The sequence below is a fragment of the Actinomyces wuliandei genome (assembly GCF_004010955.1).
Taxonomy (GTDB): Bacteria; Actinomycetota; Actinomycetes; order Actinomycetales; family Actinomycetaceae; genus Actinomyces; species Actinomyces wuliandei.
In genome coordinates this window covers 1266958-1382300 of record NZ_CP025227.1, presented here as the reverse complement: position 1 = coordinate 1382300, position 115343 = coordinate 1266958, and the positions used below count along the sequence as shown (strand labels likewise).

Here is a 115343-nt window from a genome sequence, read left to right as displayed (position 1 = left end):
TCGTTCAAGGTGTTTCTTGAGTGTTCCCCGCATACGCGGGGATGAGCCGCATTCAGGATCATCGCCCAGATGTCGGGGTCGGTGTTCCCCGCATACGCGGGGATGAGCCCGCGTCCCAGATCATCCCCTGCGCGTCAAAGCTGTGTTCCCCGCATACGCGGGGATGAGCCGGCATCACCATACTGACAGAGAACGAGGACGCGGTGTTCCCCGCATACGCGGGGATGAGCCAAACCGGCTGGTCCCCGGCCGCCAGGTGGACGGGTGTTCCCCGCATACGCGGGGATGAGCCGAACCCTGTTCCCCTGTTCCCCTGTTCCCCTGTGTGTTCCCCGCATACGCGGGGATGAGCCCCTTGAGAGCGTCACTGGCCCGCGCCATAGTCGGTGTTCCCCGCATACGCGGGGATGAGCCGTGCCCGGTAGATGTCGTCGGGCCGCCAGGGTGGTGTTCCCCGCATACGCGGGGATGAGCCCCAGGAGGCCCTCGACGAGGACTACGCCCTGTAGTGTTCCCCGCATACGCGGGGATGAGCCGGCCGCCGTCGAGCTGGCCAGGATAGAGGCCGAGTGTTCCCCGCATACGCGGGGATGAGCCCTCACAGCCGCAATCACCAACCAGAAGAAAAGGGTGTTCCCCGCATACGCGGGGATGAGCCGAAGGAAAGAGAGGAACCACCATGGACACTACCGTGTTCCCCGCATACGCGGGGATGAGCCCCAGATCCTCGGTGTCGCGACCTTCCTGGCCCTGTGTTCCCCGCATACGCGGGGATGAGCCGTGGGGTTGGGGGGCGAACCAGGAGAACCCCGAGTGTTCCCCGCATACGCGGGGATGAGCCCGAAGCCCTCGGAAGTGTCACGGACGTTGGCCTGTGTTCCCCGCATACGCGGGGATGAGCCGCCCCTGGCATCAGTACTCACCTGCCCCGGCGCGTGTTCCCCGCATACGCGGGGATGAGCCTAATCCCCCAGATCGCAGCAACGATCGCGACCAGGTGTTCCCCGCATACGCGGGGATGAGCCGTCTCTGGATCGCCCGCTCCCGTGAGTATGTCCGTGTTCCCCGCATACGCGGGGATGAGCCCATCGTCATCGCGCGGGGCCAGGAGACCGAGGAGTGTTCCCCGCATACGCGGGGATGAGCCCGGCGTGAGGTCCTCACCGTCACTCATCGGCGTGTGTTCCCCGCATACGCGGGGATGAGCCAGACGGTCATGTACCTGTCGACCGCGTGGGCGATGTGTTCCCCGCATACGCGGGGATGAGCCCCAGGAACGGGAGAAAAAGCCCGACGGGGCGGCGTGTTCCCCGCATACGCGGGGATGAGCCCTACTCGACACACCACCCTCCAGTCTGATCCGCGTGTTCCCCGCATACGCGGGGATGAGCCCAAGCGCCGTGGAGGCGCAGGCCGCCGCCACGGGTGTTCCCCGCATACGCGGGGATGAGCCGGGCGATCCGGGAGATGGCGGAGCAGCCTCCCCGTGTTCCCCGCATACGCGGGGATGAGCCCGTCGTCGGCGATCCCGAGCACGGACCGGTGCTGTGTTCCCCGCATACGCGGGGATGAGCCGATGGCCGTGTTTTAAAAACGGCCACCAAGATGGTGTTCCCCGCATACGCGGGGATGAGCCCAGCTGGCCCACTCTGCCTACAGAGCCAGCCAGGTGTTCCCCGCATACGCGGGGATGAGCCGGCCTGGAGCGACCTGGCGGAGAAGGTCCAGCGGTGTTCCCCGCATACGCGGGGATGAGCCGAAGGGTGCTGTCGCCAGGGGTGCGTGCTTCTGGTGTTCCCCGCATACGCGGGGATGAGCCGTACTGGTCGGCGTCGTGGGGGCGGTCGGCCTCGTGTTCCCCGCATACGCGGGGATGAGCCGGTCCCCAGGCTTCGGGTCACGCACCCCCTCGGGTGTTCCCCGCATACGCGGGGATGAGCCGTGACCCAGGAGCACGGGTACGACCCACCGGGGGTGTTCCCCGCATACGCGGGGATGAGCCGGCGGCCCTGAAGTCTGTCGGAGTTGGCGGCGTGTGTTCCCCGCATACGCGGGGATGAGCCCGCCGACCCGAGCGAGGGCGCAATCTCGGTCACGTGTTCCCCGCATACGCGGGGATGAGCCCCGGCTGTGCCCGCCGCTTGGGCTGATCCTGGAGTGTTCCCCGCATACGCGGGGATGAGCCCACTGCGTGGACCACCATCACCACGTTCCTCAGGTGTTCCCCGCATACGCGGGGATGAGCCGGGCCTGACCTACGACGACGTCGCCGCCCTCCTGTGTTCCCCGCATACGCGGGGATGAGCCCCTAAACGAGGTCCACACCACCACGGGGCGCACGTGTTCCCCGCATACGCGGGGATGAGCCGGCACGACCCTGGGTACCCGCCCCCTCCGGGGCGTGTTCCCCGCATACGCGGGGATGAGCCCTCAACCCGGGGGCTCACGGCCCCCGAGGGGTAGTGTTCCCCGCATACGCGGGGATGAGCCGTCCTCAGACACCTCCTGCCTGGCGGGAAACCAGTGTTCCCCGCATACGCGGGGATGAGCCGGACCCGAGGAACCAGTCAGAAGGAGATCGAAAGTGTTCCCCGCATACGCGGGGATGAGCCCAAGCGCGACGTCGTTGACGCCACCCGCGACGTGTGTTCCCCGCATACGCGGGGATGAGCCCGCCTACCTCACCCTCGGCCCGCCACGAGGCCGGTGTTCCCCGCATACGCGGGGATGAGCCCCCGCTGCCGTAGGTACGTCTCGACCCGGCCCTGTGTTCCCCGCATACGCGGGGATGAGCCCGATGCGGCGCCGCCACCCCCTCCCTACGGGGGGTGTTCCCCCTCATACTCGAGGGAATGAACCAAGCGCCCTTATGGCGCGCAGGAACAACAGCCTCTGAGCGTCTACGCGCACCCGTCAGCCGTGGGCATCCACCCACTATCGGGCTGGCAGCAGCCTGCGTGCTACGTGGGCGATGCGCTGCATGGCTCCCTGCGGCGCTACCCTCGACAGCAGGTCACGACAGAGAACGCTGCAAGAACTGCCTCGCTCAGATCCGGGTCCCAGCGGGAACGGTTCCCGGCGAACCCTCCTCCCTCACTACGGCGTCCCCGGTCGCCACCACACCAGCGCCAAAGGTCCAGTCGCCCTCCACGGTCAACGAGCTCGCCCCGCGCACGGAGGGGACGCCCTCAGGGAAGCGGGCCTCAAAGTCCCGGATGGTCTTGTAGTAGCGGGGGTCCAGCACCACCGTGCAGGCCTCCTGCGGCACCTGCACCAGCAGGCCGTCCTCGTCAACCTCGTAGACGTCGGAGCGCAGTAGGAACAGGTCGTTAGTGGTCTTGACCGGGAGGAACCTGCTGCGAGGCACCTCCACAGCCGTCGCCTTCTCGAAGGCCTCCACAGCCGCACCCATGGCTGTCTCCATCTGGATGACCGGGGTGGAGGCGGGGTCGGAGGGGTCAACCGTCTTGGTGTTCCTGATCAGCGGCAGCCCGAGGATCCCCTGGCGCTGGCGCAGGGTGTCGCGCAGCACCTCCAGGTCGAACCAGAGGTTGTTGGTGTGGAAGAAGGGGTGGCGGAACTGGTCGGTGAAGTAGTGCATCTGGTCGGCAGGCGTCTGGGCGGTGTCGCGCAGGATGATCCGCCCGTCGCTCCTGCGTACCGCCAGGTGCCCGCCCTTGACGTCGGCGGGCGTGCGACGGCACATCTCCGGGGCGTAGGCGGCTCCCGAGGCGGCGAACCACCCGGCGATGCGGGCTGAGGGGGCGGCCCCCAGGTTGTCCGAGTTCGAGGTCATGGCGTAGCGGTAGCCCCGCTCCAGCAGGGCGTCCAGGACCCCGGATGCGGTCAGGGCGGTGTAGATGTCCCCGTGCCCGGGTGGGCACCACTCCAGCTCCGGGTCGGCCTCCCAGGTCACCGGGCTCAGGTCGTCGGCGCGCAGCTTGGGCTCACGGTTCTGCAGGAAGTCCAGGGGGATCCCCTCCACCGCGACCGGAGGGCAGGACTCCAGGGCCTCGAAAGTGTCCTCACGGGTGCGGAAGGAGTTCATGAAGACCAGCGGCAAGGTCACGCCATAGCGTCTGCGGGCGGCCAGGACCTGGTCCACGATGAGCTCCAGGAAGGTCTTTCCGCCCCGGACGGGGAGCAGGGACTTCGCCCGGTCCAGCCCCATGGAGGTCCCCAGGCCTCCGTTGAGCTTGATCATGACGGTACGGCTCAGGGCCTCTCTGCCCTGCTCCGGGCTGACCTCCACGTCGCTGATCGAGCTGATGTCCGTCAGGGGCTCAATGGTCTCCTCCGGGACCAGGCCGGTGGCACCCTCCTCAAGAGTCCTGTAGTAGTGGCTGAAGACGTCGATGGCCTGCTGCGCGACGCCGGCGTCGCGCATCTTGGCCTGGGCCAGGGTGAGTCCGTTCTCGCTCATAGCAGAAGGGTATCTGCCCCGGCGGGGTCACGCGACAGCTACGACGCCGTTATCTTCTGCTCCGCCCGCCATCGCGACGCCGCCTCGATAATGCCGCCTAGACACGCTGCCCGTGGAGGACCTCGTTGAGGAACCGCCCGGTGTGGGAGGAGGCGTTGCCAGCCACCTGCTCCGGGGTTCCAGTGGCCACCACCGTGCCGCCACCCTTGCCGCCCTCAGGTCCCATGTCAATAATCCAGTCGGCGTGAGCGATGACGTCCAGGTTGTGCTCAATGACGACCACAGTGTTGCCCTTGTCCACCAGGCCCTGGAGCACGCCCAGGAGCTTGCGGATGTCCTCCAGGTGCAGGCCGGTGGTGGGCTCGTCCAGGACGTAGACGGTCCGCCCGGTGGAGCGACGCTGGAGCTCGGTGGCCAGCTTGACGCGCTGCGCCTCGCCACCGGAGAGGGTCGTGGCCGCCTGGCCCAGACGCACGTAGCCCAGGCCCACCTCCACCAGGGTGTCCAGGTGGCGGGAGATGACGCCGGAAGCCGAGAAGAAGTCCGCCGCCTGGTGGATGGTCATGTCCAGCACGTCAGCCACCGTCTTGTCCTTGTACCGGATCTCCAGGGTCTCGCGGTTGTAGCGGGCACCGTGGCAGACCTCGCAGGGCACGTAGACGTCCGGCAGGAAATTCATCTCGATCTTCAGGGTGCCGTCACCCTTGCAGGACTCGCAGCGCCCGCCCTTGACGTTGAAGGAGAAGCGGCCCGGGCCGTAACCGCGCACCTTGGACTCCGGCACCGAGGCGAAGATCTTGCGGATGTGGTCCCACACACCGGTGTAGGTCGCGGGGTTGGACCGCGGCGTGCGCCCGATGGGCGACTGGTCGACGTGGACCACCTTGTCCAGGTTGTCCACCCCCCGCACGGTCCGGTGCCGTCCGGGCACGCCCCGGGACCGGTTAAGACGGTTGGCCAGAACCTGGTAGAGAATAGAGTTGACCAGGGAGGACTTGCCCGACCCGGACACCCCGGTCACGGCGGTAAGCAGCCCCAGGGGGAAGGTGACGGTGACGTCCTTGAGGTTGTTCTCCCGGGCACCTACCACAGTGACCTCCCGGCCCTTGCGGCGGGGGCGGCGTGACCGGGGGACCTCAATGCGGCGGCGGCGCGCCAGGTAGTCACCAGTCACCGACCCCTCCGCCTCCACCAGGGCGCTCAGCGGCCCGGAGTGGACGACCTGCCCACCGTTCTCCCCCGCCCCGGGTCCGATGTCCACGATCCAGTCCGCGGCACGGATGGTGTCCTCGTCATGCTCCACGACAATGAGCGTGTTACCCAGGTCCCGCAGCTTCTGGAGGGTGGTGATGAGCCGGGCGTTGTCCCTCTGGTGCAGCCCGATGCTGGGCTCGTCCAGCACGTAGAGGACACCCACCAGGCCCGAGCCGATCTGGGTGGCCAGGCGGATCCTCTGCGCCTCGCCCCCGGACAGGGTGGCTGCACCTCGGGACAGGCTAAGGTACTCCAGGCCGACATCAACCAGGAACCCCAGGCGGGCGGCGATCTCGCTCAGCACACTGCCCGCGATCTGGCGGGCCTGGCCGGACAGGTCCAGGTGGGCCAGGAAGTCCCGGGTCTCGCTGATAGGCAGGTCGCACAACTCGGCGATGGACAGCCCGCCTACACGTACCGCCAGCACCTCCGCCTTGAGCCGGGTGCCGTGGCAGGCCGGGCAGGGGACCTCCCGCATGTAACCCTGGTAGCGCTCCCGGGACCAGTCCGACTCGGTTTCCTGGTGCTTGCGCATGACATAGTCCATAACGCCCTCAAAGCCGGTGGCGTAGACCCGCTCCCGGCCCCAGCGGTTGCGGTAGCGCACCTTGACCTCGTAGTCCTTGCCCCGCAGGATCGCCTCCCTGGCCCGTTGCGGCAGCGCTCGCCACGGGGTGTCAACGTCGAAGCCCAGGTCCTCCCCCAGGGCGGCCAGCTGGCGGGTGAAGTACTTCTGGTGGCTGGACCAGGGGGCGACGGCCCCCTGCGCCAGGGTCAGCTCCTCGTCGGGCACGACGAGCTCGGGGTCCACCTCCAGGTGAGTGCCGATACCCGTGCACTCCGGGCAGGCGCCGTAGGGGGCGTTGAAGGAGAAGGTCCGCGGCTCCATCTCGTCAAGCTGGAGAGGGTGCTCGTTGGGGCAGGCTCGTTTCTCGGAGTAGCGGTGCTCCCGGGTAGGGTCGTCCACGTCGGCGTCTACCCGCTCAATGATCACCAGGCCCTCGGCCAGGGCCAGGGCGGTCTCCACCGAGTCGGTCAGGCGCTGGCGGATGCCCTCGCGCACCACCAGGCGGTCCACGATGACCTCAATGTCATGCTTGAGGCGCTTGTTGAGAGTCGGCGGGGAGTCCAGCCGCTGCGTGGCCCCGTCCACCCGGACCCGGTTGAATCCGCGCCCGCGCAGCTCCTCGAACAGCTCGGTGTACTCCCCCTTGCGCCCACGCACCACGGGGGCCAGCACCTGGAAGCGGGTGCCCTCGGGCAGGGAGCGGACCTGGTCAACGATCTGCTGTGGGGTCTGGGAGGAGATGACGGCGTCGCAGACGGGGCAGTGCTGGGTGCCTGCCCGGGCGTAGAGCAGACGCAGGTAGTCGTAGACCTCGGTGACCGTACCCACTGTGGAGCGCGGGTTGCGGGAGGTGGACTTCTGGTCGATGGACACCGCCGGGCTCAGACCCTCGATGAGCTCGACGTCAGGCTTGTCCATCTGGCCCAGGAACTGGCGGGCGTAGGAGGACAGGGACTCCACGTAGCGGCGCTGCCCCTCAGCGAAGATCGTGTCGAAGGCCAGGGAGGACTTGCCCGACCCGGACAGCCCGGTGAAGACGATCATCTGGTCCCGGGGCAGGTCGAGGTCCACGCCCCTGAGGTTGTGCGCCCGGGCTCCACGGACGATGAGAGAGTCGTTCACGGGACGGCAGTCTAGGAGGACGAGCACGGTCCTCAAACACGTGTTCGAGCACGGCGCGGGAGGTCTTGGCCACGTGCCGGCGGCCGCAGGTCTAGCCTGGTGCCATGAGCAGGATCTTCGCCGTCGAGTACCACTACGTCACCGACCAGGACGAGGCCATGGACAAGCTGCGCCCGTCCCACCGCGCCTTCAACGCCGAGCTGGCGAGCCAGGACCGGCTCCTGGCGGCAGGTCCCTTCGTGGGCACCCACGACGCCCTCATTGTCGTGCGTGCCCAGGACGAGGAGGCCGCTCTCGCGCTCCTGGAGGACGACCCCTTCTACCAGGCGGGCTTCATCGCCGAGCGCGTCGCGCGCCAGTGGAACCCGGTCATCGGGGTGCTCTCCCCCACCGCCTAGGCCCATCGTCTGAGCCCATTGCCTGGGCTGTCCAGGAACGTCGGCCCCGGGCGGCACGACGGGAGACAGGCAGGCACGGGGACAGGCTCAGCGGACCATCCGCTGACGCACCAGGTACACCACCTCAATACCGCCCACAGCAAGCCCCGCCATGGCTGCAATGACCCACCACACGCCCGGCTGGGGCCAGCTCAGGAGGAAGAAAGCCCGTACCGCAGGCAGGACCACCCCCAGGACGGCCGCCACCCCCATGAGGAGCACCAGTCCCAGCCGCCATCCCAGCAACGGGCGGGCCGTCAGCGTCAGCAGCCACAGCCCGGAGACGACCAGTACCAGCGTCGCCCCGGTGGTTACCTGGGCCTCAGGGGCACCAGTGAGCGTCAACCAGGTCCAGGTCAGCAGCGTCATGGTGCCTGCCACCAGTCCCGCCGGGACCGCCAGGGTGAGGACTCGCCCCAGGAAGCCCGCCCGGTAGCGCTGGTTGCTTGGGGCCAGGGCCAGGACGAAGGCAGGGACCCCGATCGTCAGCGAGGAGACGATCGTCAGCTGACGGGGGGCGAAAGGATAGGAGATCGCCAGCGCGGAGACCACCACCGCGATGAGGGAGGCGTAGACAGTCTTGGCCAGGAACAGGGAGGCGATGCGCTCAGTGTTTGCCATGACTCGCCGCCCCTGGGCCACGACCCCTGGAAGCGCGGAGAACTCCCCGGACAGCAGCACCAGACGGGCCACCGCCTTGGTCGCTGGCGCTCCGTTGCCCATGGCGATACCCAGGTCGGCCTCCTTTAGCGCCAGCGCGTCGTTGACGCCGTCACCGGTCATGGCCACGACGTGCCCGCGCGCCCTCAGTGCCCGCACCAGGGAACGCTTCTGCTCCGGAGTCACCCGTCCCAGGACGCTGACCGGCTCCACCAGCTGCGCCAGGTGGTCCAGGTCCTCCGCAGAGTCCTGAGGGTCCTGGCCGTCCCGGGCACCCGGGTCCTGGCCGGCACCCGTCACCTCTGGCAGGTCCCGGGCGTCCACGGCCACCAGCTCCCCCCCACCAGGTGCCTGCACCCCGGCCCTGCGGGCCACTGCGGCCACCGTGGCCGGGCTGTCACCGGAGATGACCTTGACCTCCACGCCCTGGTCGCGGAAGTACTCCAGGGTCTGGGCGGCGTCAGGGCGGACCTCCTCCGACAGGACGACCAGCGCACGAGGGCACAGGCCCGCAGGCAGCACTGGCTCCTGACCGGGCGCGCCGGACTGGTCGCCCCACAGGTGGGGGCTGGAGGCCAGGGCCAGCACGCGGGCACCTGTCGCGGCCGCCTGACGGACCTGCTGGCGCGCGCCTTCCACCAGCGGCCCCGGGGAATCCGCCTCAGCCGCGTCCAGGAGGATCTCCGGAGCACCTAGGACCCAGGTCGCCCCCTCCTCCCGCAGAGCCGACCACTTCCGTCGTGAGGAGAAGGGCACCTGGGCCTCAGGACGGACCGCCCGCGCGGTCTCCAGGCCCTCGGGTCCCAGCAGGTCTGGCCTGCTGAGGCCCTCACTGATGGCAGTGGCGCTGGCGTTGGGGTCCTCTCCCCCACTGAGCCGGGCCAGGACCGCCAGTACCTCAGGAGCGGGATCATGCGCTCCAGACCCGGGGGCGCCAAGGTCGTGGGAGTCGTGGAGGTCGTAGACCTGCTCCAAGCGGATCCGCCCGGTCGTGATGGTGCCAGTCTTGTCCAGGCACAGGGTGTCGACCCGGGCCAGGACCTCCACCGCTGGCAGCTCCTGGACCAGGACGCTGCGGCGGGCCAGGGCCAGGGCTGCGGTGGCAAAGTTCACCGAGGTCAGCAGCACCAGGCCCTGGGGCACCATGCCAACCACTCCCGCAACCGCGGGGACCACTGCTGCGCGCCAGGACCCGGAGGACACGGCGTGGGCGAGACCCCCCTCCTCCCCGCGCAGCTGGGACCACGCCAGCAGCAGGGCCACAGGCACGATCACCCAGGAGATCCACCCCAGTACCCGGTTGGTGCCCGCCTGGAGCTCGCTGACAGCCACGGAGTACCGGCGCGCCTCGCGGGCCAGACGGTGGGCGTAGGCATCAGCTCCCACCGCCGTGGCCCGGAACAGGCCGGTCCCGGCAGTCACCGTGGTCCCCGACATGACCCGGTCCCCGATGGCCGGGTGCACCGGAGCTGACTCACCGGTAAGGATGGAGTCATCGACTTCCAGCCCCTCGCAGGACAGCACGGTGCCGTCTGCGGGGACCTGCTCGCCCACCCGCAGCCGAACGACGTCGTCGAGGACGACCTGCGCGACGGCCACCTCCTGCTGCTCACCGTCGCGCACCACCGTCGTGCGGGGGGTCTCCAGCACGGCGAGCCGGTCCAGCGCGCGCTTGGCCCGGATCTCCGCGACAGTCCCGGTGCTCGTGTTAAGCAGGAGCACGATCCCGAACAGGGCGTCCGCCCAGTGACCGAAGACGAGGACCAGGACCAGCGCCACCCCCAGGATCGCGTTGAAGACGGTGAGAAGGTTGGCACGCAGGATCTGGGCCACGCTGCGGGAGGTCTTCTCCTCGTAGGCGTTGGTCAGGCCACGGCTGACCCTGTCGGCGACCTCAGCAGAGCTCAGCCCCTGTGCTCCCGTCACGGCAGAGGAGCCACCACCCGCACCGGGGTCCGACGACACGTCGTCGTGCACCGTGGTGGCGGAGGCTCCCGACCCGGGAGTCCCGGGAGCCGTAGGAGTCACTGCGCGCTCCTGGCGCTCTCGGTGCGACTGGTCGCCTCCACTGGGCTGGCTGGGACGGCAGCGGGGCGCGAGGCCTGCGGGTGGTCCAGGTTGTCCTGCTGGGTCGGGGAAGTCGTGGCCTGGACCTGCCTGGAGTCAGTACGAGACCGGACGGCGGAGGCGACCACAGTGACCAGGACGGCGACGACGATGACCCCCAGGGACATCTGGATGCTGGGCTCAGGCACGATGTCCACCTCTCGCCCGCCGTTGATGAAAGGCACCTCATTGGTGTGCAGCGCGTGCACGATCAGCTTGAGGCCAATGAAGCCCAGGATGGCAGCCAGGCCGTAGTGGAGGTAGGCCAGGCGGTCCAGGAGGCCGTCGATGAGGAAGTAGAGCTGGCGCAGGCCCAGGAGCGAGAAGGCGTTGGCGGCGAAGACCAGGTAGGGCTCCCTGGTCAGGGAGTAGATAGCAGGGATCGAGTCCACCGCGAACATGACGTCGGCGGTCCCGATAGCGATGATGCACAGCATCATGGGGGTGATCATGGTCCGGCCGGCGTGCCGGTGGAGCACCTTGCCACCCACGAACCCGTCGGTCATGGGCACTACCCGGGCCACGGCTCGCACGAACCCGCTGGGTCGGTACTCCTCGGTGGCCGAGGACTCCTCCGGGTCCTCCACGCCCTCGCGAGCCTGGGAGACGGCCGTCCACAGGAGCCAGGCGCCAAAGAAGTAGAACACCCAGGAGAAGTTCTCGATGAGGGCCGCCCCGGCCAGGATGAACACCAGGCGCAGCACGAGCGCGATGACGATACCTGCCAGGAGCACCTCCTGCTGGTACCTGCGAGGAACCCGGAAGGAGGAGATCATGATGACAAAGACGAAGAGGTTGTCGATGCTGAGCGCCTTCTCGGTGATGTAGCCCGCAAAGTACTCCGTGCCGTAGTCCCCTCCCCACACGGCCCACACCACCAGCCCGAAGACCAGGGCCATAGCGATGTAGGCCACCGACCACCAGGCGGCCTCCCTCATCGTGGGCTCGTGAGGGGTACGCACGTGACCGACGATGTCGATCGTGATCATGACAAGGATGGTGGCTCCCAGAGCCAGCCACCCGAGGGCGTGGACATCCACAGGATGCACCTCCGGTACGAGTCGGGTACCGGAGGTCTCCTCCCGCCTCACGAGGCGACAGCACGCCCCGGAGGCCTGCGACGCCGGGGCCGGGACCTGACCCGGTCGCCCGTGGTGACGACGTCGCCGTTAGCGGGAGTACTCCCCTCCGCACGGTCTTTCTCGCAGTCTAGCGGCTGCCTCCCCCGCCGTACCAGCCACCGTGGGGTCACAAGTGTGGGGTGCGTGACGCCGAGGTGTCCTGCGCCCCACCCACTGAGCCTCTCCTGCACCTCCGACGGCTCAGGACACCTGCCCACCAAGCGCCCTGACAGGGCACCGGCCCCTCCTGGCAACGGGTCAGTAGGCCGGGTCACGGTCAATAGGGCAGGTCATGCAGTGGCTGCCACCGCGTCCACGACCGAGCTCGGAGGAGGGGATCTCCAGGACCTCAATGCCGGCGGCACGCAGGCTGGCGTTGACGGAGTAGTTGCGGTCGTAGGCCACCACCACGCCCGGGGAGAGGGCCACGACGTTGTTGCCATCGTTCCACTGCTCACGCTCCGCGCCGTAACGGCCTGCGGTAGAGGTGACCGGCCACAGGCGGACCCCCAGCGCCTGGGAGACCGTGCCCGCAAAGTCCCCGCCGTCGTGGGTGACCCGGATGCCGCCGCGCTGCGACTCGTCAGGACGCAGGGAGAAGACCTCCATCTCCCTGACCACGGGCTCGTAGATGTTGACCACCTCCTCAGAGCACAGGGTGAACACGGTGTCCAGGTGCATGGCGGCGCGCTCCTTGGGCATGCGGGCAGCGATGACACGCTGCGCCGAGCCAGCCTGGAACAGCGAGCTGGCGATCCGGCTGACCGCTTGGAAGGTGGAGCGCTCTCCCATCCCGACCAGGACGACCCCCTTGCCCACCGGCATGATGTCGCCGCCCTCGATAAAGGTGTACCCCGCGTCCTCGTCCAGCGTGTCCAGCCAGGTTCGGTAGGTGTAGTCGAACAGCGGGTGGAACCTGTAGACCGCAGCCAGCAGGAGCACCTCGCGCTGTCGGGCCTCCCAGAACATGGAGGACAGCTCCACGCCGTCGTAGATCCACGCCGAGTTGTCCCGCGTGAACAGGGTGTTGGGCAGGGGGGCGATGAGCAGCTCGGGGTCGTCGCTGTTGACGTGGTAAGGGGCGATGCACGTGCCAAACACGTCGGTGGGCACCTGGTCGGAGACCAGTCCCCCGATGAGCAGGTCAGCAAGCTGGCTGGAGGGCATCTCCTCCATCCAGGCCCGCAGGTCCTCAGCCACCCCGACCCCCATGGCAGCGTGGTTGACCCTACGGTCCAGTACGAAGGCCCGCCCCTCGGGCAGGCTCAGCACGTCGGAAAGCAGGTCGTGCAGCTCCAGGACCTCCACGCGCCGCTCACGCATGAGGCTGACAAACAGGTCGTGGTCGCGCTGGGCCCTGGGCACGTCCAGGACGTCGTCGAAAAGCAGGTCGTGGCAGTTGGTCGGGGTCAGGTGCTCATGGGCACGGCCCGGTCGACACACCATGACGCGTCTGAGCGTACCGACCTCGGACCAGACGCCGTGGCTGACGGTGGTTGCAGCAGTCGCCATGATTCTCCCTCTCGGTTCTTGTCTGTTGGCTAACTGTGGCGTCTTCCTGCGCCCCCGAGACCGTGACTCGGCAACCGTGGCTCAGAGGCCCGCGCACCTGCGCGTCCTCTCCCGGTACCCCGGCACCAGGGTCGGCTCCCCGAACAACTCACAGGCACCTCACAGGGACAGGGTCCCGTGAGCCAGGCCGTAGACCGCGTAGGCTGACGCCGCCACCAGGACGGCCACCAGGGCCTGTTCCGTCCGGGTCAGGACAGGTGCCCCGCGCTCACGACACGCCACGACGAAGAAGGGCAGGCCGACAAGGTAGAAGATCGCGGTGTACAACAGGTAGACCGGGCCGGCGGCGTAGAGGAGCCACACCCCGTACAGGGTTCCGCCCAGCCCGACGAGCAGGTCCCCCCAGGCTCCGTTCCCGGCCCGCCTCGCCCGCAGCGCCACCATGACCTGGTACAGGGCGGAGAGCAGGTAGGGCAGCAGGATGAGCGAGGAGGCCAGAAGAATAAGGGTGGTGTAGGTGGAGGCGTTGAAGTAGGTCCACACCAGGAAGATCTGGACCAGCCCCATGGTCAGCCACAGGGCGGCAGCAGGCACGCCCTTGCTGCTCTCCCGGCCGAAGATCCTGGGCATGAGGCCCTCCTGGGCCGGGACTCGGACGATCTCGGCGCACATGAGAAACCAGGACAGCAGCGCCCCGACCAGGGAGACGACCAGGCCCAGAGCGATGAGCCGCGCGCCCCAGGGACCGACAGCCGCCTCCAGCACCCCGGCCAGGGAGGGGTCAGCCAGGGCGGCCAGCTCAGTACGTGGCATGATCCCGTAGGACAAGATGTTGATGGCCAGCAGAAGCGCCAGCACGGAGACGAAGCCGAGGATGGTAGCCCGCCCCACGTCGGTGCGGGAGCGGGCGCGCTCAGAAAAGACAGAGGCTCCCTCCACGCCGATGAACACCCACACGGTGACCAGCATCATGCCCCGGACCTGGCTCAGCACTGAGCCCAGAGAGGGGTCGGCGGCACCCCAGAAGTCCTGGGTGAAGACGTCAAGCCGGAAGGCGAGCACACCGATGACGACAAAGACGACCAGGGGCACGACCTTGCCGACCGTTACGACCGCGTTCACGATCGATGCCTCACGTATTCCCCGCAGAATGAGCACGTGGAACAGCCACATAACGACAGAGGCAATAATAATGGCCTGCGCCGTGTTTCCATCCCCGAAACCTGGAAGGAAGACACCGAGGGACGCCATGAGGAGGACCAGATAGCCGACGTTTCCGATCCACGCCGAGACCCAGTACCCCCACGCCGAGGAGAATCCCACCAGGTTGCCGAATCCGGCCCTGGCGTACCCGTAGATCCCGGCGTCAATGTCCGGCCTGCTCAGCGCCAGGCGCTGGAAGACGAAGGCGAGCATGAGCATGCCGACCCCGGTGACGACCCAGCCCATGACAAGGGGTCCCGGGGCGGCCGCACTGGCCATCTGCTGAGGCAGGCCAAAGATCCCACCCCCGATCATCGACCCGACGACCAGCGCCGTCAGCGCCGTCAAGGGGACCTTCTGGGCAGGGGAACGGCTGTCCGTGGCAGAAGACTCCTGCGTACCGTGTGGGCTCATGCGCGTTTTCACTCCTCTGCGAGTCTCGACCTCGCCCCGACAATCGTGTGGCAGAAATCATTGTAGGGAGAGAAACGCGGGGAAGCAACACCAACATGCTTATGAATATTGAATCGCGACAACGAATACCAGGATGAATGGCTCCGAGGTTGCGCATTTATTTCTAGTGCTGCCGGACCGGGCCGCAATCGCCTGCCACCTCTTGGCACGCGCTACTGCGCCGCGCGCATGGACCGCAGCTCCTTCTTGAGGTCCTGCACCTCGTCACGCAGCCGTGCTGCCAGCTCGAAGTGGAGGTCCTGCGCGGCGGCGTGCATCTGCTCGGTCAGCTCGGCGATCAGGCCCTCCAGGTCCTCCTGGGCGCTGCCAGCCAGCCGCTCGCGCACGGTCGCCTCCGCCGCCTTCTTGCGGCGGGAGCGCACCTGGGCCTCCTCGTGGCCCCGGTACCCTCCGGCAAGAAGCTCGGCGGTGTCGACGTCCTCACGCGCCAGCATGTCAGTGACGTCGGCAATCCGCTTGCGCAGGGGCTGGGGGTCGATCCCGTGCTCGGTGTTGTAGGCCAGCTGCTTGACCCGCCGCCTCTCCGTCTCCTCAATGGCCTCAGCCATGGAGGGGGTGATGTGGTCGGCGTACATGTGGACCTCGCCGGAGACGTTGCGGGCGGCCCGCCCGATGGTCTGGATGAGGGAGCGTGTCGAGCGCAGAAACCCCTCCTTGTCCGCGTCCAGGATGGACACCAGGGAGACCTCCGGCAGATCCAGGCCCTCGCGCAGCAGGTTGATGCCTACCAGGACGTCAAAACTGCCTAGCCGCAGCTCGCGCAGCAGCTCGACGCGTCGCAGGGTGTCCACGTCAGAGTGGAGGTACTCCACCCGCACCCCTCGCTCCGCCAGGTAGGTGGTCAGGTCCTCCGCCATCCGCTTGGTCAGGGTGGTGACCAGGACCCGCTGGTCCCGCTCGGTGCGCTGACGCACCTGCTCCAGCAGGTCGTCGATCTGGCCCTGGGTGGGCCTGACCACCACCTTGGGGTCGACCAGGCCGGTCGGTCGGATGATCTGCTCGACCACACCGTCGGACAGGTCCGTCTCATAGTCTCCGGGAGTGGCCGACAGGTAGACGGTCTGCCCGATGCGCTCACTGAACTCGTCAAAGGTGAGAGGCCTGTTGTCCAGCGCGGAGGGCAGGCGGAAGCCGTGGTCGACCAGCGTGCGCTTGCGAGAGGCGTCGCCCTCGAACATGCCGCCGATCTGGGGGACGGTCACGTGGGACTCGTCGATGACAAGCAGGAAGTCCTCAGGGAAGTAGTCCAGCAGCGTGTTAGGCGGGGTACCCACCTCGCGCCCGTCAATGTGCAGGGAGTAGTTCTCCACCCCCGAGCAGGTCCCGATCTGCTGGAGCATCTCCAGGTCGTAGGTGGTGCGCATCCGCAGCCGCTGGGCCTCCAGGAGGCGGCCGTCACGTTCGAGCTCGGCCAGGCGCCCAGCCAGTTCCGCCTCGATACCCTGGATCGCCTGCTCCATGCGCTCCGGCCCGGCGACGTAGTGGGAGGCAGGGAAGACAAACACCTGGTCGGTGGTGTCGATGACGTCACCGCTGACCGGGTGCAGGGTGGCCAGGGCCTCGATCTCGTCCCCGAACAGCTCGATGCGGATGGCCAGCTCCTCGTACATGGGGATGATCTCCACCGTGTCGCCCCGGACCCGGAACGTGCCACGAGTGAAGTCCGTGTCGTTGCGGGTGTACTGCATGGACACGAAGCGGCGCAGCAGGTCGTCACGGTCCACCCGGTCCCCCACCGCAAGGGGCGTCATACGGTCCACGTACTCCTGGGGCGTGCCCAGCCCGTAGATGCACGACACCGAGGAGACGACGACGACGTCACGCCGGGTGAGCAGGGAGTTGGTGGCGGAGTGGCGCAGGCGCTCAACCTCGTCGTTGATGGAGGAGTCCTTCTCGATGAAGGTGTCCGTCTGGGGGACGTAGGCCTCGGGCTGGTAGTAGTCGTAGTAGGAGACGAAGTACTCCACCGCGTTGTTCGGCAGCAGCTCGCGGAACTCGGCGGCCATCTGCGCCGCTAGGGTCTTGTTGGGCTCTAGGACGAGGGTGGGGCGCTGGACCTTCTCCACCAGCCAGGCGGCCGTCGCGGACTTGCCAGTACCGGTGGCTCCCAGCAGCACGATGTCCTTCTCACCGGCCTCCAGACGCCGGGCCAGCTCGGCGATGGCAGTGGGCTGGTCGCCGCTGGGGCTGTAAGGGCTGACGACCTCAAAGGGCTTGACGGCACGGTGCAGGTCAGTGACAGGACGCATGCGCCCAAGGCTACGCGAGTGCCACGACAGCCGGTCAGGGGGCCAGCTGGTCCTCCCACAGGGAGGCGACGTCGCGTGCCAGGGCCTGCGGCGTCCCAGAGTTGACCAGGACCACGTCGGCCACGGCTCGTCGCTCGGCATCGGTCGCCTGGGAGGCGATACGGGCCATGGCCTGCTCAGCACCCAGTCCACGCTCGGCCAGTCGCTCCAGGCGCGTGTCCAGGTCAGCCTCCACCACCACCACGAGGTCGAACATGTCCTGCATCTGTCCCTCGACCAGCAGGGGCACGTCATAGACAGCCACCTCGCCAGCAGGCACCTCCTCCAGACGGGCCCAGGCCTCGGCAGCGATGAGCGGCAGGAGGACCTCCTCCAGACGGGCGCGACTGCCCTCGTCGGCAAAGACGATGCTGCCCAGCGCAGAGCGGTCCAGCGTGCCGTCGGCCTTGAGCACACCCTGGCCAAACTCCTCGACGACCGCTGCCAGGCCAGGGGTCCCCGGCCCGACGACGTCACGGGCGATGTCGTCGGCGGCGACCACGGTGGCACCGTGCTCGGCCAGGAGGTCAGCCACCGTGGACTTGCCAGTGCCGATCCCCCCGGTCAGGCCGACACGCAGCGCTCTGTCCGAGGGGTGAGGAGGACGACGGGTACCACGAGCCATAGCCCCATGATGCCCTCCCCCGGGCTCTCGGTCAGCTACGAACCGATATGAGCAGCAGCCAGGCGGCACACGACGTGGGGGTCCCACCCGGTCGGGTGGGACCCCCACACGCCTGTCGGCAGCAGCCAAGAACGTCGTGGTGTCGCTGTCAGTTACCGGTCAGCTTCTCCCTCAGGGCGGCAAGGGCCTCGTCAGAGGCGAGAGTGCCCGAGGCCTCGGACGGTGCCGAGGAGTAAGAGGTACTGCCAGCCGCCGCAGCCGCGCCCGAGTCCTGCTCCTCCTCCATCGCCCTGGCAACCTGGGCCTTGTGCGCCTCCCAGCGGGCCAGGGCAGCGGCGTACTCCGCCTCCCAGGCCTCGCGCTGGGCCTCGTACCCCTCGAGCCACTCGTTGGTCTCCGGGTCAAAGCCCTCCGGGTACTTGTAGTTGCCGTCCTCATCGTACTCAGCCGCCATGCCGTACAGGGACGGGTCGAAGTCCTCCGAGACGGGGTCCACGCCCTCGTTGGCCTGCTTGAGCGACAAGGAGATGCGACGACGCTCCAGGTCGATGTCGATAACCTTGACGAAGACCTCGTCACCGACCTTGGCGACCTGCTCGGGCACCTCGACGTGGCGTTGTGCCAGCTCGGAGATGTGGACCAGGCCCTCGATCCCGTCCTCGACACGGACGAAGGCACCGAAGGGAACCAGCTTGGTGACCTTCCCGGGCACCACCTGGCCGATAGCGTGGGTACGGGCAAAGGCCTGCCACGGGTCTTCCTGGGTGGCCTTGAGGGACAGGGAGACACGCTCCCGGTCGAAGTCCACGTCCAGGACCTCCACGGTGACCTCGGTTCCCACCTCGACGACCTCGGAGGGGTGGTCGATGTGCTTCCAGGACAGCTCGGAGACGTGGACCAGGCCGTCCACGCCCCCCAGGTCCACGAAGGCACCAAAGTTGACGATGGAGGAGACCACACCGGAGCGGACCTGGCCCTTCTGAAGGGTCTGGAGGAAGTTGGTGCGGACCTCGGACTGGGTCTGCTCCAGCCAGGCGCGGCGGGAGAGGACCACGTTGTTGCGGTTCTTGTCCAGCTCGATGATCTTTGCCTCAAGCGAACGGCCCACATAGGGCTGGAGATCGCGGACGCGCCGCATCTCGACCAGGGAGGCGGGCAGGAACCCACGCAGGCCGATGTCCAGGATCAGGCCGCCCTTGACGACCTCGATCACGGTACCGGTGACGACGCCGTCCTCCTCCTTGATGCGCTCGATCGTGCCCCAGGCACGCTCGTACTGAGCCCGCTTCTTACTCAGGAGCAGGCGCCCCTCCTTGTCCTCCTTCTGCAGGACGAGAGCCTCGATCTGGTCACCAACGGCAACGATCTCGTCGGGATCGACGTCATGCTTGATGGACAGCTCGCGGGCCAGGATGACGCCCTCGGTCTTGTAGCCGATGTCGAGGAGGACCTCGTCGCGGTCGACCTTGACGACAGTGCCCTCGACGATGTCACCGTCGTCGAAGTACTTGATGGTCTCGTCGACGGCAGCGAGGATCTCCTCGGTCGCACCGATGTCGTTGACTGCGACCGGGGCGGGGCTGGGCGGAGTGGTGGTCATTGAGTGGTTGCTCCGAATACGGATAGGTGGTTCGGGTTGACAGGGACCGTGCGTCCCCCGCGCCCTGTGCCGGCCCGGACCGGCTCACGACGCGGCTGGGACCAGAGTAAAGAAGATGCCCAGGAACGCACGCAAGTACCCTATCAGCACGTGACGGAGCCGTGACTGGACTGTTCCCCGTCCCCGCTCCCCGAACACGTGCAATCGCTCACATTCACCTCCTCAGGCCTGGTCGACCGGGAACAGCGCGGGAAGAGTAGTGGGGGAAGGCACCGAGCAGGCCGGCTCAGCGAGGCGGAGAAGACGAGGAAGAGGAAGGCGGCGACAGGAGGCCGTGGCTGGCGGCGCCAGCCGCAGTACGTCGTACGTGTCGGTAGCGCGTCAGTGGCTGGCGGCCCGCCAGCTGAGCCCGCTGCCGGTGGCGACGTCCAGCGGCACCGACAGCTGCGCGGCCTGGCTCATCCGCTCCTGGAGCAGCCCCTTGACGACGTCGGCCTCCCCAGCGGCCACCTCCACCAGCAGCTCGTCGTGGATCTGGAGCAGCAGGCGGCTCGCGAGCCCCTCCTCAGCCAGTGCCCGGTCCACGTCGATCATGGCCTTCTTGACGATGTCAGCCGCGCTGCCCTGGATCGGGGCGTTGAGGGCCGCCCGCTCCGCCATCTCACGGCGCTGGCGGTTGTCGCTGGTGAGGTCGGGCAGGTAGCGGCGGCGGCCGAACATGGTCTGCGTGTAGCCGTCCCTGCGGGCCTGCTCGACCACGGACTCCAGGTAGTCACGCACCTGTCCGAAGCGGGCGAAGTAGGCGTCCCTCAGGGCAGCCGCCTCGGCGTTGCCGATCCCGAGCTGACGGGCCAGGCCGAAGGTGGACAGCCCGTAGGCCAGCCCGTAGCTCATGGCCTTGATGTGGCTGCGCTGCTGGGAGGAGACCTCGGCGACTGTGGTGCCGTGCACCAGGGCGGCTACGTAGCGGTGCAGGTCCTCGCCGCTGCGGAAGGCCTCGATCAGCGCCTCGTCCCCGGACAGGTGCGCCATGATCCGCATCTCGATCTGGGAGTAGTCCGCAGTCACAAGGCACTCGTAGCCATCCCCGACCGTGAAGGCCTCCCGGATACTCAGCCCCTCCTCGGTACGCGCCGGGATGTTCTGCAGGTTCGGGTCCTTCGACGACAGGCGCCCGGTGGCGGCGATCGTCTGCTGGAAGGTGGTGTGGATACGACCGTCGGGCTGGACCGCCTTGCGCAGGCCCTCCACGGTCTGACGGAGCTTGATGGCGTCACGGTGCTCCAGGAGGTGCTCCAGGAAGGGGTGCCCCGTCCGGGCGTACAGGGTGGCCAGGGCCTCGGCGTCCGTGGTGTACCCGGTCTTGGTCCGCCTCGTACGAGGCATGTCGAGCTCGTCGAACAGCACCGTCTGGAGCTGCTTGGGACTGGAGAGGTTAAGCTCGTGGCCAGCTGCGGCAAAGGCGGCCTCGGCGGCGCGGGTCACCCGGGCGTCCAGCTCGGCCTCCCGGCGGGCCAGTACGGTGTCGTCCACGGCGATGCCGGTGTGCTCCATCATCGCGAGGGTGGCAGCCACGGGCATCTCCAGCCCGGTGAAGAGCCCCGTGCTCTCGCGCTGGGCCACCTGGGCGTCCAGGACCTCCTGGAGGCGCGGCAGGAGCCCTGCTCGGCGGGCGCTGGCCAGGACCTCCTCAGGGGCTTCCTTGAGGACGTGGCCGTCGTCGGGGGGGCTGTCCAGGGAGCCCAGGTCCAGGGCGGTCTGGTCCGGCTGCTGCGTGCCTCCCGGGCACACAGGCTGGGGCAGGGGGTCCAGGGAGTCCAGGTCGATGCCGAACCAGCGCTGCGCCAGGTCCTTGACCGCGTAGGAACGCTGCTCAGGACGGCACAGGTAGGCTGCCAGGGACGGGTCGGCTGCTACACCGTCCAGGCGCATCCCACGGGCTTCCAGGGCGTGCCAGGAGCCCTTGGCGTCAGCCACGACCTTGGGCCGTGACGTGTCAGCGAGCAGCCGGGCCAGGGCGGCCTCATCCTCCGGCATGACCAGGGACGGGTCCACCACCACGGCCCTGTGGCCGTCGCTCAGCGACAGCAGGGTGACCTCCCCCAGCACCGGCTGCAGGCTGCCCACGACGTCCAGCCCCACGACCCCCCCGACTCCCGCGACCCCCACGACACCGTCACGGGCTTGCTCGCCGCTACCGCCGTTACCGTCACTGGCATCACTGTCATCACTGTCGTCAGCGCCCGCACCCAGGTGCTGGTGCAGCCACTGCCCCAGTGACCCCGCAGGCAGGTTGCGGCCCAGGACCGAGACGTCCAGCGCCCTGAGAACCTCCAGCGGGTCTTGTCCCCCGGCTCCTGAACCGGTGCGTCCGTCGTGGTCGTCGTCAGCCAGTGGAAGCGTGCGCAGCGCGCGCTGGTGCAGCGTACGGAACTCCAGTGCCTCAAAGGCCCGGGCGAGGTCGCTGCGGCGGCTGCCGGACAGGCGGAGGTCCCTGCTCGGGCTCACGCCCAGGTCGAGGTCGGTCAGCAGCCGGTTGAGACGTCGGTTGCGCAGCACGTCGTCCAGGTGGTCGCGCAGCGACTGCCCCGCCTTGCCCCTGATCTGGTCGGCGCTGGCGATGACACCGTCCAGGCCGTCGTAGGCGGTGAGCCACCTGGCGGCAGTCTTGGGCCCCACGCCGGGAACTCCTGGTAGGTTGTCGCTGGGCTCGCCCACCAGGGCCGCCAGGTGCGGGTAGCGCTGGGGCGGCACGCCGTAGCGGGCCTCGACCTCCTCAGGCGTCATCCGGCGCAGCGTGGAGACCCCCTTGACCGGGTAGAGCACGGTGCAGTGCTGCGTCACCGTCTGGAAGGAGTCCCGGTCGCCCGAGCAGATGAGGACCTCCATCCCCTCTCGCTGGGCGGCAGCCGCCAGGGTGGCCAGGATGTCGTCGGCCTCGTAGCCCGGCGCGCTCAGGGTGGGCACCCTCATGGCGCCCAGCAGGTCCTGGATCAGCTCGACCTGGCCGGTCAGGGCCGCCGGGGTCTCCTCCCGGGTTCCCTTGTAGTCGGCGTACTCGCGGGTGCGGAAGGTCCCGCCAGGCAGGTCGAAGGCGACGGCGACGTGGGAGGGCCTCTCGTTGTCAAGCAGGGACAGGAACATTGAGGTGAAACCGTGGACGGCATTGGTGGCCTGGCCCGTCGAGGTGGTGAACCCGTCAGCCGGAAGGGCGTAGAAAGCCCGGAAGGCCATGGAGTGGCCGTCAACGAGCAGGAGGCGGCCGACGCGGTCAGGAGTGGTGGCGGTGGTGCTCACCGTGCCAGCCTAGGCCCATGACTGAGCATCATGACGACACCCCGGCCTGCGGCACGTCCCCGCAGGGCAGCGCGGCGGCAGCCTCACCTGCCGTCGTCGGGCCCAGCGGACCGGTAGGCCAGGACACCGGGGCCTGCCTGGCCGAGGTGAGCGCGGCACCTGTCGCCTTCCCGACCGCCTCTCCCCGCCCCTACCCGGACCCGCGCCCGGCAGGCTCGGCAGTCTCGGCGCCCAGCGCCCAGCGCCCGGTCCCGGCGGAGTCGCAAGCAGGGACCCTCATGGACACCCTGGCCATGGAGGTCCTGGTCCGCGGTGCAGAGCGCACCGTGGTCCGTATGCCTGTGGACGGAGCGCGCCAGGTAGCCGGGTTCCTCCACGGAGGCGCCAGTGCCGCCCTGGTCGAGACCGCCGCCTCCGTGGCTGCTCGGGCCGGGGCGCCCCAGGACAGCCTCCCGGTAGGAGCCGAACTGACGGTCAGCCACCTACGACCCGTCAAGGAGGGGTGGGTCACAGCACAGGCGCTTCCCGTCCACCGGGGGCGGCACACCGTGGTCTACGAGGTGAGCATCCACGACGACCAGGGACGGCAGGTGGCGCGCGGCAGCCTGCGCAGCCTGTTCACCTGAGCAGGAAGCCTCCCACCTGAGCTCAGCCAGGCGGTCAGGACTCCCTGGCTGAGCCCACCTGCTCCACGACGGCGTCAGCTACCTCGCGCATGGTGAGACGACGGTTCATTGAGGTCTTCTGCAGCCAACGGAACGCCTCCGGCTCACTCAGGCCCATCCGCTCCATGAGGAGGCCCTTGGCGCGGTCCACGCGCTTGCGCGTCTCGAAACGCTCGGTGAGGTCGCTGATCTCGTTCTCCAGCGACACGATCTCCTCGTGACGCGAGAACGCCACCTCGATAGCCGGGACGAGGTCGGCCGGAGTGAAAGGCTTGACCACGTAGGCCATGGCACCTGCGGCACCGGCACGCTCGACCAGGTCGGTCTGGGAGAAAGCGGTCAGCATGACGACGGCGCAGGAGTGCTTGTCAAGAATGCGCTCAGCAGCGGTGATGCCGTCCATGACAGGCATCTTGACGTCCATGACACACAGGTCCGGCCTGTTCTCCTCCGCCAGGCGGACAGCCTCCTCCCCGTCAGAGGCCTCCGCCACGACCTCGTAGCCCGCGTCAGTAAGCGTCTCGACAATGTCAAGGCGGATAATGGTCTCGTCCTCGGCGACGAGGACCCGGCGAGACCTGGAGGATTCTGTGGGTTCTGGCTCGTTGCTCACAGCCGCAATCCTAGTATGATCCTGCTGGTCACGCCGCAGCTGAGCGGACGGCGCGCCTCCGTAGCCCAATTGGCAGAGGCATCCGACTCAAAATCGGAGCAGTGTGGGTTCGAGTCCCACCGGAGGCACCCGGCACAGGCCGTCCCCCAGGGTGGCGGCCTTCTTTCGTCGGAGCCACGCGGCGGCCTCGGACCACCCGTCCCAGACGGTCAGCCTCACCCCAGTCCTCCACGCCGGGACATGAGGTACTCCAGGCGCCTGGCGGTAGCAGCCCGCTGGAACTGGGTGTCCTTCCTGGGGGTCGATGCCGTAGCCCCCGATCAGGAGGCTGAGAAGGAGGCACCCTATGACGTCCGTGCGCCCCCCGGGCCACGCCGTGAGGACCAACGAGTCCTGCCTCAGCAGGTCGTAGCCGACGGGCGCGGACACACTCTACTGGCCTGCGGGCGCACCGCCGTCCTCACAACCACCTCGGCGTCGGACGCGCTCCCGGAGCCGCTGTGGTACCTGAGTCCGGCAGCGCCCGCGCCCACTGCGTCCAGCCACGAAACCTGCTGACAGCCCCTCCCGAGACCGGTCGGACTCCCCGTGAAGCTGCAAGACGGTCTCTCAGGCGTACCCGCGCGCCAGCGCCCACCAAAGGTCGTCAGCCTCAGCCTCACCCCGTACCAGGGCCTCCCGCACGCTGTCGGCACCCACCCGCAGGGCCACCAGCCAGATGTTCCCCCACGTGCCTGGCACCTCCACGTGCCTGGAACCTCCACGGTGGCCTCCCCCGGCCTGCGTCCACTGAGCAACACGTTGACCGTGAAAGCGGCTCGCGAGTCAGGCCAGGCGGTATCAGCGTGGCTGAAAAGTGACTGAAGAAGGTGGAGGAGTGGATCCCGTCAGCGGCAAGACGGTGCGTCGCCCCCAGGGCACCACGCTGAGGGCCAGGAAAGGAAGGCCTAGGGAGACGAGGATGCCACCTCCGGTCAGGTCTCGGTGGGTGAGCAATGTAAAACCACGACCCGCAAGCGCCACCCCCACGAGGAGGAACAGGCTGGAGGCAAGGAGGGAGAACGGGCTGGAGCGACGCACCAGGGAGGCAGGCAGGTCGGTAGACGCGCCACCCCGGGGCAGGCGGGACCACGCCGACGTCGACCGGTACAGTCGGGTAGCCTCCACCGAGGTCTCTCAGGTGGCCGGTAGCCTGGTCGGGCTCGTAAGGGGGCGTGGACACGTCGACTCCTTCGGCACCGCTGGCCCTGCGCGTCACTAGTACTACCAGCACCGTCCCGCTCCCACAGCGTCCGCCGACGCAGCGGGCACCTCGCGGGATCGGCACGCCCGCGCTCGCATTGTCTACCAGGCAGGAAGGCGGTAGCAGTAGAGTCCGTCAGTCCCTGTCAGGCACGTCAATAGATGCGAGAAGCGGCTCCAGCGCACCCAGGAGCGGCGCAAGGTCCTCGTGCTGCGTGCAGGTCTCCAGCTCATCCACCTTGATGCCGACTACCTCGGTCCACGCCAACGCGGCGGTCGCGGCACGCAGGTCGGTGAGGGTGAGGCCTCCAGGAACCTGGTAGAACCCGGTAGTCAGTGGGCACAGTGCCAGGTTCCAGGACGTCGCAGTCAATGTCGCAGTCAATGTGGACGGCGACCGGTCTGTCGCCGACAGCCCGTCCGAGACGCTCGCCGAACCCGGGAGGGACCGGGCGCGACAAGGGTGAGATCGGTTCTCTTGACCAGGTCGGCCTCAGGCGGGTCGATGTCACGCACGCCCACACGAACCGTGCTCCCAGGAGCCAGTCCACCACCCAGGCCTGAGTCCCACTTCCAGCGGCCCCGCCAGGGCGAGCCCGCCGAGGTAGCCGGTGGCTGTGGTGGCAGGAGTGTTGATGTCGGCGTGGGCGTTGAGCCAGCGCACCACCACGTCGGGGCGCTGCTGCGCGACCACCGGGACGGTGGCCAGGGAGAGCACGCACCGGCTTGAGGCCGTGACAGGTCTGCGCCCCTCACCGAGAAGACGCTGGTAGTGCTCACGCATACAGGTCAGGTCCTCAAGGCCGGCACCGACAAGCAACCGCTGCACATCTTCACGCCGACAGCTCGTGCTAGCGGCTGGGAATCTAGTGTCATGACGCGGGTTCTGGGCTGCCTCGGTGCCCGGACGCGGCTGAAGATGTGTAGTGCAGCACGGGCTGCACATCTTCAGCCGCGTCCGGTTCTCTCGTAAGCCTCGTTTCCCCGCAGTCCCAGGAACTGTGCGGCTTCACCGCAGAACCAAGATGTGCAGCCGCGCGGAGCGCGGAGCTCAGTACCGCCAGAGTCGGAGGATGCCCGCGGCGCAGTGCCGAGCAGAACTTGCATCGGGGCAACAGAACTTGTACGCTCGTCTTGGTCAATCGCCCAAGACGGGTGTACGGCCTATCCGCACAGGTCCGCCGCGCGCCACGGCGGAGGAGATGAAAGGAGAGTCGTGCCTGAGACCGAGAAGACCTCGACCCGCCAGGCACTGATAGCCGCCGCCCAGGAGCTCGTCGTTGACGGTGGCTGGGGATCAGTGACCACACGTCGCGTCGCCGACCGTGCTGGGGTCAGCCCGGGTGTCGTGCACTACCACACGGGCAGCATCGAGCAGTTGCGACGTATCGCTGTCTGCGAGGGTGCGCGCGCGCTCCTGGAGGGTCCCTTCCGGGAGGCCGTGGATGCGCGTAGCCTCCGCGAGGGCCTGCTTGCCTTCCTTAGCCGTCTTGACTCCGGCCCTGACGACCCGAGAGTCGCCCTGCTCAACGAGGCGCTGGTCGCAGCCACGCACGACACTGCGCTGCGTACCGACCTTGCCGCGATGTTCTCTGCCTTCCGTTCCCGGCTCGTCGAGCGGCTCACCGCTCAAGAGGGGGCACAGACAGGGGAGGCCGAGGCCAGGGCACTCGTCCTGGTGGCCGCAGTCGACGGCTTCCTGCTGCAGAGCGCACTTGACCCCACTCTCGACGCAGATTGGTTTATCCGGGGGATGGAGCCTTTACTCATCACGGAGCTTGCCCCGGAGTGACACACAACCAGCCCAGGCCGTCAGCGTCTGGGACCACGGCCCGCTGCCACCAGTGACCTAGACAGGGCGCCGGGACAGCAGACCACTGCACAACCAAGCCAGAGGAGCATCATGATCCAGATCCACAACCCCAGCGACATCGCCCCGCTCAAGGAGGTCGTCGTCGGACCGTACAAGCGGTACGGATGGTGGCCGCTGGTGCGCGAGACGCTGCGCAGCCCCAACCTCAGCTACGTGTTCTACCTCTCCAACAACACGGTGAGCATCCCGGACCATGACATCGCCCAGCGCGAGCACGAGCAGTTTGTCTCCACCCTGCGTGAGGCCGGAGTCACCGTGCACACGCTGGACGCTCTTAAGGACGTCTCCGTCCAGCTCTACCCTCGCGACATCGCCTTCGCGGTTGACGACGTCCTGTTCCTGGCCCGCTCAGTAGACCCGGTGCGCCGTCGGGAGCAGAGGGCGCTCTACCCGCTGCTGGCAGAGGTCTCACGCGTCGTACCCCTGGACGACGGCTACATTGAGGGCGGGGACGTCATCGTCACTGACGACGTCGTGCTCGTGGGGCTCAGCGAGGCCACCGACCTCAAGGGGGTGGGCTCGCTGCGGCGCGCCTTCGCCAGGGCGGGGATCGACCGGGAGATTGTCCCCATCGAGTTCTCCCACCGCGGTGTGGTCCACCTGGACACCAAGCTCACCCTCGTGGGACCTGGGCTAGGCTACGTCTACTCTCCCGCCCTGGCACCCCGATCACGGGACAAGGTCGCCGAGCTCCTCAACCTGATCGAGGCCACCGAGGAGGAGATGCTCGCGCTCATGGTCAACACTGTTGCCTTGGCGCCCGACCGCGTCATCATTGATGAGCGCGCCACCCGTCTGGGGCGCAAGCTCGCCTCGCACGGTATCACCCCGGTGCCGCTGAAATTCACCGAGGTCACGCGATTCCCGGGAGGTTTCCGTTGCGCGACGCTCCCGCTAGTCAGGGGCTAGGTACCGGGGTCCTAGCCGTGACAGCGCCCTGCCGCACCCGGCATGACGTTGCCTGACCGCACACGTACCGTTTCCTCGCAGGACGACGACCCCCCACAGGACGACAGGCATGCCGACCCTCTGGGAGGGCCTTCTGCGAGGAAACGGTACGTATCACAGACACTGTGGCACTGCGCACCCGTGCGACGAAGCTCCCCAGTGCTCGGCGGGTTGGTGCCATGCTCACGGATCTCATTCATGAGGACCTGAGGTGCCCAGTCCGTTGGCAGCGTCGTCCAGGAGCACCGGCTCGGGGTTGCCTGGCTGCCGCTTAGTCCCGGCACTCCGTGTCCCAGTAGGCACCGGCTGGGGACAGACCCCGATACCACCCGCTCCCGCCTGTCACTACTTCTGGGTGCATCAGAGAATGCCTGCCTCCTCTCCCAGACCATGAGGTGCACATCTTCAGGCTTGAGCCACGCGTCCTTGTGGTCGACAAAGGGGCACGATCCTTGCAGCTTCGCGATCTCTCTCCTCCCAGATACGTCGGAACGCGAGTGAAGATGTGCAACAAGGAGCGCGCTGCACATCTTCAGGCAGCAGCCGTCAGGCTAACTCCTCTGGGCACAGCGGGATCCTGCAAGGACAAGGCCTTGGTGCGGCACACCAGGGCGATGAAGATGTGCAGCCTTGCTATATTCCCGCCGTTCGCAACGCCCCACCGTGCCAGGCGAGTTATAGTGGCACATGCCCGACCTGCTGATCCGGCACGCGCGCATCGTCGCCTTTCGTTCCCGCCCCACGCTCGCCGCCCTGCGCGCTTGCTCGCCCCGCCCCTCCCACTCCCCCACCGCGGAGCCCCCACCCCGTCCTCCTCAGCCCCGAGGCGCCACCGGTGCGGCCAGCGCTCAGGCACGCCCGGAGGAGGGCACACAAGTCACAGACATCCGCGTCTCCGCAGGACGTGTCACCCAGGTAGGCCCCAGCCTGCCCTACCACGGCGAGCAGATCCTGGACGTGCAGGGCTCCTACGTCATCCCGGGGCTGTGGGACGCCCATGCCCACCTGGACCTGGAAGCCGCCAGGAAGGGGCGCATCGACACCTCTGCCACCACCTGCGCCCAGGACGCGCTCGCCCTGGTGGCCCAGGCGCTGCGGGAGCACCCCCGCGACCGCCCGCCTGCCAGCGTGCAGGGCTTCGGCCACCGGCTCTCCCTGTGGCCGCAAGTACCCACCGTCGCCGAGCTTGACGCCGTGTGCGGTGACGTCCCGGTGGTCCTGGTCTCCGGCGACGCCCACTCCGGGTGGCTGAGCTCAGCGGCCCTGCGCCACCTCGGACTGCCCGGGGCCACCACCAGCGACCCGGGCGCGCCGCTCACCGAGGACGCCTGGTTCTCCGTCATGGACCGCCTGGACCTCATCCCCGGAACACGACAGCTGCGCGAGTCCGGATACCGTCAAGTACTGGACAACCTGCTGCGCCAAGGCGTCACCGGGGTGGTGGACATGAGCTGGGCACCCAGCCCGCAGGACTGGCCGCTGCGCCTGGCTGCCATGGCTGAGGCCGGTGTCACCACGACGCTTGGGGACGGGACGTCTGCGCTTGTACCGCGTATCCGCACCGCCGTGTACCGCGACCGCCTGGACCAGTGGATCGCCGCAGGCCTGCGCACCGGGCAGGGGCTGGAGGGCTCCCCCGTGGGTGAGGACGGAGTGCCGCTGCTCACCCAGGGGCCGCTCAAGGTCATCGCCGACGGCTCGATGGGCACCGCCAGCGCCCACGTGCACGACCCCTACCCCGAGTCCCTGGGGCTGAGCCACACCCACGGCGTGGTCAACATCGACCGCGAGGGGCTGACTGCCCTGATGACCCGTGCCTCACGGGCAGGGTTCGACATGGCGGTGCACGCGATCGGGGACGCCGCCGTGGACGACGTCGCCGCCGCCTTTGCCACCTCCGGTGCACGGGGTCGGCTTGAGCACGCCCAGCTGCTGCCGCACGACGCCGCCCAGGCCGGGACCGGAGCACTGGCCCGCCTGGTCGCGTGCGGGGTCGAGCTCTCCGTCCAGCCTGCTCACCTCCTGGACGACTGGCAGGCCGTGGAACGGGTCTGGCCCGGACGCAGACAGCGAGCCTACGCCTTTGCCGACATGGTGACGGCTGGCGCCCTGCTGCACCTGGGCTCGGACGCCCCGGTGGCCCCGCTGGACCCGTGGCTGGCCATGTCGGTCGCGGTCGGCAGAAGCACCCCAGACCACCAGGTGTGGTCACCCGACCAGCGGCTTACCACCGAGGAGGCCCTGGCGGCCTCCGTGGACGGGCAGGGGCCGGTGCGCCCCGGCTCCCGCGCCGACCTGGTCGTCCTGGAGGAGGACCCGCTGAGTCTTGGCGCCGACGCGCTGGCTGCCGTGCGCCCGCTGACCACCGTGGTCGCGGGCCGGATGCTGGCCCTGTGACCCGGTGCCCACAGAGCCGTCTCCGTAGGCCACACAGCCTGTCGCTCCCCGAGAGGCCACGACAGGTCCTGCCACCCCGACCCGGGATCCACGTTGTCACCGCGTCGAGATCATGTAAGGTTAGGCGACACTAACATCTCGTCCCCGCCGGAGCTCCTCCGCAGCGGCGGGTCCCGCCTACCACCTCAGAAGGGGCGCTGCATGAGCACCTACCTGTTCCGACGTCGCACGGTTGTCCAGGCTGCCACAGGCCTGGCCGCTACCCTCCCCGTCCTCCTCGCTGTCGGCGCCTGCTCGTCGCGGTCCGGCCAGGACACTGCCTCCCAGGAGCAGGCCACGCTGGCGGAACCCATCGTCGTCACCGACCAGCGGGGAAAGGAGCACACCTTCACCAGGCCCGTCGAGAGCATTGTGACCACCGTCATCCCCTCCCCCTCGATGCTCACGGCGATTGACCAGGGCTACGACCGCATCAAAGGGGTCAACGAGTCCACCGTCAACCGGGACAAGGGCTCCGTCTTCGAGACGATGTTCCCTGAGGCTGTGGCCAACAGGACCGTGGCCAACTCCGACTTCATCCCCAACGTCGAGGAGATCACCAGCATCAATCCCGACGTAGTCATCCAGTGGGCTGACCAGGGTGACGCCGCCACCTACATCGAGCCCATCGAGGCCGCAGGCTACCCCGTCATCGGCCTGACTTACGGGACCCAGGAGATGCTGGAGGAGTGGATCCAAATATTCGCCACCCTGCTGAGGCAGGAGGAGCGTGGCGAGCAGATTCTGGAGCGGATGCACCAGACCATCGCGTCCCTGGAGGCCTTTGCCGCCGAGCAGGACACCTCCCCCACGGTGCTCTTCCTGCGCTCGGCGGGAGACGAGGGCTACAACGCGGGCATGAGCTCGACCAAGGGCTACATGAACACCTGGATGACACTGTGCGGCGCAACCAACATCGGGGCCGACGTCGACTACTCAGGCACCAACGCGACCAGTGTCGAGCAGCTCCTCGACTGGGACCCTGACATCATCTACGTCTCCTCCATGACCGCCCTGACCCCCGCAGACATCTACGCGGACTCCTCGCTGTCGCAGCTGAAGGCGGTCAGGAGCAAGAAGATCTACGCGGTCCCCTCCGGCGGCTTCTGGTGGGATCCCCCCAGCGCCGAGTCGCACCTGATGATGATGTGGGCCGCCCAGGTGGCCTACCCGGACACTGCCACCTACGACCTGCGCTCCCAGATCAAGGAGAATTACGAGTTCCTCTACGGGTACCAGGTCTCCGAGGACGAGATCGACTCGATCCTCCGGCTCGAGGACAACGCCGACGCCGCAGGCTATGAGCAGTTCGCCCGCTGAGCCGACCGCACGAGGCAGGCTGCCCTGGCTCACCGTAGCCGTCATCGGAGTGGTCTCGCTGCTGGCCTGCCTGGTCGCGCTGTCGGTGGGACGCTTCCACGTCCCCGTCAACGAGGTCGCCCGGATGCTGACTGACCGGGTGCTGCCCCTGGAACGCACCTGGTACGAGCAGGAGGAGAGCATCGTCTTCGAGGTGAGGCTGCCGCGCGTCATCCTGTCCTTCCTCGTCGGCTCCGCCCTGGCCATCGCCGGTGCCGTGCTGCAGTCGGTGTTCCGCAACCCCTTGGTGAGCCCCCAGGTGCTGGGCGTCTCCGCGGGGGCCTCCTTCGGCGGGGTGCTGAGCATGGTGCTCGGCCTGGGCTCAGCAGGGCTGGTCGGCGGGGCCTTCGTCTTCGGCCTGGGGGCGCTGGTCTGCGTCGTCGCCTTCAGCCGCATCGTCTCCACCGCACCCCTGCTCATGATCGTCCTGGGCGGGGTGGTCATCAGCGCCCTGTTCAGTGCGCTGACCTCGCTGATGACCTACGTTGCCGACCCCTACCGGGACCTTCCCGCCATCACGTTCTGGCTGCTGGGCTCCCTGGCCACCGCAGGATGGGGCAGTGTGACCACAGCCCTACCGCCCATCATCCTGGGAACCGTGGTCGTCCTCCTCCTACGGTGGAGGCTCAACATCCTGGCCCTGGGCGACGACGACGCCCAGGCGCTAGGAGTCCCACCCGCACCGTACCGCAACGCCCTCCTGCTGGCAGTGGCGCTGCTGACCGCCGCGGCGATCGCCGTCTCAGGCGTGATCGGCTGGGTGGGGCTGCTGGTGCCGCACCTGTCCCGCCTCCTGGTGGGAAGTGACAACCGGGTCCTGCTGCCCGCCTCCTTCCTGCTGGGAGGCGGCTACCTCACCGTGGTGGACACGCTGGCGCGCACGCTGAGCCCGGTGGAGGTCCCGCTGGGAATCCTCACCGCGATCATTGGTGCACCGTTCTTCGTCATCCTCCTGGCACGGTTCCGAAAGCGGGTGTGGCTCAGTGACTGAGACAGCCATCAAGGCGGAGACCAGGCCAGAGACCAGATCAGATATCACGACAGGGGCCACCGCAGTGATCACGGCAGACGGTATCGGCTTCCGCTACGGCCGGGGCCAGTGGGTCTTTCGCGGGGTCAGCCTGCAGGTCGAGGCGGGCACGGTGCTGGCCGTGCTCGGCCCCAACGCACGGGGAAAGACCACCCTGGTCACCTGTCTGGCGGGGCTGAGGACGCCCACCGAAGGATCCGTCCACCACAACGCGGTCGTGGGATATGTTCCCCAGACCCACGGGGCAGCGGCCTCCTTCTCCGTCCTGGACATGGTGCTCATGGGACGGGCGCGGTTCGTCAAGGCCTACTCGAGCCCGGGCAGGGCCGACCACAAGGCCGCTCAGGAGGCCATCGAGCGTGTGGGCATCGGCCACCTCCAGGACCGTGACTACCACGCCCTGTCCGGCGGGGAGCGTCAGATGGTGCTCATCGCGCGCGCCCTGGCGACCGGCTGCCAGGTCCTGGTGCTGGACGAGCCGGCCTCCGCCCTCGACCTGCGCAACCAGGCCAGGGTGCTCGGCGTCCTCCAGTCCCTGACGCACGAGGGCCTGGCTGTGGTCATGACAAGCCACCACCCGGACCACGCCCTGCGGATCGCCCACCAGACGCTGCTCATCGTGGGTCCTGAGGACGTCCGGGTCGGCAGCAGCGAGAGGCTCCTGACCGCGCAGACGCTGTCCTCGCTCTACGGGCTGCCCGTGGAGACGCCCGAGGTCAGTATCGGCGGGGCGCCCCAGCGGGTGGTCGTCCCCGACTTCGGCGTCTCACGGCTAGTACCAAGGGCACCGCAGCCGGCATAGCAGACCCCTGCGGCAGCCAGAGACCTGGACGTGGGGCAGAAAGTGCCGACTCCTGAAACAACATGAAAGGACACGGAAGAACACTGTGACATACAAGGAACCACTGTGGCTCATGCCCGCGCCCGGGGCACGCTCGCCGGTCATGGGCTCTCCCGACCTACCGGAGGGATTCCGCGCGCTCGACCCCTACGACCTTGAGGATACCTCGCTGGAGGGCGTCCCCGGGATCCTCGTGTCGGGAATGTGCGACCAGCGTCATCTCGCCCGGCTGCGGGGGCGCTTCGACGCCTACCTCCACGACGGTGGGCGTATGCTCGTCAACGGCCACGTCGTTGACCCGTGGGTCACGGGCATGCCCACCTGGCGGCTCATCGACTACCGGGGCCCGCGCGACCTAGGCATCACGCGGCTCGCCTCCCACCCGGTGTGGGAGGGCCTCGACGTCTCCGAGCTGCTGTATCGGTCCGGCCCGCACGTACCCAGGACACCGCAGTCCCTGGAGCGCTACGGGGTAGCCGGCTTCTACGCCAGGGGGTACCTGCTCGACCTGCCCGAGGGCACCACCATCATCAATGCCCTGGGCCCGCTGAGGGCACCTGTTGACGTCGAGATCCCCGTCGGCAAGGGCAGGCTCGTCGTCCACGCCGGCCTGGACCTCGTCGTCTTCTCCGACACCCCGGGGACGACGCTGACATCTCTGAGCGACAACATCCGAACCTGGCTTGGAGGCGAGGCCGCATGACCACTCCCACTGCACCTACGGCTCCGAGGGTCCCCGACGGCCTCGGCACCACCCTGCCGGTCCCCGTCATCGGGCTGGCACACACCGGGACCGGATCACAGCTGCGGACGCTGGCGGACCCCGCCCTACGTCCCTACCGGCTCAGGGACCTGTACCTTCCTGACGTCACTGAGGACGACTTCGCGGACCTTGACGTCCTTCTCGTCGCCGACCGCTCACACCCCCGGCTGCTCGCCCGGCACGCCGAGGCGATGCTGAAGGTTGCGCGGTGGGGTGGGACGCTGGTCGTCTTCGGGGAGAACTCCGCCCACGAGTGGCTCCCGGGCGTGCGCTGGCAGGCACGGCCCACGAACTTCTGGTGGTGGCGCACCGGTGAGGACCACGGGATGCGCCTACGCTCACCGGAGCACCCTGTCTGGGGCTACCTCTCGCAGCGCGCCGTCATCTGGCACCAGCACGGCATCTTCCAGGCACCTGAGGGCGCTGTCCCGCTGGTGGCCTATGAGGAGGGCGGCGTGGAGGTGGGTGTCACCACCTACCTGGACGAGGTGAGCACGCCCGGGGCGATCCTGGTGACCAGTATGGATCCGTGCTTCCACCACGGTGCCGGGTTCATGCCGGGAGCCACCCAGCTCATCTACTGCGTGCTGCGCTGGGCGGAGGCCCGCTTCCACAACCAGGCCTCCTCCCACAGTCAGACCGTGTAGTCCGCCCTCTCACCCACCGTGTGGACGCGGATGGAGTTGGTGGAGCCAGGCGTGCCCGGAGGCATGCCGGCCACGATGACGACGACGTCGCCCGGGTTGGCCAGGTGCTTCTCCTGAAGGACCTCGTCGACCTGGGCGACCATCTCGTCGGTGTGGCGCACCTCGGGGACACGGTAGGTGGTCACGCCCCACGTGACCGACAGCTGGTTTCGGGTGGAGTCCAGAGGGGTGAAGGCCAGCAGAGGGATCGGGGAGCGCAGCCGGGACAGACGCCGTGCCGTGTCACCGGAGTGGGTGAAGGTCACCATGCAGGAGACGTCGAGCTGCTCGCTCATCTCCGCCGCAGCACGGGTCAGGGCCCCGCCACGCGTCTGCGGGTAGGAGCCGAGCTCGGCGATACGCTCCCCGCCGTTCTCCTCGACGTTCTCGATGATGCTGGCCATCGTGCGCACCGCCTCAATGGGGTAGGCGCCCACGGAGGTCTCTCCGGAGAGCATGACCGCGTCGGCGCCGTCCAGGATCGCGTTGGCGCAGTCAGAGGCCTCGGCCCGGGTGGGACGCGGGTTCTGGATCATGGACTCCAGCACCTGCGTGGCCACGATCACCGGCTTGGCCTGGCGCCTCGCGAGCTCGATGGCACGCTTCTGGACCAGTGGCACAGCCTCCAGGGGCATCTCCACACCCAGGTCACCTCGGGCCACCATGATGCCGTCAAAGGCGGAGACGATCTCGAAGAGGTTCTCCACCGCCTGAGGCTTCTCGATCTTGGCGATGACAGGGATGCGCACACCGACCTCGTCCATGATCTCGTGGACGTCCTTGATGTCGGCCGCGTTACGCACGAAGGACAGGGCGATGAGGTCGGCACCGATCCCCAGTGCCCAGCGCAGGTCGTCGCGGTCCTTCTCGCTCAGCGCCGGCACGGACACCGCCACGCCAGGCAGGTTGATGCCCTTGTTGTTGGACACGTAGCCGGGAACCTCGACCCTGGTGACGACATCGGTGTCCGTCACGGACACGACACGCACGGCGACGTTTCCGTCGTCAATGAGGAGGCGGTCGCCGGGGCGGCAGTCCCCGGGCAGGCCCTTGAAGGTGGTGGAGCACCGCTTGACCGTACCGAGCACCTCCTCGGTGGTGATGGTGAACTCGTCCCCTTTGTTGAGCATGACCTTCTGGTCGTTGACAAACTTGCCCAGACGGATCTTGGGGCCCTGAAGGTCCACCAGGATGGCCACGGCCCGCCCCGAGGCCCGCGCGGCGTCGCGCACGCGGTCAATGACCTCCTCCTGGTCCTCCGCCCTGCCGTGAGAGCGGTTGATACGTGCCACGTTCATGCCGGCGTCCACGAGCGCCTGCACCTGTTCGGGAGAGTCCGTGGCGGGGCCGAGGGTACATACGGTCTTGGCTCTGCGCATGGGCCAATCCTACCGGGAGGCTACCGGGACGGCACCGGGCAGCGCCGGGACGGCACCCGTCTCAGGGCGCGCTGCTGCTGCCCTCCCCTGACGTGGGGCCTTCCTCATCTGCGGGCGGCCCGGGCTCCGCATCCTCCCGGGGTGGGGCGCCCTCCTCCCGAGGTCCGGCGTAGACCGCGTCACTCGGCGTCCTGCGCGAGGTCAGGACGAGTCCCACGGCACCCACGGTGAAGACCACCAGGCAGGTCCACACGTTGAGCCGCAGGCCCAGGACCGCCTGGGCCTCGTCGATACGCAGCATCTCGATCCACACCCGGCCAGAGGTGTAGACCATGAGGTAGGCCCACATGAGCCGACCCCCGGTGGCAGTCCCACGAGCCGCCAGCCGGTGGCCCAGCCAGACCAGAAAGGCCGCCCCGGCAAGGTTCCACAGGGCCTCGTAGAGAAAAGTGGGGTGAAAGAGAGTGCCGGAAGGGTAGCCGGGGGGAAGGTGGGCGTCGTCGATCTCCAGGCCCCACGGCAGGGTGGTGGGGGCTCCGAAGAGCTCCTGGTTGAACCAGTTGCCCAGCCGCCCGACCGCCTGGGCCACCAACAGCGCCGGGGCGAGCGCGTCGGCGAAAGGGGCCAGGCGCAGGCCCCGTCGGCGGACCATCCAGGCAGCCGCCGCCGCACCCGCCGCCACACCGCCCCAGATGCCCAGGCCACCCTGCCAGACCTGCGGGATGAGCCAGGGGTCACCGCCAGGGCCGAAGTATGCCTGCGGGGAGGACACGACGTGGTACAGGCGGGCGCCCAGCACGCCTGCCGGGACGGCCAGGACGGCGACGTCCAGGACCACCTCCCCGGGGCCGCCCCGTGCCCGGTAGCGCCGGTCCCCCCACCACACGGCGACGGCGACGCCAGCCAGGATGCACAGCGCGTAGGCGCGCAGGGGAAACGGCCCCAGGTGCCACACGCTGGAGGATGGGCTGGGGATGGAGGCCGGGGCCAGCGCCACCAGGTCGTAGGGCGCAGAGCCGTGGGTCAGAAGGTGCACTCAGGGAGCCTCTCGGTGGACGGCGTGAAGGAGGGAGGGGTGGGCGCCAGCGGCCACCAGCTCGGCGACCAGCTGCTGGGGGTCGGTGGCCCGCATGACCGCCTCGCCGAGCACGACCACGTCCGCCCCGCTGCGGGCGCAGTCCATGACGTCGTGGGGCGTGCGCACGCCCCCGCAGGCGATCCGGATGACCTCGGGGGGCAGGACCTCGGCGACCTGCTCGAAACGGGCGCGGTCAGTCGCCAGGGTCTGCAGGTCGAGGGCGTCCACCGCGACCACCAGGCTTCCCAGCTCCACGGCGGTCAGTGCCTCGCGCCGGGTGCGGACCTTGATGACGGCGGTCATCCCCAGGGAGTGGGTACGCTCCACCAGGGCCTCCAGGACCAGGGGGCTGAGACGGGCGTCAAGCGCCACCAGGTCCGCTCCGTGGGCACGGGCCTCGTGCACCTGGTAGGGGGTGACGATGATGTCGTTGACCAGGACAGGCAGGTCGACGGCGGCACGGACGTCGTCGAGGTCGCGCAGGGACCCGTAGGAGGCAGTGGGACCGGTGACCACGCAGATGCAGGCGGCGCCGCCAGCGGCGTAGAACCGGGCCAGGACACCCGGGTCACCGGCGCCGGAGAGGTCGGCAAAGGTGGCCGTAGAGCGCCTGACCTCGGCAATGACCGTCACGGCGCGGTCAGCCACCCTCATCGCGGTACGGGCATCGATCGCCCCGGGGACGGTGCGGGACAGGTCCTTGACGGCTTCCAGGGGGACCTGGCGCTCCCGCCCCTCCACGGCCCGGCGCGCCTCGACCGCACGCTGCTCGAAGTGACCGAACACTGCCTCCGTACACCTCCTTACCGCGCTCACGAGCCGGACAGGACCTTGCGGGGCTCCTGGACCGTCTGGATCATCGTCCCCGGCAGCGCACCCGAGGGCAAATCCTCATCCGGTCTTCCCAGGGCCTGGACACCGGTCTCCAGGGGCGGCGCCGACAACCGCGCCCAGGTCACCACCAGCCATGAAGCAGGTACGACACCCCGTGTGACAGGCGGCGCCCACCTGGTCCACCGTGACCAGCAACGCGTCCCCGTCGCAGTCCAGTGCCACCGACCTCACGTACTGGACGTGGCCGGAGGTGTCCCCCTTGCGCCAGTACTCCTGGCGGGAGCGCGACCAGAAGGTGACCCGCCCCTGCCTCAGGGTGCGGTCCAGGGCCTCGTCGTCCATCCAGCCGACCATGAGGACCTCCCCGGTGTCGTGCTGCTGGACCACAGCGCACACGAGTCCGGTGGGATCTCGCTTGAGCCGGGAGGCGATGTCAGGGTGCAGAGTCACCGTCGCATCCTCTCACGTCAGCCCAGTGCCCCTGGCCCGAGGCCCGGCCCCAGGTAGACCCACATCCCGGGCAGGTTGCGCACTACCGCAAACACCACCGCAGCGATGCTGTAGGCCACCACCTCACCCGAGGAGGCCAGGAGGCGGCTCCTGCCCGAGCACCTGGCCACGAGCCAGCGCCCGAGGGCCAGGACGATGAGGACCTCGGTGGCCACGGCAAAGGGGTTGTAGGACAGGGCTCCGGAGAGGTCTGCGGACAGCAGCTCGCGCGTGGCCCGGGTCCCCCCGCACAGGGGGCACCACAGGCCGGTGGTGCGGTGGAGCACGCACAGGTCCGGCCCGTCCATCTCCTCCGCAGGCCTGCCCAGGGAGGTCAGGAGGGCGATGACGGAGGGCAGCGCGGGCACCGCCACCAGCGCGCCCAGGACGGCCAGGCCAGGCCCACGCAGCAGCCCGGCTCCCTCAGCGCCCCTGGGGCCGGTGGTGGCAACGGCCTGCCTGGTCGCCGAGTGCTCCCAGGCGGCTGGAGGGCTGGGGCGGGTGCCACGGCGCGGGAGGCTGCGCAGGGAGCTCACATCAGTACTGGCTGTTGAGCTGGTCCATCATCTCGGCGTATCCGCCTGACAGGACCCAGATAGTGCTGCCGACAAGATAGATCACCGAGATGACGATGCCGGCGATGGACATCCCCCGGTTGGTCGCCCGACCCTGGTTGGCCGCGACGATGCCGAGGACGCCGAAGACGATCGACACCACGGCCGTGATCCCGCAGCAGATCGAGGCGATGCCCAGGCCGAGGGACCACCCGCCCATCCAGTTGCTCTCCGTGGGGTTCGGCCCCGCCCCGTACGCCCCGTAGCCTGCTGGGTAGGCCCCGGGCTGCTGACCGGGGTAGCCGCCGGGCTGGGCGGGGTAGGTCCCCGGCTGCTGACCGGGCTGGCCAGGGTAGCCGCCGGGCTGGTTCGGGTCATAGGTGCTCACGATGACTAACTCCTCAGGTCACTCGTCACTGCTGCCGGGTGGTGCTACCAGGCACTCCCAGCCAGCGCCCGCCACGTGGCGGGGCGGTGCGAGGCTACACGACCTGTGACTGCCTCGCAGCGCTTCCGTAACCCATCGCAGTTTGGGCTGCTTTCCTCGGCCCACCTCACTGGGCTGCTTTCCTCGGGCACGTCACCAGATCTCGCCCGGCCGCGTCAGCCCTCTTCGTCGGACCGCTCTCCTCGGACCGTCCCACCGGCCCGCCCCGCCGCCGACCGTGTGGCTCGCCCCGTCAGCGCACCGGGTGTCCCGCCGCGCGCAGCGCCTCCTTGGCCTGGGCCACAGTCAGGGTCCCGTAGTGGAAGACGGAGGCGGCCAGGACGGCGTCCGCACCGTGGTCGGCCGCCTCGGCGAAGTCCCCGGGCCTGCCCGCACCTCCCGAGGCGATCAGCGGGACCGTGATCTCACGTCGCACAGCGTCGATCATCTCTGTGTCGAATCCGTCAGCGACACCGTCAGCGTCCATTGAGTTCAGGAGGACCTCCCCCACGCCCAGCCCGACCGCGCGCACCGCCCAGGCAACGGCGTCGATACCGGTGGAGCGGGTCCCCCCGTGAGTGGTCACCTCGTACCCGGAGTCGGTGGTCACACCCTGCGGGCAGCGGCGCGCGTCAAGGGAGAGCACCAGGACCTGGCTGCCGAAGCGCTGAGCCACCTCGGCCAGCAGCTCGCTGCGCACCACGGCCGCCGTACTGACGCTGATCTTGTCCGCTCCTGCCCGCAGCAGCCGGTCCACGTCCTCGACGCTGCGCACCCCACCTCCGACGGTGAGCGGGACGAACACCTGCTCAGCCGTGCGGGAGACCACCTCCATCATCGTGGCCCGCCCCTCCGCAGAGGCCGAGACGTCCAGAAAGGTGATCTCGTCAGCGCCCTGGCGGTCGTAGCGCGAGGCCAGCTCCACAGGGTCGCCCGCGTCGCGCAGGCCCTGGAAGTTGACCCCCTTGACCACGCGTCCGTCCTTGACGTCGAGGCAGGGAATGACACGAACGGCAACACACATGGCTTTTCTCTCCTCCGTGGTCCGCCCCGTCCCTAGCCCTGCTGGGCCGAGGCGGAGGACGGGGAACCTGCTGTGGCAGCTGGTGTGGCGACTGACGTCGCTGGCGGTGCGGTACTGGCTCCCGCCCCGTCAGAGCCCTCCTGGTCAGAGGCGGCGGTGTCCTTGGTGTCCTTGATGGCCAGGACGTCAACGACGACGACGACGGCCTCCTCCCCCCGGGCCAGCTCGGGGGGCAGTGCCATGACCACGCGTGAGCCGACCGTGACGTCGGCCAGCAGCTGGGAGATCCCCGCCATGGTGTCCGTCATGTCGATGACACGGGGCACGACGGTGTCCCCGTAGGTTGACTCTGTCACGTCCTTGCCGGTGGACCAGCTCACGATCGAGTACCTGGCCACGACGCGGTCTGTCGGCCCCACCTGCCGTCCCCCGCCCCGGACCAGGGTGGAGGCTGCCGCGCTCGTAGGGGTGGGGACGTCGTCAACTGACACGGACACGGTGCCGTCGTCCTTCACCGTGACAGCAGGCATGCTCTCTGCTGCCGCCTGCTCCTCCCCCGTGGCAGTGGTGGGCAGGATGTCCACGACGGTGATCTCCGTGGTCCTGGTGCCGTCCTCCTCCTGCGCGGGCGCGCGAAGCACGACGCGGGAGCCCTCCGTCCTACCCCGAAGAGCGGCGTCCATGTCCTGGCCCACCTCCTCGGTGAGCCTGCCCGTGTACAGGTAGGTCCCTGAGTCCGTCCCGGTGGTGTTGGAGCCGTCAATCCCGGAGAAGGTGGACACCGAGAGCACGACCGGCTCGTCCTCGGCGACGACGCGTCCCGTCCCCTCCACCAGGACGTCGGTCACCAGGGAGGAGGGGGCAGCCAGGACCCCCTTGACCGACACCACCGGCACGGTCCCCTGCCTGCCCGCGATCTCAGCCACCGTGCTCAGCTCGGCGTCGCCGGGCAGGACCGTCTCCACCGCCCCGGCGGAGCTGGAGGCCCCTTGCCCTCCCAGGCCCAGGTGGGTCACCGCCAGCGGGATCAGGACCATGGCGATCACCACCAGGCCTGTCAGGGCCAGGGCAGCCAGTCCTCGGGGCCGCCGCCCCAGGGCGGCACCCAGCACCCGCTGGGGGCCGGTGACCGGGGCAGGCTCAGGACCTGCGACCACGTCCTCAAGGTCCTCAGGGTCCTCAGCGTGCTCGAGGTCAGCAGCAGCACTTCCGAGGTCGGCGCCGCGATCGGCACCGCGCCCGGAGACGCCCGGCTCGGCAGGCGGGTGAGCAGTGACCAGGGTGGGAGCAGGAGCGGCTGCAGCCGTCGGAGCAGGCAGGCTGGCAGCAGCCGTCGAGGCAGGTGGGGACGGCACGACCTGGGCGTCCCCCCGTCGGGGCGCCCCTGTCCCCCGGCGAGCGCCCGAGGAGCGCCTGGCACCCTGGGAGGGTGAAGCCCCCTGGCTGGGAGGGGCGGGCCGGTCAGGAGAGGCAGAAGCGGGGACAGCGGAGACCGATCCGGTGACGACCTGGTCGAAGGAGGTGGTCTGATGAGAGGCCCACCGGTCCGTGGAGGCCCTGGGCGGCGCCACAGGAGGCGTCGCAGAAGCGGGTCGGTCGGAGGCTGGATCGACTCGGTCGGGGAGGGAGTCGGTCCCGGGCACCTGCCCTGACTGCCGCACACGCTCCGCCTCCTGGGCGCGCTCACGCTCACGGCGCTGACGCCGGGTCAGCGGCGCACTGCCCTCAGGGCGCGGCGTGCTCGGTGTGCTCATAGGTTCTCCTGGTCGTGACGGCTCAGATCCCGGCGGAAAGTTCTGGCGGAACGAGCCTCCATCTCTGCCACGAGGGCGTCCACCCGCTCGTCAGCAGCGGCGAAGGGATCACGTAACGAGATCACCGGCAGGCTCCCGTCGTCAAGTCTGAGACTGACCCAGTCTACGGTGAGATCCTGCCGTGTGTCCTCGGCCAGGGCCACCGCCCTGCCCCTCAGGTGCGCCCGCGTGGTCGCCGGGGGCGTGTCCACCGCCGCCTGACAGGCCTGCCGGTCCACGTAGCACCGCAGCGCCCCGGAGGCCTCCAGCCGGTCACGAAGCCCGTCAGTAGCAGAGACGTCGTGGTAGGCCAGGGCCAGACGAGCCGCACGCGGGTCGCCCAGGTCCGTGCCCAGACGCTCAGTGAGACGCGTGAGCAGTCTGAGCTTGGCAACCCAGTCCAGCTCGTCGGCCACAAGGTCGGGCTCCCCGACGGCGACGGCCCGCAACCCCCGTTCCCACAGGTCCAGGGCGGCTGCCTGCAGCCCGGTGAGGTCACGGTGGCACTGCACGTGGGAGCGCACACGTCCCAGGTGCTCCTCCTGCACCTCACGCGCCGTGATGGTGCCTCCCGCGTCCCGTTCCAGCAGTGCCCCCCCACTCAGGTCGCGGCAGGTGTCGCGCACGGCTCTCACCGGGTCCGCCAGGGCCAGGTCGGACAGGTCCCCCCCGGACTCCAGATAGTCCAGGAGGAGGTCCACGGAGGCGACCTTGAGCAGCGTGGAGCCCTGGGCGATGTTGGAGTCCCCCACGATCACGTGCACGCGGCGGTAGTCCTCGGCACGTGCCAGGGGCTCGTCCCGGGTGTTCACCATGGGACGGGCGCGGGTGGTGGCAGACGACACCGTCTCCCACACCTGGTCGGCCCGCTGGGAGAGGACGTAGCGCGCGGGGGCACCGTCGGCAGCAGGCAGGATGTGCCCGGAGCCCACCAGCAGCTGGCGGGTCACCAGGTGCGGGACCAGGGCTCGCACGTCGTCAAGGAAGCTGGCACGCCGGTGCACCAGGTAGTTCTCGTGGCAGCCGAACCCGTTGCCCTGGGCGTCGAGGTTGGTCTTCAGCAGGTGCACACGCCCCTCGACGCCCGCCCGGCTCAGGCGTGAGGTGGCCTGGTCCGCCAGGTCGGCCATGACCAGCTCGCCGGCACGGTCCTGGGCCAGCAGGTCCTCCAGCCGATCACACTCCGCAGTGGCGTACTCGGGGTGGGAGCCCACGTCAAGATAGAGACGCCCTCCGGAGCGGGTGAACACGTTGGAGGAGCGCCCACGCCGGACCACCGGCTCGAAGAGCTCGCGGGCCGCCTGGTCGGCGTCCAGGGGGGGTGGGCCTCCGCGCGTGGAGGCGCAGGTGATGCCGAACTCGGTCTCGATACCGATGACGCGACGGGCCGGGGGGCGGGCGCCCCTCATCCCTACTGGCCCCCTTTCTGCACAAAACCCTGGACAAAGGCGGCCGCGTTGGTCTCGATGACGGAGTCGATCTCGTCAAGGATCTCGTCAACACCGGCGACCTGGGCCTGGGGTCCGACGCTACTCAGGCCTGCCTGCGCACCCGGGTCCCCCGGGACCTCGGCTGCCTCGGCCTGCTGGTAGACGGTGTGCGACGGCGTCATGTGGCTGTCTCCTCCCGGTGACGAATACGGCCCGGACCCGGAGGAGCACCGTCCTGCGGACAGCGGGCGCCTGTCTGCTCCTAGTCTCCCCCAGGGGACACCGCCTCTCCAACGGCCTGGAGAATGGCAAGAGTCTCATCGTCGTCGGCACGCACGCCGCCGGGAAGGTCCAGTCGAAGAAGGTCCTCACGTCCCGGCAGGTCCAGGACCAGGCACGTCCAGGAGGCAGCCACCACCTGCGGGTAGCGGGCCACAGCCAGCCCGCGAGCCTGTGCCCTGGTCCCCCGGGGCGGGGCCTCTGCCGCCGCCTCCACCTCCTCGACGCTGGTCAGCCTGCGCACTCGGCCAGCAGCGTCGAGCCGGTCCACTACGGAACGCCCCCGGCGCAGGTCAGCCCACTGGATGTCCAGCGCAGCCAGCCGTGGGTCCTCCCAGCCGCAGTCGTGGCGCCGCCGCAGCGCCTCGCACAGCTCCAGCTTGGCGACCCACTCCACCAGGGAGGCTGCGGAGCCGCTGCGGTCGTGGACCCACTGGCGCAAGGACACCAGGACCTCCGCCCACATGTCGAGCGCCTCCGCGGTCTGCTGGCCGACGGCCTCGGCGTCACACCCCCCGTAGTCCTCGGTCAGGGCCTGCCTGACAGCCTCCAGGTAGCCGTCCTGGATGTCCAGCGCGGTCATGGAACCGCCCCGCGTGCGCAGCCTGTGAGCCAGCGAGGTGTCGTGGGAGAAGGCCCAGTGCTCCTCCACAGGGTCACCGACCAGCCGGAGGTCGGCCAGGCGGCCCTGGCCCTGGCCGAGCCGGTTCTGGCGCTCCAGCAGCCACAGCACCAGGCTGGTGGCCGCCACCTTGAGGTAGACGGGCACGTCGAAGCGGTTGGCGTCCCCGTTGATGACGTGCAGGCGGCGGAGGTGTCGCGCGTCGGCGTGGGGCTCGTCGCGGGTGTTGACGATGGGGCGGCTGAAGGTGGTCTGCAGGCCGTGGACGGACTCCACGTAGTCGGCGCGCTGGCTGACCTGGAACCCCGCCACCTCGCTGCGCTGGCCGATTCCCACGCGTCCGGCGCCAGCGTAGACGGGCCGGGTCACGAGGAAGGGGACAAGGGCTGCCGCCAGGTCGGCGAACGGGACCTCACGGGAGACCAGGTAGCTCTCGTGCGAGCCGTAGGAGGCGCCCTTGCCGTCCACGTTGTTCTTGTACAGGACGACCTCCCCGCCTGCCTGCCTCTTCCTCCCCAGATTCTTTCCCGGGCTCCCTGACGCCGACAGCGCCGCCGCCTGCCCAGGTACCCCAGGCTGCCCGCACGACCCGGACGGCTCCTGACCCGTGCGGACCAGTGCCTCCATGGCGCGTCGGGCGACGGCCTCCCCGGCGCGGTCCCACACCACGGCCTGGCGGGGGGTCAGGACCTCCGGCGAGGAGTACTCGGGGTGGGCGTGATCGACGTAGAAGCGGGCACCACTGGCCAGGACCAGGTTCGTGGCCGTCGGCAGCGCGGCCACCTGGGCGCTGGGGCGGGGCCGACTGCTCCACGGCCCACGCGCGGACCGCCCCCGGCCCTTCCCCCCGCCGGTCCGAGCGCCCCCGGGCTCTCCCCCAGGGGCTGAGCCTGAGTCTTCCGACGGCGCGGGACGGGACGGGTCGTCAGTCAGCTGGCTGGGGTGTGCCCGGGCCCGGTCCAGACGCCCTCCCCGCAGGTCGGCCAGAGGGTCCTCCCCCTCGTAGTCCCAGCGCACAGGCGGGGCGGCAGCCCCGTCGGGGCCGACCAGGCCGCGACGGGAGGAGGCGGCGTAGGCCCGGACCACCCTGGTTGCCACCGCGACAGGGTGGGTCCGTGGAGCGCCGGGGCACAGAGCACCGAACTCCGTCTCCAGGCCGACCGGACGCTCCACCGGCTCCGGCGCTCCGTCCTGGTCCTGCCAGTCCTCCGCCTGCTGCGCCGCAGCCGGAGCAGCAGGGTCACTTGCTGACGCTGGTCTCACTGCCGCCCTCCGTCCTGGTGCCCGGGCGCCTGGTCCCGGTGGTCCTGGGATCCCTGTCCGCCCAGGCGGCCCCCGACGTCACGCCCGTTGTCACGCGACCCCCGGGCCAGGCCTGTGCACGGCTCCTGACCGCCCGCCCTGCGGCCACCGGGAGCGGGCGCAAAAGGTACCAGCCTGCGCACGTGACGGACTCCCCGTCCGTCACGGTCCACGAGCCGCTCCCACTCCTGCGGGCTGGTCGCCGCACCGGTCGTCTCCTCGCTGTGACGGGCCTGCATCGAGACGGCCTCCAGCAGGCGCTGCGTGCTCAGTCCCCCCTGGCCGCCAGCGAGCTCGTCCTTGACGGCTGCCGTCTTGGCACCGGTCACGACGGCAGCCAGCATGGCCCCGCTGGCAAGGTCCGCCAGGTGGAGGGTGCGGGTGGTGGCGTCGGCGTAGGTGACCTCCAGGACAGCAGTCGCCGGAGTGCGTGCGTAGAGGGCGGCGACGGTGGCACGGCGCATCGCGGCGGCGGCCGCCTCCCTGTCACCCCCGTGCGCAGCCACTTCCGCCGCAGCCAGGGGCAGGTCGCTGGTCAGGTGCCGGGCCAGGATGTCCTGGGCGCCCGCAGCGTCAGGACGGTCGACACGGACCCGCACGTCAAGACGACCGGGCCGCAGCAGCGCAGGGTCGATCATGTCCTCCCGGTTGGTGGCGCCGATGACCACCACGTTGCCCAGCGGCTCCACGCCGTCGATCTCCGCCAGGACCTGGGGGACGACGGTGGACTCCACGTCGCTGGACACGCCCGTGCCCCGGGTGCGCAGCAGCGCCTCCATCTCGTCAAAGAAGACCACCACAGGCCGGTCCTCGGCGGCCACCCTGCGGGCCTGCTCGAAGATGGCACGGACCTGACGCTCGGTCTCCCCCACGAACTTGGTGAGCAGCTCGGGGCCCTTGACGCTGAGGAACGCGGCCCGGGACTGCCTGCCCGTGCCGGACCGTGAGCCGGCCAGGGAGGTGGCGACCGCCTTGGCGAGGAGGGTCTTGCCGCACCCGGGCGGCCCGTACAGGAGCACCCCCCGGGGAGCGCGCAGCCCGTAGGCGCGGTAGAGCCCGGGACTGGTGAAAGGAAGCTCCACAGCGTCGCGGACCTGCTCGATCTGAGGACCCAGGCCACCGATGTCCTCCCACGAGACGTCCGGGACCTCGGAGACGACGAGCTGCTCGACGCCGGTGCGCTCCACCACGGCGGTGGCCACGTCGGCACGAGGGTCGGCCGCCAGGGTCTCCCCGATGCGCAGGCGCTCGGTGTCCAGGTGGCTGGCCAGGGCAAGGACGCGGGTGGCCCCGCTGCCGGTCGTCACCAGGACCCGGGTGGCGTCAAGCACCTCGTCAAGGGTGACGGCCTCACCGGTGGTGGGTGCCGGGAGGGTACCCACCACGAGCATCTGGTCGTTGACGGCCGCCAGGCGGCCTACCTGGAGCTCCCCGGGGGCGAGCCCTGGATGGACAGCCAGCCCCACGGGCCGACCCCCCAGGTGGACCAGGAGCTGCCGGGAGGACGCCTGTGTGCCCTCACCCGCCGACGCCCCTGCCGGTGCCTGGCTCCATGCCGCAGCGGACCCAGGGTCCGCAGGCGGGAGGAGTGCGACAACGAGCCCCAGCGTCACCGGAGGGTGGGTGACCGCGTCCAGCTGGGCGCCCAGCTCGGTGATGCGCTCACGGGCCGCAGCCAGCGCGGCGACAAGCCTCTCGTTCTTGGCTGCCAGGCTCACGGCCTCGGCCCGCGCCTCGCGCAGCTGGTGGCTGGTGAAGTCGGGGACGCCAGGCTGGGCCTGCGCCTGGGGACTGTCTGAGCCGACCAGGGAGCCGACCACCGAGCCCCCCTCCGTCTCCCGGGGACCCGGGTCCTCAGCAGCAGGGCCGCTCCTGCTCATGCGCCTGCTCCGTCCGGGGGCAACGGCCGCGAGGACTGCGAGGTCCGCGACGGCTGGGAGGGCAGGGGGTGCCGCGAGGGCGACCCGGCACCGTGCACGTCGTCGCCCTCGGCGGCACCGGGCTGGACCGGGGTGGCGTCCAGGGGCTGCCTGGCCCGGGCGTCACGCAGGACGCGGCGGACCTTCTTGTCCGTGCTCGTGCGCTCCCCCACGTCCTGTGCCACCCAGTACCCGCCCTCGTCATAGGCGCCACGCGCTGGCGGCCGCTTGCGGGTGAGGGGGCGGCTGCCCGCAGCCAGGCGCCTGGCTGACACCAGGAAGCCGGTGTGGGCCACCATGCGGTGGTCGGGCCGTACCGCCAGGCCGTCCACGTTCCAGGTACGCACCATCGACTCCCAGGAGGCCGGCTCGGTGAACAGCCCGCTGTGGCGCAGGACCTCCACGGTGCGGGAGAGCTGGGTGACGGTGGCGACGTAGGCCACAAGGACCCCCCCTGGGGCCAGGGCTGTGGCCACCGCCTGCGTGTTCTCCCAGGGGGCGAGCATGTCGAGGACCACCCGGTCGGCGCTGGCCGGGGCCACGTGGGCGGCGACGACGTCGGCGAAGTCGCCGGTGCGCAGCTGCCAGGCAGGATGGTGCCCGCCGAACCAGGAGTCGACGTTGGAGGCGGCGATAGCCGCGAAGTCCTCTCGACGCTCGACGGACAGCACGTGCCCCTGGGGGCCGACGGCACGCAGCAGGCTCATGGTCAGCGCGCCCGAGCCCACACCCGCCTCCAGCACGCGTGCGCCGGGGAAGATGTCGCCCAGGGCGACGACCTGGGCGGCGTCCTTGGCGTAGACCACCTGTGCCCCCCGCGGCATGGACAGGACGTAGTCAGCCAGCAGGGGCCGCAGCAGGAGCAGCTCGTGCCCGGTGGCGGTGACGACGACAGAGCCCTCCTCCAGGCCGACCACCTCCCGGTGGTGAAAGGACCCGCGCACGGACTGGAAGTAGCCGCGGGGCTCCAGGACGAAGGTGTGCTGACGGCCCTTGGAGTCGGTAACCTGCACCCGGTCGCCGTAGCGGAAGGTGCCCCGTCGTCCGGCCTGGTCCAGTACCTCCTGGGTCAGGTGACGTGGCAGGGGCGCGCTGGCGGTCGCCGGGGAGGGAGCTGAGGAGGCCTGGCGGGCCGCTGAGGCCTCCGGCCCGGGACCGCCCGGGCATCCGGGACCGTGAAGGCTGGGACTGCTGCTGTCTGTCATCACCAGGGAGTCTATGGCCTGTGCTCGGAGGCGTCCGGCGATGACAGGTGCAGAGCAGGTGGGTCAGGGCCGGAGCGGGCGCGCACACCGACGCCAGGTGCCCAGACGGAGGGGGCCGGGCGCGTTCGCAGCCCGTGCCGTCACCGGTCAGGCCTCCGGCAGGTGCCTCTTCTGGGTGGTACGCCCTACGACGGTGTAGGCGGCCCAGGCTCCTGTGACACCCACAACCATGACTACCACCATCGGCACAGCAGTGTCGCTGCCGCCTGAGCTGGCAAGCGGGGCGGCGGTCGCGTTGGCCACGGCCTGCGCCAGGTCCAGCAGGGCGTTGGCGGCCCCGCGATATGGCACACCTCGCCCAGCACCAGGGCGAGGAGGAGGCCCGCCGAGGCGGCAGCAGGCCTGGACTGCAGTCCGGACAGGGGCGAGGTCACGCGTTCTCTTTCCACGACGATGCCACCCGTGCTCTCACCAGACTTTCCACCGAGCTGTCACGGGACTGTCAGTGATCCGTCACTGAGCCGTCACCGCATTCGTCATCGCGCCCCGGTGGGGACCGCGCCGCTGATGGTGCCCGACTCCACCAGCACGAGCCACCGTGACACGGCTCGGGCGGCCTGCATCGCCTCGGCGGCCTCCTGACCCGTCATGGTGGTCGTAAGGGAGGCCGGTGGCAGGACCGTGCACACCTGGTCGGCGACAGCCTCCGTCCCGCTCCCTTCCACCTGCAGGCCAGCCTGGGCCAGCGTGGCGGCGTCGATGCCGCCCACCAGCCGGGACCCGTCAGCAACGAGGACCAGGCCCACCCGCCTCAGCAGGGACCTGACCTCCGGTACCGGGGTGTCACGGCCCGTGACAGCCACCGGGCGGGCCAGGGGCCGTAGGTCGAGAGAGGCTGCCGCGCGCGAGCCACGGCCGAGCCCCAGCACCCGCCAGCTGGTGGAGCCGACGGACCAGCCCACCAGCACCACCAGGACCAGGGTGGTGGCACTAGGACGCAGGCCGTAGGCAACCAGGGGCCGCAGGACCCACCACCACACCGCTGCCGCGACGACGAGCAAGCCTCCCCAGGCCGCAGCTCTGCGCCCCAGCCCCTCGTTGCCGGTCAGATGGGTGAGGAAGGCCGCCAGGGCGTGGCCCCCGTCCAGGGGCAGGCCCGGGAGCGCGTTGAAGACCGCCAGGGCGAGGTTGACCCACGTCAGTGCCCAGACGGTCGCGTAGGTCGGCAGCACCCACTGCCCGTGCGTCTCCCAGAGAGCACGCTGGGCCTGGGTTCCTCCTGCCCACAGGAGCAGGTTGGCAGCAGGACCGGACAGGGAGGTCACCGCGTCCTTCCACGGCACCCAGGTACTGTCAGGCGGCCCGAAGCTGGTACGCCCTCCCCACAGGTAGAGCTCGTAGCGCACGGGCCTGCGGCCCAGTAGCGTCCCGGTCAGGCCGTGGGCGAGCTCGTGGAGGAGCACACTGAGTGCCACGCCCACGACAGTGGCGACGACCACGCCAAGCACCACCGGCGTACCCAGGGTCCCCAGGGCGCGGGAGACCAAGGGGTACCAGCTGGCGGCGACGAGGAGCCCCAGCAGCAGGGAGGTGGCTGACACGACCACCGGCGCCCCGCCGACACGTCCCAGGGTCCACCCACCGAACCGTCCGGACCGTGCCGGGGACGTAGTGGAGGAGAAAGGCATGCGCCAGAGCCTACGCCAGCCTGTGCCAGCCCTGCACCGCACCACCCGCAGGGGCGCCGACCGTCCACGTGCAGGAAGTCCATCCGGACTGCAGTCGGAGGTCCGCCTACCTGGCTCCCTGCCCGCGTGCAGGAAAGGGGCAGGGACAGGACAGGGCGCTGTCCACAGGTCCGTGCGCTCAGGCCGCTACCACCACCCGGTGGCGGTAGCGTCACCCCATGACCCAGTCGCCCCAGCCACGCAACCAGCCGGAGGGTGGGTCGCGCCCGCCACACCCCACCACGTCACCGGGAGCGACCGCCCGCACCTCCTCAGGGACGCGACAGGCAGGGCAGGCGCGCGACTGGGACCGCAGACGAGCCGCTCTGTCTCCGTCCCGGGCCAAGGACTTCTTGCAGTGCCCGCTCCTGTTCCGGCTGCGTGCAGTGGACCGTCTGCCTGAGCCCGGGTCGCTGGCGACCCACAAGGGAACCGTGGTGCACAGCGTGCTGGAGCGTCTCTACGACCTGCCTGCCGCCGAGCGCACCGCTCAGGCAGCGGTGGCGGTGCTTCCCGGCCAGTGGGAGGCCCACCGGGAGAGGAACCCGGCCGTCATGGACCTGTTCACAGACCCCGCACAGGTGGAGGAGTGGCTTGAGGAGATCCGTGACCTTGTCCGCGCCTACTTCTCCCTGGAGGACCCCACTCGTCTGGAGCCTGCCGAGCGCGAGCTCCTGGTCCAGGCCGAGACCTCCGACGGCCTGCTCCTGCGGGGCTTCGTGGACCGCCTCGACGTCGCCCCCGACGGTGCCATGCGGGTGGTGGACTACAAGACCGGACGCAGCCCGCACCCCCGCTACATAGAGGACGCCCTGTTCCAGATGCGCTTCTACGGGCTGGTGCTGTGGCGGCTGCGGGGCCGGGTCCCGGCCCGTCTCCAGCTCGTCTACCTCAAGGACGGGCGCACCCTCACTCACGACCCCCGCCCAGGCGAGCTGGAGTCCGCAGAGACCAGGATCGCACGGATCTGGGAGGAGATTGAGGACTGCGCGCGCACCGGGGAGTTCAGGCCACGCCGGTCCCGCCTGTGCGACTGGTGCTCCTTCCAGCCCCAGTGCCCCCTCTTCGGGGGCACCACACCCCCGGTCCCCGACGACGGCCTGGCCCGTCTCCTCACCGCGCGCCGACCTGCCGACTGAGGGCCGGGCCGGCTACGGGCTGGTGCCACACCCTGGGCAGCCCGCACGCCCCTGACCAGGGACCTTGCCTGGACCTCGCAGGACCGCTAGTGTTCCACGCGAGCGGCCTTCCCGGCCGCGCCCCCATCCAGTAGGACTCGTCAGGACCCGGAGCAGCCCATGAGCGCCAACCAGGCACGCACCTGCCGTACCGCACTGCGCGGGAACGGCCTGTGTATGCCCTGCCTGGTCTGGACGCGCTGAGGCAGGCTGCCAGCGGCAACGCTTCCTTCCCCAGCCCCCTCCAGGCCACCTGTGCCGCGACGGCACAGGTGCGCCACGTCCCGGCCAGGCACGCCCAGGGCTTGTCGCCCGTACCTATCCCTTCTGCCTCCACCTGCGCACGTGAGGGCTGTCCCGCCGCCCCCGGCCTCGGGGCGCAGCTGACGCATGTCCCGCCTGCTCCGAGCACCGTCACGGTGACGCGGTCCAGCCTCGCGCCCCTGACCACAGCTGCTGCACGCGCCGTGAGCCCGAGCACGGGTCGGCGCGCGGTCGGCGGCAAGACAAGGACCTCTCATGATCATCACCGGACTTGCCGTAGGCGCTGTCCTCGGCTTCATCCTCCAGCGCGGCCGGTTCTGCATCACCGGCGCCTTCCGGGACCTGTGGGTCTCCCGCTCCTGGCACTGGTTCACTGCCTTCCTCCTGGCCGTGGCCGTCCAGTCCGTCGGCGTGGCCGTCCTGACGGGCCTGGGAGTCGTGACCCCGGAGATCCCCCAGCTCTCCGTCGTGGCTACCGTGGTCGGCTCCTTCATCTTCGGTACCGGGATCGTCCTGGCCGGAGGCTGCGCCACCGGGACCTACTACCGGGCTGGGGAGGGGCTGGTGGGCTCCTGGTTCGCCCTGGTCGCCTACGCAGTCACCGCAGCCGCCTCCAAGACCGGCATCCTGGCCGGAGCCACGGAGCGGGTCAGGAGCCTGTGGGTCACCGACCTGACGACGCTTCCAGCCACCATTGGGGTCCCAGACTGGGCGGGGGTGGTCATCCTGGCTGGCCTCACCACCGTCCTGGTGCACCGCAGGGTGGTCACCTCCCGGGGCCTGGCACCGCGGGCCGGGCTGCCCGCCCAGCGCCGGGGCCTGGCCCACCTCCTCCTGGAGAGAGCCTGGAACCCGCTGGTCACCGGTGCCCTGGTCGGTGCCGTGGCAGTTCTCGCCTGGCCCCTCTCCTGGGCGTCAGGACGGGAGGACGGCCTGGGCATCACCACGCCCTCGTCCAACCTGGTGGGGCTTGTCGTCACCGGGGACACCGAGCGCCTGGACTGGGGCGTCCTGCTGGTCCTAGGCATCCTGCTCGGCTCCTACCTGGCGGCCAGGGCCTCCGGTGAGTTCCGCGTGCGTGTGCCCTCTGCCAGCGTCATCCAGCGCTCCATCGGGGGCGGCGTCCTCATGGGCGTGGGGGCAGCCTGGGCAGGCGGCTGCTCCATCGGCAACGCCCTGGTCCAGACCTCCCTGCTGTCGTGGCAAGGCTGGCTGGCACTGACCTTCCAGGTGCTCGGGGTCGGTGCCGCCGCCTGGGTCACCATCATCCGTCCCCGCCAGCGGCGCCGCGCAGCCAGAGCGGCTGGGTCTACCGCGACCGCGCCGCCCGTCACCACCACGGCCGGGCAGTAGGCCACGCACCCCACAAGCACGCACTCACAACGGCAAGGAGGACCCCTATGCGTACCGTTCTGGAGACCACCGGCCAGGTATGCCCGTTCCCCGTCCTGGAGGCGGAGGAGGCCATGGCCGAGCTCGACCCGGGTGACGAGCTGGTCATCGGCTTCGACTGCACCCAGGGAACGCAGTCGCTGCCCGCCTGGGCCGCTGATAACGGCTACGAGGTCACCGAGTTCGTCAGGACCGGGAACGCTGCCTGGTCCATCACCGTGCGCAAGTAGCCCTTCACCCGGGTAATGGGGACGCCTCACGGCCACTACCTGGGCCTGGCTGCTGCTCAGTACTGCTTGCTCAACACTGTTTGCTCAGCAGCCAGGCCGGGCCCGGCCCACGGCGGTCCAGGTGCCCCTCGCCTGGGCGTCGACAGCCAGGGGGTTCCAGGAACCACTACGGTTGTCCCATGGAGCACAGGAAGCTTGGCCGGACCGGACTGCGGGTCTCGTCAGTGGGTCTGGGCACTCTGACCTGGGGCCGCGACACCGACGAGCTGGAGGCCAGGGAACAGCTGGACGTGTTCCTCGACGCCGGGGGCACGGTGCTCGACACCGCAGCGTCCTACTGCGAGGGAGCCTCTGAGGAGGTGGTCGGGACCCTCCTGCGCGAGCACGTGCTCCGGCAGGAGGTCGTCCTGGTCTCCAAGGCCGGGGTGCGCACGTGGCGGACCGGTGAGCGGCCCAGCGCCGCCGATGCCTCCCGCGGCACCCTCCTGGACACCCTGGATGCCTCCCTGGAGCGCCTGGGGACCGACCACCTGGACCTGTGGCTGGTCCAGGTACCGGACCCCACCACCCCGCTGGAAGAGACCGCCCACGCCCTGCGCACTGCAGTAGCCTCGGGACGCTCGCGCTACGTGGGCCTGTCCAACCACCCCGCCTGGGCCACCGTACGCGTCAGCGACCTTCTCAGCGAAGGGGTCCAGGGGCCGGGGCTGGCGGCCGTGGAGGTGGAGCACTCCCTGTTCGCCCGGGGTGTGGAGCGCGAGCTCATCCCTGCCGCAGGGGCACTGGGCTTTGGCGTGATCGGCTACGCCCCGCTGGGACGGGGAGTCCTCACCGGCAAGTACCGGTCCTCCACCCCCCCGGACTCCCGGGCCGCCTCCCCCCACCTGCGCTCCTACGTCGCGCCTTATCTGGCGGAGCACCACCGCGGGGTCGGTGAGGCGGTCGCCACTGCCGCAGCGGGCCTGGACCGTAAGCCGGTAGAGGTGGCCCTGGCCTGGGCCCGGGACGCCCCGGGAGTTGCCTGCACTGTCCTGGGGGCACGCACCCCATCCCAGCTGCAGGGCGCGCTCGCGGCTGAGGACCTGCACCTGCCCGTGCAGATCCGCCACGCCCTGGACGAGGTGACCGCACCGGTCCTGGGCTATCCCGAGCGGTTCTGAGACCGGCTGAGTCCGCCAAGGAGCTGGCTGACGATACTGGGCCTGACCGTCTCAGCCAGCCGCTCCCTCATCCAGCCAGTCCCGGGACGCACAGGCCCCCGGGACTGGGCGACGCCGGAGAACCCCGGGGCACTGGGCACTAAAGGCTCAGACCTCGCCCCGCGCCTCTAGGTCCTCCTCGTCGTAGTCGTCGTCCTCAGAGTCAAGGTCGTCTGAGCCGAGGTCGTCGTAGTCGTCGTCATCCTCCTCATCGTCATCCTCCTCATCGTCGTAGGCGTCGAAGGGAAGCTCGATCCCGAAGGCGGTGAAAAGGGCGTCGTCGTAGGTGAAGAAAGCGTCCTGGAGCGTGCTCTCAGCAGCAACCACGGCCGGCGAGAGCTCGTCACCGGTGGCAGCAGCATCCAGGTGCGCCTCGAAAGCGGCAATGAGTCGGTTGAGCGCGGACCGCGGGTCGTTCGTCATGTGGTATAGACTACCCGCTCCAGGCGGCCTGGTGCACCGGGAACCGGTTCCCCATACCGCTGCGGCGCTCAGCCACCGGCCCCGAGCTCCTCACGAACAAACCCCAGGAAAAGATCCTCCCCCTTCAGGCGGCTGGTCTCCTCAGGTCCCACCACGACACGTACACCGTCCCTCAGGACCTGGGAGGCGCCTCCGTCAGGACCCAGCGGCAGGACGGTCATCTGGACGCCCGGGGTATAGGTGGCTGAAGGCTGCCTGCCCGCGATGATGTCAGAGATGTTGCGGGCAACCACCTGGGCGTGGTCACGCGCCGCCTGGGCACGCTTGGACTCGCGCACGTCAGTGATGTCTCCAATGGCCCACACCCCGGGGTGGTCGAGCACCCGCAGGTGGCTGTCGACGCGGATAGTTCCGTCGTAGCGGCGGATGTCGTCGTAGTCCTCGCCGAGGAAGCCCGTTGCGGCTGCGGAGCCGTAGGCGCGGAACCACATGTCGGCCTCGATGCGGCGTCCGGCCCTGGTGTCCACCCGGAACGGGGAGAGGACCCCCACGTCAACCGGTGGCAGGTAGCCGAGGGTGTCGCCGGTGACGACCTCGACACCGCGCTGGGCCAGCTGGGCGGCGATGGACCGCCGCAGCTCGGGCCTGCAGTCGTCGGAGGGGAGGATCTGGTCGGCCGCCTCCACCAGGGTGACCTTGATGTCAGGGAAGGCGGAGGTGATCTCTCCCGCCAGCTCGATACCGACCCCTCCGGCTCCCAGGATGAGCACCCGCGCCGCCTGCTCCAGGTTGGTCCGTACCCGCTCGATACGGGCCTTGGCAATGACGGAGGAGGACTCCATGTGCTTGGCGGGGAACGGGTAGGCCGTCCCTGTGGCCAGGACGAGGTGGTCAGCCTCCACCGGCCCCTCGCCGGAGACCTCCACCGTGGTCCCCCGCACCGCCAGGGCCGTACCGTGGACGACCCGCCCGTGCGCCAGGAGGTTGTCGTAGGGGATGAAGATCTTGTCGGCCCACTCCCGGTCCACGGCGGCTCTCAGCGCCGCGGCGTGGTTGACAAAGGTGTCCTTCTGCTCGACGAGGGTGACCTCAGCGACGTCATCAAGCGCCTTGGCGACCGTGATGCCGCCGTACCCCCCTCCGACGACAGTGACACGAACCATGTGTGTTCCTTCCGGTCAGGCAGGTGGTCGTTGACAGCCGTCGGCGGGCACACCCTCGTCACCACGGCTCGCCCGCCGTCGTCATGGACACATCCTGCCACGACCTGGGCACCCGGTGAAGAGGACGCCGGGGATGGGTGCGGCCCGGCACACCGGTGAGGTGCCCGTGCACACCGGACACGCCTGCTCCACCCCCGGCCCCGACCCTACAGGCCCTCGCCCGTCACCATGCGGATGATGAGCCGCATCGTCTCCTCGTCCTGCAGGTCGGCGCTCAGCGCCCCGGCGTCGCTGGCGCACCAGCCGTCGATGGCCAGGAGCCCCACGCGCTGGAGCGGCGTGAGGGTGCTCATGTCCCCTACCCACTCCGCGTAGAGCCTGTCCCAGGCCTCAGTCAGCTCAGCCGCCTCCGGCTCGGGGGAGAGCATGAAGGACAGCTCCCCGCGCCGGGTCTCGCCCTCAAGGATGCTACGGGCCAGCGCCTGGAGCCGCTCACCCTGGCTCGCCTGCTCCGGCGGCTTGCCCAGGGCGTCACGTGCGGCGGTCTGCCAGCTCTCCAGCAGCATCAGCGCGATCCCCGCAGCCAGGTCTCGCTTGGTAGGAAAGTGGTAGACGATCCCTCCACGGGTGACTCCCACGCGCTCGGCCAGCGCCTCGAAGGTCAGCGCCTCAAAGCCCTCCTCATGGGTGATCTCCAGGGCGCGGTCCATGATGAGGTCACGTCTGGACTGCTTCATGGCCCTATCCTGTCATGTCCCCGTCCTGCTCCGTCCCCGTTACGGGAGCGGAGCGCTGTCCTCCGCGCCCCGGGCAGGGACACGGCGGGCGGCCATGACCCCGGCCAGGACCAGGACGACGGCCGCGATCACGGCGGTGGTCTGCATGGCGTGGGTGAAGGCCACCTGGGCCTGGTCCAGCAGGGCAGCCTGGTCAGAGCTGGAGGTGTCCGCGACGCCTGACAGCGTCGGCAGGGACTGGCGGGCCGCCTGGGCCACCTCCGCGGGGACACTGTGCGCCACGGCCCCCAGGTAGAGACGGTAGCCGACGTCCTGGACCGTCCCCAGCACCGCAATCCCCAGGGCGGCGCCAAGCTCCAGCCCCGTCTCCGAGACAGCAGAGGCCGCCCCGGCGCGCTGGGCAGGTACCGTCCCCAGCACCGCCCCGGTGGACACCGTGAAGGCGAGGCCGACCCCTCCGCCGAGGATCAGCAGACCCAGGCAGATGAGGGCGAGCCCGACGCCGCCGCCGTAGGACTCCGCCACAGCGACCAGGAGCAGGCCGACGGAAGCGACCAGAAGACCACCCCCCAGCGCGTGGCCGTAGCCGAGACGGCGCAGCACCCAGGCCACGACAACCACGACAACGACAGCCGCGAGAAAGGCCGGCATCTGAGCCAGGCCGGCGTAGAAGGAGGACAGGCCTCGTACCAGCTGGAGGTACTGGGAGAAGAAGTACAGCAGCCCCACCAGGGCGAAGTTGGTCATGACGATGGCCAGGACAGCCCAGGTGAAGGCCGGCCGCCGGAACAGGCTGACGTCGATGAGAGGAGTGGTCAGGGTTGCCTGACGCCGCAGGAACAGCCAGCCAGCCCCCAGCCCCGCCACCAGGGCCAGCGCCGCGAGGAGGGTCGGACCGTCGTGGGCCAGGGACTTCACGCCGTAGACCACCGGTACGACCGCCATGACGGACAGGGCCGCAGAAGGCAGGTCGACCGGGTCCCCCTGCGCGTTGCGCGACTCTGGAAGCAGCCTCAGCCCGGCGACCACGACCAGCACCATGACGGGCACGTTGATGAGGAAGACGCTGCCCCACCAGAAGCGCTCCAGGAGGAGCCCGCCGACCACGGGTCCCAGAGCCATGCCGCCCGAGGCGCCCGCCGACCATATCGCGATAGCGGTAGCCCGGGCGCGAGGGTCAGAGAATATTGTCCGCACCAGGGACAGGGTGGAGGGCATGATGGTGGCCCCGCTGAGACCCAGCAGCGCCCTGGCGGCGATGAGTGCTCCAGCGCTGGGCGCGAACGCCGCCAGGACGCTGGAGGCTCCGAAGCCCACGGTCCCGACGAGGAGGAGACGGCGCCTTCCTACACGGTCCGCCAGGTTGCCCATGGTGACGAGCAGCCCAGCCAGGACGAAGGAGTAGATGTCACCGATCCACAGCAGCTGGCTGGCCGTCGGGGACAGGTCCGCACTCATAGAAGGGACAGCCAGGGACAGGACCGTGGAGTCGATGGACAGCAGGGTCACCGCCAGGGTGAGGACGGCCAGGGCGTACCAGTCCCGCCTGGCGGGAGCAGTCCGCGCTGCCGACGAGAGGGCGAGGGTCTCATGGGTCACGCCCGAAACTGTACTACACGTGTAGTATAGTTTCGGGGCGAAGCCCTTGTGCTGCTACACACAGGCAAGGGTGACCCCGCTCGCACTGCCCTGTGCCCAGGAGGCGCCCAGCAGGTCAGGCCCGTAGGGGCCCGTCCTCCCCACCCCTCTTTCGGAGGCCCAGGACTCCCGCGACGTCGGGCGGGAAGTAGGCCGGCCCCTTGAGCACCTTGCCGTCCTCACGGTAGACGGGCCTGCCGTCCTCGCCCAGCTTGGACATGTTGGATCGCTGGACCTCAGCCAGGACAGCAGCCAGGTCGATCCCCGTCTCCAGGGCCATGCCGTAGATGACGTAGACCAGGTCCGCCAGGGCGTCAGCCGTCTCCACAGTGTCGCGGGTGCCGTCGTCGACCTGGGCGGCTCGGGCGCAGGCGGCCTCGACCTCGGCGCGAGCGGCGGCACCGTAGACGGCGCCGGTGAGCTCGGCGAGCTCCTCAGCGATGAGGCTCATGCGCATGTGCAGGCTGGGGCGGTCCAGGCAGGGGCCGTCAGTGCGCACCGGGAGCCCGTAGACATGGTGGAAGCGGCGCACCAGGGCCTCGGGGTCGTCCCCCTCCCGCCTGCCCACGCCGTCGTGGGGGACCAGAGGTGTCCGGGCTCCCCCGGCACGACCGGCACCCTCAGAGCCGCTCCCCCGCCCCGGCGCCACACTGCTGGCGCCTCTGGGGAGGGGGCCGTCCCAGGGGGCGCGGGGCTCCCGGGGGTCACCAGGCAGGAGGGTGGCGTACCAGGCGTCGTGCAGCTCCCCCTTGTTGGGCAGCGCGGCCCGCAGATGAGCCTCCCGGGTGAAGCCGAGCCTCCAGGCCACGCGCCAGGAGGCCCAGTTGGGCACGCCGTCGTGGACCTCGCAGACCCAGCGCAAGGCGGCGGCACGTACCGGTCCGGCCGCGTCAAAGGCGAGGTCGACGACAGCACGCGCCGCCCGGGTCATGATGCCGCGGCCCCTCGCCTGAGCGGCCAGCGAGAACCCGAGCACCCGGACGTCGCCGGGCTGTGCGGCCAGGCTGACCAGCCCGACCAGGTACCAGCCCCCCCGGCCGTCAGGCTCACGGATCCCCCAGGTCAGCTCCTTGCCGGTCTCCCACCCAGGAGCGGCGACGTCATTGACAAAGTCGCGGGCGTCCCCCACCGTGTAGTCGCGGGGCACGGTAAGCCACTCCTGGATGTCGGGGTCGGCGCACAACTCGGCGATGCGCTCGATGTCAGCCAGCGTGGGCACGGACAGCAGGAGCTCGGGGCAGTCGCCGTCGGCAGGGACCGTGATCTCGCAGGGCTGCATGGTCGTCATACTAGCGTCCCGCCAAGACCGTCAGTCATCTCTCTCGTGATGAGACAGGCACGTCCCCGGCTCACGCGGCATCGCGGCTACCGCGTACCGTCGTCTGCTGGCGCCGCCCTGGCCTGACTCCGGGCCGGGCACAGCGTCGACGAACCTGCACCCTACGAAGTGGAGCACTCACCATGTCCTACGGAAGCAGCCCTGGCGGTGCGCCCCAGCCGCAGCAGCCCTACGGCCAGCAGGCCGGGGCCTACCCCGGCCAGCAGAGCACCTACGCAGCAGGCGGTACCTACGGGACCGGCTACGGCTACGGGGCTGGCTACGGAGCCAGCGGGTACGGCCAGCCCGGCTTCTCCCCCGCCCTGCCTCCTGAGGTCGCGCCGCTGGCGGGAGCCGACCCCATCCAGGCGGTCAGGCGCTTCTTCCGGCGCTACGCCCAGTTCCGCGGCTACGCCTCACGCTCAGAGTTCTGGTGGGCCCTCGCTGCCCTGCTCGCGGCCCAGCTTGTCGTCACGCTGGTGGTGCTGGGCCTGACAGCCGGCAGCGCGGCGGCCTCCTCCGACGGGACGCCGAACGCGGCAGTCATAGCCGTGGGATGGTTCCTGTACATGGTCATCGGTCTAGGCACCATTGTCCCCTGCATAGCAGCGGCAGTGCGCCGTCTCCACGACGGCGGGTTCTCCGGACTGTTCTTCCTCCTTGTCCTGGTACCCGGCGGGAGCATCGCGCTCCTCGTGCTGTGGTGCCTGCCCTCCCGCCCCGAACGCTATCGCCCCGAGTGGGGCTGATCCGACACGCAGCAGACGGGGCACAGCGAGCCCGGGGGCAAGAAGCCTGGACGCAAGCCCGAGCGGCGCCACCCAGGACGTCGGTAGGACGACGCGGTCGCCTACGTCGCCCACCACAAGTCCGGTGCACGGAGGGCGGCGGAGAGAAGTAAGGAAGGGGTCTTGGAAGCCAGAAATGCGGCTTCCAAGACCCCTCCACCCCTAGGTGTCCGAGGGGGGACTTGAACCCCCACGCCCGTTTAATAAGGCACTAGCACCTCAAGCTAGCGCGTCTACCTATTCCGCCACTCGGACGAGACGGCTCCTGCTGCCTCAGGAGGAGCAGGCAACGCAGAGAAACTTAGCACGACCACAGCGAAGCCGACAAAAGCAGCCCACAGTGCTTCCCGTCACAGCTTCCCGTCACGCTGCTCTGGGACACCCTTCTTAGGGCTCTTAGGGCTCAAGCAGGCTCTGTGCCCACGACAGCCCGCATCGACCAGCTCTCCCCCGGCATGATGGTGGGGGCGTCCTGGCGGACCGCGCCCGCCTCCACGCAGAGCATGGAGGCGAACTCGTCATCGGCCATGTCCGGCATGGCGGCGCTGCCAGTGGACCACGGGTTCCACACGATGGTGGAGGCGGCGTTCTGCTTGCGCACCGTGATGACCCTGCGGTGACCCGGGTCCGACACCCGCAGGTCGCTCTCGCTGCGGTAGATGCGGTCGACCGGTCCGCTGACCGTGACGGGTCCGCGCTGCGCCCGGTAGCGCCCTCCCGCCCCGGGGGAGGGACCCTCGGGAAGACCGCTGAGGACAGTGCCGGAGACAGTGCCGGTGAGGTTGTCGCTGAAAAGGGCGCCGTCCAGGCCGCTGACCTGGGTCCCGGTCACGTCGTGGACCGCCAGGTAGGTGTGCAGCGCCGCCTCCACGGTCCGTGGGAAGGCTGCGTCGTTGCGCAGCGACAGGCTCAGGCCCAGCTCGTGGCCCACCTCCACCTCGTACAGGGCTGTCAGGTGGTCCCGGGAGAGCAGGAGCAGCGCCCGCGCCCCACCCTGCCTTGTGGCTGACACCGACAGCAGCCGCCACAGGCTGGTACGTGCCCACCCGTGCCTGGGGCTGGCGCCACCGTGGATCCCGTCGCTGAAGACCGGCAGGCACAGGGGCACGCCGCCGCGGATCGCGGTCCGTCCGTCAAAGACAGCCTGGCGGGAGGTGAAGATGACCTCCCTGCCACCCCGGGGTCTCCAGGAGGTCACGGTGGCGCCGTGGAGGTAGATCTCCCCGTACCCAGCCGGGGCGTCGACCAGGAGCCGCGGCTGGCCTCCCCGCCCAGGGGCCAGAGCCGCCGTGGGCGGGAGGGAGGGGTGGGCGCCCCGGGTCTCCCCCAAGGGCTCGTGCCGGGGCCCGCTGCCTGCGTGGTACGCCATGCCCCCACGCTAGTAGGCTGGTCCCGTTTCGTCAGCCCCCACGACCAAAGGACGAGTCTGTGGACGCAGACCAGGACGCAGGCTACTCTGTGCAGCCGCCCTCGCCGGCACGCCCCGCAGCCGCTAAGGAAGAGCCCGGGCGGGCCGGGGTCCCGTCCGCTGAGGGGGAGACGGGGCAGGAGGGGACCGTCCCCAGGCCCTCCCCCGGTGGCGCCACCCGTGACAACAGCATGCTCGCGCACCTGCGCCACGCCCGCGAGGCCCTGGACCGCACCATCGACCGGGTCGAGGAGCGGCGGCAGGCTGACCGGGCCGCCCACCTGCGCTACCAGCAGGAGGCCCCCGCCCCACAGGACACGCCCGGCCGGGCGGAGGCGGTCGGCCCCACCACAGGCACCGGCACGTGCCCGGTCTCCACAGGAGGTGACCCGGCGCGCGACGAGCCCACAGCCTCCCCGCACGGTGCTGACAACGGTACCGGCAACAGTGCCAGCAGCAGCGGCACCAGCACCGGGGAGGAGGGCTCAAGGGAGGACGTCCCAGGGGGCATGTCACCCACGAGGGGCAACCAGGCGGCCGGGAGCGCAACCGCTGGCACGACCGGCACGGCACCAGTCGTTCCAGCGACCGTCACCACCCGCTCCAGCGCCCTGGCCTCCCTGCCCCGTTGGCTGGTGCGTGGGGGCCTGGGGGCCTGGCTGCTGCTGGGCGTCATCATCATCGTCTCCCTGATGGTCTTCGTCACCGCCAGGGTCGTCCCGGTGTTCGTCGGGCTCTTCATCGCCCTGGTCCTCACCTCGATCCTCCAGCCCCTGGTCGGCCTCTTCGGCCGGGTGATGCCCCGCTACCCGGCGACCTTCCTGGCCCTGCTGACGGCACTGGCCTCCCTGGTGGGTCTGGTGGCCTACGTCGTCGCCTCGGTCACCGACCAGTGGGACTCCCTGGCGGCCCAGTTCAGCGACGGTCTGGACACCATCGTCGAGTTCGTGGAGACGGGTCCACTTCCCCTGCACGTGACCCAGCAGCAGCTGACGGAGCAGTTCCAGGACTGGGTCTCCCAGGGCCAGGACTACCTGCAGAACAACGCCCCGTCGCTGGCCAGCGAGGTCCTGTCCAACGCCAGCGGCCTCGTCGACTTCTTCGCCGTCATGGCCCTGGCTGTCTTCTCCACGATCTTCTTCCTGGCCTCCGGGGAGAAGATGTGGCGCTGGTTTCTCAACGAGCTGCCCGCCCACCTGCGCGAGCCCGTGCACCGGGCCGCCGGGGCGGGGTGGTACACCTTCGCCGGGTACGCTCGCGGCACAGTCATCGTCGCCCTCACCGACGCGGTCATGGCAGGGATCTTCCTGCAGCTGGTGGGAATCCCCCTGGCCGCCCCGCTGGCGGTGCTGGTCTTTATCGGTGCCTTCATCCCGCTGATCGGCGCCCCGGTGGCCATGGTGATCGCCATGGTGGTGGCCCTGGCCTCCCAGGGACCCCTCACCATGGTGGTGGTGGGTCTGGGCGTGGCCGGCATCGGCCAGATCGAGGGTCACATCCTCCAGCCGCTCATCATGGGCCGACAGGTCTCGCTGCACCCGGTGGTCGTCATCATCGCGGTAGCCGTCGGGACGTACTCAGCAGGACTGCTGGGGGCCATCGTCGCCGTCCCGGTCATCAGCGTGGCCTGGTCGGTGTACTCCGAGCTGCATGTACGCGACGCCCCGGTGCTCGGGGCGCTGCCCTCCTACACGGCCACCCGGCGGGAGTAGCAGCCTAGGCAACAGAAACGTCGTAGGACAATGCGACACCATGCTGCCTTACGACGTTTCTGTTGCCTGACGTGTGACCCAGCCAACCTGGCCAAGCAGCACACCTAGCGCCAGTCCCGGCTACCCGTGGAGACGACGCCGGGCAGGGCGTCCAGGCGCTCGGCGACCAGGGACACCGCGCCGTCGGCCCGCTCCACCAGGCCCCGGACAACCAGCGCGGCGGCCCGTCGTCCCACATCCTGGTAGCGTCGCCACGTGCCTGCGGGGCACACGACGTTGAGCAGCCCGGTCTCGTCCTCCAGGCTGAGGAAGACCACACCGGTAGCGGTACGCGGGTGCTGCCGGTGCGTCACCACCCCCGCCGCCCTCACCCGTCTCCCCGGCTCCTGGCGGGCGGCCTCCGCGAGGGTCAGGACACCGGCCTGGCTCAGCCGGGGCCGTACGAGCACGGTCGGGTACCCCTGGGATGACACCCCGCTCAGCCTGAGGTCTGCCACCTGACGCTCACGTTCCCCCATGACCGGCAGCACAGGTGCCGTGACAGCGACAGCGGTACCGGGCAGCGGCGGCTGGAACCACCTGCCCCCCTCCCTCCCAGCCCGACGCAGGCGCCCCGACGCCAGGGGGCCTGCCGCCCACAGGGCCTCACGACGGTGCGCACCGAGACCAGACAAGGCACCGCAGGCCGCCAGGGTCTCCAGGTGCCCGCGTCCTAGGCGCACACGCTGAGCCAGGTCCTCCAGGTCCCGGTAGGGACCCGACTCCAGGCGCTGGGAGACGATCTCCTGCGCGACGCCACCTCCCAGACCCCGGAGGGATGCCAGCCCCAGGCGCACGGCAAGGTCGCCATGGACGTCCAGGGAGGTCAGGGCGTGCGGCGAGGGGCTGACAGGCCCCCAGGGATCGGCTCCATCCTCACCAGCAGGATCCCCGCCGCAGGAGCCAGCAGCACCCGGGGCAGGGCGCTGCTCCACGGTGGCCAGGACGGCCGAGGCGTTGACGTCGGCAGGCAGGACCCGCACCCCGTGACGGCGCGCGTCAGCCACGAGCGACTGCGGTGACCAGAACCCCATGGGCTGGGCTGCCAGGACCCCGGCATAGAAGTCCTCAGGCCTGCGGACCTTGAGCCAGGCTGAGGCGTAGACCAGGTAGGCGAAGGAGAAGGCGTGGGACTCGGGGAACCCGAAGTCGGCGAAGGCGCGCAGCTGGTCGAAGACGGTCTCAGCCGTAGGGGTGTCGATACCGTGGGCCTCCATGCCCGCGACGAAGCGGTCGTGCAGGGCCTCCATCCGCTCTGTCGACCTCTTGGAGCCCATGGCCTGACGCAGGGCGTCCGCCTCGGCAGGAGTGAAGCCGGCGGCGTCAACAGCAATCTGCATCAGCTGCTCCTGGAAGAGGGGGACGCCCAGGGTCCTGGCCAGGGCGGGCCTGAGCAGGTCGTGGAGGTAGGTGACCGGCTCGTGGCCGAGCCTGCGACGGATGTAGGGGCTGACGGCGTCGCCCTGGATGGGGCCGGGACGTATGAGGGCCACCTCCACGACGATGTCGTAGAAGGTCGAGGGGCGCAGACGCGGCAGAGTGGCCATCTGGGCACGTGACTCCACCTGGAAGACCCCGACGGTGTCTGCCGCGCTGAGCAGCCGGTAGACGGCTGGGTCGTCCTCTGGCAGGGTGTGCAGGCTCCACGGGCGCCCGGCCTGCACCGGACGTGTCCTGCCCCCGGCGCTGACGCCACCGCTGGCTGAGGGGACGCCGTCGGCGGAGGTCCCGGCAGCGGCAGTGGCTGCGGGTACCGCACCAGCCACGGCCTCCTGGTCAGCATCAGGGGTCTCGGGAACAGTCTCACCCCGCTGGGACAGCGAGGTGAAGGACAGGCGCAGGGCCGTCAGCTCGCCCAGCCCCAGGAGGTCGAACTTGACCAGGCCGACTGCGGCACAGTCGTCCTTGTCCCACTGCAGGACACTGCGGTTCTCCTTGGCCGCCCAGCGCACCGGGCAGACCTGCGTGACCGGACGGTCGCACAAGACCATCCCCCCGGGGTGGACGCCCAGGTGCCGAGGTAGGCGCAGCAGCCGCCCCGCCACCTCCAGGACCTGGGCAGGGACCGTCTCATCAAGCGACTCTGCCGACGTCGGGCCAGGCTCCCCCCGTGACGCCGCCGACCACTGCGAGGCAGCACCGGGGCCACCCCTCCCCGGTCCGGCCTCACCGCCTGCCTGCCCGGGGACCTCCCCGTGCGCGGCAGCGTCCCGCCCACGCCTCGCCAGCCAGGATCCCGCCTGGGCAGCCCAGGCGTCCTGCACCCCGGGCGGGTAGCCCAGCGCCCGGGCCGCGTCACGCACCGCCGAGCGCGGCCGGTAGGAGATGACGTTGGCGACCTGGGCGGCGTAGTCGCGCCCGTAGCGGGTGTAGACATGCTGGATGACCTCCTCGCGGCGACAGGCCTCGATATCCAGGTCAATGTCCGGGTACCCGCTGCGCCCCGGGGACAGGAACCGCTCGAAGAGCATGCGGTGACGCACGGCATCGACAGCCGTGATCCCCAGCGCGTAGCAGACTGCGGAGTTCGCTGCCGAGCCCCGCCCCTGGCACAGGATCCCCTGCCGCTCGCAGAAGTCGACGATCGAGCGCACGATGAGGAAGTACCCAGGGAAGCCGCGCTGCTCAATGACGCCGAGCTCGTGCTCCAGGACCTGCCAGGCCCGGGGATCCTCCTCGGGGGTGCCGTAGCGGCTGGTCGCACCGCGCCGGGTGAGCTCACGCAACCAGGTGGCGGGCGTGTGGCCGTGGGGGACCTCGGGAGAGGGCAGGTCTGGGGCGATCAGGGACAGCTCGAAGGCGATCTCGGCACCGATCTGCGCCGCGACCTCCACCGCCGCCGGGAGGCGACGGTGCAGGCGGGCCATGTCCTGCGCCCCACGCAGCCAGCGCCCGGTGGCGGGCAGGTACCCACGAGCACCCTCCAGGTCGGTCACCAGACGGGTCGCCGTCAGGACGTCAGCCAGGGGGGCGTCGCCAGGGCGGGCGCAGCGTACCGCCCCCGTCGCCACGAGCGGCAGGTGGTGGGCACGGGCCAGTCCGGACAGCACCTCGGTGAGGGCCGCGTCGCAGGGGCCGCCGTCCAGGGCGATCTCGACGGCCACGCCGGCACAGGCGCTGGCCTGGGGCGTGCCCGCTGCCGCTGCCCCCGCGTCCCGACCCTGGTACCGGGGGCGGTCGGGGTCGGCAAAGAGCTCGACGAGGCGGCCCAGGCAGGCATCCGCTGCTGCCAGGTCCCAGTCCTGCGGTCGGTGAGGGTGGCCCAGCGCCCGTCGCAGGGGACCGTTGGCGGTGCCGGTGAGGACCAGGCAGGCAGGGGCAGAGGTCGAGGTACCAGTACCGGGGCTGCCGCCACCAGCAGCACCACCGGTGGCTCCGGTACTGCAGCCGCGCAGGGCCTGGGCCAGGACGGACAGGTCGTGGGCGGGCTCGACGCGGTGCCCGGCGCCCAGGTTGTGCCGGGATATGGCGGACACGAGGCGCCGGTACCCCTCGGGGCCACGGGCCAGGACGGGAAGGTGGGAGCCGTCCGCCAGGGTGAGCTCGGCGCCGTGGGCTGTCGGCAGTCCCAGGGACCGACCGGCCTGGGCGTGCCTGACGATGCCGGGGACGCCGTCACGGTCGGTCAGGGCCAGCGCCTCCAGCCCCAGGTCCATGGCTGCCTGGACCAGGTCCTCGGGCTCGTTGGCGCCCTCAAGGAAGGAGTAGGCGGAGTGGGCGTGCAGCTCTGCGTAGCGGTGGGTCACGAGCCGGGTCCCGGAAGGGCCGTACAGGGGACGGTGACGTAGGAAGCGACGTAGAAAGCGACGTAGGAAGCCGCAGGAGCGGTGAGACCGGCGGCGCGGGGAGCACGCCCCTCACAGCGCCCCAGACAATCGAACATGTGTCCATACTAGTGGCACTAACGGCACCAGCAGCGGCTCGGGTCCCGGCAGGTCCTCACTACCCCGACAGGGTGCCTCCGGCCGCGAGGTAGCACTTGCCGCACAGGGACTCGTAGGTGATGTCGCCAGCCTCCCCGGAGTCAATGACGACCTGGTCCCCGTCGAAGACGAACCGTCCCCCCTCACCACCAGGACCACCCCCAGTCCTGCGGGCGTTGAAAACCGCCTTGCGGCCGCAGCGGCAGATCGTCTTGAGCTCCTCCAGGGAGTGGGCGATCTCAAGCAGGCGGCGTGACCCAGGAAAGCTGCGGGTCTGGAAGTCGGAGCGGATGCCGTAGGCCAGGACGGGGACGTCGTCGAGGAGGACGAGCTCCATGAGCTGGTCCACCTGGGAGGGCGTGAGGAACTGGGCCTCGTCCACCAGGACGCAGTCCAGGACGTGGCCCAGCGGGGTCCCGGCCTCGTGGTCGACCAGGGCACGGCGTGACACCAGGGCACGCAGGTCGTCCTCGTCCCGCACCAGAAGATCCACCTCGCGGGACACGCCCAGGCGGGAGACCACGGCGCTCCTTCCCCTGGTGTCCACGACGGCCTTGACGACCAGGACGGTCTGCCCGCGCTCCTCGTAGTTGTGGGCGGTCTGGAGCAGGCTGGTGGTCTTGCCGGAGTTCATGGCGCCGTAGCGGAAGTAGAGCTTGGCCACGCGGTTCCTCCTCCTGGCCGACGTACCGGCCCGTGTACCTGCCGGTGTGCTGGCACCCTCCAGGTACGTCAGCCACGGCTACCGCCCTGGCCGGGACGTTCCTGCCCGGGACGTTCCTGGCCGGGACGCCTCAGTGCGACGCCCCTACGGTACCTGCTGCTGCCAGTGCCCGGGGGACGGGAGACCGGAGGCAGCAGGGGCCGACCAAGGAGCAGCAGGTCAGGAGTAGACGGCGTCGAGCCACCACCGCCCTGCGCGCACAAGCAACAGGGGCGGTCCCAGGTCGGGGACCACCTGGAGGTAGGCGCGCCGCGAGGCGCCTCCGGGCCTCCACCACGCCTCGCTGACAGGCCAGGGCCCTGCCCAGGAGCGGACACGCAGCCGGTGGGACGGGCACGTCCCGGGCTCCTCCCCAGGGGCGCACCCCAGGCAGGCTCGCTGGTCCCGCAGGCAGAGCGCCTCCGGGCAGGAGACCTCCAGGTGGTCAGGGGTACCAAGCAGCTGCCCCTGGACGTCAACGTCCAGGTCCTCGCCCAAGGCGCTGGCAAGTCGTACGGGGCAGGGCCGGGACAGGACCACGGAGGGAGAGGGCTCTGGAAGCATCCCGGCCCACGGGACACCCACACGCCCCTCCTGCGACCGAGGAAGGTCCCGGGCGGGGCCGGCACGCCCACGCGCCTGCTCCCCCTGCTCCCCCCAGGCGACACAGCGCGCACGCGAGCGCGGGTCCCACCCGGGGACGAGCCGAGGCACCTGGACGCTGCCTGCGCCCAGGAGGGACTCCAGCCGGCTCGCCGCGCGGCGTGCCCGCCTGGCTGACTGGTCACCGGCGGCCCGCCACAGGCCTGTCTGGGCGGCCCCGGCGGGAAAGAGCCCGAGGGCGACCAGTCGCAGGCGCTCCAGGGCCGAGGCGGGCGGGCGCCCGCAGCGGCCTGACAACCAGCCCTCCAGCTGCCAGCGCACACGGTCGGTGAGCTCGGCGGCTGTGGGGGTGGTCTCCAGCATCCAGCAGCGGCTCAGGCCGGTACCGTCCTGGCAGGACGCCTCCACCAGGAGACGGCTGGCGGCCAGGCGCAGGGAGACGAGCCTGGAGGCCAGCTCCTCAGCCAGGCTCCGGGCCGCGAAGGCGGCGGCGTCGGCACGCTCTGCCGGTGGGTCCAGGACGGCCTCCACGCTCACGTCCCTGGCGGGCCGGGTGGTGCGCGGAACCTCGTGCTCGGTGCCGCAGGCCAGCCGGTGGAGCCTGGCCCCCATCGGCCCGAACCGGGCCGCGACGTCGGCGTGGGGCAGGCGCGCCAGGTCACCCAGGGTGTACAGGCCCAGGCGCCCGAGGACCTCCACCAGCTCGCGGCCCTCGGTCCTCAGACGGGAGGTGGTCAGGCAGGTCAGGAGCGACTCCAGCGGCCAGGGTGCGAGGAAGTCAGGAGTGTCCCCGGTCTTGACCAGGACCCCGTGGCGGGAGGCGAGGACCGCCCCGGCCAGGGAGTCGGCGACGCCGACCTGGCACTCGACGTCAGCCTCCTGCGCCACGGCCTCGACCAGGGCCGAGGCCAGCTGCTCCTCTCCCCCGGCCCACCGTGCCGACCCGCGGGCGGGGCACAGTGCCAGGCCCGGGCGGGCGACGATCGGGTCCGCCAGGAGCGCGCTGGCCGCGTCCATGACGAGCTCGAAACTGCGGGCCTCACGCTCTGCCTGGGGCGGCAGGACGATGAGCCCGGGACATGTGGCACGGGCCAGGCGCACCCTCATGCCGACACTGACCCCGGCAGCACGGGCCGGTGCCGAGGCAGCCAGGACACCCCGGGCACCAGCGACAGCCACGGGCGACAGGGCCGGGTCCACACCAGCGCGGCCCTCCTGGAGGTGGGCGCCCCGAGGGGACGGGCTGCTCGCACGACGCTGACCGCGCCCCTCCAGGGTCAGGGCCACCACGGGCCAGTCAGGCACCCACAGGGCCAGGAGCCGTCTTCCTGGCACGGCTCCCGAGGTGCTCATCCCGCACCTCGCAGGGGCGCTGGAGAGGCAGGGGCGCTGGCTGCCGGGCCGTGCCCGCCCACGCTCAGCCCGTGCGGACCGTGGGTAAGCACCGTGCCGCCCACGCCGCGCTCCGGGTCGCCCAGGGTCCAGACGAGGCCTCGCAGGTAACCGACTGGCATCTCCACCGCCTCCTGCCGGGTGGAGGACGCGGCGGGCAGGGCTCCCTGAGGCACCCCCTGACGGCGTAGAGGGACGACAACGCCCTCGCCGTGCGTCTCCTCACGCAGGTCACGACCTGCACCACCGTCCACCTCATGCGCACCCTCACGTACACCGCTGCGCACGTCAGCAGGTACGCCCAGGCCCGTCGGCCCGGGAGCGCCGTCATCAGGGCAGGACCGCTCGCAGACCAGGGTCCGGCCCCCCTGCCAGGGGAGAGGACTGAGGACCAGGGTGCCACGATCCCGTGCCCGCACGAGCAGGCGCCTGCGGCTGCCAGCGCCCAGGCACTCTGCCGCTCGGGCGCTGACGAGGAGGACGTCGACCCCGTCAACCAGGACTCCTGCAGCAGCCAGGAGGCTGTCGTGCCCCAGGCCAGCGACAGGGACGCTGAGGACCCGGGACAGGTCAAGTCCCAGCTCGGCAGCGGCGCACCAGCCCAGCCCCTCCCCTCCCAGCACCCCGCACCAGCCGTAGACGCCCTGACGCCGCGCCGCAGCGGCCAGGAGGACTGCGGCAGAGCCCTCCAGGTGCAGGACGCCGGCAGGGCAGGAGCCCAGGTAGTCCCAGAGGCTGGAGCCTCCCGGGGACCGCCCAGCCCCAGCAGGCTGCCGGAACCCGAGCGCACCGCCGTGGTGGTCGTAGTGGTTATGGTGGCGCAGCCCGGTGCTGTCCTCCGCCCGCCTGAGGGCCAGGCGCGCCGCAGCCAGCCGCGCGTCCCTGTCCCCAAGAGTCTCACCACTACCGCGAGCTCCAGTCATGTACTCCCCCTAAGACGGACCAGACACGGCTCGAACGAATGTTCGACACAGAGGCTCAGGGTACCCCCGGGCACCGACACGCTCAGCCTGGTCACGCTCAGCCAGTCGGCCAGCCCCGCACAGTCACCCACGGTCACCACGGTGACGCGGCTCCCCCGGCTGCTCTACAGTGGGAGCCACCAGGCTGTCGTTCCCTCACCCGGACACCAACCGGCCTCACCCGGATCTCAGGAACCGGACCGCAAACCAGACACCCGCGTACCACACCCTCTGGAGGCACATCGTGGCATCCGACCTCACCCGCCCACGGCCGCCCGCACCCTACGACTTCCTGCCCCGTGTCCCCACCTTCACCCTGGTCTCCCCGGACGTGGCCGAGGGCGAACGCGTCCCCGACAGGTTCACGGGCCTCCACGACAACATCTCCCCCGCGCTGAGCTGGTCGGGCTTTCCTGAGCAGACCCGCTCCTTCGTCGTGTCCTGCTTCGACCCTGACGCGCCCAGCCCCGCCGGGTGGTGGCACTGGACCGTGGTGGACCTGGACGTCTCGGTGACCTCGCTGGAGCAGGGGGCGGGCACCAGCGACCTCCACCTGGACGGGGCCGCCTTCCACCTGGCCGGGGACAGCGGGGACCACGCCTGGTTCGGCCCCTACCCCCCGGCCGGGGACGGGGACCACCGCTACGTCTTCGCCGTCTCCGCCCTGGACGTGGACACCCTCGGCCTTGAGGACAGCGCCTCCCCCACCGCCGCCGCCTTTGCGCTGGCCACCCACTGCCTGGCCCGGGCCACACTGACCGCCACCTACTCCGTGCCCGGGGAGCCGGGTGCCGCACCCTTCCTGAAGGAGGCTCAGTGACGCCACCTCCCGGTGCTACCGAGCCGAGCCGACCCGGGGGGCGCCGCCGTCAGGGCGAGGCCGCCACCCCGGCCTTCGGGTTCTCCACGACGACCAGCTCCGGCCGCCACCAACGGCGCCCCGTGGCCCTGGTGACCGGGGCGACCTCGGGCATCGGCCTGGCCGTGGCCAGGGACCTGGCGCGGGACCACAACCTGGTCCTGGTCGCCCGCACCGCCACCGACCTGGAGGAGCTCGCGGGTGCGCTGGAGGAGGAGTCCGGGGCCGCTGTCCTGGTGTGCCCGGTCGACCTGGCTGACGACACCGCCCTGGCCTACCTGGTCAACCGGATCCAGCTCGACAGCCTCGACGTGCTGGTGCACTGCGCCGGGGTGGAGGCACCGGGAGCGGTCGAGAGGCTCACCCCCGCCCGCTGGCGCTCGGTGCTGGACCTGAACCTGGTGGCAGCCGCGCACCTGACGAGCCTGGTGCTGCCCGCCCTGCGGGAGTCCCGGGGACTGGTGGTGTTCGTCGGCTCGGGTGCGAGCCTGCACGCCTGGCCGGGCCACTCCCTCTACTGTGCCTCCAAGGCCGGTCTCAAGGCCCTGGCTGACACGCTGCGTGAGGAGGAGCGCGGTCAGGTCCGGGTCACCTCCATCTACCCGGGCCGGGTGGACACTCCCATGCAGGAGCGCCTCCAGGCGCTCAGTGCTGCGCGTACGCGCGCGGAGGGAGGCCGCGCCCCGGCCTACCGTGCCGCTGACCATATGGCGCCGCAGTCGGTCGCCTCGGCAGTGCGCCTGGCCGTGAGCACCTCCATGGACGCGGTGGTCGAGGACCTGTCGATCCGTCCCTCCGCCATGCTGTGACATGCGACGTGCCACACGACGTTGCAGCGTAGCGCAGGAGCCTGACTTGCCGCGACAACGAAGCCCGCAACTACTGACATGGGACCGACCATCTTCGTAGTGGCGTCACTTGTGGGCACTGCACTACCGCGCATCATATGGCCCTGCTTACTCTTCCCTGCCCTAGGTGCTTGGTCAGTTGGGCTTGAAGGGCTCGCCTCAAGTCCGTCATTTTCTGTCAACTCGACCTGTCCAAAACTACGGTGCGCTCAAACGGGATCGTTCAGGCTAGCAAACCCTGCGCAACCGCTCGATCTTGCTGCCTGTGTGGGGGCGGTAGGGGCTGGTGCGGCGGCGCCTTGCTCCGACGGCCTGGAGGGCCTGGTTGAAGGCCCTGTTGCCGGTCGTAGCTTCCTGCGCGGTCACGCCGGGGAGGCGAGGAAGGCGCTGGTGCGCTGCCAGGATCCTGCGGCGGTCTGCCTGGTCTCGCCATCAAGAGTCTCCCAGTAAGACGACCCTGGGGCAGCCGTCCACGGTGTGGTGGAGCCAGCGCCAGCCACGTACGGGTGCGGCGCCCCCTAGTGACGCGGTCCTGGGCCGGCCCGCGCCCGTCACACGACCAGGCTTGTTGACGGCGACGTGGATCAGTTGGCCTGGGGCGGTCCTCCCCCTGCGCACCGCGGTGGGCCTGCCTGCGGGCAGGCCGGTGGCCTGGCCAGCGTCGGCGAGCCTGGGCATGCGGTAGTGCTTGAGACCCTGCCCCACGGCGGAGGGCGCCAGACCCAGGTGGCAGGGTGGTCCTGTGCGGCCCCACCAGCGCGTGTACCTGACCACGATGATCCCTGCTCCCTCCTGCGCGCCAGCCCGCCACCACCGGGGCACTGGCAGTGGCGGTGGCCCAGGCCGTGGGTATCACCGTGGGCTACCTGCCCGGCCTGTCGATGCGGCGTATCGCCGACCTGACACCAGGCAGTGCCAGGACCGACGCGAAGGACGCGGCCGTCATCGCCGACGCCGCCCGCACCATGCCCCACACGCTGCGCGCGATCGACGCCAGTGACCAGGACGCCGCCGCCCTGAGCATGCTCACCGGGTTCGACCTGGACCTGGCCCGCCAGGACCAGCCAGACCGCCAACCGCGTCCGGGGCCCGTGTGCACCCAGACCCACCCCGCCCTCGAGACTGTGCTGGGCACGTGGCTCGACCACGACCCTGTCCTGGAGGTCATTGCCACCTGGCCCACCCCCGCCGACCTGCGCCAGGCTGGCACCGACCAGGTCGCCGCCGTGCTCAGGGCCCACGGGGCCCGCCGCCACGCCGCCTGGGCCGCCCAGATCGTCAGCACCCTGGACAAGCAGACCGTGGTGGTCGCCGGCACCGACGCTGCTGGCGTGGTGCTGCCCCACCCGGGCCCCGTCCGGCTCACCACGTCCTGCACGCCCAGCGCGACGACGCCGCCTCCCAGGTCGAGGCCCTGGTGGAGGCCCACCCTCCTCACACCGCTCCCCTGGCCACCCGTGCCCGGGGTCGGGGTCAGGACCGCCGCCGTGCTCCTGGCCGAGACCCTCGGACGCACCTTTGACACCGGCGCCCGCCTGGCCTGCCTGCGCAGGCCTGACCCCACTCACCCGGCGGTCCGGGTCCTCCATCCGCGGTAAGCACGTCTCCCACGCCGGCAGCAAGAGACTCAAGCGAGCCATGCTCCTGCCCGCCCTCGCCTCCCTCAGAACAGACCCGGCATCCCGCGCCTGCTACCAGCGCAAACGAGACCAGGGAAAACACCACAACCAGGCCCTACCCGCCCTGGCCCACCGACGCGTCCTCACCCTCTACGCCATGACCCGAGACGGTTCCCCCTACACCCCCCAACCCACCAAGAACCTACCCGCCCCCGCCTGACACACCACACAAGCGCACACCCCCCAGCAGCGTACTCCTGGCATGGTCCCACCCCTCACCACTCATAAAGAGCCGTGTTTGATCCCAATAGCCGAGCAAACACCACCCACCCCCACAGACACGTCTCCCCACATGCCCCGATCCTTACCCCGCCCCCATCAGCCAGGAACCGTAACGGGTACTACCGAACGCAGGGCACAGGTAACAACGGGAGAGAAGGGAGTGGCTCCCACTGAGCATCAGTCAGGTCATAACGGACAAAGGTGCCTGTACCCATCATCTGAAGCGTTTGGCGAAATCCCGTGTAATTTAGTAGCTGGCACTCCGAAAGCCTTGTCTGCCCTGTGCCATACCGACCACATCCCGACTCTCGCAACAGGCCCCATCCGTTCTCAGCAGTCTCCGGTCGAGCGGGGTGGCAGCCACTCACACAGCCTGCTACCCCGCACGCCTCAGGAGGCCTCCCCCAGGAGGCCTGCGGCCCCGGAGAAGCCGAGGCGGTGCCAGGCCTCGTAGACGACGACGGCCGCGGAGTTGGCGAGGTTGAGCGAGCGGCTGCCTGCCACCATGGGGATGCGGATCCGGTCGGTGACCCGGGGGTGGCTCATGACCTCCTCGGGCAGTCCTGTCGGCTCCGGCCCCAGCAGCAGGGCGTCGTCGTCACGCCAGTCCACCTGGGTATAGAGGCGGTCGCAGTGCGCGGTGAGGGCGAGGACCCGTCCGGGGACGTGCTCCAGGCACTCCTCCAGGGTCTGGTACACCCGCGTCCTGGCCAGGTCGTGGTAGTCCAGCCCGGCACGACGCAGCCTGGGCTCGTCCATGCTGAACAGCGGGTCCACCAGGTGGAGGGCAGCACCGGTGTTGGCGCTGAGCCTGATCGCCGCACCGGTGTTGCCGGGGATCCGCGGCTCGAAGAAGATCATGTGCAGCACGGGGACATCCTGCCACCCTACTACCAGCCTGACGGTCCGCACCGGGACCGCCAGGGAGCGGGCCGCTCGGGAGCAGCCCAGGTCCGGGTAGGCCGCAGAGACGGTCCCTGCTCTCACCCCGCCGGGACGGCTCAAGGCACCCGGGGATCAGGGCTGCGGCATGGCGTCCAGGACGATGTTGAGACCCTCGCTCATGGTGGGGTGGGTGATGACGGCGTCACGCAGCTGCTGCCAGGTCAGGCCACCCAGCATGGCCATCTGGACGCTGGTGACCACCTCGCTGGCCTCGGCCCCGATGACGGCGGCCCCCAGGATGAGGTCGGTGTCGGCGTCCACGACCACCTTGTAGAAGCCCTCGGTGCGCCCCAGGGTCTTGGCCCGCGGCACGGCTGCTGTGGGGGTCTTGGCCACGCGCACCGTGTGGCCGGCCGCGCGCGCCTCCTCCTCGCCCATGCCGACGTGCCCGAGCTCGGGCGTGGTGAACACCGCCCAGGGGATGAGGCGCCCGGCGGTGGAGGCCTCCTTGCCGGACAGCAGGTCGCGCAGGACGCGGAAGTCGTTCCAGGAGGCGTGGGTGAACTGGGGGGTCCCGGCCACGTCGCCGGCGGCGTAGACGCCCTCGGCGCTGGTGCGCAGGTGGTCGTCGACGACGACGAACCCGCGCTGGTCCACCTCCACGCCAGCGGCCTCCAGGCCCAGGCCCTGCGTGACAGGGGTACGCCCCAGGGCCACGAGCAGGTGGGAGCCGCTCACCTCGCGCCCGTCCTCGGTGGTGACCACGACCCCCTGCGGGGAGGGGCTCACGCGGGCGGCACGGGAGCCGGTGAGGACCGTGACGCCCAGGGCCTCCAGGCCTGCGGTGACCTCGGCGGCCACGTCGGCGTCCTCGCGGTCCAGGACGTGCTCACCGGCGTGCACCACCGTCACGGGCACTCCCAGCATCCCCATGAGAGAGGCCATCTCCATGCCGATCACGCCCCCACCCAGGACCACCAGGTGCTCGGGCAGCTCGGGCAGGGTGAGCAGGTCCTCACTGGTCCAGTACGGCACGTCGCCCAGCCCCGCGATGTCGGGGACCGACGGCGTGGTCCCGGTGTTAAGAAGGACCGTCCTGCCGCGTACACGGCGGGTACCGCCCTCGGCCAGGGAGATATCCACGGTGCGTTCGGCGACAAACCGGGCCGTTCCCAGGCAGAAGTCCATGCCGGAGGCCGGGAACATGGTCTCGTGGGCAGCGACCATGCCACCGACCACGGCCTCCTTGCGCGCCCGCAGGGCCGCCAGGTCGACACGGGCCTGGGCCAGGCAGGTGGCTGCGGCCTCGTCTGCCCCGTCTGCGTCGTCACCACCGCTGGCTGCGCTGACCTCGGCGGAGCTCTCAGCGTCCGGGAGGCCAGGGCCGCCCGTCAGGACCACGCCGTGGGCAGGCGCGCCCTGGACGTCGCGCAGGATCCGGGCGGAGGAGATGAGGGTCTTGGTGGGGATGCAGGCGACGTTGACACAGGTCCCGCCGATCTTGTCGCGCTCGACCATGACGACGGCGTCGCCCGCCTTAGCCCGGGCCATCGCCAGGGACTTGCCTGCCTTGCCCCCGCCGACCACAAGGAGGTCGACCTCCTCAGTGCCAACGTCCTGGGACACGGAGGCGGTGTCGCTGGTGTCCTGGGGACAGGCAGGCTGGCTCTGCTGCGTCATGAGGTCTTCTCCTCGAGTCGTGCTCATCGCGGCATATATCGCGGTTATTCTGTGCTGCTGCCGTCAGGGGCGCTCCAAGCAGCCGGGTCACCACGCTGACACCAGGCCAGCACGCGCGGGCACTGGCGATGTACGCGTGTGCCCAGGCAGCAGGAGCGCTGGACGTGCGCTAGGCCGAACGTCCCGCACTGCTCCCCTATTCCGGCTCCAGCCCAGATCCTGGCGCTTCCGGGAGGTAGGCGGCCCCGGCACGAGCCAGGCCTTCTGAACCACCTCCCGGCCCCTCTGAGAGGTACCAGAAGAGGCACACCAGGAGAGGGTCCGAGCAGCGGTAGTGACGGGTGACAGGCGGCGGCCCAGACGATGTGGACAGGAAACGAGGGGGCAGGAAACGAGGGGGCAGGAAAGAGGCTGGAGCGACCGGGAACCGCAGACTAGGGTGTGGGCTGTCTCAGGCAACCCAGCCGGAGGCTGGAACCTGGCCACACATGGGCAGAACAGGAGCAGGACCTTATGAGCGAGCTGCGTGACCCCGAGGAGGTCTTTGCCACGGACCCCGGGTGGCTCAGCGCCCTGGAGCGCACAGACCTCCTGGCTGGCCCGGTGGCGGCAGCGCTGCGCGAACTGGCGGCCTCTGACGCCGGAACCACAAGCGCCGGGAGCAGCACGGGCAGCCACCCCAGAGAAGACGAGGACGCCGGGACGACCCGCGCCGACCTGGCTCGCCAGGCTCGGGTGGTCCCTATCGACCCGGCCTTGTCCGACACTGACGTGCTCAACGCGCGCTACCTGCTGGACCCGCACGCTACCGGGAACTGCGTGCTGGTGGCGGGCAAGCGGCAGGGGGAGGAGAGGGCTGCGGCCTGCGTGGTGCGCGCCACTGACCTCGCCGACGTCAACCACGTGGTCAAGAGGCGCCTGGACGTGCGCAAGGCCTCCTTCCTGCCCATGGACCGGGCGACCGACCTGTCCGGCATGGCCTACGGCGGGATCACGCCAGTGGGCCTGCCCAGCCACTGGAGGTTGCTCATCGACGCCGTCGTCGCGTCACGCCCCACGGTGCTCATCGGCTCGGGCCTGCGCGGCTCCAAGCTGCTGGTCCCCGGCGCCCTGCTCGCCGCCCTGCCAGGTGCCGAGGTGGTCGAGGGCCTGGGCGTACCCACCACCTGACAACGTCTGCGCCCAGTCAAGCCATCGATACCAGCAGCCAACCACTAGCAAGAACGTTAAAATAGATACAGATGACGCCCAGCTCAATGAGTTCGCATCCGTCACACCGCAACTACTTGCTCGCCACTACCGCCACCCTGGGGGCAGTTCTTGTGGGTTGCTCAGCATCGGAGCCGCAGGCAGCAGACCCCCCGACGACGACCACAGCATCACAAGTTCTCGAATAAATTTACTCGATAGACTCCTTGGAGAGACTTATCCGATAGACTTGGGCGGAGTCTACGACCCTTTCGGACTCAGTCAGAACATTATCGACAGGTACGCACCCCTGAAAACAACGCAGACGGGCCACAAGTAAATGACCAGGGCGCGCTGACGACGCCAGTAGAAGACGTCGGCAGCGACGTCTACCATCCCACACCGTAGTGCTGGCACGCATTGCGGGCGTTGAGCGCATACGATATAACCGGTAACGACGAGTACTGGCGGCGCTCAGCCGCCACCGCACAACGGCTAATAGAAGGTGTGCGCACATCGTCAGCGACCAATGCTGGCTGCCACACCCCTTCGGCTACGCGCCACACGGCGACCCTGCCATCACTCTACACGCACCCTGGCACTCAGGGATGGCACAGGGCATGACCCTAGCCCTGTGCACACGACCGGCCAGGCACGCTCCAGACCAGGACTGGATCACAAATGCCGAGCAGATCCGTAACTCGTTCTTCGCGTCCGAGAACGGACCCCGTGTCACCATCACAGATTCAGAAGGGTTGACATGGCTTGAGGAATACTCTAGGGACACAGACCCACTATACGTTATAAATGGGCATATCTACGCCATGCTAGGTCTGGCGCAATATGCTCAGGCCACAGACGACCTTGACGTGTCCCGCTTGTTTTCCCAGGCTGCGAACACGCTTAAATCCACCTACACACGGTGGCGCGTACCCGGAGGCATCTCATACTACTGCGCCTCCGACTACTGCACAAGCAATAACTGGGCTCCTGAAAGCTACCACCGTGGCGTCGCCCTCCTGCTGCAGACCCTGGCGACCATCACCGGCGACACCGAGTTCAGAAGCATGGGGCTCCAACTGGACTCGGACTACTCGGTATAATATATCCTGATGAAGTGGAACCGCATTTTTTCGACGCTGAGTCACGGCGCTTGAAACGAGAATGCGCGGTGAGTCGGCTCTGATCTCACGCTGGTGCCAGTGAGCGGATGAAGCCTATCGCTGCCGTGGGCCACCAACTGCGGGCGCTCCAGCATCGGCGCGTGACCCGCCTGGGGAACCATGAGGACCTCGACGTCGTTCCCTGCGGCTCCAACAGCACCAGCCGCCCAGCCGACCTCTACGGAAGGGTCCTTCCAGTCAGGATCCTCGTTGCCCATGACAATGAGGGCGGGGCAGGTGACCTGCGGCAACCAGGGGGCAACAGCTCGGTGGTCGGTCCTGGTGGTGCGCTGGAAGGCCTGCCAGCGTCCGGGGCGAACCAGAAGGCGGGCAAGGCGGACTGTTCGCTGCCGCGCCTCCGGCAGCCCCGGCCACAGGGGAGGTCGAGTAGATCCTCCAGAAGGCTGGCCCCCAGGGACGCAGGAGGGCCAGTCGCAGAAGCAGCCGAGCCAGGAGGCCACGCAGACCGGCAGGTCCCTGGAGAAAGGGAGCGATGAGCACCAGCCCCGAGACAAGATCGGGGCGGCGTCCGGCGACGATCACCGCAGCGGCCGCTGACATCAATGCCTCCACGAGGATGACCGGGCCAGGGCCGCAGCGTCCAAGCAGGGTGATCCTCGCGCCGCACAGTCGCCTCCGGTCTCGGCCACACAGCCAGCCAGCCGCTCGGTCACGGCTGACGAGCGCAGGTTTGCGGAGCAGGCGTCAGAAGCGCCAAGCGCTGACAGCCTGGGGCATACACCCGTTTGCGCCATGTCAGGTAGGGAGAAGCGGCGCGACCCTGGGTAGCGCAGTTAACGCTTGGGTGGAGACAGTCCCGCTGGGACGGAACAGCGTGAGCCGATGTCACCTGCCCAGGTTGAGGTGGGATGGCACGGCTCCCGTCCTCGTGGACGCCTGCCAGCCTGGTGTGAGTCGCACCCGTCCACCTCGCGCAACTCTCGCCGAGATGGAACTACTGCAACAGATACCCCGCCTCACGCAGGACAATGTGACATATCACATAAAACGAGCGTCCCGAGGCCGGTATGGCGAGAACCTCGCCCACCGCGCGGTCGCAGTCGCGCACCCACGCCAGAAGCATGCCTCGGCAGGCTCCGCAGGACCGGGTAGACAACCGGGTAGACACTGGCGAGGCACTGTCCGGCCAGCAGTCCTTGACTCACGCCGCGCACCGCCCCACTGGGAAAAGCGCCACCTCTCACCAGGGACACTCTTTTAGCCGTCTCACCAGGAAAAGTCTCTGTGGGCTCCCCTGGGCCTCACGAACAGGTCCGTCACCGGAAGATTGAGGTACCAGGCAACCCGCCCTACCTCACCGACACGCCAGTCAACCCGCTCGGTGAACCTCAGCGAGACCGCCGAGCGGGACATCCCCAGGAAGCGGGCCAGCTCCGCCTGAGTGACACCCACCCGGGCCGCCTCCAGGCGGATGTTCCCGGCCACAACCTGCGACAGGCCCGACTCTGCGCCCGTTCCCGTGCCCGCACGACGCCGCCTACCTCGCACCCACGGAGCCGTGACCGCTCGCGTCACCTCTGGATCTTCAGCACCTCGCCCGTCCCTGATGCCCTCAGAAAAGTCGGTACCCCCAGAAAACTCAGGGTTCCCAGAGAACCCAGTGTCCCCGGGAAACTGCGTCTCCCTCCTCACGACCAGGCGCTCCGGCCCACCGGCGACATCCTGTTCCGAGGCAGGAACCTGTTCCGGGGCAGGAACCATGCTGTCCTCGCCCCATGGCTCCGTCCCTCCTGCGTCGTCCACGTCACCGTCGGGGGTGAACCCCGTGATAGCCCACAGATCGGTCACTGCCTGCCTCCCTCGCAATGAGACCACCAGCGCGCCGACCACGCCGACGTGCCGCCTGCCCGCCATCGTGATGTGCCGACCCTGACGTCACCACGAGCCTGCAGGCAGCACGTGGACAACCACAGGCAGGACCCGTCACGACCTCCGCCTGTGGAACTCGGGCTCCCCCAAAACACCCAGAGGGCGCCGACAGGAGGAGCGCGAGAGCAGGGGCAGCCCGCTACCTGGCGGCCAACTGGCGCAGCACGTACTGGAGGATGCCGCCGTGGCGGAAGTAGTCCGCCTCCCCCGGGGTGTCGATACGCACGACAGCGTCAAAGACCACCTCGGAGCCGTCCTGCTTGGCCGCCGTGACAGTGACGGTGCGAGGGGTGACACCCTCGTTGAGCGCCGTCAACCCGGTGACGGCGAAGGTCTCGGTACCGTCCAGGCCCAGCGAGGCCGCCGACTCCCCGTCCGGGAGCTGCAGCGGCACCACCCCCATGCCGATGAGGTTGGAGCGGTGGATGCGCTCGAAGGACTCGGCGATGACCGCCCTGACCCCCAGCAGCGCCGTCCCCTTGGCCGCCCAGTCACGTGAGGAGCCGGAACCGTACTCCTTGCCGCCCAGGACGACCAGCGGCACGCCTGCAGCCTGGTAGGCCTGGGAGGCGTCAAAGATCGACTCCTGCTCGCCGGTGAGGAAGTTCCTGGTGTAGCCGCCCTCCACGCCGTCGAGCAGCTGGTTGCGCAGCCTGATGTTGGCGAAGGTGCCCCGGATCATGACCTCGTGGTTGCCGCGACGCGACCCGTAGGAGTTGAAGTCCGCCCGCTCCACCCCGTGGCTGGCCAGGTAGCGGCCCGCCGGGGAGTCGGCCTTGATAGCACCTGCCGGGGAGATGTGGTCGGTGGTGACCGAGTCGCCCAGGAGGGCCAGCACCCGGGCGCCCGTGATGTCGCTGACCGGGGTGAGATCCATGGTCAGGCCCTCGAAGAAGGGGGCCTTGCGCACGTAGGTGGACCCCTCGTCCCAGGCGAAGGTCTCCCCCTCCGGCGTGTCCAGACCCTGCCAGCGGTCGTCACCAGCGAAGACGTCAGCGTAGTCGCGCGTGTACATCTCCCGGTCGATCGTGGCGTCGATGGTGGCCTGCACCTCGGCGGGGTCAGGCCAGATGTCGGACAGGAAGACATCGTTGCCCTCAGGGTCGCGTCCCAGCGGCTGGGTGGCGAAGTCGAAGTCCATGGTCCCGGCCAGCGCGTAGGCGATGACCAGAGGCGGGGAGGCCAGGTAGTTCATCTTGACGTCGGGGTTGATGCGCCCCTCGAAGTTGCGGTTGCCCGAGAGCACCGAGACCACCGCCAGGTCCGCCTCGTTGACCGCCGCCGAGACCTCGGCGGGCAGCGGCCCAGAGTTGCCGATGCAGGTGGCGCAGCCATAACCCACCAGGTTGAAGCCCAGCTCGTCCAGCGCCGGCCACAGGCCCGCCTTCTCGTAGTAGTCAGTGACCACCTGGGAGCCCGGTGCCGTGGAGGTCTTGACCCAGGGCTTGGAGCGCAGGCCTCGCGCCACCGCGTTGCGGGCCAGGAGCCCGGCCGCCACCATGACACTGGGGTTGGAGGTGTTGGTGCACGAGGTGATGGAGGCGATGGCCACGTGCCCGTGGTCCAGGGTGGTCTGGGTGCCGTCCGCCAGGGTCACCGCAGTGGGCCTGGGACCCTGCGGGGCGTAGGTGGGCAGCACCGAGGCGAAGGCCTCCTTGGCCCCGCTCAGCTCAATGCGGTCCTGGGGGCGCTTGGGGCCGGCGATGGAGGGCACCACAGTGGACAGGTCCAGCTCGAGGTACTCGGAGTAGACGGCCTCACGGGCGGGGTCGTGCCACATGCCCTGGGCCTTGGTGTAGGCCTCCACCAGGGCGATGTCCTCCTCGCTGCGGCCGGTCAGACGCAGGTAGTCCAGGGTGACCTCGTCAATGGGGAAGATCGCAGCCGTGGAGCCGAACTCCGGGCTCATGTTCCCGATGGTGGCCCGGTTGGCCAGCGGGACCTCGGCCACGCCCTCGCCGTAGAACTCCACGATCTTGCCCACCACGCCGTGGGCACGCAGCATCTGGGTGATAGTCAGCACCACGTCGGTGGCGGTAGCCCCGGCCGGGATGGCCCCGGAGAGGCGGAATCCGACCACCTTGGGGATAAGCATGGACACCGGCTGGCCGAGCATGGCGGCCTCCGCCTCGATACCGCCCACGCCCCAGCCCAGGACCCCCAGGCCATTGACCATGGTGGTGTGGGAGTCCGTGCCCACGCAGGTGTCGGGGTAGGCGAGGGTGACCTCACCCTCCTGCCGGGTGAAGACGGTGCGGGCCAGGAACTCGATGTTGACCTGGTGGACGATCCCCGTGCCCGGGGGCACCACACGGAAGTTCGACAGGGCGCCCTGCCCCCAGCGCAGGAACTGGTAGCGCTCGGCGTTGCGCTCGTACTCACGCTCCTTGTTGCGCTCCAGGGAGGAGGCCAGGCCGAAGGAGTCGATCTGGACGGAGTGGTCGATGACCATCTCCGCGGGCGCCAGCGGGTTGATGACCTCAGGGTCACCACCCAGCTCGGCCACCGCCTCCCGCATGGTGGCCAGGTCCACGATGCAGGGCACCCCGGTGAAGTCCTGCATGACCACCCGCGCCGGGGTGAACTGGATCTCCGTGTCCGGCTCGGCGGCAGGGTCCCAGGAGGCCAGCGCCCGCACGTGGTCAGCTGTGACGTTGGCCCCGTCCTCGGTGCGCAGGAGGTTCTCCGCGAGGACCTTCAGGCAGTAGGGCAGGCGCTCCAGGCCAGGGACCGCGTCAAGGCGGTAGACCTCGTAGGAGCGTCCACCGACGTCGAGCGTGTCACGCGAGGCAAAGGTGTTGAGACTGGCCACGAGTGTTGCTCCTATCGTGATGGTCCGCACCGCCACGGACAGCTGGGACAGGCAGCGGAGAGGCGGTACGACGAGGCTGCTAGGAGCCGACGCTAGCGGAGGTCGTGTCACCTGCCGTCAACAGGCGCGGCCGCCACCGCCAGCGCCCTCGCAGCACCCCGCCATCGCAGCATCATCGCAGCGTCATCGCACTGCCCGCGCTGCTGCCACCGCACCTCCACCGCCCAACCCCGGAGGGACAGTCACCACCCATTTACGTCACGGCAGCCGTACGCAACACGAGCAGAGCAGGGCCGCAGGCACAGGTGCGGTCCTGCGACCGGCTCCCGCGCCCGGCTGTGCTCAGTCCGGGATCAGTCCGTGCTCAGTCCGTGCTCAGCCGCGGACCAGCACCGCCACGGCCTCAAGGTGGTGGGTGTGGGGAAACGCGTCCAGCGCGCTCAGCGCCTCCAGGCGGTAGCCCGACCCGAGGAGGACCGCCAGGTCGCGGGCCAGGGCTGCCGGGTCGCAGGCCACCAGCACGACACGCCCAGGCCCCAGCCCGGCAACCGCCTGGACCACCTGGCGACCGGCGCCCTGTCGCGGAGGGTCCAGGACGACGACGTCAGGCCCGGCCCCGTCGAAGGCGGTCCCCGCCGCCGACACCGTGCGGGGTGTCACCCTGCCGTCAGCCACCCGGGTCCAGCGGCAGCCGCGCAGGTTGCGGCGTGCGTCCCTGACGGCCTGGGCGTCCCCCTCCAGGGAGTGGACCTGCCCCGAGGAGCCGACAAGCATCGCCAGAGGGAGCGTGAGCAGGCCCGAGCCTGAGTAGAGCTCCAGGACCCGCTGCCCGCGGGCGGGGCCCGGGTCCAGCCGCGTCCGGGTGTGGTCCCCGGGACGCGTGCCGCCAGGGGACCCGCCCAGGGCCGCACGCACCACCCGGTCCACCAGGACCGTGGGCGCGTCCACGTGCACCTGCCAGAAGCACCCGGGGTGCATCAGGTACCGCAGCTCTCCCAACCCCAGGCCGGTGGCGTCGACAACCTCCTCCACACGTGGCCTGCCCGCAGGACGTGCCGCAGCCGTGAGCACCTGGCCGTCCAGGAGGACGACGGGCTCTCCCCGGCTCGGAGCCACAGCCCTGACGCGCCCACCTGGACGGTAGCGGCTGCGCCAGCGCGGCTCCTCCAGCAGGCCCAGCTCCTGGAGGGGGGCGACCGCCAGGGGCAGGGTCCTGAGAGGAAGGACCTGGTGGGAGCGGAAGGCGTGCATCCCGACCTGGCCCTCCTCACCCACCTCCAGGGTGACCCGGGTCCGGGTACCTGTGCCCCGCACGGGCTCCTCCCGGGACGGGTCCGCGCCCCGGCTCGCCTGCGTCAGCAACGCCTCCACGGCAACACCCCCGGAGGCGGCAGCGCCGGGCAGGGCAGCCACCGCCTCGGCCACCTGCGGCCCGCCAACACGCCGCAGGCAGTCAGCCAGCACCCACTGCTTCCACACGCGCTGGGCGGGCAGGCAGACGTGGGCCAGCTCGCCCCCGCCGACCCCGAAGGGGCCGGCCTCAGGCCACACAGAGTCCACCCGGTCCGGAGAGGGCTCGAGGACCTCCACGACGTCGGCCCTCCAGACCCTCGACGTCCGCTGCACCACCCGGGCGCGGACCGTCTCCCCCGGCAGGGTGTGGCGGACAAACACCACCCGGCCCGAGGGCTCGTCCACGGGACGTGCCACGCAGTGGCCCCCGTGGGCGGGAGCGGTGACCCTGAGGAGCATGTCCTCCTCCTGGTCCCCCAGCCCTGGTCGTCCTGGCAGCCCGGTCCCGCTCGACCGTCCCCTCCCGGCGGGCTCAGGGGGACGGACCACCCTGGAGCCTCCTGGGCGGCCACGACGGCCACGGCGGCCACGACCCCCGGAGTGGGGGCGGTCGGGTACACCGGGTACGGAAGGGGTGCGGCGGGGGGTCACGTGGTGCTCCTGGTTGTCCTGGTAGTTCCTGACAGGCAGTAAGGGTACGCAGGGGCAGCCACGGTCACGGGCTCAGCCCGGCCCGCCCTGTCCCCGGCGCCTCCGGGAGGCCCGGCGGGCAGCGACGTCAGCGTCCATGACGTCCTCGGCTCCCCCGGTGGCGTCCTGGCCACCCCAGCCGCCCCGCCAGGGCTGACCGGGCGCAGCCAGCCTCCAGGGGACGGAGGCCACGACCACACCGGGGACACGCCTCAGAGCGGCCCCCAGACGCGTGGTGGTCGAGCTGAGGAGCACCCGCTCCCACCAGCGGCTCACCAGGTGCTCGGGCAGGAACACCACGACCAGGTCCTGGGGGGCGTCGCTGCGCAGGGAGCGTATGTAGGACACCACGGGCGGAACCACCTCCAGGCTCGGCGAGCCCAGGACAGTCAGGGGGACGGCGACACCGGCCTCCTCCCAGGTCTCCACGAGGCGCTCGACCGAGCCGTCGCCCATGTCGACCGTGAGCACCTCGACGGAGGCCGGGTGGGTGGAGCGGGCGTAGGTCAGGGCGCGCACGGTGAGCTGGTGGAACCGGGAGGCCAGGACCACCGCGCGCACCTGGGCGGGCAGGACCTCCACGTCCTGGAGCCCGCTGACCGACGTCTGCGCGCTGACACGGCGGTAGTAGCGCGAGGTCGCGCGCATGACCAGACACACGGCTACCAGGGCGGCCAGGACGAGCCAGGCGCCCCGGGTCGTCCAGGTGACCAGGACGCAGGCCAGGACCACCCCGGTCACCGCCGCACCCGTGGCATTGAGCACGCGGGAGCGCCGCATGCGCTGACGCGCGCGAGGATCGGTGGCCCGGGCCAGCCAGTACGACCAGTGACGCACCATGCCCACCTGGACCATGGTCAGGCAGACCGACGTCGTCAGCACGTAGAGCGGGACGAGGCGCGTGACCGAGCCACCAGCGGCGACCAGGAGGACAGCGGCTCCCAGCCAGGCCACCATGACGCACCACAGGCGGACACGCCGGTCCCCTAGCTGGCACATCCTGTGCGGGAGCAGGTGGTCCCTGCCCAGTACGGCGGCGAGCACAGGCAGGCGGGTGAGGACCGCAGCGCCGACAAGCAGCACCAGAACCACGGTGGTGACCACCACCAGGTAGGAGACGAGGGGGGCGCCGGGGAAGACAGCGCGAGCCACCTGCACACTGGCAGGCAGCTGGAGGTACCCCTCCCCCACGGGCTGGCCGTCACGCAGCAGCTGCCCCGCCGGGTCCTCCACGACCCGCGCACCGACCGCACCGGCCAGGTGGACGGTGGCTGCCACCAGGGCGGCGCCGACCGCCAACAGGACAACGCCGGAGGCGGTGTCCCACCTGGCATCCCACTTGGCGTCCTGCCCGGTATCCCGCCCGCCACGCCGGGAGCGGTCAGGGCCGCCGCCGAGAGGACCACTGCGGAGGGAACCACCGTCGACGACCGTCCCCGCCCCGGTCAGGACAGCAGAACCGCCCGCCAGCGCCCCCGCCACCAGGAGGAGCACTACCAGGGGCGGCAGACCCTGCTGCCAGTACTGCCCCCCTGCCGCAGGCAGGACCTCCAGGACGGCGGAGTCGGCCCGGTCCAGCCTGCCAGTGAGCTCCTGGGCCAGGCCAGCCGCCACCACGGTACCGAGAGCTGCCGCGTACACAGGTACACACACCCGGACAAGGCGGGTCAGCCCCCTGCCGACCTGTCTGCCAGCCCCCAGGACGGCAAGCGCCAGGCCTGCTGCCCCCACCACCGCGACCTGCACCGTGACAGGTGCCAGACGGGGTGCTGCCACCGCCAGGTAGGACGCGGCCGTGGCCGTGCACACGGCCACGGCCAGGACGTGGGAGGTCAGCAGGGCAGAGGCCGTCACCAGCCCTGGCCACTCCCCCAGGCGGGAGGCCACGGCTCCGTGGCCGACATAGCCACCCCCCCGCCCCTCGACGTGGACGGCCTGCCGGTAGGAGGCAGCCACGATCAGGAGGAGGACCACGCACACCAGGGCGGCTCCCGTAGCCAGCGAGGAGGCTGCCGCACCTGCGGCAGCGGCAGCGGCAAGGACCGCGTCGGGGGCGTAGCCCGTCACGGACAGGGCGGCCGAGCCAGCCCAGGCCCGGGAGCCGGAGGACCCACCCGGAGCCCACACAGAGGGGTCAGGCCCGGGCCGCCCCCTCCTGCCACGATCTGCGGTGTCACGCACGGAGCCATTATTGCGCCAGCGCCTCGTAACGGGAGTACCGTCCTCCTCGTGCACTTCGTCATCATGGGCTGCGGACGGGTGGGGGCCACGCTGGCAGCCCGCCTGGACCGCACTGGCCACTCCGTGTCCGTCATCGACCGCTCCGCCGACGCGTTCCGGCGGCTTCCCTCGGACTTCAGCGGCCGCAAGGTCAAGGGGATCGGCTTTGACCGCGACGCGCTGAGCCAGGCCGGCATCGACGAGGCCTATGCCTTTGCCGCCGTGTCCAACGGGGACAACTCCAACATCGTGGCTGCGCGCGTGGCCAGGGAGACCTTCGGGGTGGAGCGGGTCGTGGCCCGCATCTACGACTCCCGACGTGCTGACGTCTACACCCGCCTGGGTATCCCCACCGTGGCCACGGTCCGTCAGACTGCGGAGCAGATGATGCGTCGCCTCCTGCCCGGCGGCACGACGCGGGAGCTGGAGGACCCGACCGGGACGGTGTCCCTGGTCCAGCCCGACCTCTCACCGGCGTGGGTGGGGACTCCCGTCCCGGTCCTGGAGGGCAGGCTGGGCGTCAAGGTCGCCTGGGTCTCCCGGGGAAACACCGCCTTTGTCCCCCAGGCCACCAGCGTCGTCCAGGAGCATGATCTTCTTCACGTCGCAGTGAGCAGCGACCGCGTGGCCGGGGTGCAGCACGCCCTCTCCCGCCCCCCCGCACAGGAGGTCCGTCCCTGATGAGGATCACGATCGCCGGAGCCGGCTCGGTAGGACGCTCCATCGGCCGCGAGCTTCTCAGCCACCACCACCAGGTCACCCTTGTCGACCGCTCCCCCGACGCCATGCGGATCGCCTCCGTCCCTGAGGCCGACTGGCTCCTGGCCGACGCCTGCGATGTCGACGCCCTGGAGAGGGCGGGGGCCTCAGACTGTGACGTGGTCGTGGCCGCCACGGGGGACGACAAGGCCAACCTCGTCATCTCCCTGCTGGCCAGGACCGAGTTCGCCGTGCCCCGCACGGTGGCCCGGGTCAACAACCCCAAGAACGAGTGGCTCTTTGACGAGACCTGGGGGGTGGACGTGGCGGTCTCCACGCCCCGCTTCATGACGGCACTGGTGGAGGAGGCGGTCAGCATCGGCAGCCTGGTCCCGGTCTTCCGCTTCCACCAGTCTGGAGCCCAGATGCATGAGCTGACCCTCTCCGGGGACTCGCCCGTGGTCGGCAGGCTGGTCCGGGAGGTCAGCCTGCCCCCGCACACTGTCCTGGCGGCGATCCTGCGGGGCTACCAGCCCATCAGCCCCGGCAGCGAGGAACGCTTCGAGGGCGGCGACGAGCTGGTCTTCCTGACTTCCCGGGAGGGGCAGGACGACCTGCACCAGATTCCCCTGCTCTTTACCCGTCAGGACCCTGTGCCCGGCACCACGCGCGACCAGAGCGACCCCGAGGACCTGTGAAGGGCCTGGGCCGGCAGCCTGCGGCAGGCGGTCGGCTACGAGCCCCGACGACCCGGGGCAACCAGCAGCCACACCAGCCACAGGGTCAGGGCGAACAGCGGCACTCCCAGGACGAGCCTGGCCACCCCCAGCGCGGACACTGCTGAGTCGCCCGCCAGGTACAGGGGAACCTCGACGACCAGCCGCAGGCCGAACATCGCAGCCAGGACGGCGGTCCCCAGCCGGTAGCGGTGACGCAGCCCGCGCTGGTCCGGGTCGGACCGCCAGTCCATCGCCCCCTTCGTAGGGGAGGACCTCGCAGAGGAGGACGCGGTGAGGGGCACTGAGGAGGAGACCGCAGACACCACGACACCGACGAGGGGCCAGCCGACCGCGAGCGAGCCGAGGCAGGCGACCAGCCACACGCCGTTGATGACCAGGCCGGTGGCATAGAAGTTCGAGGCCTCACCACTGCGCCAGGCCCACACGGCAGACACCAGGACCAGGACGACGCCGCCTACCGCCTGGGTCGTCGTGCCCTGGCGCTGCACCAGCCGCAGGGTCAGGGCCAGGGCGCTGACACCCAGGGAGACAAGGAGGGCAGGTACCAGCGCCTGGGGCCGCAGCGCCAGGGCCAGCACGAAGACGACCGTGGGCACCGCGGACTCAGCGATCCCCCGCAGTCCGCCCACCGCCGCCAGGGCGTCAAAGCGCTGCGCACCGACGGCACTCAGCCCGCTGCCCCCCGAGGACGGACGGGCACCGCCGACAGGACCGGCAGAGCCGGGGGAGGCGGCGGAGGGTGTGCCGCCGGAGGAGGGGGTGCCTGCCGTCGCTGTCATCCTGTCATCCCAGTCTCTTGTTCTTACGGCCTTGCGCCCTCACGGCCCTGGTGCGGGTCTACGGCCACGATAGCAGTCAGGGTGCGGTCCTGGGCGGTGCTCCCGGTGCGCCGAGAAGCTCGTAGGCGGGATTGTAGATGCGGGGACGAGGACTGCCGTCGGCCACCATGCCCTCGGCCACCAGCCGCTGACCGGGGTCAATGCCCACGACGCGTCGCTGCCCCAGCCACACCAGGTCCAGGCGGCCCGTACCGTCGTACAGGTGGCCCACCAGCAGCGGCCGACCCGCTGCGGGGCTGTAGGTGACGGCCTGCAGCACGCCGGACACCCGTGCTCGCCGCCGCACCAGGACATCGGCGACAGCCTGGGTGCCGGGGTAGCGAGCCGTCTCCCCGGAGGCCCCCTCCTCTGGGTCTCCTGGCTGCTGCACGCCGCCGGGGCGCCAGGCCTGGCACACAGCCCTGAGCACCACGCTGATGACACCCATAGGATCGACGTGCCTACCGCACCTCGGCGACCGTCGGCCCGGGAGCCAGCGGGTCCAGCCCCGGCAGCTCCTCGGCCTCAGGACCGGCAGCCGTGCCCGGAGCGTGTAGCGGCAGCACCTCACGCGGGGGCCGCGCCTGCTCGTCACGCACGACGACGGTGCGGCGCAGCACCTCACGCAGCTCCTCAGACGGGTCGGTGCTGGAGGCGGCCGGTCCCTGAAGCACCGCGCGCAGGAACCAGCGGGGCCCGTCAACACCGATAAAGCGCACCGTACCCACCGAGGTGGCCCCGTCAGGGGCACGCATGGGGATCTGGGCCAGGACCTCGGTCCCGTAGTCGCCCTCGACCTCCTGGTAACTGGCTCTGGCCCCGGACAGGCTCTGGACGATGTCGGCACGCAGCTCCTCCCAGACGCCCGAGCTCTTGGGCGCGGCAAAGGCTCGCAGCTCCAGGGAGGAGCCGCCCAGGGCGAGGACGGCGGCGGTGAGCACACCGCCGGGAGCCTGCTCCAGCCGCACCTGCATACCGTCCACGGCCGGGACGCGCAGGGCACCCAGGTCCACCCGTGTGACCTCCTCCTGCTCTGCGGGCAGGCTCGCGGCGTCCCAGGGTCCGTGCGCGGACGAGGAGCCGGACGCGCCCTCTGCGGGCGCCGCGGTCCTGGCCGCAGTGGTATCCGCCCGATCCGCCTGCCTGGAGGAGCGTGAGACCTGCTGTGTCGAGACCTCCACGCTGCCTCGAGCGCGACGGCTGTCGTGGTCACGGCGGTCTTCACGACGACGTGAGAACAGTCCCATGCAGATCTCCTGAACTCGGCAAGCAAAGATGGGGCGCCCGGACCATAGGTGGACCGCAGCCCTGGGCTGGGTCTGGGGTCAGGCTTCAGGCAAAGTCTAGGCGAAGTCCCAGCAATGTGCCCTGGCGCACCGGCGGGGACCGGCGGTCAGCACCAGGACGGCGGGCGTGAGTGGCCTCGTCGGGAGGACCTGCCCACCCGCCACCGCAGACACGACCTCGTCCATCCCCAGGCCCGGCAGAAGGCGGACGATCCTGCCAGGCGGCACCAGGCCTGGCCGACGGGCGGCGTGCGCCGACCACGCTAGCCCACAGGCACGGGTCCCTCCAGACCGCTCACCCTGGGAGGGCCACTACCTGTGGCGGCGCTCCTCCCGAGACATACGGCCCGGCTCACCCGACCAGTCCTGCGGGGCCGACGCACTGACCGCCGTCAGCCCGCACAGTCAGCGCATACCGGCAGGCCCGTGGCCTCGTCGACGTAGGCCAGCTGGCTGCGGTGGTGGACCAGGAAGCACTCCGAGCAGGTGAACTCGTCCTCGAGCTGGGGCACCACGTGGACCTTCAGCTCCTCACGGGACAGGTCCGCCCCGGGCAGCTCGAAGCCCTCGGCGGCCTCGTTCTCGTCCTCGTCAATAGCGGCAGACGACTGGTCCTTCTGCCGCGCAGTGAGCTCCTCAATGGAATCGGCCTCGGGCTCGTCCTCGTTTTTGCGGGGGGCGTCGTAGTCAGTCGCCATGGCCTCGTCACTCTTTCTTTCGACGGCTCTCATTTAGCTCCCAGACCTCAGGTGGGTCTCACCAGCGCGGGCAGCCTCGCGGCGCAGGTGTGGTGCCGCTGTGCCCCGTCCGGGAAGGGCACGCGCACCATAGCACCGAGGGACCCTCCGTCAAGTCAGAATGAAGGATGAGATAAGGAGGAAAACATAGGGCAGGCACGTGGGACGGACGAGGGTACCCGCCGGGCGCACGCCTCACAGCGGGCACACCGCTCAGCCTCCCGCCGTGGACAGTTCCGAGGTGGCAGGCTGGGGACGACTGTCGTGTGGGCGTGCACAGGCGCCTCACAAGCAGGGCACGAGCACTGCATGAGCCACGGTACCGTCACGACGCTGAGGAGGGCTAGCCATGGTCGAGCTCGAGCTGCTGGGAGCCAACGGGGACACGGTCGTCATGACTGACGCCAACGGTGAGCGCTACAGCATCATCATTGACGACGCCCTGCGTGCCGCCGTGCGACGTGACCGTGCCGCCGTCCTGCCGCAGCCGACTCCCGTCCTCACCGACGCCCCAGTCCGACCCCGCCAGCTCCAGGCTCTCATGCGCGCTGGGGCCACCGCCACCGAGGTCGCTGTCGCCACCGGGATGGACGTAGCGCACGTGCGCCGCTACGAGGGACCGGTGGTCGCCGAGCGGCAGTGGGCGGTCACCCAGGCGCAGTCCTGCCGGATCGGCTGGGAGAAGGACTCGCCGCTGCTGGGTGAGCTGGTGGTGGACCGCCTGGCGACACGGGGGGTCAACCCCTCCAGCCTGGAGTGGGACGCCTTGCGCGAGGGCCGCGACCCGTGGCTCATCATGGTGACGTTCATCCAGTCAGCGGAGGAGAAGCACGCCCGCTGGTCACTGGACCTGGCAGCCCGCTCCGTCCACGCCCTGGACGACGAGGCCCGCTGGCTGACCGAGGCCGCGTCCACCTCACGCCGCCCTGCCGTCTTCGACCAGGACTCCCAGGCCCCCGGAGCCTCGGCCCGCCGGGGCCAGGAGCCTGGAAGGGCTGGTGTGCCCGAAGCAGAGCAGCCCGGCCACGCCGCCGTGCCGACCTCGCCCCAGGACCCAACCGCCCCTGACGAGGTCGTCCGGCACGACGTCGGCAAGGGCATCCAGCCCGCTGCAGGGCCGTCCCACTTCCCCGAGCCCGCCTCTCCGGGCAGCGGCTCACCGGCTGGAGCCGCCTCGGCCGCCGCGAGCCTGGACGCCACTGACGCCCTGCTGGCGGACCTTGCCTCCAACCGGGGACGACGCATCGAGGTCGAGGTGCCCGCAGACGAGCTGCAGGACACGCTCCTGTCCTCCGACCAGGCCCCCGAGGCTCCTCGACCCGGGGACACGCCGGAGGCCGGGACCCAGACCTCCGGCATCCGTGCACAGGTCTACTCCATGTCCGAGCGCCGACGCCACGGCAGTGCAGGATCACGCCTCGCCCCGGCACCCGAGCCGAGCGACCCCACCTCACAGACCCCCGCCGTCGGGGTCCCTGCCGACTCCGCAGACCCCGACACCGAGCCGGTACCGGAGGTCACGGCCCCCACCCGGGTGAGCAGCCGTGCCAGCCGTGCCATGGACCCCCAGGCATCCGCCGCCCAGTCGGCCGCCTCTCCCGCCCCCAGGTCCAGACGGCGCTCCCGGCGCTCCGTCCCCTCCTGGGACGAGATCGTCTTCGGTGCCAAGCCGGAGTAGCCTCCGGCAGCCCCAAGCAGCTCTCCTTGCCTACCCATGCGGCTCCCTGCCCCAAGGTCCACCGCTGATGTGGCTGAGGTCCGCCGCCGGTGGCTCAGGTGACTGTCATCATCAGCGGGACGTCCGTCTCCGCCCTCGTCAGGGAGCCGTGGACACCGCGCATCCCCAGTGCCGCCGGGGAGTGGACGCGCGAGTCCACCAGGACCCAGGTGCCTGCCATGGCAACCACGACGTCGCCGGTGACGTCACGTGCCCTGGCCCCCAGGGGACCGAGGTGGACGGCAGCCTCCTGCCGGGTGCCGACCCAGGCTGCCCGCGGCCCCAGCCGCTGGCGCCAGCGCTCGGCGACCTCTTGGGCCAGGGCCTCGTCGGCGTGCGGCAGGTGCAGGTGCGTGAACCGGGGCTCCCCGGCAACAGCCACCACGTCGCGGGCAAGGTCAGGGTGGTCCGCCAGGTCCACCCTGTGCGCGGCGTCGGTGTCAACCATGCCGTGGTCGGCTGTCAGGAGGAGCCGGGTACCGCGCGGCACCCGGCGCTCCAGCTCTGCCAGCGCGGCGTCAAGACGCTCAAGCTGCTCCAGCCACTGGGGGCTGCGCCAGCCGTGCTGGTGGCCGGTGTGGTCGAGCTCGCCGACGTAGAGGTACACCAGCGGAGTACCTGACCGCAGCGCCCCGGCCGCCTGCCCGGGACGGTCCTCAAGGCGGTCTGCTCCCAGGTGGGTCGTGCCCCGCAGCGCCGCCTCGGTAAGACCGGAGCCGACGAAGCGGGCGGGCCCCACACTTGCCGCCAGGCCAGTCCTGCCCGGACCGGTCCCAGGCTCACGGCGAAGCCGCTCAAAGACCGTCGGGACGTCCTGCCAGGACCTGGGGTCCAGGGCGCTCCCCTGCCAGGAGACGAGGCTGAGCAGCTGGTCCGCGCTGGGGACGGTCCCCGCGGGCAGGCGGCCTCCCAGGAGCGGGTTGAGCACACAGTAGCCCACCATCCCGGTCGTGCCCGGCAGCGCGGTCGTGCCCAGGGTAGTCAGCGCGGCTGCCGTGGTCGTCGGCCTGCACGTCGTCAGCCCCGGCCCCCCGGTGCCGGAGCCGGGCAGTGCGGACCACCGGCGCAGGACCGGGGCGTGCCCGCGCCGCTCAGCCAGGAGCTCTGACCCCAGTCCGTCCACCAGGACGACGACAGTCGGCCTCGGCTCGGACATGCCCCACGCACGGGCGCACCCGGCGGCCTGGTCGTGAGCCAGGACGGCCCCGCCCAGGACCGGGTCGGCCACGTCGGCCAGCACCAGGCCCGCACCGACGGCGGCGGCTGCCAGGACCTGGCGCAGGCCTGCAGGCTGTGTGCCTGCGGGAGCCACAGCGCCAGGCACCACGTCACCGGCTGGAGCACCGGGTAGTACGCCCGGTGCCGTGTCCTGTGCGTCCGGGACCCGTCGGGTCCCCCCGGACTCGCCGCTCACGAGCCGGCCGCAGCCTGAGCCGTGGCCTGGGAAAGAGCGCGGGCAAAGGCCTCGGCGCGAGCCAGGGCAGCGTCCCCCTCCACCCCGGCGGCGATCCGCAGGGCGATGTCATCAGGAGCCAGGACTCCCGACATCCCGTGGTCAGCCTGGCAGTCCGGGTCGCCGCAGGTGGCAGGCTCCAGGTCGATGCGGCGCACCGCCCCCCAGGAGACGGCGATCGTCATCTCCGTGAGGGTCCCGCCCCCCGCAGCAGGCTCGCTGACCCCCCGGGTCAGGGCCACCGAGCGGACACGACTGACCGGGACGGCCTCGGAGGTGGCCAGGGCACCGGGACGGCCGTCCTCCCGCGGGGTGTCGTCGACGTGGACGACGATGAGGCGGCTGGGGGTCAGGGCTAGGACAGTGAGGTGCCGGTGGACCGCGTCGGCAAACGTGGTCTCGGCGTGGACCAGGCTGATCGTGACCTCCTCCTCGCCAGCCGCCAGGGCCAGGGTGTCCAGGACCAGCTCGGGGTAGTAGCCGGCACGCTCCACCTCCAGAGCCAGGGCACCATCCGCATGGGTGCCGTGGGAAGCCCGTCGTCGCGTGGAAGTCATGCCCGAATTGTGCCACCTCCGCCCGACGCCCCCGTCGGAGCGGTCACGGGTCGGGTGTCGTGATGACAGTCTCCCCTGCCTGTGGCGACAATGCGCCTATGCCGAAGTCCGCCTCCACCCAGGCCCCTCCCCCAGACGACGGAGAGATCGTCGAGCTCGACCTGTCCACGGAGATGCGCACCAGCTTCCTGGAGTACGCCTACTCCGTCATCTACGCCCGCGCCCTGCCCGACGCCCGTGACGGCCTCAAGCCGGTCCAGCGACGGATCCTGTTCCAGATGGACCGCATGGGGCTGCGCCCGGACCGCCCCCACGTCAAGTGCTCCCGTGTCGTCGGCGACGTCATGGGCCGTCTCCACCCCCACGGAGACGTCGCGATCTACGAGGCCCTGGTGCGCCTGGCCCAACCCTTCACGATGCGGCTGCCCCTGGTGGACGGTCACGGCAACTTCGGCTCCCTGGACGACGGCCCCGCAGCGGCCCGCTACACCGAGGCCCGCCTGGCGGCCTCCGCGCTGGCGCTGACGGCGGACATCGACGAGGACACGGTCGACTTCTCCCCCAACTACGACTACACGCTCACCGAGCCCGGTGTCCTTCCCGCAGCCTTCCCCAACCTCCTGGTCAACGGAGCCTCGGGGATCGCCGTGGGCATGGCCACGAACATGCCTCCCCACAACCTGATGGAGGTGGTGGCCGCCGCCCGCCACCTGCTGGAGCACCCGGAGGCCACCCTGGAGGACCTCATGGCGCTGGTGCCCGGGCCGGACCTGCCCGCCGGGGGGGTGGTCGTCGGCCTGGACGGCATCCGAGAGGCCTACCGCACAGGCCGGGGGAAGTTCCTCACCCGCGCCACCGCACACATCGAGTCCATCGGGCCACGCCGCCGGGGCATCGTCTTCACCGAGCTGCCCTACCTGGTGGGCCCGGAGAAGGTCATCGCCCGCATCAAGGACGCCGTGGCCTCCAAGAAGCTCCAGGGAGTCACCGACGTCAACGACCTGACTGACCGCAAGAACGGCACCCGCCTGGTCGTGGGGGTCAAGAACGGCTACAACCCGGAGGCCGTGCTCGCCCAGCTCTACAGGCACACCCCGCTGGAGGACTCCTTCGGGATCAACAACGTGTGCCTGGTGGACGGGCAGCCGCGCACCCTGGGGCTGCGCGGGCTCCTGGAGGTGTTCCTGCGCCACCGCACGGAGGTCGTCACCCGCCGCACCCGGTTCCGCCTGGAGCGGCGCCGTGAGCGGGCGCACCTGGTTGACGGCCTGCTCATCGCCATCCTGGACATTGACGAGGTCATTGCTGTTGTCCGCTCCTCCCAGGACGCCGAGGCCGCACGCACCAGGCTCCAGCAGGTCTTCGACCTCACCGAGGTCCAGGCGGCCTACATCCTGGAGCTCCAGCTGCGTCGTCTCACCAGGTACTCCGTCATCGAGCTGGAGAAGGAGAAGGAGGAGCTGGCCCGGGAGATCGGCAGGCTGGAGGCGGTGCTGGCTGACGAGGCCCTGCTGCGCGACCAGGTCTCCCGCGAGCTGGCCGCCGTGGCCGAGGAGTTCGGCACGCCACGGCGCACCGTGCTGCTGGAGTCCTCCGGCGAGGACGTCGTGGGGGCAGGAGCCCCGACCTCGGACAGGGCAGAGGCGGGGGGAGGGCCAGGCTCAGCCCCCCGGCACCAGGCGGTGGCGCTCACGGCTGGCAGCACGCAGGTGCCCCTGACCGTCCCTGACGAGCCCTGCCAGGTGCTCCTGTCCACCACGGGCCTGGTCGCGCGCACCAGCGGCCCCGAGCCGGTGTCCCGCACCGGTGCCCGCCGCCCGCACGACGCCTTGACCTCCCAGGTCCCGGCCACAGCACGCGGCACGGTCGGTGCCGTGACTGACACCGGGCGCCTGGTCCTCATGGACGTGGTCGCCGTGCCAGAGATTGAGCGGACCCAGGAGGCACCCTCCCTGGCTGGCTGCGCCCCGGTGCACCAGCTGGTGGACACCGCCGCCGGGGAGAAGGTGGTCGGACTGGTCCCCGTGGGTGGCGCCCAGACCGACCCCGTGGTCCTCATGACGGCCCAGGGCGTGGTCAAGCGGGTACGCCCCGGGGACGAGCCCCGCAACGGCCAGGCCTGGGCGATCATCTCCCTGTCCGAGGGGGACCGGGTGGTGTGCGCGACCACTGCCGCCGACTCCGACTTCCTCGCCCTGGTCTCCTCCGACGCCCAGCTGCTGCGCTTCCAGGCCGCCAGGGTCCGGCCCCAGGGCCGGGGCGCCGCCGGAATGGCAGGAATGTCCCTGCGCCCCGAGGCCCAGGTGGTCTTCGGTGGCGCCGTCCCTGAGGAGCTGGTGGCTGAGGCCGTGGTGGTGACCGTCGCCGGTGCCGGACAGACGCTGCCCGGCACCGGTGGGGGCAGCGTCAAGGTCACTCCCCTGGACCGCTACCCGGCCAAGGGGCGTGCCACGGCAGGAGTGCGCACGCACCGTTTCCTCCAGGGGGAGCACAAGCTGGTGCTGGCGTGGGTCGGCGTGGCTCCCACCAGGGCGCTGCGTTCAGGCGGCAGGCCGACATCCCTGCCGGAGCCTGACGAGCGCCGGGACGGCTCGGGGACCCAGCCAGCCTCGCCGGTTACCGGAGTCGGCTGACCTGCGGGTACCAGCTGATGAGCGCCCCGAGTGCGCCTGCCTCCCTGTGTGCCTGGCTGGAGCCCCTGCCCGCCCCGCAGCGCGCCAGCACACGGCCCGAGCCTGGCACGCTAGCCGCCTACACGTCCAGGACCCTCCTCACACGTCTAGGACGTAGAGGACTGTCCCACGTGTGGGCTCGTAGCCCAGGGACTCGTAGAGGTCAACCGCCCCTGAAGGGTTGTCCGTGTCCACGCCTGCGGCCGCGTACTCCATGCCGTCAGCCGCGTAGGCCTGCATGGCGGCACACAGCAGCGCCGAGCCCACGCGTCGGCTGCGGTAGTCACGCAGCACACCCAGCATGTCGGTGTAGCCCTCCCTCCAGCCCAGCGCCTCCCAGTCCTGCTCGTAGCGGCTGGAGCGAAGGTAGCCAGCCACCCGGGCACGGTCGCCGGAGCGGTCCGTGGCGACGAAGCTCCAGCGGGGCGCGAAGTAGGCACTCCCCTGCGCCCACTCCTCGGGGGTCAGGCTCCGCGAGCCCCAGCCCTCACCTATGGCCTGGTTGTGCGCCCGGCGCACAGCGTCATCAATCTCGGGCGTCCACGGCTCGACCCGTAGGAAGCCGTCGAGCTCGACCACCGGGATGTCCAGGGACAGGGAGCGACGCAGCTCACGGTACCAGCGGCGAGGCTCGAACCCCAGGTGCCTCAGGTGCTCCTGCATCCGCTCGTCACCCTCCAGGACCGTGGTGACCACGTGGGCTGGCTGGCGCCGCGCCCGGGAAGCGGCGGAGTCAGCCAGCGAGACCGCCCGCTCGGCCCCTACAAGGTGGCGCGCCCGCTCGGCCTGCCAGTGCAGCAGCGAGCGCCCGATCCCCTGCCCGCGCCTGCTCGGGTCCACGACCCCGGTCATGGAGACGTAGATCTCCCCGGCAGGGCGCAGACGCACCAGCCCGAAGGCGCGCATGACCCCCTCCTCGTCACGACCTGCGACACCAGAGTAGGTGGGGTCGATGAAGTACTCGGCGGTCTCCTGGGCGGTAGTCCGGTAGGGAGGGTCGTCCACCGTCTCTGCGCGGGAGATGAGAGCTGCGAGCTCGGCGTTGTCCTCAGGGCTCAGCGGCATCCACGACAGGTGCCGCGACAGCGAGGAACGGGGTCCGGGACGCAGCATGGTCCACGGAGACCAGCCCCCGCCGCGAGGGGAACCATAGACTGGAGCCATAAGACGCCCTCCTTCGGGTAGGGCCGGACCTGTCAGAGGTGTCCGGGGCTATCAGGGCTGGCAGGGCAGGGCCAGAGCAGAGCCTACCCCAGGCCCGCTGGACTGCGGCCACAACCTCCCTGCCTGCGGCCCGTACCAGCCTGTCCCACCTGCTCAGCGCACTATTGCTCAGTGCGCCATACTCGGCGCACCACACGTCACCACCAGCCCGGTCACTGCCACCGCCCGCCGGAGGTTCTCAGGCGTCGATGCGTTCCCGGTCCACGTCCCTGGCACCCTGGACGATAAAGTCCCGGCGCGGCTCCACCGAGCTGCCCATGAGGAGCTCGAAGACGGACTCCGCCCGGACAACCTCCGCCTCATCGGCCAGGGTGATGCGTCGCAGGGTACGGTGCTCGGGCTCCATCGTGGTCTCGGCCAGCTGGTGGGCATCCATCTCCCCCAGGCCCTTGTAACGCTGCGGCTCCTTGAAGCTGCGCCCCGAGCGCTCCAGGCGCCGCAGGGTCTCCACCAGCTCCTCGTCGGAGTAGGTGTAGATGACCTCCTTCTTACGCCGCCCCCTGCCTGCCACCTCGATACGGTGCAGGGGTGGGACGGCGGCGAAGACCCGCCCGGCCTCGATCATAGGGCGCATGTAGCGGAAGAAGAGGGTCAGCAGGAGGGTGCGGATGTGCGCGCCGTCCACGTCGGCGTCAGTCATGAGGATGACCTTGCCGTAGCGTGAGGCCCCGATGTCAAAGGTCCGCCCCGAGCCGGCCCCGACCACCTGGATGATGGCCGAGCACTCAGCGTTGCGCAGCATGTCCGCCTGGGAGGCCTTCTGGACGTTGAGGATCTTCCCACGGATGGGTAGGAGCGCCTGGAACTCGGAGTTGCGGGCGTTCTTGGCCGTTCCCAGGGCGGAGTCGCCCTCGACGATGAACAGCTCGGAGGCCGCCACGTCGTCACTGCGGCAGTCGGCGAGCTTGGCGGGCAGGGAGGAGGTCTCCAGGGCCGTCTTGCGCCGGGTGATCTCCTTGTGGAGGCGTGCCGAGACCCGGGCACGCATCTCCCCGACGATCTTCTCCTCCAGGGAGCGGGCCTGGGCCTTGAGGTCTCTCTTGGAGGAGGTCAGCAGGGCCGTCAGCTCGGTGTCCACCACCTTGGCCACGATCTGGCGCACGGGAGCCGTGCCCAGCACCTCCTTGGTCTGACCCTCGAACTGGGGCTCGGGCACGCGCACAGTCACCACGGCGGTCAGGCCCGCCAGGATGTCGTCCTTCTCGACCCGCCCGTCGCGGGAGGTGAGCTTCAACGCCCGGGAGTCCGCCTCAATGCGCTTGCGCAGCACCCGGGTCAGGGCCTGCTCGAACCCGCTGAGGTGCGTGCCGCCCATCGGCGTGGCGATGATGTTGACGAAGGAACGCTCTGTGGTGTCGTAACCAACTCCCCAGCGCAGGGCCACGTCCACGAGGCAGGTCCGCTCGACCTCGACCGGGCGCAGGTGGCCGCCCGCGTCCAGCTGCTGCACGGTCTCGGTGTAGGTGCCCTGGCCCGTGAGGCGGAAGGTGTCCGTCACGGAGCCGTCAGAGGCCAGGAAGTCCACGAAGTCAGCGGTCCCGCCCCGGGCGTAGAAGACCTCGGCGCCGCCTGCCCCGCTGCCAGGAGCACTGCCGTTGACGTCCCCACTGCTGTCCTGCCCACTGGCGGAGAACAGGTCACCGGCACCCGCCCTGGTGCCCCTCCCTGTGCCGGCAGCAGTGGCAGCAGTGCCTGTCGTGACTGGCGCAGCCACCCGCGCCGCCACCCGCAGGGACGCCTCGTGGACGGCGTCGTCGGTGCTGCCGGCGTCAGCAGCAGGGGTGGTGGAGGCGGCCAGCACCTCAGCCTGGGGACGGTGGTCCTCCAGGCGCAGGGTGAGCCCGGGGACCAGGAAGCTGGTCTGGCGCAACCGGGCTCGCAGTGCCCCGGCGTCGAACTCGCTCGGCCTGGGGAAGATCTGCGGGTCCGCCCAGTAGCGGACCCGGGTACCGGTCACACCTGCCCTCACCTTGCCGACCACACGCAGCTGTGAGTCCTGGGTGAAACCGGTGAAGGGGGACTGCGGGCCGCGTCCGGCGGAGTCGTCAAAGACCCCGGGCTCGCCCCGGCGGAAGCTCATGGCGTAGGTCCGTCCGCCCCGGTCCACCTCCACGTCCATGCGGGCCGACAGGGCGTTGACCACCGAGGCGCCCACCCCGTGGAGGCCGCCTGCGGCGCCGTAGGAGCCCCCGCCGAACTTCCCTCCCGCGTGCAGCTTGGTGTAGACCAGCTCCACCCCCGTCAGCCCGGAGGAGGGCTCGACGTCCACCGGAACGCCACGGCCGTTGTCGCGCACCTCGATCGACCCGTCGCCGTGGACAGCCAGGGTGATGTCGTCCCCGTGACCCTCCAGGGCCTCGTCGACGGCGTTGTCCAGGATCTCCCAGACGCAGTGCATGAGACCGCGCTGGTCAGTGGAGCCGATGTACATGCCGGGGCGCTTGCGCACGGCCTCCAGCCCCTCCAGGACGGAGAGGTGACGGGCAGAGTAGGAGGTCTGAGCAGGCTGCTCAGACCTGGCAGACTTGTCCGCGCGGCTGGTCGCGGTCTTGGATGCAGGCACGGGCGAACCTTAGCGGATGAGGGTCGAACAGGCGTTCTTCCTCGCCACAGGAAGGTGGAACGCACCCACGCTGCCGGGACCGAGCCGAGCAGTGGAAGCGTGGAGCAGGGACACCTCCGCTGGACGCCGACCCGCAGGGCGAGCCTGACGCAGGAGGTCGTCCACCGCCCGGATTCCCACCGTTCGCCGTGGGCACAGGTGCTGCGCCCGGGGCGGAAGGAGGCCTCCCGGGTAGGAGCCGCCTGGCTGGACGTGATGTCATGGGGTCATGAAGGCAACGAGCACGACCGCCTCCACCGCTACGGAGGCGACCGCGACGGCGGCCCCTGCCGCCACCACCTCCGTAGACCAGACCAGGCGTCCCCTCACGACCGCTGACCGGTGTGACGCCTGTAGTGCCCAGGCCTACGTCCGGGTGGTCCTCGCCTCCGGCGAGCTCCTCTTCTGCGCCCACCACGGCCGGGCGCACGCGGAGGCCCTGCAGGCCAGCGCCCTGTTCGTCCAGGACGAGTCCGACCGCCTCCTGTCCGAGGACTGACTGGCCCAGCCTAGTCCAGCACTGACGTCCATGGTCCCCCGGCCCAGGAGGCCGGGGGACCACTCTCATTCGGTTTCCATTTTTCCGCTTTCCGACCTTCGGGTACGTGCAGCGACGCCCCGGTGCTCCCCTGCCGTACCCGAGCCTCGCACACCGTCCCGGGGAAGGCTCGAGCAGGCCATCAGGCTCCGGGCAGGCGGGAGCGGCGGACGGGAAGGTCGGCCCTGGGCCTGCGGGGTGTGTGCGGGTGTGTGGGTCGGGTCTTAGCGGCCCAGGCCGTGGTTGCGCCTCCGGTTTCTGGTGGGGGTCTGGCGTGGGGTGCGGGGCTGGGTGGGCTGCTGGGCGGCTTGGGCGGTGATCCTGGCCAGGACCTCCTCGCGGGTCAGCGGCCGGGACGGCTGGCCCGGGGCGGGTCCTGTCCGGGTGGTGCCTGCCTGGGGCTGTGCTGGTGGTGTGCGTACGGCGGCGGTGGGCGGGTGGGGGAAGGAGGCCTCGCGCAGGCGGGCAGCGCGGGCGGCCCCGGCGGGTGCCTCCCGTGCGGCCCGGGCCTGGCGTGGGGTGTGGGGCTGGTCGCCCTGGCGGGCCGCCTGGGCCACGTGGGACGCGATGTTGGCCAGGACCTCCTCGCGGGTCAGCGGCCGGGGCGGCTGGCCCGGCCCGGCTGTGGTGGCGCCCGCCTGGGGCGGCCCGGGCGTGGTGGTGCCCGTGTGGGGTGGCCCGGGCGTGGTGGCGCCGGTGCGGGTGGGGCCTGGCCGGGGTGGCTCCGGCGACGGCTGGGTGGTGGCGGGGCCGGGCCGGTCTGGCTGGTGGGGCTGCCCGGCCCCGGGCTGGGTCGTGGCCGAGAGCACGGGCTCCTGCGCCTGGTCGGGCTCCTGTGCCCGGGCGGGTGGTGGGTGCCAGGGGGTGTGGCCGGTGGCGATGGTGGCGGCGAGGTGGCTGGGTGTCCATGGTGGCCCCCGGGGGCTGGTAGCGTTCACCTGGGCCTGGGTGCGCGGCTCCAGCACCACCTGGCCGTGGCGCAGGTCCTGGGCCAGGTCGGGGGAGCCGGTCAGCACCGCGCGCACCAGCAGGCGCACACGCGGCCTCTGGTCGGCTGGGACGGCCAGGGTGGCCTGCTCCAGGACCGTGGCCACGGGCCTGCCCTGGCCGCCGATGGAGGAGCTGACCACCCCGTGGCCCAGGGAGGGCCACCCCTCGGTGGTGGTGGCGGGCTGGGAGGGGCCGTAGGTGACCTGGTCGGACTCGTGGAGCACCACCAGCGCCCGGTCCACCTCCCGCGTCGCGGCCTGGGCGTCCTCCCAGGAGAGGCGGTGCACGTGCACCAGGTCGCCCACGACCTCCTCCATGAACTTCTTGCGCCTATTCCTGGTGGTCTTGGAGGTGGGCTGGCGGCCATGTGCCCTGTAGGCGCGGATGCCCTCCAGCAGGCGCTGCGCGCTGAGCAGGGACAGGGCGGAGAGCTGTCGGTCCAGCTGGCGGGTGAACTCAGCCACCAGGACCTGGGTGGAGTCGTGGTGGCCGGTGTGGAAGAACACCTCCACCGGCGTGGCCGAGTGCCACGCCAGCGGGCTCGCCGGTGCCGCCACGGCCCCCTCCCACACCAGCACGCTCTGCCCGCCAGCCCTGCCCGGGGTGAACATGCCAGACGCCACCAAGGCGGTACCCGCGCCCCCGCCACCGCCGCAGCCAGGGACCTGACCACCACCACCGCTGTGGTCGGGGGCCGCGCCACCACCGCTGCGGCCTGTGGGACCAGCGGCGGGGGTGGGTGGGCGCCCGTCCCTGAGCCAGCGGGGCCGGTCCCGCCAGCGCCCGGCCATCAGGACCCCTCCTGCGGTCCGCGCGCCTCCGGGCCGTGGGGACCACCGGCACCCTCACCGCTGTCGTCACCGGGGCCACCGGCGCTGCCCGACCCGTTGTCCTGGGCGCCTGTGGCGATGGTGGCGGCGACCTGTGCGGCGGCGGCGGAGAAGTCCTCCACCAGGGTGTGCTCCTGGGCCTGGGCCAGAAAAGTGAGGTGCGCGACCGCGTCCTCGATACCCACCTGGCTGGTGCTGACCCGCCCGGTGAAGCAGTAGGCCGGGGTCAGCCCGTAGACCTGGTCAGCCCCCAGGACCCCCAGGTTGTCGATGGCCCAGTCGGCCACCAGCACCCCGGTGTCGTCGTCGCCCAGGTCCTTGCGTGGCGAGTCCAGGGTGGTGGCGCCCATGCGCTCACGCATCACCGCGTCCGACATCCTGGAGGCGCTGACTGCGTCGGGACGCACCCACCCCAGGGCGGGGGTGAGGGTCAGAGCGGGGCCGGAGACCTCCCCCCCACAGCCTCATGGTCCCTGTCGCGGAGCGGGCCAGGCACCACCACCGCTGGTGGGGGAACGGTATGGCCGTGCCCCCCAGCCAGGCCTCGACCACCGGCGCCCACCGGTAGGGGTCGGTGAACCACCACCGCCCCGCCCCGAAGCCATCGAAGCCGAACCGCTCCCACAGGTGCAGCACCGAGGCAGGCAGCACCCCACCAAAGTAGCCCACGTGCTCGGCGGTGACCGGGGCACCCACACCCATCGGCGCGTACCCCTCCTTCACCAGGTCGTCCATGTTCGCGTCCACCCACTCAGGCGTGGCGCGCAGCCACGCCTCGTGCCACTCCTGCTCACTCATCCGCATGACCAAACCGTAACCCCCACCACACCACCACCACCACAACCCCCAGACCCAAGACCCACCCCAGGCACCCAACTGCCACCTACCTTCGTGACAAGCGGTCCGGAACTCGTCGACCACTTTCATCGCGGTGCCCTACCCTGAAGAGGGCAGTCAGAGGCACGACAGCTGCTGACGCAGCAATCTGACAGCGGGGCGTGCCCGATAGTAACTACCTGAGCCGCACGACCTTGACGCGGCACGCACCCCGGCCACGGTGAGCGTGACGACGTCAGCGCCTCAACCAGGCCCGGCCGCAGCCAGAGGGCCATCCCCCCGGGCTGCGGCCGGTACGTCACCTCGCCGTCGCCTCTTCGCCTAGTCCAGCTGCCTAGTCCAGGTAGTCGCGCAGCACCTGGCTGCGCGAGGGGTGGCGCAGCTTGGACATGGTCTTGGACTCGATCTGCCTGATGCGCTCCCGGGTCACCCCGTAGACCTTGCCGATCTCGTCAAGGGTCTTGGGCTGGCCGTCGGTGAGGCCGAAACGCATGGAGACCACGCCCGCCTCCCTCTCCGACAGGGTGTCCAGGACGGCGTGGAGCTGCTCCTGCAGGAGGGTGAAGCTCACCGCGTCGGCAGGGACCACGGCCTCGGAGTCCTCGATGAGGTCACCGAACTCGCTGTCGCCGTCCTCTCCCAGAGGGGTGTGCAGGGAGATCGGCTCACGCCCGTACTTCTGGACCTCGACCACCTTCTCCGGGGTCATGTCCAGCTCCACGGCCAGCTCCTCTGGCGTGGGCTCACGCCCCAGGTCCTGCAGCATCTGGCGCTGGACGCGGGCCAGTTTGTTGATGACCTCCACCATGTGGACCGGGATGCGGATGGTGCGGGCCTGGTCCGCCATGGCCCGGGTGATGGCCTGGCGGATCCACCAGGTGGCGTAGGTGGAGAACTTGAAGCCCTTGGTGTAGTCAAACTTCTCCACGGCACGGATCAGCCCCAGGTTGCCCTCCTGGATGAGGTCCAGGAACAGCATGCCGCGTCCGGTGTAGCGCTTGGCCAGCGACACCACCAGACGCAGGTTGGCCTCCAGGAGGTGGTTCTTGGCCCGCTGGCCGTCCTGGGCCACCCAGTGCAGCTCACGGCGCAGCCTGGCGGGAAGGTCATTGCCCTCCTCACTGAGACGGTACTCGGCGAACAGGCCCGCCTCAATGCGCTTGGCCAGCTCAACCTCCTGCTCGGCGTTGAGCAGAGCCACCTTGCCGATCTGCTTGAGGTAGTCCTTGACCGGATCCGCCGTGGCGCCTGCTGTCACGACGCGCTGGGCGGGCTCGTCCGCCTCGTCGCTGTCCGACACGGTGAAGGAGCCGTCCTTGTCCCCCGACCTGGAGCGTCGACCGGCCTTCTTGGCGGCAGCCTTCTCCGCCTCCTCACGACGCATCCGCTCCAGCTCCCCGGTCAGGGCGGCGATGGAGGGCTGCATCTTGATGCCCTTGATGACCCACCCCTTGAAGATGTAGCCGTTGAGGGCGAGGAACTCGCGCGCGACCATGGGCTCAGAGCCGTCCACGACAAATCGCGGCACAGGGCCGTGCCCGTAGGGAGCCAGCGTGATGGGCTCCTCAATGGTGCCGTGGCCAGCGATCTCCAGGTCCTCGACCACGGTCCGGGAGCGGATGAACAGCGTAGCCCCGGGAGCCAGCCTCACCCCCTTGAGCGAGGCAGGGGTGTTGAAAGGGTTGCGCTTGGAGCCGTCACCGTCGGTCTCGAGGGTGACGTCAAGGTAGTAGTCCCGCAGCTCGGGACGCGGCTCCTCCTGGTCGTCAGCCCCTGTGACGGCCCTGCCCTCAGGGTCCTCGGAACCCTTCCCGGGATCCACCGAGTCGTCCGCAGGGTCGTCGTCAGAGTCATCAGGACTGTCGGAGTCCTCAGAGTCCTTGTCCGGGACCTCGTCCAGGTCCTCCTCTCCCTCATCGTCAAGGTCGAAGTCATCAGCAGTCTCGTTGACGTCGTCGGTGAGCGCGACGCGGGTACGCGTCAGTGTGGAAGCCACAGGGCTCCTTTCGCGTGAGCAGGCTTACGGCAGGCAGTGGGCCACAGCCGTCAGCTGCTGCCCAACTGTCGCTACGGACAAGCAACTGACAGATTGTAGCGTTTATTCCCCAGGACGCCGCTCGGAAGACCCCGTCCCCGGCCTGCTCCCAGCCGAGGCGGGCTGGCCTCCGGGGCCTGGGCGCCTCCCCCGCACCCCCTGTCCGGCTACCCTGTGCCCATGCCTGACCTTCCCGAGCCGCTGACCGTCGTACGCGAGGCCGTGGAGTCCCGGCTCGGCCAGCTGCTGGCGGACTGCCGTCACCGGTGGGACGACCTGGGAGACGCCGGGGGGGACATGCTCGACGCGGCGTCCCAGGCTCTTGGCGGCGGCAAGCGCATGCGGGCCATCCTGGGAGCCGTCGGCACCGGCCTCCTGGCACCGCACACCCTCCGGCCCCAGGTACTGACCAGCCCCCAGTCCGTCCACCTGGCCACCGCGCTGGAGCTCTACCAGGCCAGCGCGCTGGTCCATGACGACGTCATGGACGCGGCGCCCAGGCGGCGAGGCCAGCCCGCATCCCACAGGGTGTTCGCCCGCACCCACGCGGCTAACCACTGGCTGGGAGACGCCGAGGACTTTGGTACCAGCGCGGCGATCCTCCTGGGAGACCTCCTGCTGTCGCTAGCCGGGGAGGAGATGGGACGCGCCACCGCCGTCCTCCCGCTGGCGGACACGGTCGCGGGGGAGCACGCCCGCGCGGCCTTCGACGCCATGACGACCGAGGTCGCCCTGGGCCAGTTCCTGGACGTACGCTCCCAGGCCCTGCCCCTGCCCCGGCAGGAGGACCCCCTGCGCGCCTCGGCCAGGATGCACGCCAGCTCCCTGTCAGTGGTCCGGCACAAGTCGGCCCGGTACTCCGTGCAGCACCCCCTTGTCATCGGGGCGCTCCTGGCCGGGGCACGGCCCGACTCTGCCCTCCTGGACCACCTGCGGGACTTTGGCGAGGAGATCGGTATCGCCTTCCAGCTGCGCGACGACGACCTGGGTGTCTACGGTGACCCGGCACTGACAGGCAAGCCCGCCGGGGACGACCTGCGCGAGGGCAAACGCACAGTGATGCTGGCGCTGGCTTGGGGGCGCACCGACGACGCGGGCAGGCGTGTCCTGGAGCAGGTCCTGGCCAACCGTGCGGCCGGTGAGGCCGAGATCGCCCGCGCCGCCCAGGTCATTGAGGACTGCGGTGCCCGGGCAGCCCACGAGGAGCAGATCCAGGCCCACCGGCAGGCCGGCTACCAGGCGCTGGAACGCCTGCGCGCCCAGGAGGGCCTCAGCCCTGCCTGCCTGGAGGACCTCGAGACCCTGGCCCTGGTCCTCACCGAGCGCAGTACCTGACCCCGCCTCCGCGATCATCCTAGAATCACGCCGTGGTCAAGGATCCCCTCATCGGTCGCCTGGTCGACTCTCGCTACGAGATCGTCGCCCAGGTCGCTCGTGGTGGCATGGCCACGGTCTACCGGGCGCAGGACCGGCGCCTGGACCGCGACGTCGCCCTCAAGCTCATGCATGCCCACCTGGCGGACTCCCCCGAGTTCGTCGCACGCTTCCGCCGTGAGGCTCGCGCGGCCGCGCGCCTGTCCAACCCGGGGGTGGTAGCCGTCTACGACCAGGGCAGCCTGGACGGCGTGGCCTACCTGGTCATGGAGTACGTCGAGGGCCCGAGCCTGCGGGACCTCATCGCCGCCGGCCCGCTGTCCGTCGGGGAGGCGCTGGGGCTGGTGGCCCAGGTGCTGCGCCCACTGGGGGCCGCCCACCGAGCAGGCCTGGTCCACCGCGACATCAAGCCCGAGAACGTCCTCCTGCCTGCCGACGGGGCCGTCGCCAAGGTCGCGGACTTCGGGCTGGCCCGGGCCGTCACCGAGGTGGCACAGACCACGACCGGTAACGTCCTGGGCACCGTCGCCTACCTGGCACCCGAGCTGATCACCTCCGGCGCCTCAACCGCCCGCGCCGACGTGTTCTCCGTCGGCGTCGTCCTCTACGAGCTCCTGACCGGGAGCCTGCCCTTCCACGCCGACTCCCCCATCCAGGTCGCCTTCCGCAACGTCCACGAGGATGTCCCCCTGCCTTCCACGACGGTCCCGCAGATGTCGGCCAACGTCGACGAGCTGGTACGGGCCATGACCCGGCGCGACCCCCTCCAGCGGCCCGGCGACGCCGACGCCGCCCTGACACTGCTGCGCCACGTGGCGGGAGAGCTCACCGGCTCCGACCTGTCCGTGCGTCCCGGCGGGGGCACCGGCTCAGAGCGGACCCATGAGGTCATGGCTGCCAACGCGCGCGCAGCACGCTCAGCCATGGCCGAGGCCCCCGAGCCTGACCAGGAGCGGGACACCCCCAGCGCGGGCATGCGCACCGTGTCCCTGCCAATCGGCTCCATCGGCCCCGAGCCCGCCGAAACCGGCACCCGCCAGCTCCCCCGCAGGTCCCTTCTCACGGGAGACCGGACCCAGCAGACCGTCCCCGTACCCTCAGAAGCGACCTCCCAGGACTCGGCCAGGCGCCGCTACGGCCGACGGGCGCTGCTTACCGGGGCCGGCGTCCTGGTGCTGGCAGGGGGAGGCTACGCCACCTGGTACAGGACCGTCGGTCCAGGACGGCGCATCACGGTCCCCGACATCGTGGGGATGACGCAGCAGGAGGCCCACTCCGCAGTCGAGGGCCAGGGCCTGGTCTGGGCCAGCCCAGTACGCGCCTACTCCGACACGGTGGCCGCAGGCCTGGTGATCTCCTCCACGCCGGGGGCGGGAGAGCGCGTGACCCGGGACCGGGCAGTGACAGCCGTCGTCTCCCGGGGAAGGCAGCGGGTTGACGTGCCCGACGTGGTGGGCATGAGCGAGGAGGAGGCCACGGACACGCTGGAGGAGGCGGGCCTGGGCGTGGAGGTCAGCCGTGTCCTGGGCGGCCTCCTGGGAAAGGTGCGTTCCATCGAGCCTCCGGCTGGTACCAGCGTCACGGTGGGCAGCACGGTCACCGTCACCGTGCTCTGACCGGCCCCGCACCAGCCTCTTAAGCGGCCCCTCACCAGCTCACAGGTACCACGCGCCCATGGGTCTGGTCCTGGACCGCTCCTAGCTGGTCCTGGACCGGTCCTGGAGCATCTCGGCGACCTCGAAGGCCATCTCCAGGGACTGCTGGTGGTTCAGGCGTGGGTCCACCAGGGTCTCGTAGCGCTCCGCCAGCCGCTGCTCGTCAATGTGCTCCCCGCCTCCCAGGCACTCGGTGACGTCGTCGCCGGTGAGCTCAACGTGGACTCCTCCCGGGACGGTCCCCAGGTCGCGGTGCACCTCGAAGAAGCCGCGGACCTCGTCCATGATCGTGTCGAAGCGGCGGGTCTTGTAGCCGTTGTCGGAAGTGATGGTGTTGCCGTGCATCGGGTCGGTGATCCAGGTCACCGGGCGCCCGTCGCGACGCACGGCCTCGACCAGGCCCGGCAGCACCTCACGGATACGCTCGGCGCCCATGCGGGTGATGAGGCTCAGGCGCCCCGTCTCGCCCTCGGGGTTGAGGTGGTCCATGAGGGAGGAGACCTCCTCGGGGGTCGTGGTGGGGCCGAGCTTGACCCCCACCGGGTTGCGCACCCCCTCCAGGAGGGCCACGTGGGCGTCACGCGGGCCACGGGTACGCTCCCCGACCCACAGCATGTGGGCCGAGGTGCCGTAGAGCCGACCGGTACGCGAGTCCTGCCGGATCATGGCGTCCTCATACTCCAGGAGCAGGGCCTCGTGGGCGGAGTAGAAGTCCACCTGGCGCAGGGCCTCGAAGTCCACGCCCGCCGCCTCCATGAACCGCATGGCCCGGTCGATCTCCTCGGCGAAGGACTCGAAGCGCTTGTAGGCGGGGTTGGCAGTGAACCCCCGGTTCCACAGGTGGACCTCACGCAGGTCGGCGTACCCGCCCATCGTAAAGGCCCTGACAAGGTTGAGCGTGGTGCCCGCCCGCAGGTAGGCCTCGAGCATACGGGCCGGGTCAGGGGTGCGGGCCTCGGGCGTGAAGGCGTGGTCGTTGACCGAGTCCCCCCGGTAGGAGGGCAGGGTCACGCCCTCACGGGTCTCGGTGTCCGCGCTGCGGGGCTTGGCGTACTGCCCGGCCATACGGCCGATCTTGACCACAGGGGTGGAGGCCGCGTAGGTGAGCACGGCCGCCATCTGGAGGATCGTCTGGACCTTGAGGCGGATGGAGGTGGCCGAGGTGTCGGCAAAGGACTCCGCGCAGTCACCCCCCATGAGCACGAAAGCACGCCCGTCCGCCGCAGCCGCCATCTGGCAGCGCAGGGCGTCCACCTCCCCCGCGAAGACCAGCGGAGGGCGCGAGCGCAGGTCAGCACCCACGGCATCCAAGGCAGCCGCGTCCGGGTAGACAGGCTGCTGGAAGGCAGGCCGATCCCGCCAGGCGGGGCCGTGGCTACGGGGCGCGTCAAGGTCGTTCATCACGGCAGCCAGCATAGGTGAGCCAGCTGCGCTGTCCACATGACGGCCACCTGGCGGGACACCCGGCCGTGCAGGCACGCTGCCGCGTAGGTGCCGCGCACCGTGCGGGGTCCCGCCAGGGTCGTCAGCAGGGTGGCCTACCAGCCGGGTCAGTGCTGCGCAGCCGCCTCAGCGGGCTCCACGGACTGGCCCAGGTCAGTCATGAGCTCAGTGAACCAGGACTGGGTGATGTCAAAGGGCTTGGCCCCGGCGATGCGTGGGAAGGCGATGGCGCCGAGCTCGTCGTTGTTCTCCTCGTCCTGGCCGATGACGCCGGAGACGCCGCGCAGGGCGCAGTCCACGGCATGGTCGCACATCTGCTTGATGAGGGCCAGGTCCTCCGCGTTGGCGGCAGCCGCACGCGAGTAGTAGCCGGACTTCTGGACCATGACCTTCTCCGCACCGATGAGATCGGCGAACTGCCGGGCGAACCACTGGCCAGGGTTGATGGTGTCCAGCTTGACGTGGCCGAAGGGGTCACGCTGGACCTCCTGGCCCGCAGCCTCCATCTCCGCGATGATCTCCGGGACGCCGGCGCCCTCGGACAGGAAGATGTTGACGTTGCCCTGCTCGTCCATGATGGCCTTGAGGCGCTCGGCTTCGGTGGCGATGTCCAGCCTGGCCTCGGGGACGAAGACGGCGTGGACGTCCCAGCGCTCCTTGCTCAGCCCCAGGGACGGTGCCCACTGCTTGGTCTCCAGCAGCTCGCGGTAGCGGCGGGCCGTCTCAGCGGTGAGGTAGCCGCAGTTGCGGCCCATGCACTCGTGGACGATGAGCATGCGCGGGTTGGAGCGGTGCTCGCCGATAATGTTGAAGGCGAACTCAGCGCCCTGCTCGGCCGCTGTCCACGCCCCCAGGGACTGGCGCACCGGGACGACGTCGTTGTCGATGGTCTTGGGCAGGCCAACCACGGTCAGCTCGTAGTCGTTGTCGTGGAGGTAGGCAGCCAGGTCGGCGGCGGTGGTGTTGGTGTCGTCGCCGCCAATGGTGTGCAGGACGTCCACCCCGTCCTTGCGCAGCTGCTCGGCGGCGAAGGCTAGAGGATCGACGCCCTCGGCCACCAGGCCCCGCTCCACGAGGTTCTTGGCGTTGGTCAGCTTGACGCGGGAGTTGCCAATGGGTGACCCGCCGAACTCACGCAGGATGCCCGCGTTCCTGCGGCCCTCCTCGTCAACGACGACGTAGCTGCCAGTGAGCAGGCCGTGGTACCCGTACTGGTAGGCGATGATCTCCACCTCGGGAGCGACCTGGGTGTAGCGCTCGACAAGGTCACCGACAGCGGCGGACAGGCAGGGGGCGAAGCCGCCTGCGGTCAGCAGGGCGACGCGACGGATTGACATGAGGGGCCTTTCGTAAGAGGTGAGGCGGACAGGCACATCCTAGCGTCACGGGCACAGCCCGATGCGGTCCACGGCCCTGGGGCAGGATGG

General features: G+C 70.1%; 86 protein-coding genes, 2 tRNA genes, 2 pseudogenes and 1 CRISPR repeat array (1 of these 91 running past the window's edge). Of the genes and pseudogenes, 29 read left to right on the top strand and 61 right to left on the bottom strand.

All coding sequences use genetic code 11. The features are described 5' to 3' along the window. Window positions 1-2795: direct repeats of the CRISPR family, unit length 28 nt; unit sequence GTGTTCCCCGCATACGCGGGGATGAGCC (it extends 7364 nt beyond the left edge of the window). A 251-nt stretch (window positions 2796-3046) separates the two neighbouring features. Together CWS50_RS05695 and uvrA are read right to left on the bottom strand one after the other, a co-directional pair. Further along, window positions 3047-4423 (bottom strand): UTP--glucose-1-phosphate uridylyltransferase, encoded by a 1377-nt coding sequence (locus tag CWS50_RS05695; protein ID WP_127842009.1) that lies wholly within the window; start codon window positions 4421-4423, stop codon window positions 3047-3049. A gap of 97 nt (window positions 4424-4520) precedes the next feature. Further along, complete coding sequence (uvrA, locus tag CWS50_RS05690) at window positions 4521-7367, bottom strand: excinuclease ABC subunit UvrA (protein ID WP_127842008.1); 2847 nt, start codon at window positions 7365-7367, stop codon at window positions 4521-4523. A 104-nt stretch (window positions 7368-7471) separates the two neighbouring features. Here uvrA and CWS50_RS05685 point away from each other — a divergent pair, with 104 nt between their 5' ends. Further along, window positions 7472-7765: a YciI family protein gene (locus CWS50_RS05685; RefSeq protein ID WP_127842007.1), complete on the top strand. Its 294-nt coding sequence runs from the start codon at window positions 7472-7474 to the stop codon at window positions 7763-7765. Window positions 7766-7852: 87 nt separating this feature from the next. Here the strand turns inward: CWS50_RS05685 and CWS50_RS05680 are convergent, their stop codons facing one another. From CWS50_RS05680 to polA, 8 genes are all read right to left on the bottom strand, one after another. Further along, complete coding sequence (locus tag CWS50_RS05680) at window positions 7853-10390, bottom strand: HAD-IC family P-type ATPase (RefSeq protein WP_180342492.1); 2538 nt, start codon at window positions 10388-10390, stop codon at window positions 7853-7855. Window positions 10391-10488: 98 nt separating this feature from the next. After that, window positions 10489-11610, bottom strand: coding sequence for a TerC family protein (locus CWS50_RS05675; protein ID WP_127842006.1), 1122 nt, complete (start codon window positions 11608-11610; stop codon window positions 10489-10491). A 339-nt stretch (window positions 11611-11949) separates the two neighbouring features. Continuing rightward, a complete protein-coding gene (locus CWS50_RS05670; RefSeq protein ID WP_127842005.1) occupies window positions 11950-13203 on the bottom strand; it encodes an arginine deiminase in 1254 nt (417 codons plus the stop codon). Between the two features lie 159 nt (window positions 13204-13362). Then, entirely contained in the window at window positions 13363-14820 is a 1458-nt protein-coding gene (gene arcD / locus CWS50_RS05665; RefSeq protein ID WP_127842004.1) for an arginine-ornithine antiporter, read from the bottom strand. 212 nt (window positions 14821-15032) lie between these two features. Then, window positions 15033-17129, bottom strand: a complete 2097-nt coding sequence (gene uvrB / locus CWS50_RS05660) for an excinuclease ABC subunit UvrB (protein WP_127842003.1) — start codon at window positions 17127-17129, stop codon at window positions 15033-15035. A gap of 34 nt (window positions 17130-17163) precedes the next feature. Further along, window positions 17164-17793 (bottom strand): dephospho-CoA kinase, encoded by a 630-nt coding sequence (coaE, locus tag CWS50_RS05655; RefSeq protein WP_127842002.1) that lies wholly within the window; start codon window positions 17791-17793, stop codon window positions 17164-17166. A 148-nt stretch (window positions 17794-17941) separates the two neighbouring features. Further along, window positions 17942-19393, bottom strand: a complete 1452-nt coding sequence (gene rpsA / locus CWS50_RS05650; RefSeq protein WP_127842001.1) for a 30S ribosomal protein S1 — start codon at window positions 19391-19393, stop codon at window positions 17942-17944. A gap of 381 nt (window positions 19394-19774) precedes the next feature. Continuing rightward, entirely contained in the window at window positions 19775-22690 is a 2916-nt protein-coding gene (gene polA / locus CWS50_RS05645; protein WP_127842000.1) for a DNA polymerase I, read from the bottom strand. A 17-nt stretch (window positions 22691-22707) separates the two neighbouring features. Between polA and CWS50_RS05640 the strand changes: the two genes are divergently transcribed. Next, window positions 22708-23316 carry a PaaI family thioesterase gene (locus CWS50_RS05640; RefSeq protein ID WP_127841999.1) on the top strand — a complete coding sequence of 203 codons (609 nt, stop codon included), beginning with the start codon at window positions 22708-22710 and terminating at the stop codon, window positions 23314-23316. Between the two features lie 34 nt (window positions 23317-23350). Here CWS50_RS05640 and CWS50_RS05635 read toward each other — a convergent pair whose 3' ends face one another. Continuing rightward, window positions 23351-23968, bottom strand: coding sequence for an ANTAR domain-containing response regulator (locus CWS50_RS05635; protein WP_127841998.1), 618 nt, complete (start codon window positions 23966-23968; stop codon window positions 23351-23353). 54 nt (window positions 23969-24022) lie between these two features. Here CWS50_RS05635 and CWS50_RS05630 point away from each other — a divergent pair. Continuing rightward, window positions 24023-24096, top strand: a tRNA-Leu gene (locus CWS50_RS05630). Between the two features lie 481 nt (window positions 24097-24577). On the opposite strand, the gene CWS50_RS12930 is transcribed toward CWS50_RS05630, so the two are convergent. The 3 genes from CWS50_RS12930 to CWS50_RS05620 form a co-directional block, all read right to left on the bottom strand. Further along, window positions 24578-24715, bottom strand: a complete 138-nt coding sequence (locus CWS50_RS12930; RefSeq protein WP_164860088.1) for a hypothetical protein — start codon at window positions 24713-24715, stop codon at window positions 24578-24580. A gap of 631 nt (window positions 24716-25346) precedes the next feature. Continuing rightward, window positions 25347-25583, bottom strand: coding sequence for a hypothetical protein (locus CWS50_RS05625; RefSeq protein ID WP_127841997.1), 237 nt, complete (start codon window positions 25581-25583; stop codon window positions 25347-25349). Window positions 25584-25718: 135 nt separating this feature from the next. Then, on the bottom strand, window positions 25719-25994 hold the full coding sequence (locus CWS50_RS05620) for an arginase family protein (RefSeq protein WP_127841996.1): 276 nt from the start codon (window positions 25992-25994) through the stop codon (window positions 25719-25721). Between the two features lie 432 nt (window positions 25995-26426). Here CWS50_RS05620 and CWS50_RS05615 point away from each other — a divergent pair, with 432 nt between their 5' ends. The 8 genes from CWS50_RS05615 (at window position 26427) to CWS50_RS05580 (ending at window position 35107) form a co-directional block, all read left to right on the top strand. Further along, window positions 26427-27002: a TetR/AcrR family transcriptional regulator gene (locus CWS50_RS05615; RefSeq protein ID WP_164860087.1), complete on the top strand. Its 576-nt coding sequence runs from the start codon at window positions 26427-26429 to the stop codon at window positions 27000-27002. 111 nt (window positions 27003-27113) lie between these two features. After that, entirely contained in the window at window positions 27114-27992 is an 879-nt protein-coding gene (locus tag CWS50_RS05610) for a dimethylarginine dimethylaminohydrolase family protein (protein WP_127841994.1), read from the top strand. Window positions 27993-28718: 726 nt separating this feature from the next. Further along, window positions 28719-30428 carry an amidohydrolase gene (locus tag CWS50_RS05605; protein WP_127841993.1) on the top strand — a complete coding sequence of 570 codons (1710 nt, stop codon included), beginning with the start codon at window positions 28719-28721 and terminating at the stop codon, window positions 30426-30428. A 201-nt stretch (window positions 30429-30629) separates the two neighbouring features. After that, the gene (locus tag CWS50_RS05600; RefSeq protein WP_127841992.1) at window positions 30630-31787 is read left to right on the top strand and encodes an ABC transporter substrate-binding protein; all 1158 of its coding nucleotides are present in this window, start codon (window positions 30630-30632) and stop codon (window positions 31785-31787) included. After that, a complete protein-coding gene (locus tag CWS50_RS05595) occupies window positions 31768-32817 on the top strand; it encodes a FecCD family ABC transporter permease (protein WP_127841991.1) in 1050 nt (349 codons plus the stop codon). The genes CWS50_RS05600 and CWS50_RS05595 overlap by 20 nt, the downstream gene beginning before the upstream one ends. Next, window positions 32810-33658 (top strand): ABC transporter ATP-binding protein, encoded by an 849-nt coding sequence (locus CWS50_RS05590; protein WP_206610478.1) that lies wholly within the window; start codon window positions 32810-32812, stop codon window positions 33656-33658. The genes CWS50_RS05595 and CWS50_RS05590 overlap by 8 nt, the downstream gene beginning before the upstream one ends. An 85-nt stretch (window positions 33659-33743) precedes the next feature. Further along, window positions 33744-34400, top strand: a complete 657-nt coding sequence (locus CWS50_RS05585) for a hypothetical protein (RefSeq protein ID WP_127841990.1) — start codon at window positions 33744-33746, stop codon at window positions 34398-34400. Next, window positions 34397-35107: a hypothetical protein gene (locus CWS50_RS05580; protein WP_127841989.1), complete on the top strand. Its 711-nt coding sequence runs from the start codon at window positions 34397-34399 to the stop codon at window positions 35105-35107. Before CWS50_RS05585 ends, CWS50_RS05580 begins: the two co-directional genes overlap by 4 nt. On the opposite strand, the gene pyk is transcribed toward CWS50_RS05580, so the two are convergent. The 15 genes from pyk to CWS50_RS05505 all read right to left on the bottom strand — a co-directional run bounded on the left by pyk (window position 35095) and on the right by CWS50_RS05505 (window position 51169). Further along, window positions 35095-36525: a pyruvate kinase gene (gene pyk / locus CWS50_RS05575; protein WP_127841988.1), complete on the bottom strand. Its 1431-nt coding sequence runs from the start codon at window positions 36523-36525 to the stop codon at window positions 35095-35097. The genes CWS50_RS05580 and pyk overlap by 13 nt on opposite strands. 61 nt (window positions 36526-36586) lie before the next feature. After that, the gene (gene lgt / locus CWS50_RS05570) at window positions 36587-37561 is read right to left on the bottom strand and encodes a prolipoprotein diacylglyceryl transferase (protein WP_371855191.1); all 975 of its coding nucleotides are present in this window, start codon (window positions 37559-37561) and stop codon (window positions 36587-36589) included. Continuing rightward, window positions 37562-38389: an indole-3-glycerol phosphate synthase TrpC gene (locus CWS50_RS05565; RefSeq protein ID WP_127841987.1), complete on the bottom strand. Its 828-nt coding sequence runs from the start codon at window positions 38387-38389 to the stop codon at window positions 37562-37564. It lies immediately after the preceding gene. A gap of 105 nt (window positions 38390-38494) precedes the next feature. Further along, a complete protein-coding gene (gene hisI / locus CWS50_RS05560) occupies window positions 38495-38887 on the bottom strand; it encodes a phosphoribosyl-AMP cyclohydrolase (RefSeq protein ID WP_127841986.1) in 393 nt (130 codons plus the stop codon). A gap of 17 nt (window positions 38888-38904) precedes the next feature. Continuing rightward, entirely contained in the window at window positions 38905-39462 is a 558-nt protein-coding gene (locus tag CWS50_RS05555) for a DUF2752 domain-containing protein (RefSeq protein ID WP_341472741.1), read from the bottom strand. Between the two features lies 1 nt (window position 39463). Then, window positions 39464-39868 carry a DUF4190 domain-containing protein gene (locus tag CWS50_RS05550; RefSeq protein WP_180342486.1) on the bottom strand — a complete coding sequence of 135 codons (405 nt, stop codon included), beginning with the start codon at window positions 39866-39868 and terminating at the stop codon, window positions 39464-39466. Between the two features lie 292 nt (window positions 39869-40160). Next, window positions 40161-40931 carry an imidazole glycerol phosphate synthase subunit HisF gene (gene hisF, locus CWS50_RS05545; protein ID WP_127841985.1) on the bottom strand — a complete coding sequence of 257 codons (771 nt, stop codon included), beginning with the start codon at window positions 40929-40931 and terminating at the stop codon, window positions 40161-40163. A 32-nt stretch (window positions 40932-40963) separates the two neighbouring features. Continuing rightward, on the bottom strand, window positions 40964-42685 hold the full coding sequence (locus tag CWS50_RS05540; protein WP_127841984.1) for a hypothetical protein: 1722 nt from the start codon (window positions 42683-42685) through the stop codon (window positions 40964-40966). Continuing rightward, complete coding sequence (pafA, locus tag CWS50_RS05535; protein WP_127841983.1) at window positions 42682-44133, bottom strand: Pup--protein ligase; 1452 nt, start codon at window positions 44131-44133, stop codon at window positions 42682-42684. Before pafA ends, CWS50_RS05540 begins: the two co-directional genes overlap by 4 nt. 2 nt (window positions 44134-44135) lie before the next feature. Beyond that, window positions 44136-44336: a ubiquitin-like protein Pup gene (locus tag CWS50_RS05530; protein WP_127841982.1), complete on the bottom strand. Its 201-nt coding sequence runs from the start codon at window positions 44334-44336 to the stop codon at window positions 44136-44138. Between the two features lie 80 nt (window positions 44337-44416). Next, window positions 44417-46318, bottom strand: a complete 1902-nt coding sequence (locus tag CWS50_RS05525) for a proteasome accessory factor PafA2 family protein (RefSeq protein ID WP_127841981.1) — start codon at window positions 46316-46318, stop codon at window positions 44417-44419. Then, complete coding sequence (arc, locus tag CWS50_RS05520; RefSeq protein ID WP_127841980.1) at window positions 46315-48237, bottom strand: proteasome ATPase; 1923 nt, start codon at window positions 48235-48237, stop codon at window positions 46315-46317. Before arc ends, CWS50_RS05525 begins: the two co-directional genes overlap by 4 nt. Beyond that, a complete protein-coding gene (locus CWS50_RS05515; protein WP_127841979.1) occupies window positions 48234-49481 on the bottom strand; it encodes a tRNA (adenine-N1)-methyltransferase in 1248 nt (415 codons plus the stop codon). Before CWS50_RS05515 ends, arc begins: the two co-directional genes overlap by 4 nt. A gap of 147 nt (window positions 49482-49628) precedes the next feature. Then, entirely contained in the window at window positions 49629-49832 is a 204-nt protein-coding gene (locus CWS50_RS05510) for a hypothetical protein (protein ID WP_127841978.1), read from the bottom strand. A 185-nt stretch (window positions 49833-50017) separates the two neighbouring features. After that, window positions 50018-51169 carry a site-2 protease family protein gene (locus CWS50_RS05505; protein ID WP_127841977.1) on the bottom strand — a complete coding sequence of 384 codons (1152 nt, stop codon included), beginning with the start codon at window positions 51167-51169 and terminating at the stop codon, window positions 50018-50020. Between the two features lie 365 nt (window positions 51170-51534). Here CWS50_RS05505 and CWS50_RS05500 point away from each other — a divergent pair, with 365 nt between their 5' ends. The 4 genes from CWS50_RS05500 to CWS50_RS05485 all read left to right on the top strand — a co-directional run bounded on the left by CWS50_RS05500 (window position 51535) and on the right by CWS50_RS05485 (window position 55432). Beyond that, window positions 51535-52347 (top strand): RecB family exonuclease, encoded by an 813-nt coding sequence (locus tag CWS50_RS05500; RefSeq protein ID WP_127843277.1) that lies wholly within the window; start codon window positions 51535-51537, stop codon window positions 52345-52347. A 558-nt stretch (window positions 52348-52905) separates the two neighbouring features. Next, complete coding sequence (locus tag CWS50_RS05495; protein WP_127841976.1) at window positions 52906-54003, top strand: YeeE/YedE family protein; 1098 nt, start codon at window positions 52906-52908, stop codon at window positions 54001-54003. Between the two features lie 47 nt (window positions 54004-54050). Beyond that, window positions 54051-54272 (top strand): sulfurtransferase TusA family protein, encoded by a 222-nt coding sequence (locus CWS50_RS05490; RefSeq protein ID WP_127841975.1) that lies wholly within the window; start codon window positions 54051-54053, stop codon window positions 54270-54272. Window positions 54273-54451: 179 nt separating this feature from the next. Next, window positions 54452-55432 carry an aldo/keto reductase gene (locus CWS50_RS05485; protein WP_127841974.1) on the top strand — a complete coding sequence of 327 codons (981 nt, stop codon included), beginning with the start codon at window positions 54452-54454 and terminating at the stop codon, window positions 55430-55432. Window positions 55433-55579: 147 nt separating this feature from the next. Here the strand turns inward: CWS50_RS05485 and CWS50_RS05480 are convergent, their stop codons facing one another. The 5 genes from CWS50_RS05480 to CWS50_RS05460 form a co-directional block, all read right to left on the bottom strand. After that, complete coding sequence (locus tag CWS50_RS05480; protein WP_127841973.1) at window positions 55580-55894, bottom strand: DNA primase; 315 nt, start codon at window positions 55892-55894, stop codon at window positions 55580-55582. A 68-nt stretch (window positions 55895-55962) separates the two neighbouring features. Then, window positions 55963-57057, bottom strand: coding sequence for an NAD(P)/FAD-dependent oxidoreductase (locus tag CWS50_RS05475; protein WP_127841972.1), 1095 nt, complete (start codon window positions 57055-57057; stop codon window positions 55963-55965). A gap of 206 nt (window positions 57058-57263) precedes the next feature. Further along, the gene (locus CWS50_RS05470; RefSeq protein ID WP_127841971.1) at window positions 57264-57794 is read right to left on the bottom strand and encodes a TetR/AcrR family transcriptional regulator; all 531 of its coding nucleotides are present in this window, start codon (window positions 57792-57794) and stop codon (window positions 57264-57266) included. A 39-nt stretch (window positions 57795-57833) separates the two neighbouring features. Beyond that, window positions 57834-59393: an MFS transporter gene (locus CWS50_RS05465; RefSeq protein ID WP_127841970.1), complete on the bottom strand. Its 1560-nt coding sequence runs from the start codon at window positions 59391-59393 to the stop codon at window positions 57834-57836. A 115-nt stretch (window positions 59394-59508) separates the two neighbouring features. Continuing rightward, window positions 59509-60711, bottom strand: a complete 1203-nt coding sequence (locus CWS50_RS05460; protein ID WP_127843276.1) for a bifunctional GNAT family N-acetyltransferase/nucleoside triphosphate pyrophosphohydrolase family protein — start codon at window positions 60709-60711, stop codon at window positions 59509-59511. Window positions 60712-60893: 182 nt separating this feature from the next. Here CWS50_RS05460 and CWS50_RS05455 point away from each other — a divergent pair, with 182 nt between their 5' ends. After that, window positions 60894-61499: a DUF805 domain-containing protein gene (locus CWS50_RS05455; RefSeq protein WP_127841969.1), complete on the top strand. Its 606-nt coding sequence runs from the start codon at window positions 60894-60896 to the stop codon at window positions 61497-61499. A gap of 206 nt (window positions 61500-61705) precedes the next feature. Here the strand turns inward: CWS50_RS05455 and CWS50_RS05450 are convergent. Further along, window positions 61706-61793 (bottom strand) — tRNA-Leu (locus tag CWS50_RS05450). A 148-nt stretch (window positions 61794-61941) separates the two neighbouring features. Beyond that, a complete protein-coding gene (locus tag CWS50_RS05445) occupies window positions 61942-62907 on the bottom strand; it encodes a D-hexose-6-phosphate mutarotase (protein ID WP_127841968.1) in 966 nt (321 codons plus the stop codon). Between the two features lie 59 nt (window positions 62908-62966). On the opposite strand from CWS50_RS05445, the gene CWS50_RS05440 reads away from it, so the two are divergent. Next, window positions 62967-64658, top strand: a complete 1692-nt coding sequence (locus CWS50_RS05440) for an AI-2E family transporter (RefSeq protein ID WP_243118474.1) — start codon at window positions 62967-62969, stop codon at window positions 64656-64658. A 104-nt stretch (window positions 64659-64762) separates the two neighbouring features. On the opposite strand, the gene dnaE is transcribed toward CWS50_RS05440, so the two are convergent. The 4 genes from dnaE to CWS50_RS05420 form a co-directional block, all read right to left on the bottom strand. Then, window positions 64763-68443 (bottom strand): DNA polymerase III subunit alpha, encoded by a 3681-nt coding sequence (gene dnaE / locus CWS50_RS05435; RefSeq protein WP_127841967.1) that lies wholly within the window; start codon window positions 68441-68443, stop codon window positions 64763-64765. Window positions 68444-68639: 196 nt separating this feature from the next. Continuing rightward, window positions 68640-69284: a thymidine kinase gene (locus CWS50_RS05430; RefSeq protein WP_127841966.1), complete on the bottom strand. Its 645-nt coding sequence runs from the start codon at window positions 69282-69284 to the stop codon at window positions 68640-68642. Window positions 69285-69503: 219 nt separating this feature from the next. Next, window positions 69504-71279 (bottom strand): DNA polymerase Y family protein, encoded by a 1776-nt coding sequence (locus tag CWS50_RS05425; RefSeq protein ID WP_127841965.1) that lies wholly within the window; start codon window positions 71277-71279, stop codon window positions 69504-69506. Beyond that, complete coding sequence (locus tag CWS50_RS05420; protein ID WP_127841964.1) at window positions 71276-72241, bottom strand: hypothetical protein; 966 nt, start codon at window positions 72239-72241, stop codon at window positions 71276-71278. Before CWS50_RS05420 ends, CWS50_RS05425 begins: the two co-directional genes overlap by 4 nt. 283 nt (window positions 72242-72524) lie before the next feature. On the opposite strand from CWS50_RS05420, the gene CWS50_RS05415 reads away from it, so the two are divergent. The 3 genes and pseudogenes from CWS50_RS05415 to CWS50_RS05405 all read left to right on the top strand — a co-directional run. Continuing rightward, window positions 72525-73100 (top strand): YbhB/YbcL family Raf kinase inhibitor-like protein, encoded by a 576-nt coding sequence (locus CWS50_RS05415; RefSeq protein ID WP_127841963.1) that lies wholly within the window; start codon window positions 72525-72527, stop codon window positions 73098-73100. Then, a complete protein-coding gene (locus CWS50_RS05410) occupies window positions 73097-73948 on the top strand; it encodes an SDR family oxidoreductase (protein ID WP_127841962.1) in 852 nt (283 codons plus the stop codon). Before CWS50_RS05415 ends, CWS50_RS05410 begins: the two co-directional genes overlap by 4 nt. 839 nt (window positions 73949-74787) lie before the next feature. Further along, window positions 74788-75826, top strand: a pseudogene (locus CWS50_RS05405) (IS110 family RNA-guided transposase); the annotation flags it as partial. Between the two features lie 452 nt (window positions 75827-76278). On the opposite strand, the gene CWS50_RS05395 reads toward CWS50_RS05405, so the two are convergent. Together CWS50_RS05395 and CWS50_RS05390 are read right to left on the bottom strand one after the other, a co-directional pair. Next, window positions 76279-76758: a tRNA (cytidine(34)-2'-O)-methyltransferase gene (locus CWS50_RS05395; protein ID WP_127843274.1), complete on the bottom strand. Its 480-nt coding sequence runs from the start codon at window positions 76756-76758 to the stop codon at window positions 76279-76281. Between the two features lie 147 nt (window positions 76759-76905). Further along, entirely contained in the window at window positions 76906-78453 is a 1548-nt protein-coding gene (locus CWS50_RS05390) for a dihydrolipoyl dehydrogenase family protein (RefSeq protein WP_127841959.1), read from the bottom strand. Window positions 78454-78966: 513 nt separating this feature from the next. On the opposite strand from CWS50_RS05390, the gene CWS50_RS05385 reads away from it, so the two are divergent. Both CWS50_RS05385 and CWS50_RS14060 read left to right on the top strand, forming a co-directional pair. Continuing rightward, entirely contained in the window at window positions 78967-79623 is a 657-nt protein-coding gene (locus CWS50_RS05385) for a YbaK/EbsC family protein (RefSeq protein WP_127841958.1), read from the top strand. A gap of 482 nt (window positions 79624-80105) precedes the next feature. Next, a complete protein-coding gene (locus CWS50_RS14060; RefSeq protein WP_423243491.1) occupies window positions 80106-80744 on the top strand; it encodes a D-glucuronyl C5-epimerase family protein in 639 nt (212 codons plus the stop codon). A 41-nt stretch (window positions 80745-80785) separates the two neighbouring features. Here CWS50_RS14060 and CWS50_RS13945 read toward each other — a convergent pair whose 3' ends face one another. The 5 genes from CWS50_RS13945 to CWS50_RS05360 all read right to left on the bottom strand — a co-directional run bounded on the left by CWS50_RS13945 (window position 80786) and on the right by CWS50_RS05360 (window position 89670). Continuing rightward, window positions 80786-81265 carry an alpha/beta fold hydrolase gene (locus tag CWS50_RS13945; protein ID WP_341472740.1) on the bottom strand — a complete coding sequence of 160 codons (480 nt, stop codon included), beginning with the start codon at window positions 81263-81265 and terminating at the stop codon, window positions 80786-80788. Between the two features lie 766 nt (window positions 81266-82031). Further along, window positions 82032-82340: a helix-turn-helix domain-containing protein gene (locus CWS50_RS05375; protein WP_127841956.1), complete on the bottom strand. Its 309-nt coding sequence runs from the start codon at window positions 82338-82340 to the stop codon at window positions 82032-82034. Between the two features lie 493 nt (window positions 82341-82833). Then, on the bottom strand, window positions 82834-85506 hold the full coding sequence (gene acnA, locus CWS50_RS05370) for an aconitate hydratase AcnA (protein WP_127841955.1): 2673 nt from the start codon (window positions 85504-85506) through the stop codon (window positions 82834-82836). 375 nt (window positions 85507-85881) lie between these two features. After that, on the bottom strand, window positions 85882-87258 hold the full coding sequence (locus CWS50_RS05365) for a class I SAM-dependent RNA methyltransferase (protein ID WP_127843273.1): 1377 nt from the start codon (window positions 87256-87258) through the stop codon (window positions 85882-85884). 264 nt (window positions 87259-87522) lie between these two features. Then, complete coding sequence (locus tag CWS50_RS05360; protein ID WP_127841954.1) at window positions 87523-89670, bottom strand: APC family permease; 2148 nt, start codon at window positions 89668-89670, stop codon at window positions 87523-87525. A 48-nt stretch (window positions 89671-89718) separates the two neighbouring features. Here CWS50_RS05360 and CWS50_RS05355 point away from each other — a divergent pair, with 48 nt between their 5' ends. Next, entirely contained in the window at window positions 89719-90390 is a 672-nt protein-coding gene (locus tag CWS50_RS05355) for a potassium channel family protein (protein ID WP_127841953.1), read from the top strand. After that, window positions 90390-91106, top strand: a complete 717-nt coding sequence (locus tag CWS50_RS05350; RefSeq protein WP_127841952.1) for a potassium channel family protein — start codon at window positions 90390-90392, stop codon at window positions 91104-91106. Before CWS50_RS05355 ends, CWS50_RS05350 begins: the two co-directional genes overlap by 1 nt. Window positions 91107-91141: 35 nt before the next feature. Here the strand turns inward: CWS50_RS05350 and CWS50_RS05345 are convergent, their stop codons facing one another. The 4 genes from CWS50_RS05345 to CWS50_RS05330 all read right to left on the bottom strand — a co-directional run bounded on the left by CWS50_RS05345 (window position 91142) and on the right by CWS50_RS05330 (window position 93950). After that, complete coding sequence (locus CWS50_RS05345) at window positions 91142-91927, bottom strand: DUF3159 domain-containing protein (protein WP_127841951.1); 786 nt, start codon at window positions 91925-91927, stop codon at window positions 91142-91144. Window positions 91928-92003: 76 nt separating this feature from the next. Next, on the bottom strand, window positions 92004-92414 hold the full coding sequence (locus tag CWS50_RS05340; RefSeq protein WP_127841950.1) for an OB-fold nucleic acid binding domain-containing protein: 411 nt from the start codon (window positions 92412-92414) through the stop codon (window positions 92004-92006). Window positions 92415-92427: 13 nt separating this feature from the next. Next, window positions 92428-93213, bottom strand: coding sequence for a DUF3710 domain-containing protein (locus CWS50_RS05335; RefSeq protein ID WP_127841949.1), 786 nt, complete (start codon window positions 93211-93213; stop codon window positions 92428-92430). Window positions 93214-93644: 431 nt separating this feature from the next. Next, window positions 93645-93950: a DUF4193 domain-containing protein gene (locus tag CWS50_RS05330; RefSeq protein WP_127843272.1), complete on the bottom strand. Its 306-nt coding sequence runs from the start codon at window positions 93948-93950 to the stop codon at window positions 93645-93647. A gap of 388 nt (window positions 93951-94338) precedes the next feature. Between CWS50_RS05330 and sepH the strand changes: the two genes are divergently transcribed. Next, window positions 94339-95667 carry a septation protein SepH gene (gene sepH, locus CWS50_RS05325; RefSeq protein ID WP_127841948.1) on the top strand — a complete coding sequence of 443 codons (1329 nt, stop codon included), beginning with the start codon at window positions 94339-94341 and terminating at the stop codon, window positions 95665-95667. Between the two features lie 94 nt (window positions 95668-95761). Here the strand turns inward: sepH and CWS50_RS05320 are convergent, their stop codons facing one another. Together CWS50_RS05320 and CWS50_RS05315 are read right to left on the bottom strand one after the other, a co-directional pair. Beyond that, a complete protein-coding gene (locus CWS50_RS05320; RefSeq protein ID WP_180342497.1) occupies window positions 95762-97033 on the bottom strand; it encodes an alkaline phosphatase family protein in 1272 nt (423 codons plus the stop codon). Between the two features lie 83 nt (window positions 97034-97116). Next, on the bottom strand, window positions 97117-97716 hold the full coding sequence (locus tag CWS50_RS05315) for a DUF5998 family protein (RefSeq protein ID WP_127841947.1): 600 nt from the start codon (window positions 97714-97716) through the stop codon (window positions 97117-97119). 98 nt (window positions 97717-97814) lie between these two features. Here CWS50_RS05315 and CWS50_RS05310 point away from each other — a divergent pair, with 98 nt between their 5' ends. Further along, a complete protein-coding gene (locus CWS50_RS05310; protein ID WP_127841946.1) occupies window positions 97815-100349 on the top strand; it encodes a DNA gyrase/topoisomerase IV subunit A in 2535 nt (844 codons plus the stop codon). A gap of 138 nt (window positions 100350-100487) precedes the next feature. Here CWS50_RS05310 and CWS50_RS05305 read toward each other — a convergent pair whose 3' ends face one another. Continuing rightward, a complete protein-coding gene (locus CWS50_RS05305) occupies window positions 100488-101552 on the bottom strand; it encodes a GNAT family N-acetyltransferase (RefSeq protein ID WP_127841945.1) in 1065 nt (354 codons plus the stop codon). A gap of 238 nt (window positions 101553-101790) precedes the next feature. Beyond that, window positions 101791-104175: a DNA gyrase/topoisomerase IV subunit B gene (locus tag CWS50_RS05300; protein WP_371855195.1), complete on the bottom strand. Its 2385-nt coding sequence runs from the start codon at window positions 104173-104175 to the stop codon at window positions 101791-101793. Between the two features lie 268 nt (window positions 104176-104443). Here CWS50_RS05300 and CWS50_RS05295 point away from each other — a divergent pair, with 268 nt between their 5' ends. After that, window positions 104444-104713, top strand: coding sequence for a DUF7455 domain-containing protein (locus CWS50_RS05295; protein ID WP_127841944.1), 270 nt, complete (start codon window positions 104444-104446; stop codon window positions 104711-104713). A 263-nt stretch (window positions 104714-104976) separates the two neighbouring features. On the opposite strand, the gene CWS50_RS13790 is transcribed toward CWS50_RS05295, so the two are convergent. From CWS50_RS13790 to CWS50_RS13455, 4 genes are all read right to left on the bottom strand, one after another. Further along, window positions 104977-106533, bottom strand: coding sequence for a polymorphic toxin type 15 domain-containing protein (locus CWS50_RS13790; protein ID WP_127841943.1), 1557 nt, complete (start codon window positions 106531-106533; stop codon window positions 104977-104979). Beyond that, window positions 106533-106934 carry a hypothetical protein gene (locus CWS50_RS05285; RefSeq protein WP_127841942.1) on the bottom strand — a complete coding sequence of 134 codons (402 nt, stop codon included), beginning with the start codon at window positions 106932-106934 and terminating at the stop codon, window positions 106533-106535. The genes CWS50_RS13790 and CWS50_RS05285 overlap by 1 nt, the downstream gene beginning before the upstream one ends. Then, window positions 106927-107376, bottom strand: a complete 450-nt coding sequence (locus tag CWS50_RS05280) for a GAD-like domain-containing protein (RefSeq protein ID WP_164860084.1) — start codon at window positions 107374-107376, stop codon at window positions 106927-106929. Before CWS50_RS05280 ends, CWS50_RS05285 begins: the two co-directional genes overlap by 8 nt. A 367-nt stretch (window positions 107377-107743) precedes the next feature. Further along, window positions 107744-109405, bottom strand: coding sequence for an RNA polymerase sigma factor (locus CWS50_RS13455; RefSeq protein WP_127841940.1), 1662 nt, complete (start codon window positions 109403-109405; stop codon window positions 107744-107746). Window positions 109406-109624: 219 nt separating this feature from the next. Between CWS50_RS13455 and CWS50_RS05270 the strand changes: the two genes are divergently transcribed. Together CWS50_RS05270 and pknB are read left to right on the top strand one after the other, a co-directional pair. Further along, window positions 109625-110779 carry a polyprenyl synthetase family protein gene (locus CWS50_RS05270; RefSeq protein ID WP_127841939.1) on the top strand — a complete coding sequence of 385 codons (1155 nt, stop codon included), beginning with the start codon at window positions 109625-109627 and terminating at the stop codon, window positions 110777-110779. 32 nt (window positions 110780-110811) lie between these two features. Beyond that, a pseudogene (gene pknB, locus CWS50_RS05265) lies at window positions 110812-112428 on the top strand (Stk1 family PASTA domain-containing Ser/Thr kinase); the annotation flags it as partial. Window positions 112429-112515: 87 nt separating this feature from the next. Here pknB and CWS50_RS05260 read toward each other — a convergent pair. Both CWS50_RS05260 and CWS50_RS05255 read right to left on the bottom strand, forming a co-directional pair. After that, window positions 112516-113889, bottom strand: a complete 1374-nt coding sequence (locus CWS50_RS05260) for a class II 3-deoxy-7-phosphoheptulonate synthase (RefSeq protein ID WP_127843269.1) — start codon at window positions 113887-113889, stop codon at window positions 112516-112518. 134 nt (window positions 113890-114023) lie between these two features. Next, window positions 114024-115253, bottom strand: coding sequence for a pyrophosphate--fructose-6-phosphate 1-phosphotransferase (locus CWS50_RS05255; protein WP_127841937.1), 1230 nt, complete (start codon window positions 115251-115253; stop codon window positions 114024-114026). Window positions 115254-115343: the final 90 nt, after the last annotated feature.

Coding starts and splice junctions, on each gene's coding strand:
- CWS50_RS05695 (WP_127842009.1), bottom strand. CDS start 4,423: ATGAGCGAGAACGGACTCACCCTGGCCCAGGCCAAGATGCGCGACGCC.
- CWS50_RS05685 (WP_127842007.1), top strand. CDS start 7,472: ATGAGCAGGATCTTCGCCGTCGAGTACCACTACGTCACCGACCAGGAC.
- CWS50_RS05670 (WP_127842005.1), bottom strand. CDS start 13,203: ATGGCGACTGCTGCAACCACCGTCAGCCACGGCGTCTGGTCCGAGGTC.
- arcD (WP_127842004.1), bottom strand. CDS start 14,820: ATGAGCCCACACGGTACGCAGGAGTCTTCTGCCACGGACAGCCGTTCC.
- uvrB (WP_127842003.1), bottom strand. CDS start 17,129: ATGCGTCCTGTCACTGACCTGCACCGTGCCGTCAAGCCCTTTGAGGTC.
- coaE (WP_127842002.1), bottom strand. CDS start 17,793: ATGGCTCGTGGTACCCGTCGTCCTCCTCACCCCTCGGACAGAGCGCTG.
- rpsA (WP_127842001.1), bottom strand. CDS start 19,393: ATGACCACCACTCCGCCCAGCCCCGCCCCGGTCGCAGTCAACGACATC.
- CWS50_RS05640 (WP_127841999.1), top strand. CDS start 22,708: ATGACTGAGCATCATGACGACACCCCGGCCTGCGGCACGTCCCCGCAG.
- CWS50_RS05620 (WP_127841996.1), bottom strand. CDS start 25,994: ATGCGTGAGCACTACCAGCGTCTTCTCGGTGAGGGGCGCAGACCTGTC.
- CWS50_RS05610 (WP_127841994.1), top strand. CDS start 27,114: ATGATCCAGATCCACAACCCCAGCGACATCGCCCCGCTCAAGGAGGTC.
- CWS50_RS05605 (WP_127841993.1), top strand. CDS start 28,719: ATGCCCGACCTGCTGATCCGGCACGCGCGCATCGTCGCCTTTCGTTCC.
- CWS50_RS05600 (WP_127841992.1), top strand. CDS start 30,630: ATGAGCACCTACCTGTTCCGACGTCGCACGGTTGTCCAGGCTGCCACA.
- CWS50_RS05595 (WP_127841991.1), top strand. CDS start 31,768: ATGAGCAGTTCGCCCGCTGAGCCGACCGCACGAGGCAGGCTGCCCTGG.
- CWS50_RS05580 (WP_127841989.1), top strand. CDS start 34,397: ATGACCACTCCCACTGCACCTACGGCTCCGAGGGTCCCCGACGGCCTC.
- pyk (WP_127841988.1), bottom strand. CDS start 36,525: ATGCGCAGAGCCAAGACCGTATGTACCCTCGGCCCCGCCACGGACTCT.
- hisF (WP_127841985.1), bottom strand. CDS start 40,931: ATGTGTGTTGCCGTTCGTGTCATTCCCTGCCTCGACGTCAAGGACGGA.
- CWS50_RS05540 (WP_127841984.1), bottom strand. CDS start 42,685: ATGAGCACACCGAGCACGCCGCGCCCTGAGGGCAGTGCGCCGCTGACC.
- pafA (WP_127841983.1), bottom strand. CDS start 44,133: ATGAGGGGCGCCCGCCCCCCGGCCCGTCGCGTCATCGGTATCGAGACC.
- CWS50_RS05530 (WP_127841982.1), bottom strand. CDS start 44,336: ATGACGCCGTCGCACACCGTCTACCAGCAGGCCGAGGCAGCCGAGGTC.
- arc (WP_127841980.1), bottom strand. CDS start 48,237: ATGAGCAGGAGCGGCCCTGCTGCTGAGGACCCGGGTCCCCGGGAGACG.
- CWS50_RS05515 (WP_127841979.1), bottom strand. CDS start 49,481: ATGACAGACAGCAGCAGTCCCAGCCTTCACGGTCCCGGATGCCCGGGC.
- CWS50_RS05505 (WP_127841977.1), bottom strand. CDS start 51,169: ATGCCTTTCTCCTCCACTACGTCCCCGGCACGGTCCGGACGGTTCGGT.
- CWS50_RS05495 (WP_127841976.1), top strand. CDS start 52,906: ATGATCATCACCGGACTTGCCGTAGGCGCTGTCCTCGGCTTCATCCTC.
- CWS50_RS05490 (WP_127841975.1), top strand. CDS start 54,051: ATGCGTACCGTTCTGGAGACCACCGGCCAGGTATGCCCGTTCCCCGTC.
- CWS50_RS05485 (WP_127841974.1), top strand. CDS start 54,452: ATGGAGCACAGGAAGCTTGGCCGGACCGGACTGCGGGTCTCGTCAGTG.
- CWS50_RS05480 (WP_127841973.1), bottom strand. CDS start 55,894: ATGACGAACGACCCGCGGTCCGCGCTCAACCGACTCATTGCCGCTTTC.
- CWS50_RS05475 (WP_127841972.1), bottom strand. CDS start 57,057: ATGGTTCGTGTCACTGTCGTCGGAGGGGGGTACGGCGGCATCACGGTC.
- CWS50_RS05470 (WP_127841971.1), bottom strand. CDS start 57,794: ATGAAGCAGTCCAGACGTGACCTCATCATGGACCGCGCCCTGGAGATC.
- CWS50_RS05460 (WP_127843276.1), bottom strand. CDS start 60,711: ATGCAGCCCTGCGAGATCACGGTCCCTGCCGACGGCGACTGCCCCGAG.
- CWS50_RS05455 (WP_127841969.1), top strand. CDS start 60,894: ATGTCCTACGGAAGCAGCCCTGGCGGTGCGCCCCAGCCGCAGCAGCCC.
- CWS50_RS05445 (WP_127841968.1), bottom strand. CDS start 62,907: ATGGCGTACCACGCAGGCAGCGGGCCCCGGCACGAGCCCTTGGGGGAG.
- CWS50_RS05425 (WP_127841965.1), bottom strand. CDS start 71,279: ATGAGCACCTCGGGAGCCGTGCCAGGAAGACGGCTCCTGGCCCTGTGG.
- CWS50_RS05420 (WP_127841964.1), bottom strand. CDS start 72,241: ATGACTGGAGCTCGCGGTAGTGGTGAGACTCTTGGGGACAGGGACGCG.
- CWS50_RS05390 (WP_127841959.1), bottom strand. CDS start 78,453: ATGACGCAGCAGAGCCAGCCTGCCTGTCCCCAGGACACCAGCGACACC.
- CWS50_RS05385 (WP_127841958.1), top strand. CDS start 78,967: ATGAGCGAGCTGCGTGACCCCGAGGAGGTCTTTGCCACGGACCCCGGG.
- CWS50_RS05365 (WP_127843273.1), bottom strand. CDS start 87,258: ATGCTCCTCAGGGTCACCGCTCCCGCCCACGGGGGCCACTGCGTGGCA.
- CWS50_RS05350 (WP_127841952.1), top strand. CDS start 90,390: ATGAGGATCACGATCGCCGGAGCCGGCTCGGTAGGACGCTCCATCGGC.
- CWS50_RS05345 (WP_127841951.1), bottom strand. CDS start 91,927: ATGACAGCGACGGCAGGCACCCCCTCCTCCGGCGGCACACCCTCCGCC.
- CWS50_RS05340 (WP_127841950.1), bottom strand. CDS start 92,414: ATGGGTGTCATCAGCGTGGTGCTCAGGGCTGTGTGCCAGGCCTGGCGC.
- CWS50_RS05335 (WP_127841949.1), bottom strand. CDS start 93,213: ATGGGACTGTTCTCACGTCGTCGTGAAGACCGCCGTGACCACGACAGC.
- CWS50_RS05330 (WP_127843272.1), bottom strand. CDS start 93,950: ATGGCGACTGACTACGACGCCCCCCGCAAAAACGAGGACGAGCCCGAG.
- sepH (WP_127841948.1), top strand. CDS start 94,339: ATGGTCGAGCTCGAGCTGCTGGGAGCCAACGGGGACACGGTCGTCATG.
- CWS50_RS05315 (WP_127841947.1), bottom strand. CDS start 97,716: ATGACTTCCACGCGACGACGGGCTTCCCACGGCACCCATGCGGATGGT.
- CWS50_RS05310 (WP_127841946.1), top strand. CDS start 97,815: ATGCCGAAGTCCGCCTCCACCCAGGCCCCTCCCCCAGACGACGGAGAG.
- CWS50_RS05305 (WP_127841945.1), bottom strand. CDS start 101,552: ATGGCTCCAGTCTATGGTTCCCCTCGCGGCGGGGGCTGGTCTCCGTGG.
- CWS50_RS05295 (WP_127841944.1), top strand. CDS start 104,444: ATGAAGGCAACGAGCACGACCGCCTCCACCGCTACGGAGGCGACCGCG.
- CWS50_RS13790 (WP_127841943.1), bottom strand. CDS start 106,533: ATGGCCGGGCGCTGGCGGGACCGGCCCCGCTGGCTCAGGGACGGGCGC.
- CWS50_RS05285 (WP_127841942.1), bottom strand. CDS start 106,934: ATGCGTGAGCGCATGGGCGCCACCACCCTGGACTCGCCACGCAAGGAC.
- CWS50_RS05280 (WP_164860084.1), bottom strand. CDS start 107,376: ATGCGGATGAGTGAGCAGGAGTGGCACGAGGCGTGGCTGCGCGCCACG.
- CWS50_RS05270 (WP_127841939.1), top strand. CDS start 109,625: ATGCCTGACCTTCCCGAGCCGCTGACCGTCGTACGCGAGGCCGTGGAG.
- CWS50_RS05260 (WP_127843269.1), bottom strand. CDS start 113,889: ATGCTGGCTGCCGTGATGAACGACCTTGACGCGCCCCGTAGCCACGGC.
- CWS50_RS05255 (WP_127841937.1), bottom strand. CDS start 115,253: ATGTCAATCCGTCGCGTCGCCCTGCTGACCGCAGGCGGCTTCGCCCCC.